91 protein-coding genes, 5 tRNA genes and 1 other RNA gene (1 of these 97 cut by a window edge) are annotated in these 107500 nt (G+C 50.3%); 32 read left to right on the forward strand and 65 right to left on the reverse strand.

Going from position 1 to position 107500, the window contains the following annotated elements:
- Positions 1-170 (forward strand): DUF1661 domain-containing protein (locus HQ50_RS12415; RefSeq protein ID WP_152566828.1); only part of this gene is annotated, 170 nt, incomplete at its 5' end.
- Between the two features lie 7 nt (positions 171-177).
- Here the strand turns inward: HQ50_RS12415 and HQ50_RS00160 are convergent.
- Together HQ50_RS00160 and HQ50_RS00165 are read right to left on the reverse strand one after the other, a co-directional pair.
- Positions 178-753, reverse strand: coding sequence for an outer membrane beta-barrel protein (locus HQ50_RS00160; protein WP_018965755.1), 576 nt, complete (start codon positions 751-753; stop codon positions 178-180).
- A gap of 189 nt (positions 754-942) precedes the next feature.
- Positions 943-1209 (reverse strand): HU family DNA-binding protein, encoded by a 267-nt coding sequence (locus tag HQ50_RS00165; protein WP_018965756.1) that lies wholly within the window; start codon positions 1207-1209, stop codon positions 943-945.
- A 345-nt stretch (positions 1210-1554) separates the two neighbouring features.
- Here HQ50_RS00165 and HQ50_RS00170 point away from each other — a divergent pair.
- A tRNA-Met gene (locus HQ50_RS00170) sits at positions 1555-1626 on the forward strand.
- A gap of 264 nt (positions 1627-1890) precedes the next feature.
- Here HQ50_RS00170 and nqrF read toward each other — a convergent pair.
- The 13 genes from nqrF to HQ50_RS12420 all read right to left on the reverse strand — a co-directional run bounded on the left by nqrF (position 1891) and on the right by HQ50_RS12420 (position 14898).
- Positions 1891-3129 (reverse strand): NADH:ubiquinone reductase (Na(+)-transporting) subunit F, encoded by a 1239-nt coding sequence (gene nqrF / locus HQ50_RS00175; protein WP_039419496.1) that lies wholly within the window; start codon positions 3127-3129, stop codon positions 1891-1893.
- A gap of 18 nt (positions 3130-3147) precedes the next feature.
- Complete coding sequence (gene nqrE / locus HQ50_RS00180) at positions 3148-3762, reverse strand: NADH:ubiquinone reductase (Na(+)-transporting) subunit E (protein ID WP_039420223.1); 615 nt, start codon at positions 3760-3762, stop codon at positions 3148-3150.
- Between the two features lie 38 nt (positions 3763-3800).
- A complete protein-coding gene (nqrD, locus tag HQ50_RS00185) occupies positions 3801-4430 on the reverse strand; it encodes an NADH:ubiquinone reductase (Na(+)-transporting) subunit D (RefSeq protein WP_018965759.1) in 630 nt (209 codons plus the stop codon).
- A 5-nt stretch (positions 4431-4435) separates the two neighbouring features.
- Positions 4436-5170, reverse strand: a complete 735-nt coding sequence (locus HQ50_RS00190; protein WP_018965760.1) for a Na(+)-translocating NADH-quinone reductase subunit C — start codon at positions 5168-5170, stop codon at positions 4436-4438.
- Positions 5171-5193: 23 nt separating this feature from the next.
- Complete coding sequence (gene nqrB, locus HQ50_RS00195) at positions 5194-6393, reverse strand: NADH:ubiquinone reductase (Na(+)-transporting) subunit B (RefSeq protein ID WP_018965761.1); 1200 nt, start codon at positions 6391-6393, stop codon at positions 5194-5196.
- A gap of 30 nt (positions 6394-6423) precedes the next feature.
- Positions 6424-7779, reverse strand: coding sequence for an NADH:ubiquinone reductase (Na(+)-transporting) subunit A (gene nqrA, locus HQ50_RS00200; protein WP_039427461.1), 1356 nt, complete (start codon positions 7777-7779; stop codon positions 6424-6426).
- 973 nt (positions 7780-8752) lie between these two features.
- A complete protein-coding gene (locus HQ50_RS00205) occupies positions 8753-10069 on the reverse strand; it encodes a TonB family protein (protein WP_039427463.1) in 1317 nt (438 codons plus the stop codon).
- Positions 10070-10102: 33 nt separating this feature from the next.
- A complete protein-coding gene (locus HQ50_RS00210; RefSeq protein ID WP_080733590.1) occupies positions 10103-10483 on the reverse strand; it encodes a BlaI/MecI/CopY family transcriptional regulator in 381 nt (126 codons plus the stop codon).
- 91 nt (positions 10484-10574) lie between these two features.
- Complete coding sequence (gene menA, locus HQ50_RS00215) at positions 10575-11462, reverse strand: 1,4-dihydroxy-2-naphthoate octaprenyltransferase (protein ID WP_039427464.1); 888 nt, start codon at positions 11460-11462, stop codon at positions 10575-10577.
- Positions 11452-12600 carry a diaminopimelate decarboxylase gene (lysA, locus tag HQ50_RS00220; protein ID WP_039427466.1) on the reverse strand — a complete coding sequence of 383 codons (1149 nt, stop codon included), beginning with the start codon at positions 12598-12600 and terminating at the stop codon, positions 11452-11454. The genes menA and lysA overlap by 11 nt, the downstream gene beginning before the upstream one ends.
- Before the next feature lie 28 nt (positions 12601-12628).
- A complete protein-coding gene (locus HQ50_RS00225) occupies positions 12629-13969 on the reverse strand; it encodes an aspartate kinase (RefSeq protein ID WP_018965769.1) in 1341 nt (446 codons plus the stop codon).
- A 17-nt stretch (positions 13970-13986) separates the two neighbouring features.
- Positions 13987-14715: a cell division ATP-binding protein FtsE gene (locus HQ50_RS00230; protein WP_039427468.1), complete on the reverse strand. Its 729-nt coding sequence runs from the start codon at positions 14713-14715 to the stop codon at positions 13987-13989.
- A 90-nt stretch (positions 14716-14805) separates the two neighbouring features.
- Positions 14806-14898 (reverse strand): DUF1661 domain-containing protein, encoded by a 93-nt coding sequence (locus HQ50_RS12420; RefSeq protein ID WP_161780797.1) that lies wholly within the window; start codon positions 14896-14898, stop codon positions 14806-14808.
- Between HQ50_RS12420 and HQ50_RS12425 the strand changes: the two genes are divergently transcribed.
- The 9 genes from HQ50_RS12425 to HQ50_RS00270 all read left to right on the forward strand — a co-directional run bounded on the left by HQ50_RS12425 (position 14861) and on the right by HQ50_RS00270 (position 22170).
- Positions 14861-14950 carry a DUF1661 domain-containing protein gene (locus tag HQ50_RS12425; protein ID WP_161781358.1) on the forward strand — a complete coding sequence of 30 codons (90 nt, stop codon included), beginning with the start codon at positions 14861-14863 and terminating at the stop codon, positions 14948-14950. The two genes, HQ50_RS12420 and HQ50_RS12425, sit on opposite strands and share 38 nt — an antisense overlap.
- A gap of 172 nt (positions 14951-15122) precedes the next feature.
- Positions 15123-15198 (forward strand) — tRNA-Gly (locus HQ50_RS00235).
- 86 nt (positions 15199-15284) lie between these two features.
- A tRNA-Leu gene (locus tag HQ50_RS00240) sits at positions 15285-15367 on the forward strand.
- Positions 15368-15404: 37 nt separating this feature from the next.
- Positions 15405-15488: transfer RNA gene (locus HQ50_RS00245), tRNA-Leu, on the forward strand.
- Between the two features lie 122 nt (positions 15489-15610).
- Positions 15611-18469 carry an excinuclease ABC subunit UvrA gene (uvrA, locus tag HQ50_RS00250; RefSeq protein ID WP_052074848.1) on the forward strand — a complete coding sequence of 953 codons (2859 nt, stop codon included), beginning with the start codon at positions 15611-15613 and terminating at the stop codon, positions 18467-18469.
- Positions 18470-18496: 27 nt separating this feature from the next.
- The gene (locus tag HQ50_RS00255) at positions 18497-18751 is read left to right on the forward strand and encodes a GlsB/YeaQ/YmgE family stress response membrane protein (protein WP_026292322.1); all 255 of its coding nucleotides are present in this window, start codon (positions 18497-18499) and stop codon (positions 18749-18751) included.
- Positions 18752-18839: 88 nt separating this feature from the next.
- The gene (locus HQ50_RS00260) at positions 18840-19094 is read left to right on the forward strand and encodes a GlsB/YeaQ/YmgE family stress response membrane protein (RefSeq protein WP_018965774.1); all 255 of its coding nucleotides are present in this window, start codon (positions 18840-18842) and stop codon (positions 19092-19094) included.
- Positions 19095-19261: 167 nt separating this feature from the next.
- Positions 19262-20281 (forward strand): NAD(P)-dependent oxidoreductase, encoded by a 1020-nt coding sequence (locus HQ50_RS00265; RefSeq protein WP_039419480.1) that lies wholly within the window; start codon positions 19262-19264, stop codon positions 20279-20281.
- A 272-nt stretch (positions 20282-20553) separates the two neighbouring features.
- On the forward strand, positions 20554-22170 hold the full coding sequence (locus HQ50_RS00270) for an ABC-F family ATP-binding cassette domain-containing protein (protein ID WP_018965776.1): 1617 nt from the start codon (positions 20554-20556) through the stop codon (positions 22168-22170).
- Positions 22171-22303: 133 nt separating this feature from the next.
- Here HQ50_RS00270 and HQ50_RS00275 read toward each other — a convergent pair whose 3' ends face one another.
- The 3 genes from HQ50_RS00275 to HQ50_RS12430 all read right to left on the reverse strand — a co-directional run bounded on the left by HQ50_RS00275 (position 22304) and on the right by HQ50_RS12430 (position 29262).
- Positions 22304-23248: a 2-dehydropantoate 2-reductase gene (locus HQ50_RS00275; RefSeq protein ID WP_039427476.1), complete on the reverse strand. Its 945-nt coding sequence runs from the start codon at positions 23246-23248 to the stop codon at positions 22304-22306.
- Between the two features lie 13 nt (positions 23249-23261).
- On the reverse strand, positions 23262-28979 hold the full coding sequence (locus tag HQ50_RS00280; protein WP_039427478.1) for an alpha-2-macroglobulin family protein: 5718 nt from the start codon (positions 28977-28979) through the stop codon (positions 23262-23264).
- A 73-nt stretch (positions 28980-29052) separates the two neighbouring features.
- Complete coding sequence (locus HQ50_RS12430) at positions 29053-29262, reverse strand: DUF1661 domain-containing protein (protein ID WP_230587310.1); 210 nt, start codon at positions 29260-29262, stop codon at positions 29053-29055.
- On the opposite strand from HQ50_RS12430, the gene HQ50_RS11920 reads away from it, so the two are divergent.
- The 5 genes from HQ50_RS11920 (at position 29194) to HQ50_RS00300 (ending at position 34565) form a co-directional block, all read left to right on the forward strand.
- Positions 29194-29382, forward strand: a complete 189-nt coding sequence (locus HQ50_RS11920; RefSeq protein ID WP_235317886.1) for a hypothetical protein — start codon at positions 29194-29196, stop codon at positions 29380-29382. The genes HQ50_RS12430 and HQ50_RS11920 overlap by 69 nt on opposite strands.
- A gap of 32 nt (positions 29383-29414) precedes the next feature.
- On the forward strand, positions 29415-29831 hold the full coding sequence (ruvX, locus tag HQ50_RS00285; protein WP_039427480.1) for a Holliday junction resolvase RuvX: 417 nt from the start codon (positions 29415-29417) through the stop codon (positions 29829-29831).
- A 106-nt stretch (positions 29832-29937) separates the two neighbouring features.
- Positions 29938-30507 (forward strand): peptide deformylase, encoded by a 570-nt coding sequence (gene def, locus HQ50_RS00290; protein ID WP_018965780.1) that lies wholly within the window; start codon positions 29938-29940, stop codon positions 30505-30507.
- Between the two features lie 36 nt (positions 30508-30543).
- Complete coding sequence (locus HQ50_RS00295) at positions 30544-32631, forward strand: tetratricopeptide repeat protein (protein ID WP_039427481.1); 2088 nt, start codon at positions 30544-30546, stop codon at positions 32629-32631.
- Positions 32628-34565 carry an ABC-F family ATP-binding cassette domain-containing protein gene (locus HQ50_RS00300; RefSeq protein ID WP_039427482.1) on the forward strand — a complete coding sequence of 646 codons (1938 nt, stop codon included), beginning with the start codon at positions 32628-32630 and terminating at the stop codon, positions 34563-34565. Before HQ50_RS00295 ends, HQ50_RS00300 begins: the two co-directional genes overlap by 4 nt.
- 246 nt (positions 34566-34811) lie before the next feature.
- On the opposite strand, the gene pflA is transcribed toward HQ50_RS00300, so the two are convergent.
- The 9 genes from pflA to HQ50_RS00350 form a co-directional block, all read right to left on the reverse strand.
- The gene (gene pflA, locus HQ50_RS00305) at positions 34812-35552 is read right to left on the reverse strand and encodes a pyruvate formate-lyase-activating protein (RefSeq protein WP_033317177.1); all 741 of its coding nucleotides are present in this window, start codon (positions 35550-35552) and stop codon (positions 34812-34814) included.
- A 198-nt stretch (positions 35553-35750) separates the two neighbouring features.
- Positions 35751-37985 carry a formate C-acetyltransferase gene (pflB, locus tag HQ50_RS00315; protein WP_039427486.1) on the reverse strand — a complete coding sequence of 745 codons (2235 nt, stop codon included), beginning with the start codon at positions 37983-37985 and terminating at the stop codon, positions 35751-35753.
- Positions 37986-38166: 181 nt separating this feature from the next.
- Positions 38167-39456: an MFS transporter gene (locus tag HQ50_RS00320; protein WP_039427488.1), complete on the reverse strand. Its 1290-nt coding sequence runs from the start codon at positions 39454-39456 to the stop codon at positions 38167-38169.
- A 35-nt stretch (positions 39457-39491) separates the two neighbouring features.
- Positions 39492-40451: a 2-hydroxyacid dehydrogenase family protein gene (locus HQ50_RS00325; protein ID WP_039427490.1), complete on the reverse strand. Its 960-nt coding sequence runs from the start codon at positions 40449-40451 to the stop codon at positions 39492-39494.
- A 228-nt stretch (positions 40452-40679) separates the two neighbouring features.
- Complete coding sequence (locus tag HQ50_RS00330; protein WP_018965158.1) at positions 40680-41402, reverse strand: T9SS type A sorting domain-containing protein; 723 nt, start codon at positions 41400-41402, stop codon at positions 40680-40682.
- Between the two features lie 22 nt (positions 41403-41424).
- Complete coding sequence (gene omp28 / locus HQ50_RS00335; RefSeq protein WP_026292211.1) at positions 41425-42294, reverse strand: outer membrane lipoprotein Omp28; 870 nt, start codon at positions 42292-42294, stop codon at positions 41425-41427.
- Positions 42295-42313: 19 nt separating this feature from the next.
- Entirely contained in the window at positions 42314-44074 is a 1761-nt protein-coding gene (locus HQ50_RS00340) for a DUF6029 family protein (RefSeq protein ID WP_039427492.1), read from the reverse strand.
- 61 nt (positions 44075-44135) lie between these two features.
- Positions 44136-44618, reverse strand: coding sequence for a TlpA disulfide reductase family protein (locus HQ50_RS00345; RefSeq protein ID WP_018965155.1), 483 nt, complete (start codon positions 44616-44618; stop codon positions 44136-44138).
- Positions 44619-44828: 210 nt separating this feature from the next.
- Positions 44829-45422 carry a hypothetical protein gene (locus HQ50_RS00350; RefSeq protein WP_152566830.1) on the reverse strand — a complete coding sequence of 198 codons (594 nt, stop codon included), beginning with the start codon at positions 45420-45422 and terminating at the stop codon, positions 44829-44831.
- A gap of 621 nt (positions 45423-46043) precedes the next feature.
- Between HQ50_RS00350 and HQ50_RS00360 the strand changes: the two genes are divergently transcribed.
- From HQ50_RS00360 to HQ50_RS00390, 7 genes are all read left to right on the forward strand, one after another.
- Positions 46044-46625, forward strand: coding sequence for a DUF3575 domain-containing protein (locus tag HQ50_RS00360; protein ID WP_018965152.1), 582 nt, complete (start codon positions 46044-46046; stop codon positions 46623-46625).
- A gap of 25 nt (positions 46626-46650) precedes the next feature.
- On the forward strand, positions 46651-48123 hold the full coding sequence (locus HQ50_RS00365; RefSeq protein ID WP_039427494.1) for a DUF3868 domain-containing protein: 1473 nt from the start codon (positions 46651-46653) through the stop codon (positions 48121-48123).
- Between the two features lie 50 nt (positions 48124-48173).
- A complete protein-coding gene (locus HQ50_RS00370; protein WP_039427495.1) occupies positions 48174-49325 on the forward strand; it encodes a fimbrial protein in 1152 nt (383 codons plus the stop codon).
- 143 nt (positions 49326-49468) lie between these two features.
- Entirely contained in the window at positions 49469-50380 is a 912-nt protein-coding gene (locus HQ50_RS00375) for a FimB/Mfa2 family fimbrial subunit (protein ID WP_039419465.1), read from the forward strand.
- Positions 50367-51761: a fimbrial protein gene (locus HQ50_RS00380; protein WP_039427497.1), complete on the forward strand. Its 1395-nt coding sequence runs from the start codon at positions 50367-50369 to the stop codon at positions 51759-51761. The genes HQ50_RS00375 and HQ50_RS00380 overlap by 14 nt, the downstream gene beginning before the upstream one ends.
- Before the next feature lie 19 nt (positions 51762-51780).
- A complete protein-coding gene (locus HQ50_RS00385) occupies positions 51781-53796 on the forward strand; it encodes a fimbrial protein (protein ID WP_039427499.1) in 2016 nt (671 codons plus the stop codon).
- A gap of 8 nt (positions 53797-53804) precedes the next feature.
- A complete protein-coding gene (locus HQ50_RS00390) occupies positions 53805-55424 on the forward strand; it encodes a protein FimE (protein WP_235317887.1) in 1620 nt (539 codons plus the stop codon).
- Positions 55425-55533: 109 nt separating this feature from the next.
- Here HQ50_RS00390 and HQ50_RS00395 read toward each other — a convergent pair whose 3' ends face one another.
- The 5 genes from HQ50_RS00395 to HQ50_RS11015 all read right to left on the reverse strand — a co-directional run bounded on the left by HQ50_RS00395 (position 55534) and on the right by HQ50_RS11015 (position 58148).
- Positions 55534-56226 carry a GNA1162 family protein gene (locus HQ50_RS00395; protein ID WP_235317888.1) on the reverse strand — a complete coding sequence of 231 codons (693 nt, stop codon included), beginning with the start codon at positions 56224-56226 and terminating at the stop codon, positions 55534-55536.
- Between the two features lie 2 nt (positions 56227-56228).
- A complete protein-coding gene (locus tag HQ50_RS00400; protein WP_039427508.1) occupies positions 56229-56582 on the reverse strand; it encodes a DUF4810 domain-containing protein in 354 nt (117 codons plus the stop codon).
- A gap of 83 nt (positions 56583-56665) precedes the next feature.
- The gene (locus HQ50_RS00405; protein ID WP_052074849.1) at positions 56666-57022 is read right to left on the reverse strand and encodes a hypothetical protein; all 357 of its coding nucleotides are present in this window, start codon (positions 57020-57022) and stop codon (positions 56666-56668) included.
- Between the two features lie 24 nt (positions 57023-57046).
- Positions 57047-57967, reverse strand: coding sequence for a CsgG/HfaB family protein (locus HQ50_RS00410; protein ID WP_039427510.1), 921 nt, complete (start codon positions 57965-57967; stop codon positions 57047-57049).
- Positions 57968-58001: 34 nt separating this feature from the next.
- A complete protein-coding gene (locus HQ50_RS11015) occupies positions 58002-58148 on the reverse strand; it encodes a DUF1661 domain-containing protein (RefSeq protein WP_235317889.1) in 147 nt (48 codons plus the stop codon).
- Here HQ50_RS11015 and HQ50_RS11925 point away from each other — a divergent pair.
- Complete coding sequence (locus tag HQ50_RS11925; protein WP_235317890.1) at positions 58120-58212, forward strand: DUF1661 domain-containing protein; 93 nt, start codon at positions 58120-58122, stop codon at positions 58210-58212. The genes HQ50_RS11015 and HQ50_RS11925 overlap by 29 nt on opposite strands.
- A gap of 441 nt (positions 58213-58653) precedes the next feature.
- Positions 58654-59430 (forward strand): toll/interleukin-1 receptor domain-containing protein, encoded by a 777-nt coding sequence (locus HQ50_RS10275; RefSeq protein ID WP_052074850.1) that lies wholly within the window; start codon positions 58654-58656, stop codon positions 59428-59430.
- A 370-nt stretch (positions 59431-59800) separates the two neighbouring features.
- Here the strand turns inward: HQ50_RS10275 and scpA are convergent, their stop codons facing one another.
- From scpA to HQ50_RS11930, 3 genes are all read right to left on the reverse strand, one after another.
- Positions 59801-61948 (reverse strand): methylmalonyl-CoA mutase, encoded by a 2148-nt coding sequence (gene scpA / locus HQ50_RS00425; RefSeq protein WP_039427514.1) that lies wholly within the window; start codon positions 61946-61948, stop codon positions 59801-59803.
- A 28-nt stretch (positions 61949-61976) separates the two neighbouring features.
- The gene (mutA, locus tag HQ50_RS00430) at positions 61977-63833 is read right to left on the reverse strand and encodes a methylmalonyl-CoA mutase small subunit (RefSeq protein ID WP_039427516.1); all 1857 of its coding nucleotides are present in this window, start codon (positions 63831-63833) and stop codon (positions 61977-61979) included.
- Between the two features lie 154 nt (positions 63834-63987).
- The gene (locus HQ50_RS11930; protein WP_230587983.1) at positions 63988-64095 is read right to left on the reverse strand and encodes a DUF1661 domain-containing protein; all 108 of its coding nucleotides are present in this window, start codon (positions 64093-64095) and stop codon (positions 63988-63990) included.
- Here HQ50_RS11930 and HQ50_RS10440 point away from each other — a divergent pair.
- Entirely contained in the window at positions 64064-64237 is a 174-nt protein-coding gene (locus HQ50_RS10440) for a DUF1661 domain-containing protein (RefSeq protein WP_230587984.1), read from the forward strand. The two genes, HQ50_RS11930 and HQ50_RS10440, sit on opposite strands and share 32 nt — an antisense overlap.
- Here HQ50_RS10440 and HQ50_RS00435 read toward each other — a convergent pair.
- The 7 genes from HQ50_RS00435 to HQ50_RS12435 all read right to left on the reverse strand — a co-directional run bounded on the left by HQ50_RS00435 (position 64211) and on the right by HQ50_RS12435 (position 75106).
- Positions 64211-64882: a M15 family metallopeptidase gene (locus HQ50_RS00435; RefSeq protein WP_039427518.1), complete on the reverse strand. Its 672-nt coding sequence runs from the start codon at positions 64880-64882 to the stop codon at positions 64211-64213. The two genes, HQ50_RS10440 and HQ50_RS00435, sit on opposite strands and share 27 nt — an antisense overlap.
- Positions 64883-64913: 31 nt before the next feature.
- The gene (locus tag HQ50_RS00440) at positions 64914-66137 is read right to left on the reverse strand and encodes an HAD-IIB family hydrolase (RefSeq protein WP_039420275.1); all 1224 of its coding nucleotides are present in this window, start codon (positions 66135-66137) and stop codon (positions 64914-64916) included.
- A 24-nt stretch (positions 66138-66161) separates the two neighbouring features.
- Complete coding sequence (locus tag HQ50_RS00445; protein ID WP_235317891.1) at positions 66162-67931, reverse strand: TonB-dependent receptor; 1770 nt, start codon at positions 67929-67931, stop codon at positions 66162-66164.
- 47 nt (positions 67932-67978) lie between these two features.
- The gene (locus tag HQ50_RS00450) at positions 67979-70966 is read right to left on the reverse strand and encodes a tetratricopeptide repeat protein (RefSeq protein WP_039427522.1); all 2988 of its coding nucleotides are present in this window, start codon (positions 70964-70966) and stop codon (positions 67979-67981) included.
- A gap of 146 nt (positions 70967-71112) precedes the next feature.
- Complete coding sequence (locus HQ50_RS00455; protein ID WP_039427524.1) at positions 71113-73353, reverse strand: bifunctional (p)ppGpp synthetase/guanosine-3',5'-bis(diphosphate) 3'-pyrophosphohydrolase; 2241 nt, start codon at positions 73351-73353, stop codon at positions 71113-71115.
- Between the two features lie 69 nt (positions 73354-73422).
- Positions 73423-74844, reverse strand: coding sequence for a cardiolipin synthase (gene cls, locus HQ50_RS00460; RefSeq protein ID WP_039427526.1), 1422 nt, complete (start codon positions 74842-74844; stop codon positions 73423-73425).
- A 187-nt stretch (positions 74845-75031) separates the two neighbouring features.
- Entirely contained in the window at positions 75032-75106 is a 75-nt protein-coding gene (locus HQ50_RS12435; protein WP_230623990.1) for a DUF1661 domain-containing protein, read from the reverse strand.
- Between HQ50_RS12435 and HQ50_RS10445 the strand changes: the two genes are divergently transcribed.
- The 3 genes from HQ50_RS10445 to bioC are packed head-to-tail and all read left to right on the forward strand — an operon-like array spanning position 75075 to position 76740.
- The gene (locus HQ50_RS10445; RefSeq protein ID WP_039419447.1) at positions 75075-75275 is read left to right on the forward strand and encodes a DUF1661 domain-containing protein; all 201 of its coding nucleotides are present in this window, start codon (positions 75075-75077) and stop codon (positions 75273-75275) included. The two genes, HQ50_RS12435 and HQ50_RS10445, sit on opposite strands and share 32 nt — an antisense overlap.
- Positions 75276-75307: 32 nt before the next feature.
- Entirely contained in the window at positions 75308-75994 is a 687-nt protein-coding gene (locus HQ50_RS00465) for a DUF452 family protein (protein ID WP_039427528.1), read from the forward strand.
- Positions 75973-76740, forward strand: a complete 768-nt coding sequence (gene bioC / locus HQ50_RS00470) for a malonyl-ACP O-methyltransferase BioC (protein ID WP_039427530.1) — start codon at positions 75973-75975, stop codon at positions 76738-76740. Before HQ50_RS00465 ends, bioC begins: the two co-directional genes overlap by 22 nt.
- 29 nt (positions 76741-76769) lie before the next feature.
- Here the strand turns inward: bioC and HQ50_RS00475 are convergent, their stop codons facing one another.
- From HQ50_RS00475 to HQ50_RS00490, 4 genes are read right to left on the reverse strand one after another with little or no spacing between them, the layout of a single operon-like run.
- Positions 76770-77846 carry a S41 family peptidase gene (locus HQ50_RS00475; RefSeq protein WP_052073469.1) on the reverse strand — a complete coding sequence of 359 codons (1077 nt, stop codon included), beginning with the start codon at positions 77844-77846 and terminating at the stop codon, positions 76770-76772.
- Positions 77839-78786, reverse strand: coding sequence for a DUF3316 domain-containing protein (locus tag HQ50_RS00480; RefSeq protein WP_039427533.1), 948 nt, complete (start codon positions 78784-78786; stop codon positions 77839-77841). The genes HQ50_RS00475 and HQ50_RS00480 overlap by 8 nt, the downstream gene beginning before the upstream one ends.
- Complete coding sequence (locus HQ50_RS00485; protein ID WP_039427535.1) at positions 78773-81469, reverse strand: DNA gyrase/topoisomerase IV subunit A; 2697 nt, start codon at positions 81467-81469, stop codon at positions 78773-78775. The genes HQ50_RS00480 and HQ50_RS00485 overlap by 14 nt, the downstream gene beginning before the upstream one ends.
- Before the next feature lie 57 nt (positions 81470-81526).
- Entirely contained in the window at positions 81527-82720 is a 1194-nt protein-coding gene (locus tag HQ50_RS00490; RefSeq protein ID WP_039427537.1) for an FMN-binding protein, read from the reverse strand.
- A gap of 320 nt (positions 82721-83040) precedes the next feature.
- Here HQ50_RS00490 and rmuC point away from each other — a divergent pair, with 320 nt between their 5' ends.
- Both rmuC and HQ50_RS00500 read left to right on the forward strand, forming a co-directional pair.
- Positions 83041-84339: a DNA recombination protein RmuC gene (rmuC, locus tag HQ50_RS00495; protein WP_021677734.1), complete on the forward strand. Its 1299-nt coding sequence runs from the start codon at positions 83041-83043 to the stop codon at positions 84337-84339.
- A 29-nt stretch (positions 84340-84368) separates the two neighbouring features.
- Positions 84369-86954: a glycoside hydrolase family 2 protein gene (locus HQ50_RS00500; protein WP_052074851.1), complete on the forward strand. Its 2586-nt coding sequence runs from the start codon at positions 84369-84371 to the stop codon at positions 86952-86954.
- 159 nt (positions 86955-87113) lie between these two features.
- On the opposite strand, the gene tmk is transcribed toward HQ50_RS00500, so the two are convergent.
- The 15 genes from tmk to mtaB all read right to left on the reverse strand — a co-directional run bounded on the left by tmk (position 87114) and on the right by mtaB (position 100429).
- Entirely contained in the window at positions 87114-87695 is a 582-nt protein-coding gene (gene tmk, locus HQ50_RS00505; RefSeq protein ID WP_052074852.1) for a dTMP kinase, read from the reverse strand.
- Between the two features lie 3 nt (positions 87696-87698).
- The gene (locus tag HQ50_RS00510) at positions 87699-88583 is read right to left on the reverse strand and encodes a hypothetical protein (protein ID WP_039427539.1); all 885 of its coding nucleotides are present in this window, start codon (positions 88581-88583) and stop codon (positions 87699-87701) included.
- Between the two features lie 22 nt (positions 88584-88605).
- On the reverse strand, positions 88606-89664 hold the full coding sequence (locus HQ50_RS10280) for a radical SAM protein (RefSeq protein WP_081960015.1): 1059 nt from the start codon (positions 89662-89664) through the stop codon (positions 88606-88608).
- Between the two features lie 15 nt (positions 89665-89679).
- Positions 89680-90462 carry an endonuclease/exonuclease/phosphatase family protein gene (locus HQ50_RS00520; RefSeq protein ID WP_039427542.1) on the reverse strand — a complete coding sequence of 261 codons (783 nt, stop codon included), beginning with the start codon at positions 90460-90462 and terminating at the stop codon, positions 89680-89682.
- Complete coding sequence (locus HQ50_RS10285) at positions 90459-91265, reverse strand: hypothetical protein (protein WP_052074854.1); 807 nt, start codon at positions 91263-91265, stop codon at positions 90459-90461. Before HQ50_RS10285 ends, HQ50_RS00520 begins: the two co-directional genes overlap by 4 nt.
- A 598-nt stretch (positions 91266-91863) precedes the next feature.
- Complete coding sequence (gene cdd / locus HQ50_RS00535) at positions 91864-92340, reverse strand: cytidine deaminase (RefSeq protein WP_039427546.1); 477 nt, start codon at positions 92338-92340, stop codon at positions 91864-91866.
- A gap of 126 nt (positions 92341-92466) precedes the next feature.
- Positions 92467-92875, reverse strand: a transfer-messenger RNA (tmRNA) gene (gene ssrA / locus HQ50_RS10450).
- A gap of 102 nt (positions 92876-92977) precedes the next feature.
- Positions 92978-93070: a DUF1661 domain-containing protein gene (locus tag HQ50_RS11940; RefSeq protein ID WP_230587988.1), complete on the reverse strand. Its 93-nt coding sequence runs from the start codon at positions 93068-93070 to the stop codon at positions 92978-92980.
- A gap of 122 nt (positions 93071-93192) precedes the next feature.
- The gene (locus HQ50_RS00540) at positions 93193-93849 is read right to left on the reverse strand and encodes a hypothetical protein (RefSeq protein WP_039427548.1); all 657 of its coding nucleotides are present in this window, start codon (positions 93847-93849) and stop codon (positions 93193-93195) included.
- Positions 93846-96068, reverse strand: a complete 2223-nt coding sequence (locus HQ50_RS00545; RefSeq protein WP_039427550.1) for a carboxypeptidase-like regulatory domain-containing protein — start codon at positions 96066-96068, stop codon at positions 93846-93848. The genes HQ50_RS00540 and HQ50_RS00545 overlap by 4 nt, the downstream gene beginning before the upstream one ends.
- A gap of 77 nt (positions 96069-96145) precedes the next feature.
- Complete coding sequence (locus tag HQ50_RS00550; RefSeq protein ID WP_039427552.1) at positions 96146-96442, reverse strand: transcriptional regulator; 297 nt, start codon at positions 96440-96442, stop codon at positions 96146-96148.
- Positions 96435-97031, reverse strand: coding sequence for a hypothetical protein (locus HQ50_RS00555; RefSeq protein WP_039427554.1), 597 nt, complete (start codon positions 97029-97031; stop codon positions 96435-96437). Before HQ50_RS00555 ends, HQ50_RS00550 begins: the two co-directional genes overlap by 8 nt.
- Before the next feature lie 142 nt (positions 97032-97173).
- Positions 97174-98184, reverse strand: a complete 1011-nt coding sequence (locus HQ50_RS00560) for a glycosyltransferase family 2 protein (protein ID WP_039427556.1) — start codon at positions 98182-98184, stop codon at positions 97174-97176.
- Complete coding sequence (locus HQ50_RS00565) at positions 98181-99098, reverse strand: lysophospholipid acyltransferase family protein (protein ID WP_018965119.1); 918 nt, start codon at positions 99096-99098, stop codon at positions 98181-98183. Before HQ50_RS00565 ends, HQ50_RS00560 begins: the two co-directional genes overlap by 4 nt.
- Positions 99095-100429, reverse strand: coding sequence for a tRNA (N(6)-L-threonylcarbamoyladenosine(37)-C(2))-methylthiotransferase MtaB (gene mtaB / locus HQ50_RS00570; protein ID WP_039427559.1), 1335 nt, complete (start codon positions 100427-100429; stop codon positions 99095-99097). Before mtaB ends, HQ50_RS00565 begins: the two co-directional genes overlap by 4 nt.
- A gap of 159 nt (positions 100430-100588) precedes the next feature.
- On the opposite strand from mtaB, the gene HQ50_RS00575 reads away from it, so the two are divergent.
- A tRNA-Cys gene (locus HQ50_RS00575) sits at positions 100589-100659 on the forward strand.
- Positions 100660-100859: 200 nt separating this feature from the next.
- Here HQ50_RS00575 and HQ50_RS00580 read toward each other — a convergent pair.
- The 4 genes from HQ50_RS00580 to HQ50_RS00595 all read right to left on the reverse strand — a co-directional run.
- The gene (locus HQ50_RS00580) at positions 100860-102323 is read right to left on the reverse strand and encodes a TrkH family potassium uptake protein (protein ID WP_039427561.1); all 1464 of its coding nucleotides are present in this window, start codon (positions 102321-102323) and stop codon (positions 100860-100862) included.
- 27 nt (positions 102324-102350) lie between these two features.
- Positions 102351-103691 (reverse strand): Trk system potassium transporter TrkA, encoded by a 1341-nt coding sequence (gene trkA, locus HQ50_RS00585; protein ID WP_039419434.1) that lies wholly within the window; start codon positions 103689-103691, stop codon positions 102351-102353.
- A gap of 54 nt (positions 103692-103745) precedes the next feature.
- A complete protein-coding gene (gene dxs / locus HQ50_RS00590; RefSeq protein ID WP_039427563.1) occupies positions 103746-105647 on the reverse strand; it encodes a 1-deoxy-D-xylulose-5-phosphate synthase in 1902 nt (633 codons plus the stop codon).
- Positions 105648-106018: 371 nt separating this feature from the next.
- Positions 106019-107500: the 3' portion of a T9SS type A sorting domain-containing protein gene (locus HQ50_RS00595; protein ID WP_018965114.1), read on the reverse strand. 33 nt of this gene lie beyond the right edge of the window; only the last 1482 of its 1515 coding nucleotides appear in the window; the start codon falls outside the window, past its right edge; the stop codon is at positions 106019-106021.

Genomic DNA, 107500 nt, shown 5'->3' on the forward strand with positions numbered 1-107500 from the left:
GAGATTTTTTCAACTCCCGCACCAAAACAAAATTTTTCTCAGACCACGTTTTACAGCCCCAAATACACCGAATTTTTCAAACCAAAATGGATATGACAGAGCTAAGCACCAAAAGTGAAGACATCATCATTAGAGGGGATAGACTTACGTCTGAAAAAAGGGTTTTCTAGAGCAATCCTAAAAAAGCAGTATCGACAACTTGACGTTGGCCGTCCAATTGTTTCTCCACCCCACACGCAAGTGTGCAACAGAGATACCAAGTGACAAATTGTCGTGAAGAAAATAATCGCCCCCCAACTCTCCCAACCAACCAAAACGTTTTACGGAAACATCAGACTCTTGTGGATAGGACACTGTATTAAATTCCATTCCGTAACCAATGCCTACCTGAGCATAGCACGAATAAAAATCGCCTTGGAGAAATTCATACCCTAACCCCACTGCCGGCAAAATACTATGGCGCCTGAAGCGCGCGTCAGGAGTATTACCAAGCTCATCGAAATAGCCGGAAGGGGATAAAGAAGAAGTGAATCCATAATTGACTGTAGCCAAAGAATATATTCGATCGGAGAAGTAGTAGCGCAGGACTACTCCGGTATTCCATCCTTTCTTCATATCCTCACTTGTGTTGTTGAAGTACTCGCGTCCGGCATGGACGCCCACCCACCAACTGTTGTTTTGCGCTATAAGCGTCATCCAAGAAGAAACGATCAGCAAAACGATCACAACGACACGAAATGTTCTCATCTGCATCTTATTGATTTGTCTTCGGAAAAAATTTATTCATGAATTGTCGCCTAATGCGAACTGCTTCAAAAAATGAAAGCGAACAGTCTCCCCTTCCATAAGGCAAGACTGTTCGCTGCATATACCATATTAACATACAACGAAGCCACCGCTATAGGGCACAGTAGCTTCGTTGTATTTAGCACGAAATGCGAATTACTTGAGGTCTAAAGCAGAACCCGCTTTGAAGCGAACTACCTTACGAGCAGGGATAGAAATAGACTTTTTCGTCTTAGGATTGATGCCTTTGCGTGCAGCACGCTCGCTTACAGAGAAAGTACCGAATCCGATAAGAGCAATTTTCTCTCCGGCGGCCATCTGCTCTTTTACAACATCTGCAAATGCATTTACTGCTCTCTGGGCATCAGCCTTGGTGAGGTTGGCCTTTTCAGCTACAGCTGCAATAAAATCTGTCTTGTTCATCTTTTCACGATTAGTTAGTTAGACAAAAAATTTAGTTAGATCATATCACCGCCCCGTAAGTTTATCTTCTTTGTCACAAACAACGACGAGATTCTCTCTCAGAGCTATGGGTAAATGAACAAGCCAAAAGTAACGATTTTTTTTTCCGCGCAATGATTTCAAGAGGAATTTAGCCTTTTCTGGTGCATTTTAGAGAAAAAAAATTGCTATTAGTGGGAATGATTGCAATAGTGCCCTAAATTTTTCGAGACTGATACCAGCGAATCAAAATGGGTGCTGGCAATATAGAAATCTTTTTCCGTTTGGTTATTAGACAAAAAGCATTACCTTTGTGCCACAATTGATCGCGGAGTGGAGCAGTGGTAGCTCGTTGGGCTCATAACCCAAAGGTCGTAAGTTCGAGTCTTGCCTCCGCAACTAGAGAGAAAGAGGCTGTCCATAGACGTAATGTCCGGACAGTCTCTTGTTTTTTGTACGCCAAGGCCAAGAAAGAAAGAGAGACATGAGGCCTGATTCAACACTGCGGAACTTTGCTTGATCCGACAGGGAGCATTTTCCGGACTTATATCCTTTTTTTAAAAACTATCCCATGATAGCATCTTACTAAACAAAAAAGAGAGACTGCCATCCCAAGGGAAGCAGTCTCTCCAATGAATGATAAATCGAATTTGCCGGAAAAACTTATCCGAAGTCGTCGAAAAAGAGCATATTGCGCGGTACACCAAGGTTTTCCAGCATACCTTTCACCGCATTGGCCATCGGACCCGGGCCGCACATATAGTACTCGATATCCTCCGGAGCATCGTGATCCTTCAGATAGTTGTCATAGATTACTTGGTGGATAAAGCCTACATAGCCTGTCCAATTATCCTCCGGCTGCGGATCGGAAAGAGCGATATGGAATTTGAAATTCGGAAATTCTCTCTCGATCTCGCGGAAGTCTTCTTCGTAGAAAATCTCGTTTTTGGAACGAGCACCGTACCAATAAGAAACTTTACGACCGGTCTTCAGTGTGCGGAATAGATGCAGAATCTGTGCACGCAGAGGAGCCATACCGGCACCACCGCCAATATAAAGCATCTCGGCATCCGTATCCTGAATATGGAAGTCTCCATACGGGCCACTCATCATCACCTTATCTCCGGGTTTCAGTGAGAAAATATATGAAGAGGAAATACCGGGCTTGATACCGGACTTCCACTTATTGGCAGCCCTGTCGAATGGAGGAGTAGCGATACGAACGTTGAGCGTAATGATATTGCCTTCAGCCGGATAGTTGGCCATTGAATAAGCTCGAACGGTTTCTTCTTCGTTTTTACAGGTCAATGACCATGCATCCATCTTGTCCCAGTCGCCACGGAAGCGATCCTGAATATCGTAGTCGGCATAGCGAATATTGTATTTCGGGATCTTGATCTGGGCATAGCTACCGCTCTTGAAGTTCATGGTCTCGCCTTCGGGGAGCTTCACCACAAACTCTTTGATAAAAGTGGAGACATTCTTATTCGAGAGCACTTCGCACTCCCATTCTTTGACACCGAAGACTTCTTCGGGAATAACGATGCTAAGATCCTCCTTCACTTTCGTCTGGCATGATAGTCGCCAATGATCCTTCTGTTCTTTGCGAGAGAAGAATCCCTTTTCCGTCGGGAGAATCTCGCCACCGCCTTCGACGACACGACAGCGACACTGACCGCAGCTTCCGCCACCGCCACAAGCCGAAGAAAGGAATACTCCCTGATTTTGAAGCGTATTCAACAAAGTACCGCCAAGAGGGACTTCCATCTTGCGTTCATCGTTCACGGTGATCGTCACATTGCCGGAAGGAACCAATTTGCTCTTGGCATAAAGCAGGGCGACAACCAGAATCAGCGTGAGCAGCAGGAATACGACTGCACTGGTAATAATTACTGTACTCATATTTCTACTTCGTTCTTTTTAGAGTTTCACGCCGGAGAAGCTCAGGAAAGCAATACCCATGAGACCGGTGATAATAAAGGTGATACCCAACCCTCTCAATGGTTTGGGAACATTCGAATATGCCAGTTTTTCTCGTATGGCAGCCATACCGACGATGGCCAGCATCCAGCCGATACCGGAGCCGAATCCATAGACGGTAGCCATCCCGACATTGATAAATTCGCGCTGCTGCATGAAGAGCGATCCACCGAGGATAGCGCAGTTCACAGCTATCAAGGGAAGGAAGATACCCAGCGATGCATAGAGGGAGGGGCTGAACTTCTCGACCACCATCTCTATGAGCTGTGTAAACGATGCAATTACCGCAATAAAGATGATCAGCGAGAGGAAGCTCAGATCCACCTCGGCATATTGGGGTCCGAGCCAAGAAAGTGCGCCGGCCTTGAAAATATAGTTCTGTAGCAGATAGTTGATAGGCAGGGTGCAGACCAGAATGAACGTAACTGCAGCTCCGAGTCCGATAGAGGTCTTCACATTCTTGGAAACGGCCAAGAAAGAGCACATCCCCAAGTAGTAGGCGAAAACCATGTTGTCCACGAATATCGAGCGGACAAACGTACTTATGTAATCCATAATTGATACTGTCTTAATTGATTGTCAGGCGTGTCTACTTAGTTCTCTTGCAAATCCTTGTTGCGGGCACGGTGTACCCAGATGACAACCGCCACGGTGATCAGAGCCATCGGAGGCAGAATCATCAGACCGTTATTGACATAGCCCAGTTCATAGAAACTCTTGGGAATGATTTGCATGTTCAGCAACGTACCGGAACCGAGCAGTTCGCGGAAGAAAGCGATGATAACCAAAACCCATCCGTATCCCAGTCCATTCCCAACGCCATCGAGGAAAGACTCCCAAGGACGATTGGCCAAGGCAAAAGCCTCCAGACGTCCCATCAGAATACAGTTCGTAATGATCAGACCAACGAAAACGGACAACTGCTTATTCACATCATAAGCAAATGCTTTCAGCACCTGACTCACGATAGTCACCAAGGCAGCAACCACTACGAGCTGAACAATGATACGGATACGCCCGGGGATCGTATTGCGCAAGAGTGAAATAATAACGTTGGCAAATGCCATTACAGCAGTAACGGACAGGGCCATGACGATAGCCGGCTGTAGCTTGGCCGTTACGGCCAATGCAGAACAGACACCGAGCATCTGCACGATAACGGGATTGTTGCTGCTTAGCGGCCCGAGAAGAATTTCCTTATTCTTTTTATTCCAAAGTGACATAGCCCTTATTTTTTTACATTGTTCATTAGGTATAGTGCATAAGGACGAAGGGAGGATATGAGCATCTCATTCACTCCATCGCTCGTAAGCGTACCGCCGGAAATACCATCCACATAGTCCTTTCCTTCGGCCTTCTGGCCTTTCTTGACTACGGCAACAGATCTGAATTCGCCCTCTTTGAAGATTTCTTTGCCGATAAACTGGCCGGAAAACTCCGTACGAGTGATTTCGGCTCCCAATCCCGGCGTTTCACCTTCGTGACTGAAGTCCGCACCGAATATCGTGTTGCAATCATCATTCAGCGCAATGTACCCCCAGATCGGCCCCCAGAGACCGGCACCGTTCATCGGGACAATATATTTCGTCCGGCCTTCCACCTCAGCAATATAGAGGGGGAGAGAGACGCTTGGATCGTTGGCAGCCAGCTTGAAAGCATTGCGTGTATTGAGTGTGAAAGCTTCGTTTTGGGCTAATTGCTCGCCCTCGAAAGTCTTAGCCACTGTACCATCCTGATTGATGAGCAGCTCTTGCTTGATCACATCCGTGTATCGAGCTATCACTTTGCCCTTATCCTCTGTCCCGGCATTCACCGAGCGGAGGATCTGCTGCATCTTGTCTATCTTCTCATTGTCACGCTGTCTGTCGCCCAATGACTGAGAGACGTAAGCCAGCAAAACCGCCACGACAATAACCATCACCGAGGCATAGAGAACGGTATATGAGTTTTTATCTCTATTCATGTCTTTATCGAAATGTTTAGCGGTTAGGATTTCTTGAGCATACGTGCTTTGCGCGCCTTGATGTTGCTATCCACCACGAAATAGTCGATAAGCGGGGCAAATACGTTCATGAGCAGGATCGCAAGCATCATACCCTCAGGGTACCCCGGATTGAGCACGCGGATGAATACGGCCATCAGACCGACGAAGAAGCCGAAGATCCACTTGCCCTTCTCCGTGCGGGCAGAGGTGACGGGGTCGGTAGCCATAAAGACCAATCCGAAGGCAAAACCGCCATAGACAATGTGCATCAGGGGCGTGATCTGCATAGCAGCTGTCGTGCCGATGGCATTGAATACGAGAGCCATCGCAGAGGCTCCCACCAAACCGCTCAGCATGATCTTCCAACTGGCAATCCCTGTCCATATCAGGAGGATGGCTCCGATCAGGATAGCCAAAGTAGAGGTTTCGCCTATGGAACCGGGGATAAAACCGAGGAAAGCATCCATCAGGGAAGAGGGATTGCCCACCACATTATGAATTTCCGGCATATTGGCACCGGCGGTAGCTATCTGACCTAAAGGTGTAGCACCGGAGAACCCATCCGCCACCGGACCTGCGCCGAGGCCGAAGGTGTCAGCCGTGCGGACAAAAACCTGATCGCCGCTCATAGCTGCCGGATAGGCGAAGAAGAGGAAGGCGCGCGTCACGAGAGCCACGTTGAATATGTTGCGCCCCGTACCACCGAACACTTCTTTGGCAAAAACCACGGCAAAGGCCGTTGCCACTGCTATCATCCACAGCGGAGTATCCACCGGCACGATCATCGGGATAAGCAGACCCGACACCAAGAAACCCTCTTGGATCTCTTCTTTTCTATACTGAGCTATAGTAAACTCTATCCCCAGACCAACGGCATAGGAGACGATGAGCTTAGGCAGTACGGCGAGAAGTCCGAAGAGGAAAGCAGGCCAGAATACTACAGGAGCATCGATGGCCATATAGTGTTGTACCCCCACATTATACATACCGAAGAGCAGGGCAGGCAGGAGAGCCATACACACGACGATCATCGTGCGCTTGCTGTCGATGGCATCGTGTACGTGCACACCATGCTGCGATGTCCTGTTCGGCACAAAGAGAAAGGTCTCGAAGCCGTCGAAGACGGAGTGCAGGCCGTGGAGCTTGCCGCCTTCTTCAAAATGGGGCTTCAGTTTGTTCAGTTGATTCCTTAACGCTTTCAATGTCTTATGCTTTAGAGTGTGAGGGATTCGTCAATTCATTTCCTTATAGAGCATATCCAAGCCCTCGCGCACGATGCGCTGGAGTTCGATCTTGGAGGTATCCACAAATTCGCAAGTGGCAAAGTCCTCCGGAGCTACTTCATATATACCCAAGTCCTCCATCTTGTCGATGTCGAATGCTATAATAGCCTTAAGCAAATACTCCGGATAGATATCCATGGGGAAAACACGATCGTACTCGTTGCTCATGATCATAGCGCGCTCGCCACCTTTGACACGCGCATCGAGCACATACTCCTTGTTTTTGCCCTGTAGCCATGAGAAATAAGCTCTACTCATGCTGTACTGATCCAGACGGGGGGCAGCCCAGCCGAAGAGCTCGTCCACATCGTCTCCTTCAGGGATGACCGTGATCTGGTCACATTGGGCAGAGAGGAAGGGGCTTTTCTCGCAGAGCTTCTTTCCGGTGAGCACATTGCCGTCGATCACACGCTCGTGAGATTCTTTTATTGTCAGTCGGCCAGGGAAGGAAGCAAAAACATTGCAACCCGGCATAATGCGGACGTATCCGTGAGCAGCAGCGTCTGAACCGGTCATGGCAATCATTCTGGTAAAGTCGACTTTGCCCGTAAGCAGAAAGCGTCCGATCACGATCAGGTCGGTGGCTTTGAGCGTCCACACCGTTTCGCCCCGATTGATCGGTTTGGTATGGTTAATGAGCACGCCCACGTTTCCTGCCGGATGAGGGCCGTGCACTTCTACGATCTCTGCATTGCGCAAGCTCAGAGACGAGCCCGGCTTCAGCCCCACATAGACCTTGCCGGCCGTAAGCTTGGCCAAGGCGTCGATAGCAGTCTGCAGAGCACGCTCTTCCCCGCGGGCGATGAAGTCGAAGTCCGGAGCCAATGGAGCAGAAAAGTTGGCAGTAATATAAATGTCGCGCGGAGCGATGTCCGGTGTAGCCACTATGTCGTAAGGACGCTGCTTGATGAAGCCCCACATACCACTTGAGAGGAGGAGGCTTTTGATTTGTTCGGCAGAGAGGGATGCCGGATCTCCGACGGAGAATGATTCGTATTCGTTCAGTCCGTCCGGTTTTACCTCGATGCTCAACACCTTGCGCTTGGCACCGCGATTTACCGCGACTACTTCGCCGCTCACCGGACTGGTAAACTTCATGTCCGGGTATGCCTTGTGGTGCATCAGTGCTGAGCCGGCACGCACCTTATCCCCGGGACGAGCCGTCACCTTGGGGATAACACCTTGAAAATCATCGGGTACAACCGCGTAAGTCGGGCTTTTGGCCGGTTCCGGCAGCATTTCCGGCAGCGGTTTGCCTTTCAGATTAAGTGCAAGGCCTTTTTTTATTTTTATAACTTTTGCCATGACACAGAATTATTATTCCAATTTGTGTCGCAAAAGTAGCTTTTTCCCCTATATATACCTATAAGTATGGAGGCATTTGAGGAAAAATTTCCACATAGTTTTTTCCGACCTTTTGCACCCATATTCCACAGGTCTTTGTCGAAAGAAAGTTTTTCACGCTGTTTGACAACTGCAAAAAGCCACAAATCAGCACTTTAGAAACAGCACCGGGCACTTCCTCCCGGTGCAAATCATCCTCTCGGAAGCGAAAAGCTCCTTGCCGGCCCCCCGGGGGAGAATCTCCTCCGAATCTTGCCCAAACTGCACCTCAAAATGACTGCCCGGCAAAGGGTGTATTGGGCTGTTATCAACCGAAAGCCGTTTTAAGGAGTAAGGAGTGTAAACCGACAACGGATTTTAGAGAAAACACTGTAATTGATCACGAAGCAGACCCCTCTTCTGTACACGGCACACAGGTCACAGCAATAAAAATAAATGACGTTCCCGGCCGGAAAAAGTTTTTTCTGCAGTAGGGAAAAGTTGAAAAATCAGGGTGCAATTCTTTATTCAAAGGTTTCGGATACATAAATGAAGCTTTCAAATATATAAACAAAGACTTCGTTTATATATACGAAGTCTTTGTTTAGAGATTTTCCGGCCGGATAATTTATTTTTGTCTGTTGTCGGAGAAACTTTTCCCGGCCTGAAAAAAAACAATCTGACGGCGAGGAGTAAATCGATATAGTCCTCTGAAAAAATGAGAGGGGGAGCAATAATTTTTTTCAAAGGCCTCCAAAAGCAAAATTTTCTCGCTCCACGTTTTTCAGAACTGCGCCGCACAATCTTTTGGCACGACAAATAAAACTCTCGGAGCCATCGGTCTTTTTATCTCCGCAAGGGTGGTAAAGTCCGACCGATCACAATAATGCCCTAAACCTTTTTCGGCTTAGGGCACGATTGGATAGAGCTATGTTTTCTGAGAGTTTCTAAGAGCTTATTTCAGGCGGAATATGACTGGTTGGGTTACCCTCGCACGGACTTTCTTGTCCTTTTGCTTGCCGGGACTCCACTTCGGCATAGCTGAAATCACTCTTACGGCTTCTGCGTCCAATTCGGGTGCTACGCTTTTTTCCACTTGTATGTTAGTCAGTCTGCCGTCTTTTTCGACAATAAACGAGACCACAACTCGACCTTGGATGCTGTTCTTTGCAGATTGTTCCGGATATTTTAAGTTCTTACTCAGAAAGTGCATCAGTTCGGACATTCCCCCGGGGAAAGATGGTGGAGTATCTAGCTCGGAACACACAGGATCCTCGTCCTGCTGCAGGGTCATGTCAGGAGCATCAGACAAGGGGGCGGGATCGCTCGCAACGGCAGCGACCACTTCCCGGACTTCGGATACGGCATTGCCTGCCCACAGCCATTTACCGCTCAGCAGCATAAGGGCAGCCAACGGGAGTGCGACAAGATACCTGGCTCCGGCCGCACGATTGGATTTCGTTTTGTTCATCATTCTAATTCTTTCTTTTAAGTCGTTTATGTTGTAAGAACTACACAGAGGTCCGGCCGCGACCTCCATCGTAAATCCCAACAATTCATATTGGTATTCGCGTCTGCTCGCACCACTGAGGAGCACAGCCCGATCGGCCAAAAACTCCAAATTGCGCTGCATATCGCGCTTCAAAGCCCAAGCAAACGGATTGAACCAAAACAGCATACATGCCACTTCGGCGATCAAAAGATCGACAAAATGCGTTGCTCGGGTATGTTCTTGTTCGTGGATGAGAATATTCCGCACAGAAGGGTATGACCGCAGATCGGTCGGAAGATAAATACGTCCCCGGAAGCTGAACGGCGTCCTGACGCGAGGCGCAAAGTAAACCGGTACACCCTCTATCTCTGCCCGTTCGGCACCGCGAATAAGACACAGGAGGGAACCGAGGCGGATACCGAAACGAATCAGCAGTACACCTATGCCAAGTAACCAAGCCAAGAACAGGCCCCGAAGGAGAGGCGAGACGGCAGGAATAGCATCCGTCCCCGCCGTTCTGACCAAAGCCTCGGGCAATACAATCTCGATGGAACGGAGTATCTCCATCCCGACCGACCTGTTTTGGACAAATAAGCCCGGCCAAGAGGGAAGGAAATAGCCCAGGAAAGGCAAGATGGCTACCGAGACGAATCCTCCCAAGTAGTAAGCACGACGAAGACGACAGTGCGTATTGCCATGGATCATCAGCCTCTCGAATATCCAGAAGAGAGCCAGTCCGAGAGAAGCCACTACCATATATAAGACAAGGGTGTATGACATAGTGCGTTCTAATAGTTTGAATGAACCGAGGCCCTACTCGCTTTCCTCTCCTTTTTCGATCATATCGATCACTTCGCGCAGATCCTTCACGGAAATATCGCTACCGGCGGCAAAAAACTGCACCAGATGCTTATAGCTGCCCGTGAAGTAGTTGTCCACCATGCGGTGCATGGTTCGCGTAGCATACTCTTCGCGAGAGATGCAGATACGATATTGGTAGGTTTTCCCGTCACGAAACGGTTTGATATAGTGCTTGCGCTCCAGATTTTTGAATACCGATGCAAGGGTCGTGTAAGGAGGCTTAGGCTCCGGCACTTCGGCCAGTACCTGACGGACGTTGCACGTCCCCAATTGCCAGATGATATTCATCGTATCTTCCTCTATAGCGGTCAGTCGTTCGATCTCCTTCGGCATACTTTTCTTTTGCTAATACATTGTTACACCGCAAACATACGAATAATTCGTAAGTGCGCAAGCCTTTTCTACGAAAATTTCGCAGATATATTTATCGAGCAAGGAAAAGCATGGCTATCGTGACGAGAGCCAAAAGAGAAAGGGCCTTGGCCGTACGGACAAGAAGTGCGTTCAGCGCCGCACCCTCCTCTCGGAGAAGACGGCGGTAATTGGTCATGAAAAAAGAAAGATAGAGCAGCAGAAGCAGCAAACCGCCGGCCGAGAAGAAAGGATAAAGCACCATCATGGAAAGCAGACCGCAGGCGAGATAGAGCTTGGGGCCGAGGTCGCGTCCTTTCTTCACAAGGATAGTACGCTTGCCGCTCTTGCGGTCTTCTTCATAGTCCCGATAGTTGTTCACGATGAGGATATTGACTCCGGCAAATCCCATCGCTGCGCCCAAATGCCAAAGATCGGCGGGGAAATTTCCGGCCTGGACGTAATAGGTGAAGAGGACCGGGATCAGACCGAAAAAAATAAAGACTGCCACTTCGCCCAATCCATGATAGGCCAAAGGATAAGGACCCGCGCTATACGACAAAGCCCCGATGGCTACAACAACTCCCACGAGCAGCAGCCACCAGTTGCTAATGGCACAAAGCAGAAAACCGCTAAGGCCGAGCAGAAAAAGAAAAGAGAAAAGAGCTGCGAGAACCTGCCGCTCCGACAACCAACCTTTGGAGATCCCCCGATCGAAGCCTACACGCTGATCGGTATCCGCACCCTTCTTATAGTCGAACCAGTCGTTGGCTATATTGCTGACCGTTTGGGCAGACATGGCTACTATCAAGGCCAAAACAGCCTGCATCCAGCGAAAATTGCCATCGGCTATGGCATAAGCTATGGCTACAACGACGGGGCTGACAGATGCCGGCAGCGTATGGGGGCGAAGCAGTGCAAGCCAAGCCCTGAGGCGAGAGGGGGATTCGTTATTGCTCATCTGAGAAAAGACAGCCCGGTAGCGGACGCATATTATAGGAAGAAGCCATCACGGCTCCATATGCTCCGGCCGAACGAATAGCCAGATAATCGCCGCGCTTGAGTTCGGGCATGAGCAATTCGCGCTCGAATATGTCGCTGGATTCGCAGATGGGACCGACTACGTCGTATTTTTCTGTCAGAGCCGTTGAGGGATAAGTCGCACACATCGCCCATTCTCCGGGTTGCACCAACCGGATTTGGTGATGCGCCTCATACAAAGCCGGACGAACGAGGTCGGTCATACCGGCATCCACTATGGCAAACTTCTTGGTCTTTCCTTCCTTGATGTAGAGCACTTGAGTGATCAGACTGCCGCATTGTGCGACCACCGAACGCCCGGGTTCGATATGCAGCCGGGCCTCACCGGTCTCTATCATCCGTCGATACCGCTCGATATAAGCGGCAAAATCAGGTATAGGCTCGGCCTCCGGCTCGTCATAATTGATACCAAGCCCGCCTCCCATATCTATGATGTCAGGGGAGTAGCCGGCCGTACGGAAAGAAGCAAGGATGCGATTGGTCTTTTCGCATAGCTCCTCAAAAACCTCGGCCGACCGTATCTGCGATCCGATATGGAAGTGCAATCCTCTCCATGCCAATGATCCGGACTGTAAAATGTGGGGCATCAGTGCGAGTGCATCTTCGGGCAAAAGACCGAATTTATTTTCTGCCAATCCTGTCGTTATATGGCTGTGCGTATGCGCATCGACCTCCGGATTGAGCCGAAGCAATATGGGCGCGATGCTATTCTTCGATGCAGCCAATCGTTCGATGTTCAGCAACTCAGGAGCACTCTCCACGACAAAAGCACCTATCCGCGCCTCCAAAGCGAGCAAGATCTCTTCATCACTTTTGCCTACCCCGGCAAAGAAAATATCGGAAGTGGGAAAGCCTGCCTCGATAGCCGCTTCGATCTCTCCCCCGCTCACACAGTCCGCCCCGAAGCCGGCTGCGACAATCGTCTGTAAAATGCGCGGGTGATTGTTCGCCTTGAGCGCATAGTGAACGACAACGTCATGGCTTACTGCACTCCGGGAAAGCGCAGCGAGCGTCTTGTCCAAGAGCGTCAGATCATAAAAATAGAAAGGTGTTTTCATTGAAAAGCAGGAAGTGGCAGGGGAAGCCTCAGGCTTTTGTCGCACGTGAATTGAAGAGCTTGTTGCTCAATGCTATCAGTGCTTTTTTCTTGTCTTCCGCCTTGACGAGTACCGAGACGTTGTAATTGCTCCCACCGTATGAAATCATCCGAACCGGCACTCCTTTGAGCGCATTGATGATACGAGCCTCGAAGCCCACATTGTCCCACTCCATATCGCCAACGATGCAGATGATGACCATATCCTTATCGACCGTCACATCTCCGATGTCGGACAAGGCACGAACAATATCGGGCAGATTCTTGTCATTGTCGATGGTCAGGGAAACGCCCACTTCGCTCGTAGCGACCATATCCACAGGCTCCTGGTAGAACTCGAATATCTCGAAGAGCTTGCGCATAAAGTGCCATGAAAGGAGTTTGTTGCTGCTCTTCACCTTGATAGCCGTGATGCCATCCTTGGCTGCAACGGCCTTGATGCAATCCTTTTCGGTATCCAGCGAAATCAGCGTACCGGGCGCATCGGGATCCATCGTATTGAGCAGACGTACCGGAATATTCTTCTCCTTGGCCGGCTTGATACAGGTGGGATGGAGGATTTTGGCTCCGAAGTGGGCCAATTCCGCAGCTTCTTCAAAATGGAGACGGCGAACGGGTGCCGTAACGTCCACGACACGGGGGTCGTTGTTGTGCATGCCGTCTATATCCGTCCATATCTGAATCTCATCGGCATTTACTGCCGCTCCGATCAGAGAAGCCGTGTAGTCGCTGCCGCCACGTTGGAGATTGTCGATCTCCCCGAAAGCATTCCGGCAAATGTAACCCTCCGTCAGGAACAGCATATCCTCATCCGGATGAGCCTCTATCATCGGCAAGAGATGCTTCCGGATATAGTCTTTGTCCGGCTCTGCATTCTTGTCGGTGCGCATATAATCCAAAGCCGGCAGCATGGCTACCACTGCGCCCATCTCCTGCAAATAGATCTGCATCATGGCCGTGCTCATCAGCTCGCCGAGGATCAGCACACGCTTTTCCTCGAAGAGGGTGAAGCCCTCCACGTCGCACATATGATCCAGGGAGTCGAGGATGGAGTCGACGGCCTTCATGGCTGTGCTCAGGGTGTCGGGACGCTTGTATAGCGCATTTATTTCGCGATGATATTTCTCTCGCAGCACCTGCACCACCTCTTTGGCCTGTGCCACATTGCGTTTGACGAGGTGCGAAGCTATTTCGACAAGCGAGTTGGTCGTTCCGGCCATTGCCGAAAGGACTATAATCTTTCTGCCTTTTACCGAAGTAATCAGTCGGGCAACACTGCGGATACGCTCAGCATCTCCTACAGACGTACCGCCAAATTTGAGAACTTTCAATTCCTGATCTTATCGTGCTAATCTATTTCCGTATTTTTTCTTGAAGTAGCAGCATCTGCCCCCAGCTCCACCAAAGAGGAGGCATCTCCATTCTTGCGGACGGCCAAAGTCCTTGCCGGCAGATCCGACAGCAGACTGCTATTATGCGTGCTCATGAGTACTGCAGTGCCCTGCTTGCTGATTTCATAGAGCAGACAGGCGATCTGCAATCCGGTCTCCGAATCGAGATTGCCCGTAGGTTCGTCGGCCAGGATCAAAGCAGGCTTCGCCAGCAATGCCCTGGCGATACCTACGCGCTGCTGCTCGCCTCCGGAGAGCTCGTGCGGTCGCTTATAAGCCTTTCGGGTCATTCCCACACGGGTCAGAACCTCTTCGATACGCTGCTCGCGGTCGGCTCGGTTCTTCCAATCCGTAGCCCGCAAAACGAAATCCAGATTCTCCGCAACGGTGCGTCCGTTCAGCAATTGGAAATCCTGAAACACAATACCCAATTTTCTGCGCAAATAGGGCAGGTGCTTCCGTTTCAGCTTCACCAGATCGTAATCTATGACGCGGGCATAACCGGCGGAGATAGGTACCTCGGCATACAAAGCCTTCAGCAAAGTGCTCTTTCCCGAACCGACAGAGCCGATCAGATAGACGAAGTCGCCGGCAGAAAGGGACAGATTCAAATTCTGAAAGATGACGTTTTCCTCCTGACAGAGCGTCACATCTCTCATCTCCACTACAAGAGCTTTATCGGCCATACTAATTTCCAATCGTTTTTATAGGCTATTTCTTAGCAAAGTTAAGAATAAACTGTGGAGGATAGTCCCGCCGAGCGACTCGGATTCGGTTTACGCGCCATAATTTTCCTGATTGGTGCGCTGAAAAACGTGGCGCGAGATTTTTTTGGTTCTGGTTCGGGAAGTAAAAATTTCTCGCGCCAAAACGAAAAACTTCTCGCGCGAGATTTGCAGGATTTTGGCGCGTAAATCCTGAGGTTTTCGGCGCCTAAACTCCCATTCAAGAAAGTTAAAAAAATTGATTTCGAGCTCTGTTTAGTCCCCCCTTTCCTGCCAATCCGACAGAGGCGGATACCCGCTGCTCTTGAAAAAAGAGAGGTGGAAACGCTTGTGCAACTGAAAAAAGATACTACCTTTGCATCGCAATCGCGGAAGTAGCTCAGTTGGTAGAGCATAACCTTGCCAAGGTTAGGGTCGCGGGTTCGAGTCCCGTCTTCCGCTCCAAGAGGCAGTAGGCATGCGGCCTATGGCAGTCTCCTCATCCTGAAAAAGGGTGCATCTTTCCAAGAAAGATCGGTCGATAAACAGACGCCCGGGTGGCGGAATTGGTAGACGCGCTCGTTTCAGGTGCGAGTGTTCAAAAGACGTGCAGGTTCGATTCCTGTCCCGGGCACCGACTATCGAGGGAAAGACAAACAAAAAAACAATTTGCGCGGGTGGTGGAATTGGTAGACACGCTACTTTGAGGGGGTAGTGCCGGTTACGGTGTGTGAGTTCAAATCTCATCTCGCGTACTTCAAGAAGAGGATGTTCATTCGGTTGAGCGTCCTCTTTTTTTGTTTGAAGAAAGAGCCAATCGGCGTCAAACCGCACGAAATAGGTATCTTTAGTCTTTGTAAAATAAAAAACAGGCAGAATGAAGCAGCAGGAAAGCGAGCATCCCACAAGTGGCGAAGCCATCATCATCAAAGGGGCGCGCGTCAATAATCTGAAGAATATATCGCTGGCTATCCCGCGAGGCAAATTGGTCGTGGTGACCGGTTTGTCCGGTTCGGGCAAGAGTTCTCTTGCTTTCGACACGCTCTATGCGGAAGGTCAGAGACGCTACGTGGAGAGCCTGTCTGCCTATGCGCGCCAGTTTCTGGGTAGGATGCGCAAGCCTGAGTGCGATCTGATCGCCGGCGTCCCCCCTGCCATCGCCATCGAGCAGCGCGTGGTGAGTCGCAATCCGAGGAGTACCGTAGCCACATCGACCGAGATATACGAATACCTGCGTCTGCTTTTTGCTCGTGTGGGCAAGACCATCTCCCCGACAAGCGGAGAGGAGGTGAAGAAGCACACGGTGGCCGACCTGGTCGCTTACGTTTCCGATAGACCCGTCGGCTCCAAATTGTATCTTCTGGTAGGGCTGCAAGCTCCTCAAGGGCGCAGTCTGCGTGAGCACTTGCAGATCCAACAGCAGCAGGGCTATACGCGCGTTTTCGTAGCCGGGGAGATGAAGCGGATCGAGGACATTTTATCGACCGAAACCGATTGCCCCGATACGACCTCCTGCTTCCTGCTGATCGACAGGCTCGCGGTGGCAGAGAATAAGGCGGACTATGAGTCGCGTCTTGCGGATTCGGCCGAGACAGCTTTTTTCGAAGGAAACGGGGCATGTCTGCTGCGGATCGAAAGTCCGGATGGAACGGTGGAGGAACGGATGTTCAGCAATGTATTCGAAGCTGACGGACGCACCTTTCAAGAGCCGAGTCCGGAGATGTTCAGCTTCAACAATCCTATCGGGGCATGCCCTACTTGCGAAGGCTTCGGGAAGGTAATGGGGATCGACGAAGATCTGGTGGTGCCGAACAAGTCGCTCTCCGTCTATGAAGAATGTGTGGCTTGCTGGATAGGACCCAAGTCACAGATGTGGAAGGACTATTTCATCCAAAAGAGTGCCCCCCTGGGCTTTCCCGTACACAAGCCCTATAAAGAGCTTTCTGAAGCAGAGCGAGAGATGCTCTGGCGCGGTGTACCCACGGGAGAACCGGACTACCCGAGTGTCGGCATCGACGACTATTTCTCCATGCTGCAGCGAGAGATGCACAAGATTCAGAACCGCGTCCGACTGGCACACTTTCGTGGCAAGGCCACCTGTCCCGATTGCCGTGGGATGCGACTCAAGCCGGATGCTCTGTGCGTGAGGATCGGCGGACGGAACATATCGGAACTGACGGCTCTGACCGTGGAGGAGGCTTCGGCATTTTTCGAGGGGCTACAGCTATCGGAAGACGATCTACATATAAGCAGACGGCTGCTGGAGGAGATAGGCAAGCGGCTACGCTTCCTGCTCGAAGTGGGATTGGGGTATCTGACGCTTGACCGCCTGTCCAATACGCTCTCGGGTGGAGAGAGCCAGCGCATCAGTCTGGCTACGCAGCTCGGCAGCAGCTTGGTGGGTTCGCTCTACGTGCTGGACGAGCCGAGTATCGGTCTGCATCAGCGAGATACGCATCGGCTTATCGGTGTGCTGAAGCGACTGCGCGATCTGGGCAATACCGTTGTGGTCGTGGAGCATGACGAGGAGACAATCCGGTCAGCCGATTATATCATCGACATAGGGCCGAAGGCCGGCCGTCAGGGTGGCGAAGTGGTCTATGCCGGCGAATATGACCGCATAGACATGGATACTCCGGGCTACACAGCGGCTTATCTGACAGGACGGGAGAAGATCGAAGTGCCACGGCTGCGTCGTCCGTGGAGTTCCTATATAGAAGTGCGAGAGGCCTCGAAGCACAACCTGAAAGGAGTGAATGTGCGCTTTCCGCTGCACGTACTCACGGTGGTGACCGGTGTGAGCGGATCGGGAAAGAGTACCTTGGTGCGCGATCTTTTCTACGAAGGAGTGAAAAGAATCCTCGAAGGAGGCAATACACAGGGACTAGCCTGTGAGGGCATCATCGGAGACCTCAAGTCTATCCGAGACATTCAGTACGTGGATCAGAACAATTTCGGCCGCAGTACTCGCTCCAACCCCGTCACATACATTGGGGCCTACGACGATATTCGCAAGCTCTACAGCGCATTGCCGCTGTCCAAGCAGATGGGCTACCAGCCCTATTTCTTCAGCTTCAATAAGGAAGGTGGCCGCTGTGAGGCCTGCAAAGGAGAGGGCAGTATCGTGGTGGAAATGCAGTTCATGGCCGATATAGTATTGGAGTGCGAAGAGTGTCATGGCAAACGTTTCCGCAAGGAGATTCTCGATGTGGAGTACTCCGGTGCTAATATCTACGACTTGCTGGAGATGACGGTCAATCAGGCCGTTGAATTTTTCACCGATCATCCGAAAGCCGGCTATACGGACAAGATAGTGGAGAAGCTCGAATGTCTTCGAGAGGTCGGACTGGGGTATCTCAAACTGGGACAGAGCAGCAGTACACTCTCCGGTGGGGAAAACCAGCGCGTCAAGCTGGCTGCATATCTGGGACAAGCCAAACCCGACCCCACGCTTTTCATCTTCGACGAACCGACTACGGGCTTACATATCCATGATATTCGTACCTTGCTGCACGCACTGAACGCGCTTATCGACAAAGGGCATTCGGTCGTGGTGGTAGAGCACAATATGGAGATGATCAAGAGTGCCGACTGTATCATCGACTTAGGCCCTGAGGGGGGAGGAGCCGGTGGGTATTTGGTGGCTTCGGGCACACCCGAAGAGGTGATGCGCTGTCCTACTTCCTATACGGGAATATGGCTCAAAGAGGTATTGGCGAGCGAACAAAACACTTAGCGTACCAATTATAATAATGAATACAATATGATAGGATCAGTATTAGCTTCAATTTTTATCGGCGCTTTGGCCGGTTATATAGCAAGTAAATTACGGAGAGGAAAGTCATTAGGCTTATTTCTCAATATTCTTATCGGTTTGATCGGCGGTGTCCTGGGCGGATACCTGCTGAATTTAATAGGTGTATATAACGGTGGATCATTCTTGGCCAGACTTGCCACGTCTACACTCGGGGCCATCGTTCTATTGCTGCTGGCCGACCTCTTCAGCAAAAAGCGTTGAGCGTCATCGGCTATCTGTTTAGCGATTGGGGGGGTGCAGCGCCCATTGCTTATATCATTTGGGTGTCTAATTATAAAAATGAATTGAAATGTTAGGATCAATCTTAGGCTCGATTATTATCGGTGGTTTAGCAGGTTTTATAGCAAGTAAGTTACGAAAAGGCCGGTCGTTGGGCTTATTGCTCAACATCATTGTCGGCCTGGTCGGTGCTGTTTTGGGTGGTTTTGTGTTGAGTATTTTAGGCTTTTCGGACGGTGGATCTTTTTTGGCAAGGCTTGCCACGTCTACGCTCGGAGCCATCATACTGCTGGCGATCGTAGACTTCTTCGGCGGAAAGCGGTAGGAGGGGATCATTCCCAAGGGCAAATACAATCGAGGAAAAGGCTGCGCACGGCAATCCTGTGAGCCACATTGCGCCTGTGCTCAGCCTTTTCAGCTTGGAAGCTATTGCCTAATTCCTTATATTTGAACTCACAATAAACATTAATTCCTTACAGACGAAAAACAGTTATGGCTAACAGGATAAAAGTTCTTCTGACAGGTGCCGGCAGTGCGCTGGGAAGAGAGATCTTGGCTCAACTCCTCACAATGCGCAAGGTCTTCGAAATTTCCGTTTTGGACATCAAGCGCGGGCATACGATGGCTTTCTTCGAAAAGTACAAGAAGGAGATTCATATTTTCTATGGAGACTGTTCGATACAGGACAATTCTGTAGAGGCTTGTAAGGGACAGGATTTTGTGATTCATTGCCAAAGTCTGGAGAAGGCCAATGCCGACAAGCGTCTTCGCTTGGCCGAGGACGTCAATACGATGGGTACGCGCTACATCATAGAGAATCTGGAACGGTTCTCCCCCGGCGCTTATCTGCTATATATTTCTACGGTAGGGGTATATGGCGACAGACTGAAAGCACCTATGATCAGTGCGGACAATATGACCTGCCCCTCCATGGGCGACTACGATGCTCTGACCAAGCTGCAGGCCGAAAAGCTGGTGCAGGAATCCAGCCTCGAATGGACTATCTACCGCCCGGGCATCATCCTCGGACACGACTCGTCCCTGCTGAACAGCTCGGTATTCTGTATGCCGCTGGCTACGCGTTTCGAGACGGTCCATATCCGCGACCTGGCCTCTGCTTGCGTCAAAGCCTACGAGCATAAGGCTTCCCTCTGGGGACGCACATACAATGTGGGAGGGGGCGAAACCTGCCGCATCGTTTACTCCGACTATATCCGTCGCCTGTTCAAGTTGCTCAGCCTGGGCTACCCGGAGTTTCCGGACAGAGCCTTCGCTACGCGCAATCGCTTCGGGGGGTACTTCGCCGATGGAGATGCACTGGAAGCGATCCTGCACTTCCGCAGTCATACGTTAGACGACTACTTTAAGGAGTTGGCATCCCAACAGCCTATTCTGAAAAAGCTGGCTAACAAGATATTCGGCGGTATGCAGCGAAAGAGTCTGGAGGGCAAAAGTGCTCCGCTTCGGGCGATAAAAGAGAACGACAAAGCCAAAAAGAAGTACTACTTCTAATAGCTGGCCCTCTTTCCCTCATACGACATAGAGGCGGTGTATCAAGATTGCTTACGCGACAGCAATCTTGTCGCATCGCTTTCTGTTTTCAATAAAGTGCCGAGCCTAAACTTCCGTGTGCCTACGATTCTTTACAGCCATACTTTCAGGGGATGGGAGTTAGTCTCTTTATTTTCAGTAATTTTGTCGCTCGAAAAATATAATCAGGGGGAAAACAACTACTCCGCGCCCTCTCGTTCGGAGATTCCCCGACACGAATCAAGCATATAATAATGATTACAGTCAATGACCTGAGTGTCCAGTTCGGCAAGCGAATACTTTTCCAAGACGTAAACCTCACTTTCACCCCCGGTAACTGCTATGGTATCATCGGTGCCAACGGCGCGGGCAAATCCACTATGCTGCGCGTGATCAGCAAGCAGCTCGATCCTACACGCGGGACGGTAACCTTAGGACCGGGCGAGCGTCTTTCAGTGCTGAGTCAGGATCACTTTGCTTTCGATGAGAATACAGTGATGGATACCGTGCTGATGGGGCACTCCGTCCTCTGGGCTATCATGGAGGAGAAGAATGCGCTCTACGCCAAACCGGACTTCAGCGACGAAGACGGCACACGCGTGGCGGAGCTGGAGGACAAATTCGCCGAAATGGAAGGCTGGAATGCCGAGAGCGATGCAGCCATGTTGCTGAGCGGACTTGGCATCAAAGAGGATCTGCACTATATGCTGATGAAGGATCTGAGCGGAAAGCAAAAGGTGCGTGTATTACTGGCGCGCGCCCTATACGGTAAGCCCGACAACCTTCTGCTCGACGAGCCGACGAACGACCTCGACCTCGAGACCGTTTCTTGGTTGGAAAACTATCTGAGCAACTTCGAAAACACTGTGCTCGTCGTAAGCCACGACCGCCACTTCCTCGATTCGGTCTGCACCCATACGGTGGACATCGACTTCGGCAAGGTGCAACAGTTCAGCGGCAACTACAGCTTCTGGTACGAATCCAGCCAGCTCGCTCTGCGCCAGCAACAGCAGCAAAACAAGAAGGCAGAAGAGAAGCGTAAGGAGTTGGAAGAGTTTATCCGCCGCTTCAGTGCCAATGTGGCTAAGAGTAAGCAAACGACGAGTCGCAAGAAGATGCTCGAAAAGCTCAACGTCGAAGAGATTACTCCCTCTTCCCGTCGCTATCCGGGTATTCTCTTTACACCCGGTCGCGAACCCGGCAATAAGATTCTGGAAGTAAAGGGGCTGACGAAGAGTATCGAGGGACAACTTCTTTTCCGTGATCTGAATTTCAATGTCGAAAAGGACGACAAGATTGTCTTTATCAGCCGAGATCCTCGTGCGATGACTGCCCTGTTCAGCATTATCAACGGAGAGATGACGCCCGATGAAGGCACTTACGAATGGGGGCAAACCATTACCACAGCTTATTTGCCGTTGGACAACTCGAGCTATTTCAATACGGATCTGAATCTCGTGGAGTGGTTGTCCCAGTTTGCCAAGGACACGAACGAAGTTTATCTCAAAGGTTTCCTGGGCCGTATGCTATTCAGCGGAGAGGAGATTCTCAAAAAGGCATCCGTTCTTTCCGGAGGGGAAAAGATGCGTTGCATGATCTCCAAGATGATGATGCTGGATGCCAATACACTCGTTTTGGACACGCCTACCAACCACCTCGACCTCGAATCCATTCAGGCATTCAACAATACGCTCAAGACTTATCGCGGCAATGTTCTCTTCGCCAGCCATGACCATGAGTTTATCCAGACGGTAGCCAACCGTATCATCGAGCTGACACCGAATGGAATCATAGACAAGATCATGGACTACGATGACTACATCACCGATCCGATCGTAGCAGAGATGCGCCAGAAGCTATACGGCCAATAAGTCTCGCTCGGTCACGACGAGACGTACAAGCAAACGAGAGGGGAGACAAACCCGAGAAGCATAATGGCTGCAACAGCCTGCTTTGCTTCGGGTTTGTCTCCCCTCTCGCTTTATCTATCGTTGTTTCTTCGGATCAGCTCGCGGTTCGACTCACCAACTCTCTGTACATCCGCTTATACACCGGCAGATCCACACGGAGAGCTTCGGCCTCACGTACGACATAGCCGGTCAGCGTCTCCACCTCCGTGGATCCGCCCCGCAAGAAATCGCTGTGCATAGACGAAGTGCTTTCGGGAGGCATCTTGCGCTGTTTGTCCAGTAGCTGTTGGACTACATCGTCCGGGACTTGCCCGTATTTGGCACGGAAAAGCTCGGCCACCTCTTCCAATAAAGACAGCAGCTCAGGCTCGTGCTGGGTCAAAACAGAGCCGATAGGCTTATCGAAGTAGGCCGTAGCGGTAGCCGTTACGGAGATCATCATGAATTTCTTCATAATGTACCAATCGATGTCGGTCGGATTATATGCACGAATACCCGCGGCAGTAAGCAGTTCGGCAAGGCGCACCTCATCGTCCGTCTGCTCGGGAAGTCCCGAACCGAAATAGAAAAGTTCGCGATCAGCCTCCAGCGTGATTAAACCGGGAGCACTCTTGCGAGCAGAAATATAGACACATCCTTTCCATACGACCGTATCGGGCAGATAGGTACGCATGCGTTCGGCTATGTCTGCACCGTTGAGCAAGGGCAGGATCTTCGTGTTCGGCCCGATCATCGGACGGATTTCTGCTACTCCCTTCTCCATGTCATAGTCCTTGGTACAAAAGAGGATATAATCGACCGTGCCGACTTCGGCAGGATTATCCGTGACGCAGGTAGGACGAGCAAGGAAATCTCGTGAGGGAGTGACCACTCGCAGACCCCCTGCCGCACGGATGGCATCCAAATGCGCTCCGCGCGCTATCCATGAAACTTCGAGGAGGCCGTCCGTCGCAGCTGCATGGAGGGCAAGCATGGCTCCGTAGTAGCCACCTACCCCACCGAGTCCGAATACAGCGATTTTGATTGGTTGTTGGTTCATTTGCTTCTTTAGTTTATTGAGTATTTGCGACCGGAACTGTTTGCAGCTGTCTGCCGCCATCGGTATGACCGGTAAACTCCGGCGCATAGGCACTGCTCACGGTAGCGATACCCGAGGCATAAGCTCCCGAACGAACCACAACGGTGGAGTATTGGAGCTTGTAGGATCCTCTTACCAGACGGTCGAAATAGAAACGCGTGCTGCTATCCTTTATTTCCCTGTAGTAGAACGTTCCGGCTGCATAATCATAACCGGAAAGTTGGCCGATAGGTTCCACCGCAGCCGCTCGCTTATCCGTCAGGACGATAAAATCCATATCGCGATCAAGCGTAATGGTCAGTTGCGTCACGAGCCGTTTGCCAACTTCCAGCCGATCGTCCTCTTGCAGAGGAATGAGTGTTAACTTGCCATCTATCACCTGCTCGGAGAAAAGCTGCTTCTCCACCGACAGGCCATTACCCGTAGCCACGAGATCCGCTGCCGGCGCATCGTATTCTGCCAGGAAAGAAGTCCATGCAAAGCCTTTGCCCGAACGAGCAAGTTCTGCACTTAGTTTGCCTTGCGGAAGATCTTCCACCGCAGCTATCCTACTTTCGCCTGCACCGGCAAATGTGCCCGACAAGGCAGGTATAGGAGCTTGGACAGACACAGTAGCCTCTTCCATTTGTTCTTTTCCTGCACCTAACAAGAGAGCATATACCGCATCGGAAGAAGCCGGCAGACTCGGCCAAAGCTGAGTTCTTTTCTGATTGAGGAGCCACATCTGCAAGCCTTCGATACGAGAGCTGTCCTCAGGTGTACCGATACGAGCGAAGGCTTCGATCGCCTCCGTCTGCATACCATAGCGACGGTCGCACCAGTAATAACCGCCCGAAGGCAGTGCGAAGTGCGCGCCCTGATCCGGTGTGCGGATGATATGCTCACGGATAGAACGGAGGAAATCATCGGCCAGTGCCTTACGCCCTACACCGTGGAGTACGATGGCAGCTCGCGGCATATCCAAAATGGAAATATGCGGAAGGGATCGGCCGAGTATATCGAGGAAATACTTGCGGGCAGCATGACCGCGAGAGCCGGGGTTGCGACTGTCGAGCGTAAGCAGATAGAGATAGTTGAGTGCTCGTTCCGGCAGTATTTTGTACTTACTCTTGGATTTCTTTTCGTATTCCTTCATTCTATCCATCAGTCGTGAGGCAGCATCATCGAGAGCATTCCACCCCATACGCTTCACCGCCTGAAATACCTTATGCTCCGGTGCAGCGGTAAGAGCGGAGAGACGTACCAGCATCGTCATCACATAGTCCGTCAGATAATCGTTGGATGACATCTCAGGATGCCAAGCCCACGAACCGTCAGACTTTTGCAGCCTTTTCAGTTTGTCAGTCAGCATCTGCTCCGTCCATGTCAGACGATCCGAAGCCACGAGAGCCTGCAAACGCTGACGATTGTTCTGTTCGGCCAGCATCTCCGCACGCCAAGGCAATTCGTCCGAGGACAAGGGCGATTTTTGTAAAGCGAGTGTATCCAAAGGCTGCGCCAAGTAGTGCCGCAAACTCTCACCCAAAGCAGGAGCATGCAGCAAGCGACCCGAAACGAGGGCAGCAGCAATACTATTGGCATAAAGAGCCGAAGCCACCGAAACGGCATCTTCCTCTTGTACATCAGTCATCACGGGCAAGGCCTGTACGGCCACCCAAAGCGGATTGCTCACCACCTGAAGAGCCATTGTACCCATAGCCGGTCTGCCGTTGCGATGGGGGAATAGACTATCCAGATCCACCGTTTGGGACTGTCCGCCGTAGAGAATCAGCGGTATGGTCTCCACCACTCGCTCCGTAGCCGGCAGTTGCACGATCGAGTGTTGCTCTCCATCGCTGAAGTCTTGGCTTTCGGCTAAGAAACGTACACCCAGAGCATCATATCCGGAGACAGGATCGAGCGGGAACGACACCGTAACCGTACCACCGGCTTCCACCGAGAACGGAAGCCTCTCGCCGCCCAATAGCTTGTCGGTAGCAGGGTCGAACAGTTCCATGCGGACGAAGCCCTGCTGCATCGTCTCGCTCTGGTTCCGAATAGAAGCCGAGGCAGTACCCTTGTCTCCCATTCTCAGGAATCGTGGCAAATTGGGTGTAAGCATAAAGTCTTTCCGCACCTCCACGCTTTCGTCTTTCATGCCCAACCGCATATCCTTCGTATGTGCAAAGAGGAGCAAGTGCCAGCGCGTCAGTGTCTCCGGCAGCGTGAAAGACCAGGAGACTTCACCCCGTTCGTCCGTCAGCAATGCCGGTTCGAAGAATGCAGTCTCAGCGAAATTGGTACGCAGCGAGGGCTGTTCAATCCGAGGTTCCTGCGATTTAGGTTTTGCTTCATTTGCGGCATCTGCCCGAGCAGCTTCCACCGCCATCGGGAAAGCATCGACCGATTTGGCTCGCGAAACTCCATATCCCAATATCACCGGTTCATCATAATAATCCGAAGACACATATCTATAACCGGTAGCAGACCAGAGACAGAGTTGGGGAATTTTGAAAACAGGGTGTTTGAAACCGACTTGCACGTAAGAATCCTCCACAGATCCCGACACCCGATACCCGCTATTCGGGAAAGACAACCTAATCAAAGAAGCCGGAGAGTCGGCAAAAGAAAAGAATCGGGAGGAGAAAACAGAACTGTGCACGATTTTATCAAGAGCAGCATCGTACATCCAAGCAGCCATCATGGTGTGGGAGAGCGGTTTGCCCTCTGCATCGGCGAGACGGAGCTTCCATGTCTCTTTCTCGCCGGGTCGGAGCTTGTCGCGGAAAGTACTCCACGACATCTTTATCTCTCGCTTGGGCAGTCTGCGTTCCAGATCTATGCTTCGACTATACAGCTTCCCTCCGTATACATAATAGAGAGAAACATTCATACTCTCCGGCAACGGAGCTGCCGGAAGCATCGGCACTATCTCGACGATCTCACCCGGCCGGCAAGCGATCATCTCCCTTTCGATGAATCGGCCTGCCTGAGTCAGGTCGTAGAACAGATACAACTCCTGAGCATCCGCATCCTTGGGAGTGGCACCGACCAGGATGCGGGCAGGGCGCTGACTGTCGTATTTCTCCTCCGCCACATATGTCCAAAGACCTTGGGAGGGATTCGACAACTGACGGTCTTTGGGACGGAAGAGATAAATGTCCTTCGTAACAAAGTCGGAATCCTCTCCGCCACTCTCGCCAAAACGCAATCGGTACTGTCCCGAAGGCAACTTGCCCCATTCGGCCGGAGCAGGCGTCACCACACCTGAAGCTGCGGTATAAAGCCGACCGATACGTTCATTGTCGGCATCGCACAGGAAGTAGGCGATGGATCCCTCCACCGTCTGTCCGGAAGTATTGGTAAGGGTGAATGTCAGATCCGGCAGATCGGTGGCAAGCCAGTTGTCTTCGTTGGCACGAATATATTTACCCACTTGGACATCCACCCTCTTGGGTTCTTTTCCCACGGGTATTCGGAGTACGGCGGTCTGCGTCTCGCCACCGGGGGCGGTCACATCTGCCGATAGCGTGTAGAGGACGTAGGAATAGTCTTCCCGCCCTTCCGGCCGAGACAGCGAAACAGGTATGACGAAGCACCCCGATTCATCGACCACTGCCTCACCGGTCTGTACGATCTTATCGGCCACAGGCCTACCCCACCACCAACGCATATAGGGGGTCAGGCTGAGCCGGTAGTTCACCGTAGCTCCTCGCATACCGATTCCGGTAAAGGTCTTGGCTTCGCCCCGTATGCGGAGGGAGTCGCCCATAGCGTATGCAGCATCGGGACTCCGGAGGCCGACTTCGAATGTAGGTCGCTTGTACTCTTCCACACTGAAGGGATATGTATCCCCCTCCACTCGTAGTGCGAACAGGCCATTCAAGATCCCTGCCGGGAGGTCGAAGCTGCCGGAGAAACGTCCCATCTCATCTGCCTTGCATAGCAGCCGATCGATCTCCTTGAAGTTAGCATCTTGCAGCACGACTTCAACTTCCGATCTACCGATGGCACGTGCGTCCTCCACGGCATAACCTATCCGGTCGCACTGCCCGAAGAAAAGGACTCTCTGCCCGGGACGATAGATAGCGCGATCCGTGGAGACGATATACTTGCGCTCATTCTTCTTGGAAAGATCCACCTGATCCTGTTTGTAGGTATAAGCAGAAACAACGGGATGCGAGCGGTCACCGTCGGTATAGGGGAAGAAGCAATTGTAGCTTTTCGGCAGATCGATCCGGCCATACCGATCCGTGGGAGAAAGGGTATGAACCGATCGGCCTGTAGAATAACGCATGGAAGCATCCACCGATGCGCCCTCCACGGGCTTGCCCGTCAGCGCATCGAGTACCTGCACACCCGGCATGGCCTGCTGAGCGAGGAAGAAGAGATCCGATACATGGAGCAGATTGTATTGGGGCACCGGCTTGGTCTCTTCGAGTACACACTGCTCTGCCGAGGCTTTCACCAGATAGACCCCCTTGGGCAGATCCGGAAGTGTACAGCGGATCGAATCCATTTTCATATCGGCCCGGCCCTGTGTCCGGATGCTTTCCGTCCAAACAGGTGTTCCTTTCGCATACGAGTGCAGATCCTCCTGCTTTATACCAGCAGCTTGCAAGGCATTCATTTTCAGTCTGTACAGACTGATGAGGACAGAGCCGACATTGCGCGATGCGATCCGCATGCTCTTCGGGAGACGTGTATGCAGCCGGAGGGGATAGTCGCACTTGACGAAAGAAGCCAAAATACGCGAAGCCCGAGAGCTTTTCAGCAGGTTGATACGAGGAGCCTCCGGATACTTGGACAGATAGCTGTTGCACAGATCGAGAGCAGATATATAGTCCTCTTCATTGCAGTAGGCATTCACTCGTCTGTCCACCATACCGATTACATCGGGGAGATCCGAATACGCTGCTATCAGCTCGTCCATCCGACGACAGGAAGCTGCATCATCGAGCTTTCGACACCGCTTCTCGTAGTCCAATCGGTCGGTCTCCATCTCGAGCTGCTCACGTCTGCCAGAGAGATAAGATGCTGCTTGGCGCAGTTCCTGTTCGAGAGCATGCGAAATCTTTCCGTCAGCTTCCGAACTGCTACCGACAGCAAGGGCAAGGACGGATATACAGCTCTGATAGAGCGAACGGGGAGGTGCATCACATTTTTTCGGTTGGGATTCGAACAAAGGACGGAAGTCCTCCGTTCGGGCTTGCAGGAGGGCTTTGCGATAGGAGAGGAATGCATCGAAATCTCGCAGGAAAGCGTCTTCGAACTGCTTTTCGCTCCATAGGCTCAGACGATTATCTTTCGGATTGCCTTGGACTGCATCCATCATATACGCAGGCCCGAACTGTCCGTATAGGACGTACATTCTCAGTCGCATGAAGAGAATCATGGCCCGATCCACAGGCCTGAGCCATGAGGCCTGCATGAGTTTGTCGAGGTCGTTCATCAACGGCTCCTCGGGATAGTCGTTGATGTCGTTCTCCGGATCGTCATAGAGGAACATGCTGTGCAGGAGCATGGGGACATCACGGCGAGATTCGGCCATCACCCTGATCTTCTTCAGCGTCTCGGCCACCTTGCGCGGACGGCGTTCCTGACGGTATTGTTCCAGCTCCTTTTCCAAGGTAGCATAAGGATTCTGTGCATTCATTGCAGTAAGACCGATAGTCAAAGCAAGAAATAGACTGAAGATAACTCGTATGTTCATCGTACTGTCGCTTTGGTATTTGACATATTACCCCAAATATATGGAAAGTATTGTCTCGTTGTAAACCAGCCTGTTATCGAATATCCACCCTGTCCAATGAGGCTGACACCGCCACGGGATGCAGTCCGCACACCGAGGTTCGGGCGAGAAGGCTTTGCCCCCTTAGGCGGCAGGGCGAGAGAAAAACAAAAATGGTGCGTAAAAAACGTGGCTTATGGTGGTGAAAAACGTGGCGCGAGATTTTTTTCGTTTTGGTTCGGGAATGAAAAATTTTTCGCGCCAAAACGAAAATGTTTTGGCGCGTGTTTTCAGTAATTGCGGGGCGGCAATTCGGGCGTTTGTGGTTCGTGTTTTTTCGGTTCAGGAATGCGCTGCAGAATCCAAAGGGAATCGAAAAAAATAGAACTGGCTTTAGTTTCGTATTTTTGCACGGATATGGGACGAATACTGGCTATCGACTACGGACGCAAAAGGACGGGACTTGCCGTCACCGACCCGCTGAAAATCATTCCGGGCGGACTGACCACAGTACCCACCCATACGCTGCTGGACTTCCTGCGCGACTATGTCGGTCGGGAGCCGGTGGAGCGTTTCGTGCTGGGACTGTCGCGCCGGATGAACTACGAAGAGTCCGAATCGATGTCCTATATCCGCCCCTTTGCCGTTAAACTTGCCCAGGCCTTCCCCTCTATACCTATAACGTACGTGGACGAACGCTTCACTTCGCGCATGGCGCAGAGAGCCATTCTGGAGGCCGGGATAGGCAAGATGAAACGGCGGGACAAGGCACTGGTGGACGAGGTCAGCGCAGTCATCATCCTACAGTCGTATCTGGACAATCCCGAGAGATGAACGAGACGATCCCCCCTCCCCTGTTTTGGGACGGGGTGGTAGCGATCCCCACCAAAAGACAAGAGAAAAGACAATCACAAAGACACAACGACTATTCAATAGAATCATGTTTCTTCCCATCTACCTATACGGACATCCGGTGCTGAGAAAAGTAGCAGAAGATATAACTCCGGACTATCCCAAACTGAAAGAGCTGATAGCCAACATGACGGAGAGCATGTACCACTCCGACGGCATCGGCTTGGCAGCTCCTCAAATAGGCTTGCCCATCAGGGTGCTCGTGATCGATGCCGATCCGCTGAAAGAGGATTACCCCGAATGTGCCGGATTCAAGCGCGTGATGATCAACGCCCATATCGAAGAGCGAGGCGAAAATCTCTGCACCGAATACGAAGGCTGCCTCAGCCTTCCGGCCATACACGAGAAGGTGGAACGCCCCACCTCCATCCGCATTCGCTATGTGGACGAGGACTTTCAGCCGCACGAAGAGGTGCTCCACGGCTTTGCGGCAAGAGTGGTACAGCACGAATACGACCATATCGACGGGAAGCTCTTCATCGACCACATCAGTCCGATACGCAAGCAGCTGATCAAAGGGAAGCTGCAAAATATCATCAAAGGCAACGTGCGGACTTCGTACCGCGTAGTGACAGCTCCGACCGGCAAAAAGCGGTAAGCCGTAGCCGAATCCATTTCTCCCCGGTTCCTGATTATGACATTCAAACGCTCCTTATTCTTCCTCCTGCTCCTGCTCTCTGTGGCTACAGCTCGGGCGCAGATAGACGTCGATCGGGTGATCACGATCGGGCGCAACGCTCTCTACTTCAACGACTACGTGGTGAGCATCGGGTACTTCAACCAAGTGGTAGGCCTGCGCCCATGGATGGCCGAGCCTTACTTCTATAGGGGAATAGCCAAGATCAGTCTGGAAGACTATACAGGGGCGGAAGCCGATGCTTCGGCCTGCCTGCAGCGCAATGCGCTCATCCCCAAAGCATATCTTCTTCGGGGCGTGGCACGGCAGAATCTGGGCAAGATCGATTCGGCCATTCAGGACTACCGCCGCGGATTGGAGCTGATGCCGAACGATGAGGGCATGCTGGTGAATCTGACCGGAGTGCTCACCGACAGCAAACGCTACGCCGAAGCACGGGAAGGGGTAGCCGAGCTGCTCAGATTCTACCCCAAAAGCAAGCAGGCACATATAGCACTCAGCGCGATAGAACTGGGCGAGCAGGACACCGTCGCAGCCATTCGCGAACTGAACGAGGTGCTTCGGATGGACTCTCTCTTTGCTCCTGCCTATTCGCAGATGGCCATGCTGCACCTCAAGAGCAAGCGCAACGCAGAGGCTATGGCAGCTCTGGACAAAGCCATAGAATTGGAGCCGAGCGAACTGTCCAACTATATCAACCGCGGTGTCATCCGCTACCAATCGAACGACTTGCGTGGAGCCATGGATGACTACAGCCACGTCGTTCGCCAAAAGCCGAACGACAAGCTGGCACGTTTCAACCGTGCCTTGCTCCGCTCTTACCTCGGCGACGTGAACAATGCCATCGAGGACTTCGATGTGGTGATCCGTCTGGAGCCGGAGAACTATCATGCGCTCTACAACCGTGCCATCCTCCTTGCGCAGATCAACGAGAACCGAAAAGCCATCGCCGACTTCGACAAAGTGCTGGGGCACTATCCCGACTTTGTCGTGGGCTACTATGCTCGCTCCCAAGCTAAAAAGGCATTGGGCGACACTCGCGGAGCCGAACGGGACTACTGGCGCGCCTTCGACATAGAGAAAGCGGCACAGAACAAGACCAAAAACACGAAAAAAGGCGGCTCTTCGACTTCAGCCAAAGAGACACGTGAGGACAGCGACGAAACGATAGAGAAGTTCAACCTGCTGGTCGTATCCGAGAAATCCTCCGAGAAACGCACACGCTATTCCAGTCGGATACGTGGGCGGATTCAGGACAACGACGTAGAGGTACAGCCTTCGCCGCTATTCGTCCTCAGCTACTACGAGCAGTCTTCTTCCGATGAAGTGCCGCGCATCTACTATTCGGAAGCCATTACCCGCTTCAACGATAAGAAGGTTCTGCCCAAGCGACTCAAGCCGATCAACCGTGAGGTGGCTCTGAGTCAAGAGCAGGTGGCCTATCACGAACAGGACATAACGGAAATATCAGAGAGGACTGCCGGCAATGCCGACATGTGTTTCCGCCGTGCTTTGGACTATATGCTGATACAGAATTTGGAGCAGGCTATCGCCGATTTCGATCAGGCCGTAGAGCTGAACAAGCAGTTTGCCCTCGCATACTTCGGACGAGCCATAGCACGTGCCAAGCTGATCGAGGCCCGTCAGGGAGCCTCCTTTATCCACCAAGAGGCCGAAACGGTGAATGTCACGACAAAAGCTCTGATCACGACACCGCGAACCAATGCGATGGGCGTACCGGTGGCAGCCGATGCCCCTGAGCGTAAGCCTGCCATATCGGATGTGGACGGTGAGCTGGTGATGCGCGATCTGAACCGCACGATCGAGCTGGATCCGAATTTTGCCTACGCCTACTACAATCGTGCCATACTACTGGCCAGACGAGGCGATACGGATGCTGCCCTGTCCGACTACGACCGCGCCATCAAAGCCTATCCGGAGTTTGCCGATGCTTATTTCAATCGCGGTCTGCTGTTGCTTTCGCGCGGAAAGGCCAAAGAAGGCATCTCCGATCTGAGCCGGGCAGGCGAATACGGCCTCTACAAGGCGTACAACATCATCAAACGAATGAGCGCGAAGTCATGATCTCCGTCAATAATCTGACTGTCGATTTCGGCATCCGTCTGCTCTTCGATCAGGTATCATTCGTCATCAACAGGCGCGACCGTATCGCCCTTGTAGGGAAGAACGGTGCCGGCAAGAGTACGCTGCTCAAGCTGATTGCCGGCATGGAAGAACCGACATCCGGACACATAGCACGCCCCAAGGGGATCCGCATAGGCTACCTGCCGCAGGTGATGCGTTTACAGGACGGACGCACGGTTTACGAAGAGGTCGAACAGGCTTTCAACGATATTCGCCAAATAGAGGTAGAGGTACAGCGTCTGTCCGATGAGATGGCCGGACGTACGGACTACGAATCGGAGGACTATATCCGGCTGATAGAGCATTATACGAATATGAGCGAGACCCTCTCTCTCATGCAACAGGGCAACTATCATGCCGCGATCGAACAGACCCTGATCGGATTGGGCTTCGGCCGGGAGGACTTCCACCGCCCCACAGCCGATTTCAGCGGAGGATGGCGTATGCGGATAGAGCTGGCCAAACTCCTGCTCCAACGCCCCGAAGTATTGCTGCTCGACGAGCCGACCAATCACCTTGACATCGAATCCATCGGCTGGCTGGAGCAGTTCATCGCCACCAATGCAGGAGCCGTTATCCTCGTATCGCACGACAGGGCATTCATCGACAATACCACGACACGCACTATCGAAATAGAACTGGGACATATATACGACTACAAGACCAACTACAGCCACTATGTGGAGCTACGCGAAGAGCGACTGCGGCAGCAGCTGCGAGCCTACGAGAATCAGCAGAAGATGATCCGCGATACGGAGGACTTCATCGAACGATTCAGATACAAGGCCACAAAGTCCGTACAGGTACAGAGCCGCATCAAGCAGCTGGAGAAGGTGGAGCGCGTGGAGATAGACGAGCGGGATCGTTCGGCATTTCACTTCCGTTTCATTCCGGCACAGCCTTCCGGTAGTTATCCGCTAATAGTGGATGATTTGGCCAAGGCTTATGGCGATCATCGGGTGTTTTCCGGAGCCACATACACCATCGAAAGAGGCGAAAAGGTGGCTTTCGTAGGCAAAAACGGTGCCGGCAAGAGTACCATGGTCAAGTGTATCATGGGAGAACTGACAGACTACACCGGCAAGCTCGAACTGGGGCACAATGTGGAGCTGGGCTACTTTGCCCAAAACGAAGCCCAGGAGCTAAGGGGGGATCTCACCGTATTCGACACGATAGACCGCGAGGCCGTGGGCGACATTCGTCTGCGTCTGAACGATTTGCTCGGTGCTTTCCTCTTCGGAGGCGAAGCATCGGAGAAGAAAGTAAGCGTTCTGAGCGGAGGAGAGCGAGCACGATTGGCTATTATCAGGCTTTTGTTACAGCCGGCTAACTTCCTTATTCTCGATGAGCCGACCAATCACCTCGATATGCGTTCGAAGGATGTACTGAAAGAAGCGATCAGGAACTTCGATGGGACGGTGATCGTAGTTTCTCACGACCGCGAGTTCCTCGATGGGCTTGTCAGCAAGGTGTATGAATTTGCCGATGGACGGGTGAACGAACACCTCGGAGGCATATACGACTATCTCCGGACTCGCCGTATGCAGACACTGACGGAGCTGGAGCGAACCACTACGATCGAAACCAAAAACACACGGGAGGCGATACCCGAAACGGAAGCCAAAGCGGACTACCGTCGGCAGAAAGAAATGGCCAAACAGCTGCGTACACTGGAGCGAAGCGTAGCAGCCTGCGAGGAGCGGATCGGAAAATTGGAGTCGGAATTACAGGCAATAGAGGTGCAACTACAAGATCCGAAGCATGCGACCGACGCGAATCTGTTCGAGCGATACGCCGGCACGAAGCAAGAACTCGAAAAGGCTATGGAAGATTGGGAACAGGCTTCCGAAGCTTTGTCCGAAGCCCAAGGATAATTTCAATGTCTCCGCCCCTTATCTCCTCGCCACCTTTCCCAAAAGACGATCTCGCTACCAATCCATAGAAGCCGGGACGACCTTTCACATTCGTCCGAATGCCTTTGATTTTCGCACCGTCTTCATCTCCTTTTTTCGGGTTGTAAGTACAATGAAGATCCGTAAAGCGGTAGAAAAGGGTTCTTCGGATTATTCTGGAAGGTTCAAGAATGGACTGCTCCGAAGAAGATAAAGGGAAAAAGCGTGCTACTGGGCCCAGACACAAGGGAAATAAGCCTCCAATCGATCCACAATTTGATCTATTTCCTCATGGCTCGGCTCCCGGACACCATCCAGTTGGTATTCCCAACCAAGAGCTTCGTATTTGTGCTTCCCGTAGGTATGATACGGCAATACTTCTACACGATCGATATTGGAGAAGCGAGAAAAGGCCTGTCCCAGTCGATCTATGTCTTCCGGCGAGTCGCTATAGCCGGGCACAACGACGTAACGCAATCGAACCGGTTTCTTCATCTCCGACAGCAGCTCGGCAGTCTTCAGGGTAACGGTGTTCTGCCGGCCGGTAAGAATGCGGTGACGATCGGCATTGAGCTGCTTGCAATCGAGAAGAACCATATCTACAGTTTCGAACAGGACTTGTGTATCACGATTCATGATACTGCCGTTCGTGTCGATACAGATGTGGATGCCGTTGAGCTTCAGCTCTCTACAGAGGGGAATGAGGGCCTTGGCCTGTAGTGTAGGTTCTCCGCCTGAGAAAGTGATGCCACCGCGACGGCCGAAAAAAGCTTTTTCGGAGAGTGCTCGGCGGAGGATCTCATCGCCGGGCAGGAACTTGGTCTTTTCACATTGCCGAGCGATTGTATCCGGATTGGCGCAATAGAGACAGCGGAAATTGCAGCCCTGCAGGAAGGCCACAAGACGTAATCCGGGACCGTCGAATGTCCCCATAGATTCGAAAGAATGGACGCGTATTACAGGGAGCATATTTCGTTTTTCGTCATTTGTTTTGGAAAAGTATGTAGAGGCTGCATCGGGCTTTCATCCTGCCCGACACAGCCTCTTGAAAGGTTTTGGGGATATTCTCCTTGTCATCCGAGATGGCTTTCTAAGAGATCCCCGACGATCCGAATCGGATCGGTCTTGTTTTTGCCGAATGGAATTCTGCTTGGAGGCAGCTATCCGTTAGCGCATTCTCTGGTGGAAGCTGCGAGAGATTACCTCCAGCTGGTGCTCACGAGAGAGACGTACGAAGTTCACGGCATAGCCACTTACTCGGATAGTCAGCTGCGGATAGTTCTCAGGATGTTCCATGGCATCCATAAGCATATCGCGGTTCAGTGCATTCACGTTGAGGTGGTGTGCGCCCTTAGAGAAGTAACCGTCCATCATGCCAACGAGGTTTTCCACACGCTCTTCCTGATTGGATCCGAGTGAATGGGGTACGATCGAGAAGGTGTTAGAGATACCATCCTCTGCATCGCGATAGTCCAACTTGGCAACGGATGTCAGCGAAGCAATGGCTCCATTCTCGTCACGTCCGTGCATGGGATTGGCTCCAGGAGCAAAGGCTACGCCCTTGGCGCGTCCGTCGGGAGTAGCACCCGTCTTCTTGCCATACATGACGTTGGACGTGATCGTGAGCACAGAGAGAGTGGGTTGTGCATTCTTGTAGATAGGCAGCTCCTTGAGCATCTTAGAGAAGAGATGCGTTACTTCCTTCGCTATCATATCCACGCGGTCATCGTCATTGCCGTAGCAAGGATATTCGCCTTGGGTGTCGAATCCCTCGGTAAGCCCTTCCGCATTGCGGTGTGGAGTCACCTTGGCATATCGTATGGCCGAGAGCGAGTCTGCTACGATGGACAAACCTGCTGCTCCATAAGCGAGATTGATAGTCGGATCCGTATCGATAAAGGCCATTTGTGCACGTTCGTAGTAATACTTGTCGTGCATATAATGAATGATATTCATGGACTCATTGTAGACACGTGCCACCTGCTTAAGTACGAGCTTATAGTTAGCCATCACCTCATTATAATCCATCGGCGATTGATGCTTGAGCGCAGGTATGCCCGGAATCATGAGCGTTCCAGTATTCTCGCAGCGACCTTCATTGATAGCCAGCAAGAGGGCTTTAGCCAAGTTGGCACGAGCTCCGAAGAACTGGATCTGCTTGCCAATCTCTTGGAAAGATACGCAGCATGCGATACCGTAGTCATCGGAATTACGAGTTGAACGCATCAGGTCATCGTTTTCATATTGGATAGAAGACGTGTCGATAGATACTTGTGCACAGAAATCCTTGAAGCCCTGCGGGAGATCCAAGCTCCAGAGTACGGTGATGTTGGGTTCGGGACTCGGTCCGAGATTGTAGAGCGTCTGGAGGAAGCGGAAGCTGGTTTTGGTCACCTTGTGACGACCGTCTGCCAATCTACCTCCGATGGCTTCAGTTACCCAAGTGGGGTCGCCGGCAAAGATGTCGTTGTAAGACTCCATACGCAGGTGACGTACCATGCGCAGTTTGATCACGAATTGGTCTATCAGTTCCTGTGCATAGCTCTCATCGATAAGACCTTTGTCGAGATCGTGGCTGATATAAATGTCGAGGAAGGAAGACACATTACCAAGACTCATGGCCGCACCATCCTGCTCTTTCACTGCTGCCAGATAAGCGAAATACACCCATTGAACAGCTTCCTGTGCGGTATAAGCGGGGCGGCTCACGTCATATCCGTAAATGGCGGCCATATCCTTGATCTCATGGAGGGCACGGATCTGCTCGCTCACCTCTTCACGCAGACGAATGCGCGCCTCTGTCATCGGACCGGTCAGATCGTGAAGGTCTGCTGTCTTGGCTTCTACAAGACGGTCGATACCGTAAAGGGCCAAACGACGATAGTCACCGATCACACGACCACGTGCGTAATTGTCAGGCAGACCTGTCAAGAATCCAAGTGAACGGAAAGAACGTATTTCTTCCGTATAGGCATCGAATACCCCGTCATTGTGGGTCTTACGATAATGTTTGAATATCTTCTCTACTTCCGGATCCATTTCCAATCCGTTTTCGTTAAGAGCCTTTTTTACGACCTGATAGCCTCCGAACGGTTTCATGGCACGACGTAGCAGAGCATCTGTCTGAAGGCCTACGATGGTCTCATTATCGCGATCGATATAGCCAGCTGCGAAAGCATTGATTCCTGATACGGTGTGAGCATCGATAGAGCGTACTCCATTGTTGGCACGTTCTTCTGCCAAAGCTTTCACACAGGCATCCCATACCTTTTTGGTTCGTTCCGTAGGAGGACAAAGGAATGAGGCATCTCCATCATAGGGGGTAACGTTATGGAGGACAAAGTCGCGAACGTTAATTTCGTTCTGCCAAAGTCCGGCCTTGAAGTCTTTAGTTTCAGTCATTTTTTCTAATAGTTAAGCAATGGTTACGTTTGCGATTTTTCTCATTTCGCGGACGAAGATAGTAAGAAGATTGAGGAGATAATGCAGTCTGCAATCCCCTTTTATAGGTAAAATGCAAAACAGCTCTGCACCACCGTGCAGAGCCGTTCTACTCATTTATCTGAAAATGTGAAACTTACGATCAAGCCACGGGAATATCCTTATTTACATTGCGATAGCCTGCCAAAGCATAATAAAGCAGAAATACCAATGACAAAACGATCACCCAGTAGCTATTGATATAGCCGACCCAGTCTGCAAAATAACCTTGGATCAGAGGCAAAATACCTCCACCGCAAACCATGACCATAAAGAAGCCGGAAGCTGCTTCGGTGTATTTCCCGAGACCTTCCACCGCGAGGTTGAAAATACCTCCCCACATGACAGAAGTACAAAGACCGCAAAGCACAAGGAAAACGATACTCATCGGTATGGTGTTAAGGCCGAATGATATATCAGAGCGGAAAACCGGCATAGAGGCTTGTAGTCCGATCGGGGTAAAGATAGCAGCCAGGACGAGAATTATTCCCAATGAGGATACAAAAGTCAGCATAGCCTTACTGGAGACTTTTGCCCCCACCGCAGCTCCGACCATGCGTCCGATCAGCATCAGGAACCAATACGTCCCTACGACAGAGCCGGCAATCGTAGCATCAAAGCCCAAGCCACCTTTTTCGAGAGAGGAAGTCATGTACTTATTGATAAAATCCTGAATGCTTACTTCTATCCCCACATAAAGGAATATGGCTATCGTACCCAATACGAAATGACGGAAGGCAAAAGGACTATGCGGCAGCTTCTCCGTACTGCTGTTTTTCGTGACGGCCGGCTCGGGAATATTGACGAAATAAAGCACTACAAATGCAAGTGCAAAAATGCACATGGCCAAGATAATAGCAGGATAAGCCTGCTTGATATTGGCCTGCTGTACATTGCTGCCGATAAAATAGCCTACGAGCACAGGGACGAGCGTTGCCATCAGGGAGTTGAAAGAACCTCCCACCTGAATAAGTTGGTTGCCTCGGTTGCCACCTCCGCCCAACGTGTTGAGCATCGGATTGACTACCGTATTGAGCATACACATGGAGAAACCGGCCACGAATGCACCGGTCAGATAAACAGCAAAGCTGCCCATCTCTCCGGACAGGAGTTGTATCCCTATACCAACAAATCCGACAGCAATGGCCGACAAGGCTGTCTGCTTATAACCGATTCGCTGGAGCAGCATTCCCGCAGGATAGCCCATAAAGGCATAAGCGATGAAATTGGCAAAATAGCCGAGTGTGGCCATGAAGTTGGATGTCTGAAACTGATTTTTGACAATGACTCCCATCGGACTAGCCAGACCTGTGACGAAAGAGATCATCCCGAAGAGGGCGATCATCATGATAATGGGCAGAAGAAAGTTTCTGTTCTGTTGAGTTGTATTCATCTTCTATATGGATTAATTAGTTATTGCAGACGGAATCAGTTTACACGGCTGATGGGACGATCGCCTTGCAAAAAGCCAAGGACATTATCGCAAAGCTCATGTACCATATCGACACGAGAGTCATAGGTTTGGGTTCCGATATGAGGCGTCAGACTGACGTTGTCCATCGTGAAGAGTTCGGGGGAGGGTATGTCGTTATTCTCGAACACATCCAGTCCGGCAGCTGCAATACGCTTTTCACGCAGTGCCTCTACCAAAGCTCGCTCGTCCACCACGGCGCCACGAGCCGTATTGATCAGTATAGCCGTGGGCTTCATCATCGAAAGCTCCGCTGCTCCGATCAGGTGTCGGGTATCAGGAGTCAGAGGAGTATGAAGCGAGAGGACATCGGATTGGCGAATCAGATCGTCTTTCTCAGCAAAGGTGACCCCCTGAGCCTTCTCTTCGGCTTCGCCCAGTCGAGTACGCTTGTTGTAGAGGACGTTCATCCCAAACGCCTTGCATCGGCGAGCTACTGCCGCTCCAATATTGCCATATCCCAAGACACCCAAAGTCTTGCCGTAGAGGTTTACTCCCAAACGACAGAGACGTCCCCGCCCCACCGCTTCGCCATCGTGGCGGAAAAGTCTGTCCCACTCGGCAATACGGCGTGTACAGCTTAGGAGCAACGCCAACGCCAGATCCGCGGTAGGCTCTACTACCGCACGCGGAGTATTCGTCACAACGATACCTTTCGACGTGGCATATGCCACGTCGATATTGTTGTAACCGACAGCATAGTTAGCGATCAACTTAAGTGATCGGCCTCTCTCGATCAGATCTTTGCCGATCGGAATGTCGAACACCGAGCAGAGGACATCGCAATCGGCAATGCGCTCTGCAATTTCCTCTTGCGTAAAGTCACGCCCTTTCGGAGGGAAAATCACATCGTGATGAGCGGTAAGCCGATCGAATCCTTCGGTTACCGTGTCAAAAGCCACTAATATCTTTGCCATGATTATAACGTATTGCTGCCCGCACCGAGAGACCAAATGCCTACTCCTTGCATAATTGATCCATTGCAAAGATGAGCTAAGCCTAATCCTCTATCGGACAGTTTGTACCGGAAAATATATAACGAAGAGGCTGCCCCGAAGTCAATATCGAACTCCGAGGCAGCCTCTTTTGTCAGGAGGGAAAACCCTCAGCCTCCATATCTGGAGGCTTCGAGCAGACTCCCTTTATTACTTAATCAGATACTTCTGAACGAATGCAGGCTTGCCTCCTTCTGTGATGCGGAAGATATGCACACCGCGCTGCAAACGTACCGGGAGCGTGTAAGAGCCTGATCCTGCGGGCAGCTGAGAGGTGAATACCTTTACGCCCAAAAGATTGTACACTTCAAGGGCAAGACGCTTGCCATTGCTGTTATACTGCAATGTACAAGTATTGCCGCTTTGGATAAGACTTATACGCTCCAACCCGATGTTGGTCAAGCCCGTGCCACCACCTTTGTACTTGAAGTTGACATTAACGGTAGCGAGCTCTGTGCCCGGGGCACCGCTTTCGGGGAAGCAACTAAAGGTGAAAGCACCTGTATGTCCCTCATTAGAAACAGGGAATGCATAATGCAAAGAGAAGAACTCTCCTTCACCATCAAGACCTTCCACTACAGGAGAAACAGGAACATCCTCCTGCATGCACTGGCCGAAACAGAGGGTGAAGTGTCCGCCTCCGATCATTTCTTGCTTGGTGATCTTGCCAATTACGTTGATAGGTGTAGCGGATTGATTGATAACATTTCCGGTTATATCCATGGTCTCCGTGCCACCTTCTGTCGTAAAAGCTGTGATATCTACAGTGGCATTGTTTTCCAAGATGGCATCTCCCACCTTGATCACAACTTGTGCATTGAGGGCGGCAACCAAACCGATCAACAATGCGATACTGATAAAGATTTTCCTCATATTTCTTTTTTTGTTTTGTTCGTTATTTGCCCGATTTGGGGTTGATCTTTACTTGCACGACGTCATACACTTCGAATGTCTGCGCATCGTACACAAAGGCCACAACAGAATAGTTCTCGGCCACGAAAGACATACCCGAGAGCGGTTCAGTGGCGTAATTATACGAATAATCTTTCAGATCCACAAATTCTTCGCCCCAAATACCATTAACAGCCGCACGCAACACGTGATTGTGCTCGTAATCTTGTATGGTAGCACCACCGTCCGTCTGGGGAGCGATCACTTTGTCCTCCAGCAGATATACCTGAACCATCGACTTCGGGAGTGTATTTCCCTCCAGGATCTTGCCCTTTACTGTCACTTTGATCTTTTGGGCATCGGTATACTCGGCCACGGCAAAGATATTCATCTTCGCCTTTTGGTCCATCTGTTCGGCGATAGGCACGTCCCACGTTTTGTAGCTCTTGTCATAAACGTAGGAGGAGCCGAACTTTTTGCGAGAAACCATCAAGGCAGGAAGAGGTGCATTATTGGCAAATTTGCTATAATATGCATCTCCGGCTTCTGTACGGAAAAGAGGCGGCACGAGAGATGCAGGGCCGGCATGTATACCGACAACAGTCAATCTCTTACCGTATTGCTCCTTGAGAGCCGCCAGTTTGCGATGACCTTTCGGGCAGTTGAGACACTTTTGGCCGGTAAATTCTTCGGCCAAGACATATTTTTCTGTATGCGTCTGCGTAATATCGATCTCAGTAGGATTGTCATCCGGATTGTCAGGAGTCACGTTGATCGGAGCCGGCAAGAGGGTTTGATCCTTGTCGATTATATCGCAACTTGCAACAGCGAAGACCATTGCAAGGCTCGTAAGCGAGAGAAATAGCTTTTTCATCCGTGTTTTCTTCGTTTAATTAGAGATTGGTGCTATAAGAAAGGTAGAAACCCTGAGTCTCGGGAACCACACGGCATACACCGCCCGAGCAGTTCATTCCCGCACGTGTTTTGCCCGCAGAGAAAGCCACACGGTGCGCACCGTGAGTATAGGTAATGGCTCCCATGACGTAGTGCTTCTTGGTCTCACCGATATTATACTGTTCGGAGAGGGAGAGCATCAGAGAGGGCAGGATGGATAGCTCCGCCATGCCGTAGATCCAGTCGCCCTGATCCTGCTTGGTGTGCAGGTATTGTAGTTCGGTACGAAGGGCCACCTTGTTGCTCAATTTATACTTACCGTCATAGACGAAGATATTGGCATAGATCTTCTCATGTTTCTCACCGGCAGCACCATGGAGCACCATGTTGTTGTAGATCTGATTCAGATAGGTAAGCGTGAAATTGAATCCGGGGCTTACCTTCTTGGTAATCTCCACATCTATGTCCGAGTAATAGAGGTCACCCATGCCGAAGAAAGAAGCCGTATAACCATCCGTTCCGATCAGTTCGTCAGGATTCTCTTTCAGCATCTTTTTGTCCAGACCCCGCACATGCGATACATTGATGCGCAAGCCCGTACCATAGCGTCCGCCGAGAGCCGTGCGGCGAGCAAAGTTGTAACGCAATTCTCCCTGAAAAGCCCATTCGCCCTGAGGCTGAGTAGCATACGGGTAGATGGCCGCCAGCGTATAGGTGTGTGCTTGCGTAAAGGCCGGCATATAGTTGATCATAAGCGGTGTAAGCTGAGCACTTCGCTTGCTGCGGAAAGCAAAGTTCTCACAGCGTTTGGCCTGCAAGAGGACGCTCATCCCCTTTTTGGAGTATGAAGCGGAGAGTAGCGCGGCCTGCCCGTCGTGGTAGATGTAGTCGTTGTCGGCCGAGGGGTCGTTGTATTTGTAGCCATACTCTGCATAGAGAGCGAGGCCGCCTTTCTGGAAGTTGGTACGTATGCCCATGATAGGCACGTTCAACGGCAGGTTGAGTCGCTTACGATCTTCTCCGACTCCTACGTATATATCCTCATCGGCTTCGTGTTTGGAGACAAACGAGCCTCCGATAGCCAAATGATAGTCGTTGTCCCGCATAGCACTGCTCCAGCGCTCCACATTCAGCTCCAAGTCCGAACCCAGCAGATAGCCACGATCGGAATTGAATACCTTGCCCGTACGATCAAAGTAGTTGCGCTGCTGTCCGGCAATAGCCTTAAGGCGTACGCCGTCGAAAGGAGCCAGCACGACACGTCCGCCACGGACTGCGTTGTCGATACCGAGGTTGCGCTCTTCGTAGGTGCGGAATACCATACCACTGCCGAACTGATCGTAGAAGTCGCCCATCGTCAGCTCTGCCCAGCGATAGTTCCCCTTGACGTACATGTGAGGGATGCCGCGTCCCACTTCGGGTTCGTGTCCCGGCAACGGTTTATAGAGATCCTCGAAACGGGCTCCAAACTCCAAATAATTGTTCTTGAGGATACCCATGATGTAGGAGTTGCCGAACCAGGTATTTTTGGATTCCTTAGCTGTAGAGAGCAACATATCGCTCTGAATGCTAAAGTTGGCACGCATCGGTTGCCACTTATCCTCCGAATCGGTCTCTTGGGCAGTAGCCTTATTGAGAGTAGAAGATCGCATGCTTGTAAGAATACGATTATCACTCGTGTCCGTACTGTCCGCCGGTGCTGCAAAAACCACAGAAGCTGCCGGCACGAGGGCCAGCAGCATGATCAATTTACGGGTCATAATGTCTTGTTTGTCTTTCTATTTTATAGATAGTAGTCCTCCGCGAGAGAGGAGAGAAAGGTTACTTCACCAGCTCACGAACCTTTTTGATCAGTTCGGCTTCTCCGCCTTCCGTATAGCCGGTATGATTGTACACGACCTTACCATTGCCATCGACGATGAATACGGCAGGAATGAGCGATACGTTCATGGCGCGCTTGAAGTCGCCGTTGCTGTCGAGCAGCACTTCGTATTCCCACCCGTTGCCATCTGCCAACGGCTTCACCTTCTGGGCGTTTTGGCCTTCATCGATAGATACGGCTATAAGTCTTACGCCTGTCTCGTCCTGCCAGTCTGCATACACCTCTTGAATGGCCTTCAATTCGCGCAGACAGGGTTTACAGTTGGTGGCGAAAAAGCTGATGATCATCGGCTTGCCAGCATTCTCCAGCTTATTGGTCTGCACCGTTTTACCTTCAATGTTTTTCAAACTAACGGCCGGAAGCTGAGCATATGCATTCAAGCCGAACAACAACCCGATCAGGGCGATAAAGAAGCGTTTCATCTGTTCCTTTTTAGATTAAAATTATTTTGGATGCGGACAAATATAGTATTTTTTCCAAAATGCACCGTTTCCCATCCATTTCCTTACACTTTGTCATCCGCGAGCAGGCGCAGCATACCGATATTATATAGCATCAAACGCCTGCCCGACACCGACAGCATCCCGATTCACTTAAGGAAGCCAATCGTGGCGTCCCTGCGGACACTTCTTTTAGAAGCTATATCCCAAGGAAAGGAAAGGCCAAATGGCAGAGGTGCTGATGTAATTGTCTATGAAGGGAATTTTGAACATGGGGCTTAATCCGATACGAAAGACAAATCCCCCTTGCGGTCTCTGATAGCGGTAAGCCACCGTGGCGTTGCCTCCGAAAGCAAAACCGTATGAGCTGTCCTCTTGCAAATGGTCGTTGTAATAGGCAGACGAATGCCCTCTGGCCAGAAGGGGCACCATGCCAAGACCCAGCTCCAAATGATGATTTTTCGCTCCTAACAGCACATTGCACTCCATGGGTAGTAAGACAGCCTCAGCCGCAACTTTACCCCAAAGGAAGCTGTCTCCGGATGTGTAAAGGCCTGATTGTGATACCCCCATAAAGCCTAATCCGGCTCTAAGGCCAAGCCAATTGATCTTATCTCCCAAACGGTATTCGTACGAAGCACCTACGAAGCCTTTATTGCCAAGTAGGTCCAATGCAACATGATGGCGTTTCAATGTGTGTTTTCTTTCGCTTTGTGCCGAAAGATTTGCTATGGGGCTGAAAACGACAGCCAATAGGATCGAAAGTAATGTCAGTTTCTTTTTCATAATGGGTTTGACTTTTTGATTAGCGGCCGCAAAAATAGCAAAAAAGCGATTCGCCGAGCGACGTCCACTCTTCCCTTGAAAAAGGCTTATTCCGGAACTATACACCATATATAATATAAGAGAGGCACTTTCTGAAGTCTTCGTTCTCATCTCAGAGAAAAAAGTCAAGCGTAAAAGGCTCAAAAAACGGCGCGTGTTTCTGAAAATTTTGGCGTGTCTTTTTTTTCGTTTTGGCGCGTCTTTTTTTGAGTTCCCGAACCAAAAGAAAAACTTTTACGAACCACGTTTTTGCGAACCACACGTCTCCATCCTTTCGAACGAAAATTATCTCCCGATCCTTCCTCGCGCAAAAAGAAAAAAAATGACATCTCAAAAAAGTGTATTAAACAAGATTCCAATCGAAAGATCGGGCCGGAATACAGCGACCAGGCACCGATAGCCCCTAAAATACGTATTAACACGCAAAAAAGTCAGGTGTTTTCACGTAGAAAATCCCCAATGACACAGTCTAACTTTGCTTGTGAGTAAAGGACAGGAAAAGGAGGCAGTCTAAGGTTGCTCCCTCTTTCTGTTTTTCATGTGGTTACATCTATAGACTGTAAGCAACTATTATAAAAACATATGAAAAGGAAAACACGATTGCTGCTTATCGGGATCGCTCTGATTGCAGGACTGATCCCCTCCCTTCGGGCACAGCAGATCGGGCTAAAGACCAATCTGCTTTATTGGGGCACGACTACACCTAATGCAGGATTGGAGTTTCGCATGGGTAAGAAGTGGACACTCGATGTTTCGGGAGGTTACAATCCTTTCACATTCAGCCACCATCGCAAGCTCAAACATTGGCTCGTGGCTCCGGAACTTCGCTATTGGACGTGTGAGGCTTTCTCCGGCCACTTCTTCGGACTTCATGGCATCGGAGGAGAGTACAATGTGAATGATATCGACATCCCTGTCGGTCGGCTCAAAAATCTCAACAACTATCGACACGAAGGATACGCCATCGGTGCCGGCCTGACCTATGGCTATCAATGGTTGTTGGGCAAAAGATGGAATCTGGAGGCATCGATCAGCGGAGGATTCGTCCACTTCGACTATGACAAATTCGAATGTGCCAAGTGCGGCAAAAAGATCGAAGAAGGTAAGTACAACTACTTCGGCGTAACGAAAGCTACACTTTCGCTCATATACATCATTAAGTAATACCATAATTATACTGACAAGCTATATGAAACAGAGTCGCTATATCATCCTGTCGCTTCTCTTCGGAATGTCCACGCTTGCCGTGATAGCTCAGACCCATCTAGGAGGTGTTAAGATAAGCGAGAAGCACGTGATCAAGAAAACGGGACATACTGCCAACGTAAAGATGAACCTGAATCTGACGGCCATGCCGGATATGAAGAGCAATCTGCTGATGGTGGTTACACCCATTATCCGCTCCAATACGTCGAACGATCAGGTCGCTCTTCGTCCATTTCTGCTTATGGGGAACAGACGCTACCGGATCATCGATCGTCGTATCACTCTCGACAAACACCACATCTACAATCAACCTGACACCAAACCTTCGGCCATGGTAAAGCGTCACAATGGCAAGGAACAGAGCATGGACTATTCTGCGGCTACACCTTATAGGCCGTGGATGCGCCATTCTTCCATGATTCTTTTGGCAGAAAACACCGGTTGCGCGGACTGCCCGCTCGGTTCAGAAGAAACGACACTTACGGACGATGCTTTGGTACCACTGTATGAAGCAGACTACCGATACCAAATCATAGTACCGGAAGGCGAACTACTGAAAAAACGTGAAGAAACCCTCTCCGCTCACCTGGCCTATCGGGTAGGGAAATATACTGTACTACCGGATTTTGATGGCAACCCCACAGAACTGGCACGTATCGATAGCAAACTGAAAGAAATCAGAGGCGATAGCGACATCACTTTCGAGAAACTCAGCATGGTAGGATACGCCTCACCGGAAGGGGGTGTAGAGTACAACGTACAGCTTTCTAAGGATCGGGCACACTCCTTTGCAGACTATCTTATGCGCAAGTACCCGATCCTGAAGAATCGATTCGAAAACGATTGGAAAGGACCCGACTGGGCAGGTCTGCGCACTGCAGTGGTCAAGAGCGACCTCTCACAAAAGGCTGCCATATTGGACATCATAGACCAAAAGCCGGCCGGCGAGCGCACAGCTGCTCTGCAAGCCATCGATGGAGGCTCTCTCTATGCCACATTGCTCTCGGACTATTACCCCCCGCTTCGCCGAAGCGAACTCACTTTCCATATCGTGGTCAAAGGATTTGAGTTGGACAAAGCACGTGAAATTATCAAGACACACCCCTCTCGTCTGAGTCTGGCAGAGGTCTACGCCGTAGCACAGAGCTATCCGGAAGGGAGCTACGAACGCTACGAGACGTGGACAACAGCCGAGAAAGCTTTCCCGAAAGCGATAGAACCGACAGCCAATGCGGCCATCATAGACCTTCGTGCCGGCAGGTATCCACAAGCTCTGGCTCGCCTCGAAGCGCGTAAGAGCGAACCCAAGCTATGGATGCTGTTAGGCTTGGCATATGCTTACAGCGAAAAATGGGCTGAAGCCGAAAGCTACCTTACTCGCGCTGCTCAGCAAGGCCAGCCCGGAGCGCAGCATAACCTCGACGAACTGCGACACTATATGCAGGACAATCTCTAAATCAAAAAAGATCCTAATAAAACAATATTCACTTTTAAAACAAAAACAAGATGAAAAAGACTAAGTTTTTCTTGTTGGGACTTGCTGCCCTTGCTATGACAGCTTGTAACAAAGACAACGAAGCAGAACCCGTTGTAGAAGGTAACGCTACCATTAGCGTAGTATTGAAGACCAGCAATCCGAATCGTGCTTTCGGGGTTGCAGATGACGAAGCAAAAGTGGCTAAGTTGACCGTAATGGTTTATAATGGAGAACAGCAGGAAGCCATCGAATCAGCCGAAAATGCGACTAAGGTTGAGAATATCAAATGTGGTGCAGGCTCACGCACGCTGGTCGTAATGGCCAATACGGGAACAATGGATCTGACTGGCAAGACTCTTGCAGACGTAAAAGCATTGACAACTGAACTGACTAAAGAAAATCAAGAGGCTGCAGGGTTGATCATGACGGCCGAGCCAAAAGCAATCGTTTTGAAGGCAGGCAAGAACTATATTGGATACAATGGAGTCGGAGAGGGTAATCACATTGAGAATGCTGCTCTTGAAATCAAACGTGTACATGCTCGCATGGCTTTCACCGAAATTAAAGTGCAGATGAGCGCAGCCTACGATAACATTTACACATTTACCCCTGAAAAGATTTATGGTCTCATTGCAAAGAAGCAATCTAATTTGTTCGGGGCAACACTCGTGAATGCAGACGCTAATTATCTGACAGGTTCTTTGACCACATTTAACGGTGCTTACACACCTACCAACTATGCCAATGTTCCTTGGTTGAGCCGTGATTACGTTGCACCTACTGCTGGTGCTCCTCAGGGCTTCTATGTATTAGAAAATGACTACTCAGCTAACGGTGGGACTATTCATCCGACAATCCTATGTGTTTATGGCAAACTTCAGAAAAACGGAGCCGACCTGACGGGAACCGATTTAGCAGCTGCTCAGGCCGCCAATTGGGTGGACGCAGAAGGCAAGACCTATTACCCTGTATTGGTAAACTTCAACAGCAACAACTATACTTATGACAGCAATTATACGCCTAAGAATAAAATTGAGCGTAACCATAAGTATGATATTAAGCTGACAATCACAGGGCCTGGAACAAACAATCCCGAGAATCCTATCACAGAGTCTGCTCACTTGAACGTACAGTGTACTGTAGCTGAGTGGGTTCTCGTTGGTCAGAATGCTACTTGGTAATCAACCCTCAAACCAATAAAAGAAAAAACTTTCATAGTTTGTTTACATTGGAATACAGGGAGCGGGGTTCGCTCCACTCCCTGTATTCATTCTCTCTAAAATCGAATAGGGAAATCTGAATCACCAATCAAAGAATTATAGTTATGAACGACGCTAAGAAATATATCGTATCGGTGCTGATCTTACTCGTATCCGGAATGTTTGGCGGATGTGTTAAAGAGGACTATTCCGATTGTCCCCGTCCGTTTCGCCTCACTGTCAGGGCATGGGATGCCGATATGCAGGATATAACCGAATCCGGAGCCGTGCAGCGCGTCGTTATTTTCGTCTTCGACGAAACCGGCCGGCGCATCGATCGCCTGATGATGGACGCCGCAGAAGTGGCTGCACGCAAACCTATACCATTGGAATACGACGGGCCAACCACTGTTTCTTTCGTGGCATGGGCCAATCCCGACGATCGCATGTTGGCAGAGACAGCCGATGTGCAGAACGTCAAAGACTTATTCTTCAGACTGGCCTCTACCAATGGTATAGCCCAATCGCCTGAAGACCTTTTTTCCGGCATACTGACCTGCCCGATAGAGTATGGCTCCATCGAACAGGGTACAGACCAAACTGTCGATATCTACCGCCGTACGGCACAGGTACATATCATAATACGTGGCTATCAAGAGTGGCTGGACGCTAATGGCCCCAGACAACTGCCAGACTATGCTGACATTCTTCTGGGAGAAACTCCCGACACCTATACCGGCCTCGCCGACCTCATCGGCAATGCCGTTCAATACCGTCCCGACGGACAGATCCAAAACGGGGATTTCATTTCTTCCATCTTCCGTATTTATCCCACCCTCGACTCCACTCCTTTGCACCTCAAGCTCTATGCATATGGGGAAGAGTTGCTAAACTTCAGTGCAGGGTCGGATGGAGTGCCTTTCATTCCCGTTGTAGGCAAAATGCTGAACATCTACATAGATCTCCGTGGTGCAAACCTCAGCGTGATCGTATCCGTCACTCCTTGGGACGTAGTGCAACAATATGCAGAATACTAATCTGACAACTATTACGAAAATGAAATACTTCCACCATCCTTCGGGACTACTTCCACGCCTTCTCCTGTTATTGCTTTTTACGATGGGGGCGGTAGCATGTACCAAGGAAGATAATCCCGATCAGCCCACCTCGGACGATGTGGCAACGGTAAAGATGTCGCTTGACGACGTTGAAATACGAAACGGAGATCTCTACTCAGGTGAAGATCTGATAAAGAAAGTGCGCATATTCGTCTTTCGCGAAGGGCTAAACGGCCTTTGGGCTCTCGACAACCAAAAACTATTCATATCGGGACAATCCGATTTTCAAAATCCTTTTGCGATCAGCGCACATGCCGGGCCTCGCCACATATACGTGATTGCCAACGAACCCGATGCTCTCACGACAAAACTGAACAAAATCCTTTTCAAGAAAGAACTTGATGATATTCAGGCTCCTGACGTGAACGGGCCGATAGTTCAACCCTTCACCATGACGGGAATGGTGATAGCAACCCTTAACCCGCAAAACACTGTGGAAGCAAACGTCAGCCTCAACCGCATTGCAGCCAAAATCACACTGGACATCAAGCAAGTTACTCCCGGTAGCAATGTAATCAAGATTACCAACGTACAGATTCTTCGCAACGCCAAGAACTCTCGCCTGCTCGAAGGTAGTACGAGCAAGCCTACAGGATATTGGAATTGGATGAATGTCTATGATGTTCCATTGACGAACAACGGTAGCGCACAGAGCATCATCCCCGCAGCTGCTCCGCTCTACGTATATGAAAACATAGGCTCTGCAGCGGACTCTACAGGCCGTGCTACGCAGCTTGTGGTAGACGCCCTCTACAATGGCATCAAGACGCGCTACTATGCCTATGTGAACGATCAGACCACTACGGCCGATCATCACTACGCCATCCACCGCAACCACCATTATAAACTGGACGGGACAATCACAAAAATCGGCGAATTCAGCAGCTTGCTCCTCACGACCACAGTCCTTCCGTGGACGGTAGAGAACTTGGATCATGGTTTTCTCGTACCATATTTTGCGCTAATTCAGCCGGAGAATATCCTCGAACTCCCTCAAAACAACGTGACCATCTCCAACCCGCTTACCATTCAAATCAAAATCAAAGGAACAGATGGCAGCCAATGGCATGCGACACTCGATAACGGATTGGAATTCGGATTCGATACGGTCAATGGTGTAAACACAGGGGAAGCTGATGGGTATACAGGATACACTGTTATCGTTAAGCCACTGAAAGCACCTACGAACCACGACCGACAGGCGAAACTGTACTTTACCGTGAATGGAAAAAAGGTAGTTCTAAAGAAAGGTAATGGCGTCCAGCTGACAGACATTACCATCGTACAACAAGGGCACTAAAGGACAAGAAGAAACTAAGATGAAAACGAAACTTAAGATAAATCTATTGGCTATACTCTTTGTCTCTATTGTGACAGGGTGTATCCACGAAAAGGTAGACAATCCTGAGACAGATCCGTCTTCGCTTATCCTAAGGGTGCAGCTTTCGGAAGGAGGGGAAGGGCGTAGCACTGAGGCAGGAGAGACCTCTTATGGAGAAAATGCGATAGAGCATTTGGCTGTGGTTTTCTACCATGGTGGAACAAAGGTATGGGAAGCCGTTCCGACAGTACAGTCCGTAGGCAATTATATAATCCCTGTACCTCAACACATGTACGGACAGTTCGATGGCACGAAAGAATTTAATATCTACTTAATCGCCAACGTTCATGGTTTCGCCGGTCCCAATTCGGAGACAGATCTTCCTAAAAAGGTAATCAGCAATGATATTGCCGTTTCCTCATCTTCCGGGACACCTCCCGACAAGTTCGCCATGTACGGCTTTACGTCGAAGCAGATCAATATGACGACATCCGAAGGCAAACAGCTTGGCAACATCAATCTAAAGCGAGTGGCGGCAAAAATCAGGTTGAAAAGCCCAACAGTTATCGTTGAAGGATACACGATGGTAGGGCTTCCTCAGGCCAAATACAGGAACTACGTGAACAAGGGGTATCTGCAATTCGAAGATATTCCGTCAGGAGCCGATGCAGGTGGTGTCATTCCTTATAAGGAGCTGAACGAAGCAAATGGGACAGTTGTTCACTTTTACTCCTATTATAATCAGTGGGAAGAAACCACTCCCGCAGATCAGCGGCCCGAGCTTATTCTGATGATCAAGCTTAAACAAGATGGTCAAACAGACAATCTGGCCAAAGCATACTATTACAGAGTTCCCATCAACGCTTCGGACAATAAAATCCGCAGCAACTACCTCTATGACATGAGTGTGACGATAGAAGTGCTGGGAGGCCTGGAGGAAGAGAACCCGATAGCACTGAACGGTACATTCTGCGTTTTACCATGGTCAGAGCATGCGGACGACCAGACTCTCCCTGACACGCAGTATCTGGAGGTAATTCCACAAGAAAGCGTGATGAATCTGATCACAGAGACCCACCTCGACTATAAGAGCTCTTCCACAATTGAAATTAAGGATGTCAAGGCTTCTTACACTTTTGTGAATGGAGAAACCGGAATAGAAACAACAGTTCACTACCATCCTAATCAGACTGCACCGGAATCGCACATCGGTCAATTCCCGATCGTAACGGAAGAATCAGGTAAGATCAAGGTTAGCTCGATCCTTCCGGTCAACAACGTTCCAAAGAAAATCACTTTTACAGTGAAGAATCTGAAAGGTGGGCTAACGAAGCAAGTTACGATTGTTCAAAATCCGTCAGAGTATGTAGTCCACACAATGGGTACTGCATCCTCTTGGCAACCGGGAGGAAACCTTGCGCCCGGGCTAAACAACAAAGCGATTTATCACATCGTCATTCTGGCTCCCACAGGAGATATGGTGACCGGATTCCCCCCGAGAGAAAACAAAGACTTTTATTATCAAAACAGTCCGGGAATTCCCAGTGGTTTGGTATACAGTGACGATGTAACCAATAGTTCAACAGAAACATCCCAAATGGTATCACCTTCTTTCGAATTGGCCTCTCAGTTAGGTGCGACTGTCATACAACCTTACGAAAAGGTAATAGGCGGGTATAACATCCATTCGAACTATGCGTCAGGAAGTGCCACGACTCGAAATGCATTAGGGACTTGTGCAGAATACTGGGAGAAACGTGTGGTCAACGGAGCTGAGGTTATCTTAAACGATTGGCGCTTACCTACCAAAAAAGAAGTGGAATTAGTGTATAGACTGCAAAAAGACCCAAAGAGTGCTGTGAAGGCTATCATGACCGGTAAATACTATTGGAGCAACCTCAAACACCCGGCCATTCACAACCCCGATGGAGAATTTGTGAACAACGTTTCAGAAAGCAGAGCGCACGTCCGCTGCGTTCGAGATGTGAAAGACGATATCAGGAAGAAAAAATGAAGAGAACGATGAAAAAGTTTCAGTATATACTTTTGCTATTGCTACTCACATCATGTGTAGCAGATCGGCACGAGCCCTGTCCCGGACAGATGGTGGAGGTCAGAGGAAGCATAATCGCGTCGGAATACCCTGTCAGGATAGCCACTTTCAACAAAGAGAATGCGGTAGAAAGTCTCGAGCTCTGGGTCTTCGACGAAGATGGCTGTTTTCTGGAACGAGCTGCAGCAAATATTTCAGGACAAAATTTCACTGCTACTATTACCGCTTCTGATAAAAAAAGAACCATTCACTTCATAGCCAACTATAACTTGCTGAACCCACAGACGTGGGTAGGTCACAGCCAGAAAGAGATGGTGCCTTCATTTTCTGTACAGGACGACCAAGAGACCATCCGGATGTGGGCAAAGAAAACCTATGACACAGGTATAGCAACCGCTACAGATTTGGGTCAGATTAAATTACTCCGCAACATGGCCAAGTTTGCCTTGTACGTTGCAGAGCCTTCTCAGAGCAAGTTATACGATGTATCCTTTTCATTGTACAATTCTCTGAACAAAGGCACGTTGGCTCCTTTCAACCCAAGTACCGGCGAGTTTGTCAATGACTATGTTACCGAGCCGGCCGGCACGACCTTTGCGGCTCCTCAACATTTCAAACCGGCGGGAGACAACAATTTTTTCTATGGATTTGAACGTCAAAATTCCATACAAACAGAAATCACCTGCTTGATTGTGAAAGCCAAATACGAAACCCCCTCCGCTGCCTATAGTTATTATAAAATCGACTTGGTCAATGCCGACAAAGATCGGTACGATGTAATTCGAAATCATTTTTATAAAGTCAGTATCCTGCAAGCCAAAACGGCAGGGTATCCCTCCATCGAGGGAGCTTTACAAGGAGCTGCAGCCAACAACATTGCACTCAGCCCCGAGGTGCAGGTCTTCCCCTCATTCTCGGACGGTACCGGCCTGCTTACTGTGAACAGTACTTATATGGCCTTTGTCAATAAGGAAGCTACAGGCTATATTATTGCCTCCTATACTCCTCAGGGGTCAACCACTGCGGAGAATAACAAGATAGTCGTAGACAATGTGACTCACATAAACGGACAAGCGGTGATGGGCGTTCCGGTTAATGATGGTAATGGGAAGATTACCCTAACATTGAATCAGAACCCACCCTCCACGGGAGCCTATATAACAGATATAGTATTAGGTATCACCGGCAATCCCGACCTCAAACGAAAGGTTTGTATTGTGGTTCGCAATCCATACTCCTATGATCTTTTTCAGGCAAACGGACAAGCGGCCTCGAACAATGTAGTAAATGTAGCTTTGCCTACAGGGCAAGCAAAACCTCTGACAATCAAGGCGAAACTACCGGAAGTGTTTAATGAGGCTCTGCTACCTATTACGTTCAAAGTCTTTACAGAAAACTTCTACCCGGCTAATCCCGGGATGACCATAGGGATAGAGGGAGGAAAGACCTTGTACAAATACGTATTGACGACAATGCCTCAGAACAGGGAGTTCCAGCTTCCTTTCAAGTCAAACAAAGTGGAATCGTCCGAAGACATCATCGTCAAAATGAATTACTTCTATGACCAAAGGATTCAAGTGACAAATTAGATCATATTTCATTCTCTCCTTATAAATAATCGGGACACAGAGCGGCATATCCACGCTACGCTGTGTCCCGATTACTTTTGGGGAAGTATTCGGCAGATCGTCATACCCTCTACTTTACTGTGATCCCGGTGAGATGTTGCGGCCCGACTCTGTCCGCTCCGTCACGTCCTCCTTTGGGAGAGTATTTGCCATGAGGCATATCCTGAAGGATGAAAGCATTGGCCTTTCTGGCAGCGACCACCTTATCCGTTGCGACAGTAGCAAGGCTATTGGCAAGCATATCGATCAGAATACCATTGCCGCTGCTGATAGAACAGTCCACAGAGACATCGGCACTGCGGCGGAACAGCTCCTCATTGGTTTTGGCCGAGCGCAAGATGTATTCCACCTGTACGCTGACAGTGGAGACGAGAGCAGCTTTAGACCAATTCTTGATTATAGTGAAAAGCACCGCATCGGCCTGAAATACATCGTAAAACGGCTTGAGATTTCCTTCCAGAAATTGCTCGGCATCCCCTGCACTCTCCTGACGCAAAAGTTCCATGGCGAGGTACGGGGAGAAGACGTAGAACCCTTTCTCCACCAAAGGCATCGTAAGCGTGGAGAAGAAATAGTCCTGCGCCTCTACGTGATTGGTCTCATTGATCGGCGGCATAATGAGGATAGCCACGGGAGACTCTTCGTACATCTTAGAATATACTACTTTCTTGATCGACTCTTGCGCATATCCGCTTCCGGCCATGGAGAGGGAGAGGAGGGCGCACAAAGCGATAGTACGTGAAAAAGCAGCTCTGATCGGCATTCTCATGGGTTCTGTAGTTGTTCGATGATTCTGCTGACAAATAAATTGCTTTCGGGATAAAGGGCCATCTCCATCTTGAGCATCCGGATGCCCTCTTCTATCCGTCCTTTCTTGACGAGGAGATAACCGTATTCGGCATATACACCAGGGGGAACAGTCTTGCGTATACCGCCCTGTTCCTTGATGATTTCCTCATAGGTTTTTAATAGCTTTTGTTCGGCCTCGGGTGTCTGTTTTTTCGAGTATGCATACGATTTTTCTTCATAGCCATGCCAAGAATAGAGCGTCTTGGTACCACAGTTGGAAAATGCGAAAGCGACGAAACACACAAGACCGGCAAGTAGAATTTTCTTCATAATCTGCAGAGTATTCGAATTACATCTTTTAGGTAAGGGCAAAGGCTGTCTCCGGCTCTTTGCCCTTGGTCTCTACATTTCGGTTATGGCAAATGGATCATTTTCCCATTATTGGTCGATACGAATATCTGCTTTTCATATAGTCGGACTCCGGCTCGGTCTGTGACGACTACCGTATGCTTGCCCGGACTTACGACTATGCGCTTGCCTTTGCGCACGGCATGCTTCTCCTTGATGGGCACTGCCTGCACAGCAGAGTCGCCATCGATGGTGACGAAGACGGTCTTACCCAGGTATTGCTTACTTGCAGTCACGATCAGGTAACTCTCGTCCTGCATCCCATAACTGGCCGATGCCACAGATCCGCAGGAGCTGAAGGCTGCCACACTCGTCACGAGGACGAGCAAAACGAGGAGGGAACTGATGATATTTCTTTTCATAACGATCTGATTTTGAAAGAACGGTTAGCGTGGTTGTTCGATGTAATACTTGTCCGGCTCGCTTGCGTCGAATTGGCCGCTGACCAGCGTAGCAACGGCAAATTCCGTCTCCTGCGTATCGCCGCCTACAGCTTCTACCCTGATGGTCGCCACTTTCTTGCCGGGCAGCTCAAATGCGACTCCTGTCTGGGGATTTTTCACCTTCTTGCCACGGAGCATAACATCGAAGAGGTCTCCCTCCCGAAGGCCTTGCGACTGTCCTCCGGCTATAATGATGCCATCCTCATCGACATTGAGGAAGTAGGTACGCCAGGGTTTGTCCGTACACTTGTTTATTATATTTTCCACCAGCATATCTATAGCAGCGGATATGGCTTTGTCGCTGAGCGTAGCATCGAATCCGGCCTTACCGCCGAAGCCCAGCGTGGACTTCGTGGTTGTCTCGGCCGTTCCCTTGCCCTCTTCCGAATAGATGATCATACCGGTAGCCACATCTACGATCCTGATACTTACGCCGGCTTGCACGATCTGGCTCTTAGTGGCAGTAAAGACACCGTCATTGCCTGTCGTCTTACGGCCGAATTCCGTTATCGACCCAAGAATGAGGTAGTCCGCACCAATGGTCTGCTTGGAGGCAGCATTGTTCTTCAGCTCTTCCTCTATCTTGTCGAGATCTTCACGCTCAAGCAGGATAAACTTCCCCGTACCGGCCAACTTAGTCGATAAAATATCCAACGCCTGCTTGGCCATGGGATCGCTGTCTCGGTCATAGAAGATGCCTTTTCCATACTGCGTTTCGTTGGAGAATCGGCTAATGGCCACTTTCATTTTCAGCGTTCTATTTTGAGTGGTTCCGGCTTGCACGGAGGAAGATTGTGCGCCGGACTGTGCTTGTAGCATGAGTCCGCTGACACTCATCAGTAGTGCGAGAAGAATAGTTTTCATAAGCTCTCTTTTTGTTTTTTAGCTATCTGCGTTTTTATTTGATATTGACAACAAAAATAGCCAAACTTCGTTTTGAAAATGTTTTCCGGAACCGGAAATGCACGAATTGCGGTTCGTCTTTTCGCGAAAAGACGCGCGGGAAAGTTTTCGTTTTGGCGCGTAAAAAATTTACTTCCCACACCAAAACGAAAAAATTCTCACGCCACGTTTTTCGGCTCCATATCCGCAGATTTTATTGCACGTGAAGAAGATGTAAAGAAAAGGCATTAAGATGAGGATAAACTTCAAAGATGCATCGTAGCAGACACACATCAAACGAGGTACTATGAAAGCTTATTCATGCTTACACAAACGAGTATTTTCTGAAGGAAACCATTCGATCACTCCAATTAGCGATCAGTACAAACAGAAAGCCAAAGAATATCTCGACTGCAATCGCTCACAATGATCCTGAAGTCCTGTTCCTTTCTTCGCACAGAAAGATCTCGACTAAAAGCTTTGTAGCCTCGCAAATGAAAGTCGTTGTTAGGAGTTTCACCGTTCGAAAAGGAGCTTCTGAAAGCATATCCCACATTCATGAAAAAGAGCTTCATGTATGAATAGTTCCAAATTCGAATCAAGGGCAATAAGAATAATCACTATTTTTAGCTCTGAATAGAGGCTTATAACAGAATTTTAGCATCAATATGAAACTAAACGAAAATCAGATACAGGAAATAAAATCAGTCCTCATACAAAAAGGATTACAGATAAATGACATTGAAATCAACTTTGATGAAGACAATGTGAACTTTCAACATCGTATTCAATCATCATATGTCTTTTGTGTACGGAGATCTATTCAAAGAGCCTCGTTGGCTGATGTATATTGTAAACCTTACACATACCTACCTCATATCTACCTAGAATGCAACTCTTTTACAGACATTTTAAATGCAGCAAAAGAATGGGCTGTAGTAACGAAGTATAAATTGGTAGGAAAATCATACTATCACAAAGTTTTTCTTAGCCACGCCTCTAAAGACAGTTCGTTGATAGGTGAGTTTGTCGATAAAATCCTAAGGCTGTCTTGTGGTTTCGACACTTCGGACATTATTTATACATCAAGAGAAGACACAGGCGTGGAGCCAGGAGAAGGTATCCCTTCTTTTATAAAGGAAAATCTACGGACATCAAGCTTGATACTCTTTCTAATTTCTGACAACTACAAAAAGAGTGAAGTCTGTCTGAATGAAATGGGTGCAGCATGGGCATTGGAGAAAGAGACTTTTTCTATACTCCTCCCGGGAACTACATTCCAAAGTCTCGGATGGCTAACATCACTAAATAAAGCTATTAAAATTGATGACAGCGAAGGACTCGATACAATCTATCTTAAATTAAGCAGAAAGGAAGATAATACTCTGGACTGGAACAGGCAAAAGGACGCATTTATAAAGTATTGTGCAGAATGGCACCCTTAAAACACTTGCAACGAAGATCTGGGCAACAAGAAATCTGCAAAAGACAGCAACATAGGATACTGACTGTTACACACCTTTCTATCTAACGAAAAAGGGTATTCTAAGGATTAGACATAGGGCTGATTTTGATGATACGATTCATCTCTTAACGACAGAAGATACAACTCCTCCGGGATTGTGGAACTATACACCAGAAAGGGTAGCCGGCATAAAGGATTCTCCATTAAGAGCAAAGTCTTCAGACAGCCTCTTTCGGTGAGACAGAACATCGGTCAGGGCAGAAAAAAAGCCACTCATACGACTCCCTTTCGAGGAACCGTATGAGCGGCCATAGAGAGAATACTGAAATACTCCTTATCGGGAGTAGAGATTATTCTTCCAAGAGAATCTCGAGCACTTTCGCTGCCGAATAGGCCACGGGAGTACCAGGGCCGAAGATGGCGGCGACGCCGGCCTGATAGAGGAAGTCGTAATCCTGCGCCGGTATCACACCTCCGGCTGTAACCAGGATGTCCGGACGGCCGAGCTTCTCCAACTCTGCTATTACCTGAGGGATCAGCGTCTTGTGACCGGCTGCCAGAGAGGAAACGCCCATCACGTGCACGTCGTTTTCCACAGCCTGACGAGCGGCTTCTTCCGGCGTTTGGAACAGCGGCCCCATATCGACGTCGAATCCGCAGTCGGCATAACCGGTAGCGACCACTTTGGCACCACGGTCATGCCCGTCCTGTCCCATCTTGGCGATCATGATACGCGGCTGACGGCCTTCTTTCTTCGCAAATTTCTCTGCCAATTCTTTGGCATGGGCAAAGTCTTTGTCTTCTCCCGATTCGGATGAGTACACGCCTGAAATAGTTCTGATTACAGCTTTATATCTTCCCACGATCTTTTCACATGCATCCGAGATCTCGCCCAAAGAGGCACGCAGCCCGGCTGCTTTGACAGCAAGGTCGAGCAGGTTGCCCTCTTTCGTTTCCACGCATTTGGTGATGGCCTCAAGGGCTTCTTTCACCGCTTTTTCATCACGGTGAGAGCGAAGATCGTCGAGACGCTCTATCTGCTGCTTACGAACAGCCGTATTGTCGATCTCAAGAATATCGATAGGATCCTCCTTGGGCAGACGATACTTGTTCACCCCCACGATGACCTGCTGGTGCGAGTCGATACGAGCTTGCGTGCGGGCTGCGGCTTCTTCGATACGCAGCTTGGGCAGTCCGGTCTCGATAGCCTTTGCCATTCCACCCATCTCCTGTACTTCCTTGATCAGCTCCCACGCCTTGTGGACGAGTTCGTTGGTCAGGCTTTCCACATAGTAGGAGCCGCCCCATGGATCGATCTCCTTGCAGACGAGGGTTTCCTCCTGAATATAGATCTGGGTATTACGGGCAATACGTGCCGAGAAGTCCGTCGGCAGAGCGATGGCCTCATCGAGAGCATTGGTGTGCAGTGACTGGGTGTGCCCCAAAGCGGCCGCCATAGCTTCGATACAGGTACGTCCGACATTGTTGAACGGATCCTGCTCCGTCAGTGACCAGCCTGACGTCTGGCTGTGTGTACGCAGAGCCAATGACTTGGGATTCTTCGCCCCGAAGCTCTTCACGATCTTGGCCCAAAGAAGGCGCGCCGCACGCATCTTGGCAATCTCCATAAAGTGATTGACACCGATAGCCCAGAAGAAAGAGAGACGAGGAGCAAAAGCATCCACATCAATACCGGCATCGATACCAGCTTTGAGATACTGCATACCGTCTGCCAGCGTATAAGCCATTTCGATGTCGGCGGTGGCACCTGCCTCTTGCATGTGATAACCGGAGATCGAGATCGAATTGAACTTGGGCATATTCTGAGAGGTGTACTCGAAGATGTCGGCAATGATCCGCATCGAAAATTCGGGCGGATAGATATAAGTGTTACGCACCATGAACTCCTTGAGGATGTCGTTCTGGATCGTTCCAGCCATCTCTTCGAGCTTCGCGCCCTGCTCCAGTCCGGCATTGATGTAGAAAGCCAAGACGGGCAAAACGGCTCCGTTCATCGTCATGGAAACGGACATCTTGCTCAACGGAATACCGTCGAAAAGGACTTTCATGTCTTCCAGCGAGCAAATGGAAACACCGGCCTTCCCGACATCGCCCACCACGCGCGAATGATCCGCGTCATAGCCGCGGTGCGTGGCCAAGTCGAATGCCACGGACAGTCCCTTCTGACCGGAGGCCAGATTGCGACGATAGAAGGCGTTGGACTCTTCCGCCGTGGAGAATCCGGCATACTGGCGAATAGTCCACGGACGCATGGGGTACATACCGCTATAGGGACCTCGCAGGAAAGGAGGCAGGCCGGACACATAGTCGAGATGCTCCATGCCCTCGAGGTCGTCTTTCGTATAGAGGGGCTTTACCATGATTTGCTCCGGAGTACGCCAGTCAGCCACGATGCCCTTTTCTTCCGCCCAGCGCGCAGCATCCTTAGCCACGAAGCCGGCGGACTTTATATCGATGTCTTTATAATTAGGTTTCATCTTTGATTCTTTGCTTTAGGGATGGATACTACCGAATACCGAATTTGTCGTTGAAGGCACGAAGCGTTTCGAGGACATTGGACTTCACATGCACATAGTTCTTGATGCCTTTGGCCTCAAGATCCGCCATACAAGCCGGTGCACCGGCCACTACGAACTCGGCACGGCCGGCGAGATAGTCAAATGCAGCCGGAGCATACTCGGCATATTCATCGTCACTGGAGCAGAGCACCACAATATCGGCTTTCGCTGCCAATGCTGCATCCACACCTTCCTCCACGGACTTAAAACCCAAATTGTCGATCAACTTGTAGCCGGCACAGCCGAAGAAGTTGCTTGAGAACTGAGAGCGTGCCAGACGCATGGCCAGATTGCCGATAGTGAGCATGAAGACGACGGGCGTTTTGCCACTCTTTTCCGTTGCCAGACGGAGAGCTTCGAATTCGGATGCTCCTCGATTGAAGTTCAGGGGTTCGATGGATTTGACACAGTTGCAGTCATGCTCTCCCTGAGCAAGAGTAATCTTATTGCCGGCAACTTCCGTGAAATTGGGGAACTGGTTGGTCCCGAGGAAGATCTCGCGGCGAGTCGCCACCGACTGGTGGCGTTTGATATTGCTTGCATTGACAGCCTTCTGAACGCTTGCCGTCTCAGCAGCCTGAGTGAAGCCGCCCGCATCCTCTACGGAGAGGAACAGCTTCCACGCTTCCTCTCCGATGGAGTTGGTCAGCGTCTCTATATAATAAGATCCGGCCGAAGGGTCGATAACCTTGTCGAAGTGGCACTCCTCTTTGAGCAAAAGCTGCTGGTTGCGAGCGATACGCTCCGAGAAGTCGTCGCTCTGCTGATAGGTGACATCGAAAGGCAATACGGTAATGGAGTCCACTCCGGCTATCGCTGCGGACATAGCTTCGGTCTGCGTACGCAGTAGGTTTACGTGCGCATCGAAGACGGTCTTGTTCCACATGGATGTCGTAGCATGCTGGTGGATCTTGGCCGTTTCGTTCTTGTACTGATCGCCATACGAGCCGACGATCTGAGCCCACAGCCAGCGAGCGGCACGGAACTTGGCTATCTCCATGAAGTAGTTGGATCCTATACCGAAGTTGAATTTGATGCGTGAGGCGATTTCCTCCGGCTTGTAGCCGGCATCGGTGAGCTTGTCCAACAGCTCTGCACCCCAAGCCAAAGCATATCCCAGCTCTTGGGTAATGAATGCGCCGGCATCGGACAGATTCACGGCATTTACATTGAGCACCCGGAAAGCAGGCAGTTCGCGTGCAGCATCCATGACGGGGAGTGTCATCTTCACCCAATCGGGATTGGATACGCCGCGGACGAGCTGCTTTTTGAACGGGTCGTAGCTGACCGAGCCACGACATTTATTCGGATCAGCACCAACCTTTTTGACATATGCGGAGAATGCTGACAGCAGGTCTGCGGCACGTGTGATACAACAGTTGAAATTCAATTCCACGGCTGTCAGTTCTATGTCTTTCAGCAAAGCAGCCAATGTATCTACATTGATATGAACCTTTTTCAGGAAGAAACCCAACGAGTCCACACCCTTGTTGAGCAGGTCAAGGGCTTTCTCATTGGCTTCTGCCACATTGTCCCCGATGACGATGTCTTGGCGTACGAGCCATTCGTTGTGCATTCGGGTGGATCGCACATAAGGGTATTCGTCAGGAAGAGAAGTCGTTGTCTTCAGATCCTCGATGTCCTCTCTGCGATAAAACGGATTGACATTAAAGCCCTCGTTCGTCCGCCAGACAAGCTTCTTCTCAAAGGGAACCCCCTTGAGATCGGCCGTTATCTTATCGATCCAGGCTTCTCTCGAAACCGGAGGGAATTCGGAAAAGAGCTTTTCTTTTTCTTTTGCCATAATTTTAACTTAGAGTGAGTATTGTGATACTTTATTTTTCCGACTGTACTACTTTGTTTATACTTAACAAAGTAAGCTAATTTACACTTACGAAGTACATTTTGGAGAGAAGAATCCTGCACTCTCCGGTCTCAAGTACAACGGATACATCATTTCATATCCGGTCGGTTTGCGCGCCGGAATTTTCGCATTTGTTCCCCACAAAAACATGGCGCGAGAATTTTTTCGTTTTGGCACGGCAATTAAAGAATTTACACGCCAAAACGAAAAAAATCTCACGCCACTTTTTCAGGAAACACGAGCCGCAATCAGAGAATTTTTGGTTCGTATTTGCAAGATGTCCGCATTGCAGACCTCTCGGCAAACAAGAACAAGGATTAAAAGTCGAGCAAGCGATAATGTGAGCGGGTGTGGCTCATGCTCTCCGGCAGTTCGTAATGCCACCACTCCCTGCGATAGGGTACCAGCCCGACCGACTTCATTATGCGACGTAGCAACCGGCGGTTCCGGACAGCCTCTCGGCTGATCAGGCCGTCTGCGGCCAAGCGTTCTTCCTGACCCACATGTGCCGATCGGCCAAAGTGATCGACAGGAGTGCCCATATCCAACGGTTTTCCATCACGATCCACGATGGTAAGATCTACAGCGACTCCGTAGTTATGCTTCCCTCCTCTGTTTCCGTTGGCTACATAGACAGCCTTGGAAGTTCCCTTCACGAGGGTGTACATACGCCTCTGTATGCTGATGGGACGGGATGCGTCGTAGATGAGTAGAGAATAGTCCGGATATTCTTTGCGTAGCAGTCGCTGCGCTTGACGGATGCGTTCGGCAAAGCCCTTTTCGAAATAGGCTTTATCGAAGTCGCCGTACATATCTTCGCCCACAAAGTTGTCCGTCGTGGAATAAATGAGAGCGAGACGAATCGTAGTGTCGAGACGGTGAATATCAACGTAGCCTCGTATGCGGAAATCTTCTTCGGAGAAAGTCTGCGCACAGAGCATCGTATTCAATGCCATCGCGACTGCAATACCGACAAAGAGACGACACATCGAACCGGACGAAAGAGAGAGAAAAAACGTCTTACCGCTGTTTCAGGATGGAGTTCAACACGCGACAGGTGCAAATCAGCTTGCCGCTCTTGGTCGAATAGATATTGATACTCCATACGTGTGTGCTGCGTCCCTGGTGCATAATGGAGGCCTCACCCCGAAGCACATCGCCTTCAAGAGCCGAGGACACATGGTTGCCGCTCACCTGCAATCCCACTTGTATCTCTCCCGGATTGCAGAGTGCCACGGAACCGAATCCGGCCAGGGTCTCTGCAAAAGCCAAGCTGGCCCCTCCATGCAAAATACCCATAGGCTGACGAGTGCGGATGTCCACCGGCATTGTTGCCTCTACATAGCCACGCGCGATCTTGGTACAGCGAATGCCAAGGCTCTCCATGAGCGTACCCGGGACAATGCTATTGACGTCTTCCACCGAGAACGGAACAGCTTCATATTCGTGTCGGATATACTTGTCCACCAAGTGAGCGACACCGTTCTCCTCGTTGCTCGTCGTAATATAGTCGGCACAGGCTTTGACAGCCTCCCGAGCATTCGCCACTGCCACACCCAAGCCGGCCAGTTGGATCATCTCCACGTCGCAGTAGCTGTCTCCGACCGAAACCAGTTCGTCTCGCGACAAATCCAGCTTGTCCAAGAGATCGGATATGGCTTTTATCTTCTGCACCTCGGACGGAAGACACTCGAGCAGCGTTTCGGAAGAACGGAATATATTCAATTTGTCTCCATAGTCGCGCCGCATCACGACCTCCAACTCTGCGATTTTCTCTGCCTCACCGACAAAAGAACACTTGATCACCTCCGAAGAACGGGGATGTTTGGAGACAAGTGGCTGGCCACAAATATCCGATTCCTTCACTGCAAGGGGATCGGTGGGATCGGTGGAGAATATGGAATCCCTGCCGAAAGCCAGCAAGGTAACGCCTTCGGCCCGGGCACGTGCATCCAACACATCGACAAAAGATGTAGCCATCCGGTGCGAAGCGATGACTTTACCCGAACGACAGTTTACGATCTGTCCTCCGTGATAAGGGATGAGATAGCCGCTATATTCCCTAAGATTCAACTCCTCTGCGAGTGGCTTCAGTGCCGTCGCAGTACGACCGGAAGTGAGTACGACACGGATCCCCAGCTCTTTCTGGATATAGAGGAGTGCATTGCGGTTCTCTTCCGTCAGCTCATACTTGTTATTGAGCAGGGTGTTGAATACATCTATGACTATGATTTTATACTTCATCGCAGTAAAATTTATAAAAGAGAATTAGAAAGTCCAGCTAAAGCCGGCAAAACAATGGAACGGCTGCATGGGGTAATAACCGATCAGCTCCGTCGTTTCAGCCAGCAGATTATCTATTTTGAGATAGAGGACCAAATTCTTTTTCAGCTTGTATGAAACATCCGCACTGAGAAGATGTACATTGCCGACTCCCAAGGCTTCCGAGCCGACCGAGCCGAAAGAATACCGGTACCGTCCGTTCAGCTGTGTATATCGGAGTCTGACATCCAATGGAGCAATGGGGTGAATACCGACTTCTGCCTTCAATATGAGATCGGGCTGCATGGAGGCGACAAGTCCTCCATCCAAATTCCACTTGCCGTAGGATGCGTCTACCAGAAAGCGGAGCATATCGCGATAAGAGTATTCCAGCTTACCACCTGCGCGCCAGCGGCTGCCATCGGCATATATCGGCAAGAAACTCACATTATACTGATACAAATCGGACGGATTATACAAGGGTAGAGTCGGTGTATAGAAAGGCACACCTGTCAGCTTGGAGAAGTCGCCATAAACCTCCATACGTGCCACATCGGCTATATTCCCCTTCACCCCTAATTGGGCAGTCAAGGCATTGCGAGAAGGGAGTACAATCGTATTGGGCATCAGGTAGGGCATTTCCTCTTGCATAACATCGGCGAGTCCATTTCGAATCACTCCACCGAAGGCTTTCGCATACAGACGCCATGAGGGGAAGATACTAAGCGAAGCATCCAGTTTTGGCCAGAAAAACAACCTTCCTTTGGCTCCGAAATGGGAAGAAACCCCTACACCGGCCTGTATGTTCCATTGCATATTGTCCGAGTCTCCGACAAATCCGATTGTAGGCGCGCCCTCCACATAATACAGGTTTCGGTCGGTTTCGGACAGAACACCTGTTTGAATCATTTCGCTGTTTTTGGCAAAAAACAATCCTCCCGTGCGAACTTCCACACCGAGCTTAATGTCATCGGACAACTCCTTGCGCATCGTCACGTTCAGTTCAGGCGTGTGTTCCGTGAGAGCCTTCATCGGATCAGTACCCAGATACGGAATAGAGCGGAAGAAACGATAGTCGATCCTGGCATCGATCACATCATTTTTTGCCCCCAAGTATGCACGGATGTTGTGGGTACCGTTGTCCATCTGAGGTGTAACAGGTGCCGATAGCTGAGGGATACTGCCCACATTGGTGGTAGCCCCCCGTCCGTAGTGATTGAAATAATGGTTCGTATAGTACAAGCCGGTAGCAAGCACAAAGGAAGGCCTGCGCTGCTCGTAGTCCACTCCTGCCATCATTCGTCTATCCTTTCTGTCGCCTTCGAAGTCACCGGTATTGAAAGCCGACTTCATTCCACGATAGGACAGGAAAAGATTCAATCTCTCCTGCTCTGCATCTATCAGGCGATAGCCGGCATCCACCCGTTGGTTCAACGTATGACCGAGACCGATATTCAGATACCCCCTGTGCTTCATGTATCCTTCCGCCGGCAGGATATTCGGAAGATTGTTCATGCCAGAAGAAGAAACTTCGGGGACGAATCCGAATGTGCGCTTGTTATATTCCGGACGGAAAGGTTTTAATCGAGGTTCGATGGCCTTGTATGTAGCAGGAAGCGGATCCGCATGCTCCATCTCCACTGTCTGGTCATTAACGATAGTAAGCTCCCTGCGCAACGTGTCGGGGCGTTTGGTTTCTGTATTTCGTGGGGTTTGACCGCAAACGGATGATACAGAAAGAGCCATTATGACGGCCGTATATAATTGATATTTCATGATGCTGTTCATTAGTTCCAACTCAGAGTGACGAATCGTACAGAAGATTATTCAAGCCGCAGGGCTATCTGTTCGTGAATGTCATCCTCATGATTGGGATAGTTCTTCTCCAAGCTTTCCAAATACTGCCTTGCAGTAAACGTATCTCCTTCCTCCTTATAAATATCGGACAAGAGGATGAAACCTCGCGCCAACCAATACTGCTGTGGAGTACTCTTGGCAATAAATTTTTCGAGGATAGACTTCGCCTTGGACAAACGCTTGGCTTCCATTTCCAGCTGTGCCTGCATCACAACAGCTTCGGCACCAGCGGCGGTCGAAAAGTCCTCGGCAAGGATTTCGTAGTCGGCAATCGCTTCCCGATTCATCTTCAGTGCCTGATAACTTCTGGCACGATAGAGGCGAAGAGCATGAGGCAGAGCAGACTGATTCTTCAATCCGGCAATGACGTCGATCACCCTCCGGTAATCCTTATCGGCATAGGCAGACTCAGCTATTCCCTCTACCGCCTGATCGCGGACAGCTTCGGCACCATCCGTATCGAGTACGGACTGGAATGACTTCAGCGCAGCCTTGTATTCTTTGCGCTCGTACTGCATACGACCGAGACGCAGACGCGCATCGATCTTGTAGTCTTCTGGCAAACCGGGGCTGCTCACCAACCGTGAATAGCGATTGTAAGCCGCATCGGCATTACCGGCCTGATAATCGAGATCGGCCAAATACAATTCTGCTTTGTGACGATCGCTTCCCTGTGGATAACGCTCCAGATAAGCCTCCAAATCTCGGCGAGCATCGGACTGGCGACGGCGATACTTGCGCTCGGCCGAAAGGAAACTGAGTTGTTCCGTCTCGGATGGAGCAACGGACACCTTACCTTCCAAACGACGCACATAGGCAGAATACTCATCTATCCGATCCTCTTCCAAATAGATAGAACGGAGATCCGAGAGAGCCACAGTCGCCTCTTCGCTACGAGGGTAGCGGTCAATGATCCGTTGGTACGTACGGATGGCTTCTTGAGTCCGACCCGCATTGTAATAGAGCAACCCCAACTGCAGGGACGACTGCCGCGCTTCACGGCTGTCGGGGCTTCTCTTGACAACGGCATTGAAGGCCTCTTCGGCCACATTGTGCTTGCCACTAAGCACCGCACCACGCCCCTTTTCATAGAGAGCAGCTGTCAGATGGCGGCTATCGGGGAATTGCTGAATGAGCTTGTCCAACGTTTGGATCTGATCGGCATACTGCTTGGCCAGTCCCTCCAATCGTGCACGACGCAAAAGGGCATAATCGCCTCCAGAGGGATAGACGCGGTAGGCCATGGAATAGGCTTCGCGTGCGCCGTGGAAGTCTCGCTTCATGTACCTGCAGTCCCCGATACGGGCATAAGCATCGGCCGAGAGATTGGGAGCGGTAGCGGATCGGGATACATACTCTTTGAAAGCCTCCAAAGCCGTATCATAACGCTCGGCATTGAAGAGCGAATAGCCCAAGCGATAATAACCTAATGGAAGATTTGCCGCATCACGGTCGCGGGCGGCCGAGATATAAGCTCTGTAATCCGCAGCCGCGGCCGGGAAGTCGCCGGCCCTATACCGCAGATTGCCACGGAGGAAATAGGCTTCAGGGAAATACTCTCCTTTGTCCCCCATGGATATACTGTTCGACACAAAAGAAAGAGCTTCATTGTCATAGCCCGCCTCTTCCTTTTGCTCGGCCATGCGGTTCAGCACAAACTGTTTGGCTGCCAGCATGGAGGCCGTCGGCTGTGCAATCTTCTGAATCGACCGCAGGGAAGAGTTGTAATCCTTGCCGGTGAAATATGATTCGACCAGAATGCCTGCCATCTGCTCGCGGTGGGAAGATCGGGGAAACTCATTGAGGAAATTCTCCGCGATGCGGACGGACTGACCGAAGCTCGACTGTCCCGTACTACGCATGAGCATAGCCATATTGTACATCCCGACCTCCCGTACAGGCCGATTGACCTCCTGAGTCGCAGCCTTCTCGAAAGCCATAAGGGCCTCGCTCGTCATCCCCTCGGCCAGCCGTGCCTGTCCGAGATAGAGAGCCGACTCTGCACCGAGAGAACCGGTGTCAGAGGTAGCAGCAGCAAGCGGCCGAAGTGCTTCTTTCATCAGACCTTGCTTATAGTAAGTGACACCAAGTGCATAAGCATCGGCAGGTGCGATACGATCCCCCACCCTTTCGCTGTAGTCGGAAAGATAGTCGATGGTTTTGTTCGAATCGCCCAAACGGTAGTAAGCATTGCCTGCCACACGCAGGAGTTGAGGCCGTTGTCTCATAGACGAATTGTGCGACATCAGCCTGTCGGCTATTTCGGCCGCTTCGCGGTAGTCGCCTCGGAGCAGTTGGATTTCCGCCATGTAAGCATCGGCGTCATCCGCAAACTGTGAGCGATTCTTCAGTCGCGAAAGGGTCTGTTCGGCTTCGTCGATTCGGCCATCCTCTATTTGGATAGCGGCAAGGAGGAGACGAGCACGCCCGCCCAGCTCGCCTCTGTTCTCGGAAGCTTTCAGCAGCATCTGCTCAGCCAAAGCATTGCTTCCACTCAACTGCATACGCACGCATGCATAATAGAGCAGGTATGCAGCCAAGTCTTCATCGTTGAGCGTACGATCGTCGATGTCAGAGAAAATGACATCGGCACGCAAATACTGTTCATGCCGGATCATCAACTCCCCGGCGAGGAGTCGCACACGGGATTTGTCTATCGATTCGGGGAAATTGCCCATGAAATTGCCTACCGCGCCGAGGACGTAATCGTGATCTGCTCCCAACAGATAGTCCGCGATGATACTATAATAATCCACCTCCAAAGCGTGCTCCTGACCTCCGTGCAGGCGATAGAGACGGAATTGGTCCAAGGCTCCGACATAATTTTGGCGGATAAACATCGCTCTCCCTTCGAGGAAAAACGCTTCGGCAGGCTCTGTCGTTTTATTTTGTGCTTGTGCCATGAAGGTCATGGCTACGCCAAGCACGAGAGCCGGTAATATCTTTTTTTTCATTGATCAGTCTGTTTCCTTATTTGTCTTCAGAGAAGCAGGTCGCAATGCCCTATTAACTAACTCTGAGTCATCGCCTTTTATTTTAGTGTCAGCGATAATTCTTAGGTAAATATACGCTATTCTACCCGAAACCATATGCCGAGGTATCAATGTCGTTCGGCCGACTTGACCCCATGTGTAGCACGGATCTTGCGAAGGAGGATGGATAGGGTCGAGGTATCGGGCACTTCGACAGTGAATACCCCTTCGAAGAGATTGTCCTTCGAATTGATCGAATAGGCTCGGAGCGATACGCCCGCTTCTTTGTTGATGACCGAAGTTATGTTCGTCACGATGGCCAGATTGTCCTGCCCTACGACATGAAGCGTGGCCTCGTATCCGGTCGATCCCTTACCGCTCCAGCGAGCTTCGATGATGCGATAACCGTATCGGCTGAACATATCCGGCGCATTCGGACAGTCCGTGCGGTGTATCTTGATGCCGCTATTGCTCACGAATCCGAATACGGAATCCCCGTAAATAGGATTGCAGCATTTGCCGAAGCTGTATTCCACCCCCGTCATATTGTTGTCGATAACCAATACATCGCTTTTTCCCCCTTTGACGGTCTCCTCCTCTCGAGAGGGATACGCCACAAAAGTATCGGCACTGCGACGAGCTGCAGCCGAACCGGCATCGCGTCGCTGCTCTTCCTCCAATTCATGAGAGTATAGCTCCAGTACCTCCTGCACATCGAGCCTGTCGGCGGCTATCTCCATATAGAAATCCGTCAGATGCTTGAACCCCTTGCGTCGTACCACGCGCGTGAATACGGCTTCTTCGAACGGCAATTTGCGGTTCTTCAGACGGCGGTTCAGCAGCTCTTTGACCACGCCGATACTGCTTTCCATTTGCAAGCGAAGCTGCTGCTTGATCTTATTGCGTGCTTTGGAGCTGACCACATAGGAGAGCCAATCCTTCTTCGGGGTCTGCTGAGCAGAGGTAATGATCGAAACGGAGTCGCCATTTTCGAGCTTATGCTTGAGCGGCACATTCTTTCCATTGACATTGGCTCCGACGGCCTGACAGCCGATGCGCGAATGGATGGCAAAAGCAAAGTCCAGCACACTGGCTCCCTGAGGCAGCTTGATCAGTTCTCCCGTAGGGGTGAAAGCATAGATCTCATCGGTGAAGAGGTTCATCTTGAAGTTTTTCACCGTCTCCGCCGAATCGTCCGAGGAGTGATCTCGTGCCTCGAGCGTCTCGCGTACGGAAGTGAGGAACTCATCCAATCCGCTCTCGCTCTTGATACCTTTATACTTCCAGTGAGCAGCCAATCCCCTCTCGGCTACCTCGTCCATGCGACGGGAGCGAATCTGCACCTCCACCCACCGATTCTGCGGTCCCATCACCGTAACGTGGAGCGACTCATAGCCGTTGCTCTTGGGGATGGAGATCCAGTCCCTCATTCGCTGCGGATTGGGCTGATACATGTCCGTGATGATGGAATAGACATGCCAGCAGGCAGCTTTCTCGTCTTTCACGGGTACGTCCAATATGATTCGTATGGCAAAAAGATCGTATATGGATTCGAACTCGATACCCTGCTGACGGAGCTTGTTGCGAATGCTGTTGATGCTCTTGGTACGCCCCTTCATCTCGTACGGGATATTGGGCAGAGCTTCGTCCAGCCGCAGGCGCAGCGGAGCGATGAAAGCTTCGATATAGGCATCGCGGCTACGCTTCGTCTCCCCGAGCTTTCTCTTGATGAAGTCGAATGTCTGCCGGTCTGTGTATTTCAGACAGAGGTCTTCCATTTCGCTCTTGATGGCGTAAAGTCCGAGCCTGTGTGCCAGCGGAGCATAGAGATAAGACACCTCGGCAGCCAAGGCCGTACGCTCCTCGGCACAGACCATGTCTTTGGCCTGACGCAGCAGATAGGCGCGGTCAGCGATGATGAGCAGTACCACGCGAATATCTTCGGCGATGGAGAGGAGGAAGTGCTCGAAGTTGGCCGTATTGATAGCCGTATTGCGCATGTAGATCTCCGATGTTTTCAGCAGGAGGTCGATCAGGCGAGCCACATCTTCGCCCATGAACTCGGCTATCTCCTCGGATCTCATCAGCCCCTTCATCGCCGGACGATAAAAGAGGAGTGCCCCGATGGCCTCTATCCCCAGCCCGATCTCGCAGGAGGCTATGCGCGCCACTTCCATGTTGCGCATAAGTCCGTGCATACCGTTTTTGTCACGATCGAAACATCCCAGCTCCGTAAAGCGGCTCAGCAGACTGCGTACTTTCTTCACGAGCTGCCGATCGGGAGCCAGCGTACGAATCAAACTCGCGTATGAGGAGAGGAAGCGACCCCGCTCATCAGCGGAGAAAAGAGTATTGTCGGTTATTGTCATGAGGGATACAGGATAGGATAATGAATAGTGGACGATGGATCAATACTAATATCGGATAGAGCATATCGGTCAGAGCAGAGGAGAAAAAAGGCGAACAAAGGATTCGCTGAATTTTTTTATCCGGCTTCTCTTTCGCCAGCGTTTGAGATCGAGCGGTTCGCTCTGCAACAAGTCCTCGAAGAAGATGGCTTCCAAGCGGCGAACAGTAGGCTCGTCATAGATGATACCATTGAATTCGAAGTTATTTTCCAAACTGCGGAAGTCCATATTCGTAGAGCCGATCGAAGCCACCTGACTATCCACCATCATCAGCTTGGAATGGAGGAAGCCGTTGGTATAGAGGTGTACATGTACTCCGGCCTGCAAGAGATCCTCCACATAGGAGAAGGCAGCCACTTGCGGCAGACGGGCATCGCTTCGTTTGGGCACCAGCAGGTGCACTTCGATGCCGGCCAGAGCTGCCGTGATGAGCGCATTGTTCAGCCCTTCGGTCGGAAGGAAGTAAGGAGTCTCGATATAGACATGTTCGCAGGCACGTTCGATACAGTAGATAGTGGCCTGCTCGATGGTACGCCATTGCCCCACGGGGCCGGAGCGTACGAGCTGTATCTTCACACCCTCGTCGGATACGGGTATCGGCAGATCGGGATAGTAGCCGGAGAGATTGATGACCCGTCGCGATACGACATACCAGTCCAGCAGGAAACTGCTCTGCAAACCGGCTACGACATTGCCCGTCATACGGAAGTGCGTATCGCGCCACATGCCGAGCCTGTTGCCCGAGTAATAGCGATCGGCCACATTCATCCCGCCCAAATAGCCGATTTTGCCATCTATGACGGCCACCTTTCGGTGGTTTCGGTAGTTTACGCGACTGGACAGTATAGGGAAGAAGACCGGCATGAAAGGATAGGCCTCCACGCCGGCTCGGCGCAGTCGTTTCCAGTAGCCACGGCCGGTAGCCCACGAACCCACATGATCGAATATGACCCTCACCTTCACCCCCTCTTGCACCTTGCGCACAAGCAGATCGGCCAGGCGACTGCCCAGATGGTCATCCTCTATGACGTAGAACTGAATATGCACATGGTGGCGGGCAGCCTCTATGTCTCGAAAGAAGCAGTCGAACATGTCCTTCCCGGCCGTGAATATATCCGGTGGCGAGCTGAGCATGACGGGGCTGTCCGAATTGTTGTTGATCAGCTTCATGATGGGATTCAGCTGGATATTGTTCATGGCTTCCAGCTGTGCTTCGGGGATGGACAGATAGTGAGGCTTCAGCATGATGCGCCTGTATATACGCCTGCTGACAATACGCCGTCTGCGCTGATCCTGTCCGAAAAAGATGTAGACAATAAGCCCCAAGACGGGTACAAAAGAGACGACCAGAATCCACGAAGTAGCCTTCAGCGGATTGCGATTCTCGCTGATAATGACGGCACTGACGGCAGCCGTCATCAGCATGTATACGATTATTAAGAGTGCAATCATAAGTTGGTCGTCCTCTTAGGATGAAATCCGAATACGAACAAAAATAGCAAGAAAACCCATGGTGAGCGACTCCCACAGGTTCCTTTTTCTTCTCGAAGAAGAAAGACTGTCGGCACCGGAGGAGCGATCCGAATTCGATCTGTACCTCTTGGATGACAGTCTTTGACGTTTAGGCGCGAAAAAAAGATCATTCGCAGTACCGAAAAACGTGGCGCGTGAACTTTTCGGTTTTGGCGCGGGAGCGAAAAAATTCTCGCGCCACAGCGAAAAAAATCTCGCGCCGCTTTTCGGGAAAACACGCACCGCAATCGGAGCGTTTTCGGCTTGAGAATTTCATTTTGCCACTTTTCGATATTTATCCTTTTGCTCCCATTCGAGAGACGGCAGGGTTAAAAGGCGGAAAAAGAGAAGCCACGCAGGGAGAACGATAGAGAGCAACGAAGTTCACTATCTTTGCCGGCGTATGCAAAAAGAATTATTCCGGCAGTCTCCGGATTCCGATAAACTCATCCTTTTTTTCAACGGCTGGGCTATGACCCGCGAAGCCGTTTCGCACCTGGCCATTCCTCCCGAATACGACTTGCTGCACGTGTGGGACTATCGAACGGATACGCTGGACGTCGATTGGTCGCCCTACCGCGAGATTCGCTTGTCAGCATGGTCTATGGGCGTATGGGCGGCCGAAAGGCTTGCGCGAGAGGGGAAGCTGCCTGCCGTGGCTTCGGCGGTAGCGATATGCGGCACCGGCTATCCGATGGACGATGCGATGGGAATACCCTTGGATATTTTCCGTGGTACGCTGGATGGCCTGACGGAAGAAAACCGCCTGCGATTCAACAGGCGGATGTGCGGAGGCAAATCGCTGAAACACCTGTTCGAGGCACTGGCGGCGAGGGAGACCGACGAAATTAAAGCTGAGTTGGGACGCGTCTGCGAAGAAGAGGAGAAGAGACTGAAAAGCGTTGATCCTCACCCTACCGCTCCGCTTAGCTGGGATAAAGCTCTGATAGGGGCAAAGGATCGGATCATACCGGCTAAGAATCAGCAGGCTTTTTGGCAGATGCGAGGCTGTCGGGACATAGAGACCGTAGCGGAAGGCGATCACTATTTGTTTAACCGTTTCACCGAATGGGAGCAGCTTTGGGGTTGAGAGAGATAGACAGCGAACTGGTCATCAAACGGTTTACTTCGGCTTTGCCCTACTACGAGAAGTATGCCGTGGCGCAGCATCGTATAGGGGAGCGGCTGACCGATCTTCTGACGGCTACAGGGCGTCGCCACTTCGAACATGTGCTGGAATACGGCTGCGGCAGCGGTGTCTATACGCGCCAACTGGCTCAAGCCGTTACGGTAAAGCAGTGGACGCTCAATGATTTATGCCTCGTCTGCGAGGAGTATATACGCGTAAGCCCTGCTTCCTTCCATGCAGGCGAAGCCGAGACGATGCCCCACACGGATACTTACGATCTGATCACCTCGGCATCGGCCTTTCAGTGGTTCAAGGATCCGGAGTCATTCATTCGGACGGTGGCCGATTTGCTGCGTCCCGATGGCATCTTTCTCTTCAACACTTTCTCTCCCGACAATCTTCCCGAGATAAGAACGCTCACGAACCGAGGGCTGCACTATCCTTCGACAGAGGCACTGATGAAATGGCTGGAGGCTGCTTTTTCCGCCGTGTATAAGCATGAGGAGCAGATCGTACTGACGTTCGATTCGCCTCGCGATGTACTCATGCACCTGAAGCGTACCGGCGTTACAGCGACTCCCCGACACGAAGAGGTATGGACACGGAGCCGATTGGCACGATTCGAAGAAGCATATCGGGAAGGGTTCTCCACCCCGGACGGACAGGTTACGCTGACCTATACCCCACTTTATTTCCTTGCAAAGTAGGATGCAGGAGGCGGCATACGGCTATCGGTCTACTTGATCCATTGGCCGCTCTGATTGTACTCGGCTATTTTTCTTTTGATATATCGTACAGCTTCTTCGATGAGGGTATCATGGCTATTGGCCAGGTCGCTATCCAAGAGGGAGACGTAATAGTGCGGTTCTATCCCGAACTCCACATCCGCACCACTCGGATCGGTCATCCTGCCGGCTGAGTAACGAACCCCCCAACCACAAGGGATCTCCGATGAGATGGGCAATCCGGCACCACCGCCGGTCTTGTCGCCCATAACGGTGACGAAAGGCAGGGGCCTCATCTTCAGGACAAAATCATTGGCGGAGCTGAATACTTCCCGATTCGTCAGTAGTACTACGGGGCGCATCCATACGACTCCGGAAGAAAGCGTGTCCAAATAAAGGGGGAGAGGATCGGAAAAGGCATCGTGTGCCGGGCCGGTCTTGTGGCGGATATAGCCGGTGAGCATCTTTTTCTTGGTGAAGTGACGGGCAAATTCGTCTGCATAAGTAAGCTGTCCCCCTCCATTGCCACGAATGTCGATGATCAGAGCCTTACACTCGGTCAGCCGCGAAAGCATACCGCTTATATTGCTATTGGAAATAGGTTTCCCAAAGCTCTCGTAGACGATGTAGCCGATACTGTCGGGAGCATGACCGTTGTACGTAAGTCTGCGGTACTTGAGTCCGCCGGCGATACGGTAATCGTGTCCCAGATACTTGCGTCTCAGATCGAGACTCAGATTCAGAGGATAATCTTCGTACCATTTCCAATAATGCCCGTAGTCGAACGAGCTGCTCAGATTGACGTGGCCGTCTTTCAGTTCGGAGAGGAGCTGCGTCATGACGAGGAAGAGGGAGTCGCGGCTCATTTGGGGACGTAAGTCCCTATAATGCTTGTGATACATATCGCGCCACGTAGAGTCCTCGGGCAGTTTGAGATCGAAAAAACAATATCCCCGATCCAAGATTTCCCACAGAGCATCGTAGTTCCGATAGGGATCGAAGGTAAAATCTTCCTTCGTGGAGCATGAGCTGAAAGCCAATGCAGACAGGAGGATAGCGAGCAATCTCTTCATCGTTGTTCTAATCATGATAATAAAGACTGGTTCTCCGACCGGTATTCATGGCTTTGCGTCCGCGGAATCGGTAAAACTCCGTGACGAAACCGACAAAAGCCGTATGACTGTGGATGCGAGTATCCAATGCGTTAAGCGAAGAACCCAAATGAGAATAGCGATAACCGACACGAAGCGTACAGAAGTTCCGAATGGGAATATCCGCCGTTATGAGTGTCGTAAACCGAGTAAACCTGCCCGGATAAGTGAAATGCAGGGAGCCTGCAATGCCGTTATTGAGCAAAAAATTCTCGTAATAGCTCTCGCCAAAACCATTTCCATAGGCTATACCGAAGAGATTGATCTGGGAAAGCAACCGAAAATACAGGGGGAAAGCATCGGAGGGAACATAGTATCCTATCGAGGCTTGGGCGATGGCATTGGTGTAGAGCTTCAATGTCGCAGGATTATTGCCGTTGCGCGTACTATAAATTCCTCCAAGCCCGACTTCCAAGCCCGGGCCGAATGCCAAGCGCAGATTGTCCATCCACGCCGCTCGCAAATGCTTGGCACCGAGGCGGTAAAGAGCCGTAGCAGAACCGTTATACAGCAGGGAATAGAAATGAGCATTATTGGCAGGATTGTCCATCAGGGCAAAATCCAACTCATGTCCGGTACGGATCATCCAACGGGAATCGGACATTCTGAGAGGAAGTGTCTTCTCTCCCAGTAAATTCAGCGTCCATCCTCCATAACGAAGGGGCGACAAATAGGTGTCGCGCGTTATACTTCCGCCACCACCGACCATATAAGCAGAATGAATGCGGTAGGCAAACTGCTCCGTGGGCAACTCTCTGCACGAAGAATCAGCTACAAATGCGGTATTGCTACCGTGGGAAGAATCCTGCCCCCATGCCGACACTCCTGCGAGTAGCAGAAGCAGCAAAACAAGTGCGTATCTCCTATTCGTTTTCATCGTCGTCGAATTGCAATCGCTGGATACCCAAGAGTTCGTCTCTTATATCTTCATCGGAAGCAACGGCTTCGGGTGCAACCTCGGCGAAGCTCTCTTCCGGATCAGTTGTTTCCTCATCCGGTTCTTCATCACGAACAGGAGACAATTCTTTCGCTCCATCGAGCTTATAGGTAGTCAATCGCTTGCCTTTGGCATGTATGCCCTTGACAGCGACGAAGTCTTCTCCCTCTACGATCAGCTCCGGACGAATGGCATCTATTCCGGCGAAAGTAAGAGCAAAACGCGGGTAGCGCGTATCCGAGAGCAAAAGCAGGCTATTGCCCTCAGCTTCTCCTCCCAACATATTATCCCGACTGCCGTTTTCTATCTTGAAACGCTTCAGATAAGGGAAGCCGGCATCTCTGTTGTGATAGATGGCTGTCCAAACTTTTTCGGGACGGTACTTCTCTATTCTGATCATATTGGGGTCGAAGTGGTTGTTTTCCGCTATGGATGTAGTATAGCAGTCCCCATTATCCAAGATTACCAGCACCGAATCATTGGCTTGGAATTCGCCGAGATACTCGCCCTGCTCGTCGTAGTTCAGTCGCATCACGTCCCGATCGAACCAAACTTTGCGCCCTCCGAGGGTGGAAGCACCCTGCTGTTTGAAGAGGATCTTGTGTACCTCTGCTTTGGTCAGTAGATTGCCCTTGCTACTCCGCCCCTTGATAGCGACATCGCTAAAGTCTTTCTCGAAAGAGAGTACCCGCTGGCGGGCTTTCGGTTTGAGGATGATCCTCACGGTCTCTGCCTCGCCGTTTTTATTGGCAGTGAAATACATCACCCGACTACCGGCCGTTTCCTGCGTAAGGTTGTACTCCTTGTCGCGCGTAACACCGGTGACGCTGAAACGTTTGATATAGAATGGAGCGGACTTGCCGTCGCGATAAATGACGTTGTAGATGGTGCGTTTGTCGTTTCGTTCGAACCGGTCGATATAGATCACCTCACGGTTGCCGATAAATTTCTTTTCCTCAACCTTCGTAATGAGGTACGTACCATCGCGGAAAAAGATGATGGCATCGTCGAGGTCGGAACAGTTGCACACGAATTCATCGCCCTTGAGCCCCATACCGATGAACCCTTCTTCGCGGTTGATATAGAGCTTGGCATTGGCTTCTGCCACTTTCGTGGCCTGAATGGTGCCGAATCCGACAAGTTGTGTCCTTCGCGGAAAACGGGAAGCATAGTGCTCGTGCAGATACTCAAACCAACGGATGGTATAAGCAGTAATCTCACGGATATTCTTTTCCAGTTCGGCAATATCCTTTTCGAGCTGAAGCATCATGGCTTCGTGCTTGGGCAAATTGAAACGGAGGATCCGCGCCATGCGTATTTCCAGCAGTTTTTTCAGATCATCGTAGGTGATCGGACGAATAAAACGATGGGCGAAAGGCTCCAACCTCGTCTCTACGTGCATGAGAGCATCCTGTTCGCTCTCCGCCTCTTCGAACTCCCGATCTTTGTAGATACGCTCTTCTATGAAAATCCTCTCGAGCGAAGCTGCCAAATACTGTTCTCGCTTCTCTTCCAAACGGATCATCAGTTCCTGCTTCAGCAGCTCTCGCGTTCGCTCTGCACTATAACGCAGCAAATCGGTCACACCCAAGAATACCGGCTTGTCGTCCATGATGACGCAAGCATTGGGCGACTGGCTTACCTCACAGTCGGTAAAGGCATAGAGCGCATCGATGGTTTTGTCCGAAGATACACCCGCAGCCAGATGAATACGTATATCGGCTTCGGCAGCCGTCATATCATCTATTCGTTTGATCTTGATCTTGCCCTTTTCATTGGCTTTCAGAATAGATTCGATCAGGGAAGACGTCGTCTTGCCACAAGGCAGTTCGGTAATGCTGAGAGTACGATTGTCCAGTTTGCGAATCTTAGCCCTGCTCTTGATCTGTCCCCCACGCCGGCCGTCATTGTACCGGCTGGCATCCATCATACCACCGGTAGGGAAATCGGGATAAAGTTCGAAAGACTCACCCCTCAGGTGCGCAATACAAGCCATGAGCAGTTCACCGAGATTGTGCGGCAATATCTTGGAATTCAAACCCACGGCAATGCCTTCCGTCCCCTGTGCCAAGAGAAGTGGAAACTTAACGGGCAACGCCACCGGCTCGTCCTCGCTGCCATCGTAAGAACGCTTCCATCGGGTAATCTTATCATTGAAAAGAGTCTCCTGAGCCAAAGCCGAGAGTTTGGCCTCGATGTAACGACCGGCTGCCGCCTCGTCCCCCGTGAGGATATTACCCCAGTTCCCCTGTGTGTCGACCAGATAGCCTTTTTGCCCCAGCTGGACGAGAGCATCGTTGATAGAAGCATCGCCATGTGGGTGTAGGGCCATAGTCTGTCCCGTCACCTTCGCCACCTTGTTCATACGACCATTGTCGAACCAATGGTGCATGGTGTAGAGGATACGGCGTTGTACGGGCTTGAGTCCATCCTCTATATGAGGCACTGCACGTTCCAGAATTACGTAAGAAGCATAGTCGAGGTACCAGTTTCGGTACATGCCTCCGAGGTGGTGTGTAGCCATGCCAGGATGATCCGCCGGCAGTCGCCTGCCGGCTTCGGGAAGCAGATCGGATGCGGATGACTCTATATCCGGTTGTTCGTTATCAAAAGAATCTGTCATATGAATAGATCGATTTGTTCAGGTGAAATAAGGAGTAAGGAGTAACGGGGAATTTCGTCAGGTTTTGGGAGAATTGTGTCGCAGGTTGCGGGGCGAACACTTTCTGACGCTTTCGAGCATTTGTCCCGTTGGGCAAAAGAAACGGCACCACGGCTGCTGAACGAAAACGGAGGCCAAAAGCATCAGCCCCGCCAAGACAAGCACCCATACCGATGCCGAACGAAAAGAAAAAGCGGCGAATGGCTCCCACTTGGAGAGATCGCCGGCAACGTTGAAGATCAATAGCACGACGACGATCAGGAGCAAATAGCGTCTTACGGACGTGAGTGCCTTTATCCACTGTGGCGGTATATGCAGTTTGCGTCGGGATAGCTTCCCCATCAATTCCTGTGCTGCACCGAAAGGACATACCCAGCGACAATAAAACGGTTTGTTCGTAATCAGGGGCAGCAATACGGCCAAGGCAAACAGCCCGATGAGCAACCACTGTGTCGCAAAGGGAAATCCGGTGCTCAACCAATGGTAAGTACTCTCCAAAGAGAGGAACGTCCCTTTAAGAAAACCGAGGAATACTACACTAAGTGCAAGGAGATAGAGACGAAAAGGTTTGGCCTTTGACGGAAAGAAGAAGCAACCTAAAGCCATCAGAATGACGGCGATGGTTCCTCCTGTGCGGACGATTCCCCAAACGTCAGCTTTTTTGTTTTTTTTTTGACCGATATATATCTCCAAGCGTTTCTGCACACAAGTGATAACGGCTTCGGACGTATAGGTGGCTCCCGATACGGCATCGACATCCTCGGCCAATGCCTCCTCGGCGGTCTTGCCATTCCAACTTTCATATAACCCAGCCTTCTCCACTCTGCGAGCAAAGCTCGGCGTCTCGTCATGTTCGAGCAGCATCGTGCCGAGGATGCGGTCATCCGCACCAAAGGCGATGGCTACGGGAGTAGGCCCGTTGTACCCTTCCACGTAGTCTGTATAGGGCGAGGTGTAGAGCAAGTAACCCAGCTGACGAGCCTTGGCATCCATGACAATGGTGCGGGTACTGTCCTCTTGGAGGATACCGGCTGCCATCGGATAGAAACGGGTGACTTCATCAGGGAATGTTTGTGAGGCTGTATCAGCCTTGGCTACTTGCGTGGATTCCGAGCTCGCCTTATTGGCACGGGCAAATCCCGTCACCAATATGATACCGCCAAGGAGCAGAATCAGATTGAGCAGGTAGCGAAATGTGCGGGAAGACAACATGGGCGTTTTATGTTTGTGACAGTATGCCGATGATTACGTGCAAATATAATGAATTCATACTTGCCTGTGGCAATTCGGCCCTTACAGAAAGGCTCATGGGCATGCGGTCGAATGAAAACGCAAAAGGGCTGCGAACGCTCTCAACTGCAAGCTAAAAATTCGCGGTTATTTCCCGTTGCGAGTAAAAACGGTGAGACCACCGTTGTCCGGACTTGCAAACAAGAATCCTGCCGATATTACAGAAACGGGCGAAGACTCCCTGAAAATTTATATACGTATTGATTACCTTCGTTCGTAAAACAGTAAAATTTATAGGCGAAATGGATTTGTACTGGCTAATCATCATCGTTGCAATAGTTGCCGGACTCGTCGTATGGCTCTTCCATCGCAGGCACAACACTGAGACAGATAGGCTGACAGCACAACTGGAGGCTGCCACTGAGAAGCTGGCGGATCTGCAAGAGGAGCAGAAAGAAGCCATCCGTATTCGTACCGAACTGGAGACACGCTTGCAGGCAACCACTTCCGAATTGGAACGCGAACGGAAACGCTCCGGACAAATATCCGAAGAGATGCAAGCACTCTTCAAGGCCACGGCATCGGAGATCCTCGAAGACAAGACACGGAAGCTTTCCGGAATGAACGAAGAGCGCATCGGTGAAATACTCAAACCGCTGAGTGAACGCATCAAGCTATTCGAAGAAAAAGTCGAAAAGAGCTATAATGAAGAAGCGCGCGAACGTTTCTCTCTCGCCAAAGAGCTACAAAAGCTCATCGAACAGAACAGCCGACTCAGCGATGATGCCAACAACCTGACCCGTGCACTCAAAGGCGACCCCAAAGTACAGGGCGACTGGGGCGAAATGATCCTCGAAAACCTGCTCCGACGCAGCGGCTTGACCGAAGGAGAAGAGTTCTTCATCCAAGAGACCCTGACCGATGATGAAGGGCGTACCCTCCTCCACGATGAGACGGGCAGACGGATGCGTCCTGATGTGATCGTTCGCTACCCGAACGGTCAGGAGGTGATCATCGACAGCAAGGTATCCCTTACGGCCTATGCCTCCTTCGTTGCCTCTGAGGACGAAGCCGAGCGCAAACGACTGCTGGGGGAGCACATCGCCAGCATCAGCCGGCATATAGAGGAACTGGCAAGCAAAAGTTATCAGGACTATTGCGACAAAGCTCCCGAATTTGTAATGCTCTTCATCCCGAACGAACCGGCTTATACGCTGGCTCTGCGAGAAAAACCCACCTTATGGGATCAGGCCTACAACAAACGCGTGCTGCTCATGAATCCGACCAACCTGATCGCAGCTTTGCGGATGGCTCTGGATCTATGGCAGCGCGACCGGCAAGTGAAAAATGTGCAGCGAATCGTAGAGCAAGCCAACGGGCTGTACGATAAGTTCTGCACTTTCGCCGAGACACTCATTCGTGCCGAGGAACAAGCCCAAAATACGGTTGCCACGCTTGCCAAAGCCCGCGGTCAATTGGTCGAAGGCCGTAGCAACATCGTCGGCCGTATCGAAAAGATGCGCAGCCTCGGACTTTCGCCCAAAAAGAATGTACCGGCATCGTTCCGTCCTGAGACGGAGGAGTTGCCGGAAAACGAATAATCCTCCCTCGTATTCTTCTCCTTTCCGATATGATTAGCAAGAACACCTTCCGAACTTTTCTCCTATGGTTGATCCCGATATCCATAACCTTCCAAACCCAAGCGGCACATACCATTTCGGCCGACACACTCCATCTCGACAAGGGCTGGGAATTCAGCCGACATGATAGCACGGCATGGCTGCCGGCCACAGTGCCCGGAGTCGTGCAGTACGACCTTATCCGTCATGGTTTGCTGCCCGATCCCAACTACAGACTTCAGGAGGAACAAGCACAATGGCCGGAAGAGCACGACTGGGATTATCGGCTGCTCTTCTCCCTCACGGAACAGCAACTCCGAAGCCCACGAGCCATCCTTATGGCAGAAGGGCTGGACACCTATGCCACCGTACTCCTCAATGGGAAAAAGATAATGGAGAGCCGCAATATGTTCGTCGGCAGGGAAGCGGATATAACCGGCCTGCTGCGAAAAAGCGGAAACGAACTGCTGATCCGCTTCCGCTCACCCATGAAGGAAGTACGCCCTCTGAGACAGCGCGATGGTTTCGACTACCCTGCAGACAACGATCACCACAACGAAAAGCTAAGTGTATATACTCGAAAAGCACCCTACCACTATGGTTGGGACTGGGGGCCTCGACTGGTAACCACAGGTGTTTGGCGACCTGTCGGCATACGTTTCGAAGGGGCAGTAGCCTTCGCGTCGAAACCGGAAGTCACCTACACGCTGACAAAAGATGCTCAGGTAAACTGTCTCTTTCCTCTCTCTTGGAACGAGCAGAACGACCGCTCTGTCCGTTTGGTTGTGGAGCTGTACAGCCCGAACGGACGGAAAGTGCACAGCGAAGAGCTGACGGCAGGCTATGGGCAACCCTCCTGTCGCACCTCTTTCACCGTATCATCCCCCGATCGGTGGATGCCCAATGGGATAGGCCTGCCCCTGATGTACACACTTGTTGCCCGTCTTCAGAACAAAGACGGTACCACATGGCAGACCTACCGAACCCATATAGGATTCCGAACCGTGGAATTCGTCCGTGAAGAGGATACCCACGGGCGCAGCTTCTTCTTCCGCATCAACGGAAAGCCGCTATACATGAAGGGAGCCAACTATATCCCCGGCACCATGATGCTGTCCGCACGCACGGAGGAGTATTGGCAGGAGCTTTTCCGCTCTGTCTCGGAAGCGAATATGAATATGCTGCGCGTATGGGGAGGCGGTATATACGAGGACGAACGTTTCTATGAGTTGGCGGATGCGAACGGGATTCTCATCTGGCAAGATTTCGCTTTTGCTTGCACTCCCTATCCGGGCGACGAGGAATTCCTTCGGAATGTGAGAGAAGAGGCCGATTACAACATCCGTCGATTGCGCGAACATCCGTCTTTGGCTCTCTGGTGCGGCAACAATGAAATACAAGAAGGCCTCAAATACTGGGGATGGCAAAAACGCTTCGACCGATCCACCTATCAGAAGTTTCTCACGGACTACGACAAGCTGTTTTGCCGACTTCTGCCGGAGCGTGTGGCAGCATTGGATCCCACACACGCCTATGTAGAGACATCCCCCGACACGGCTAACTGGGGACGCCCCGCCTCTTTGGTCTGGGGTGACAGCCACTACTGGGGAGTATGGTACGGACGCGAACCATTCGGCATCCTGCGAGAGAGGATACCGCGTTTCATGAGCGAGTTCGGATTTGAAAGTTTCCCCGAAAGAAAAACGCTCGAGAGCTTTGCATGGGCGGAAGACATGCAGCTCGACTCCCCGGTCATGAAAGCCAGACAGAAGAGCAGCGTGGGCAACGAAATCATACTCGAATATATGCGGCGCGACTATCCCGAGCCGAAAGACTTCGATGATTTCGTATTCAAATCACTCATCATGCAGGGACAAGGTATGCGCATCGGATTGGAAGCCCAACGAGCGGCCAAACCCTACTGCATGGGTAGTCTCTACTGGCAACTCAACGACGCATGGCCGGCCATCTCATGGTCCGGCATAGACTACTACGGGAACTGGAAACCGCTACACTATCAGGTACGCAGAGCTTTCGAACCCGTTATTATCGTTCCTGATGCCGAACGGCGCACGATCAGCATCGTATCGGATGCTCCCGAAGCCAAAGGAGAGGATCGGATGGCACTGCGCATCGAGCCGATCAGCTTCGAGGGGAAACGTTATCCGACTTTTTGGGTAAGGAATATCGAAGTAGACAACGAACACCCCACCGTCCTGCCATTCCAGATCGAACAATGGCTGCCACAAGAATTGCAGCAAACGAGCCTGCTTCGCCTGTCGCTTGTGGAGGATGTGGGAGAAGCATACGGCGAAGTCTGGGCCTCCACGCTGTATTATCATCATTCGCCCAAGGATCTGCTCCTTCCTGCGGCTCCTCCTGTCACGCAAGAGCTTCGCCGGACAGGCCTGAGGACTTGGGAACTGACGGTGCGGTCGCCCTATTTGGTGAAGGATCTGTTTGTGGAGACGGATGCACTCGGAGCGCGATTCTCCGACAATGCTTTCGATTTGCTCCCGAACGAAGAGCGCAGGCTCACGATCACTCTGCCCACCGATAGTGCGGAACAGCCGGCCATCCGTCTGCGGTACTTATAAAAACGGAGGACGGAAACTATCGTTCCAAGTCGCTACCGTCGAAAGAAAAGGGCAGCAACAGACGCACATCCGGCACCCTCCTGACTTCGTCACTCAAAATACATTCATTGTGTAATATACTACAAACTATCGCTGTCCACTTTAAGGGACGACTAAATGTCAAAAACCCCTATCGATTAATTTTGATATTCTCAATACATTGTCATTCAATTCTCCATCGTTATTATTCAGTTGTAGAATATTAAACCCTTTGCCTTTTAAATACCCAATAGCATCTGTAAAGTATTTTATTTCTTGAGCGCGAGACATTTTCTTTTCGAACCTAGAGAATACTTGTCTTTTTTTTAGGCGCCTCTCTAACTCTTTTTCATCAGCCAACAATATGACGTATACATCAGGAACTAATATATTCTTATTCATTTCCCAAATTTTCCTTGTGCTCACACCGTCAAATCTCTGTAAAACTAAACTAGATGCGATATATCTGTCACAAATAACCACCTTGCCATTATCCAAGTTAGGCTTTATGATGGTATCAATGTGGTATCGCCTATCAGAAGCTATTAGCATTCCATAATGTTCTCCAGAATATCCACCCTCATTCGCTTTAACATATTGTCCAAAACCAGTATCACTAGGTTCTCTTGTAAGAATAATTCCTCTATCAGCCATTTCTTTTTGCACTGTTTCAGCAATTGTACTCTTACCAACTCCATTGGGACCATCAATAGCAATAAACATAACTTACAATCCCTCCTTTCCGCACCGGCTCCTCCATGCTTGATATTTTTTTCTACACTCAGACTCAATATCTGTGTTACGTTTACATTTTTTCCACCAAACTTCCCAAAGCAAGAAATACAAATTACACTCCTTGTCAATCCCTCGATATTGTTTAAAAATATATTTCTCCTTAGATACATATGTTATAGTTATGCAAGCGCACTCTGAGTCATTCCCATCTTTAAACAAACGGCCTCTTATCAATAAATCTGGATTATAACAAGAGTTCCTGAACTTACAACATAAACTTGAAATGGGACTCCGACGTGTTTCAGGCAATTTCAATGAACGAGACTTCTGATATTCTTTACATTCATTACATTCTAATTTTTCATAAAATTTTATTTCAATGCTCTTTTCAAATGTTCTCAAAAGGCAGCCTATTCTAAGCTTATCGCTCTCATCTCTCGGCTCTAAACATAACGCTTGTATATTTCTAAAACGTTTTTCCTTCAATTGTTTGTATTGCTCATTATTAAAAATTGAGCGATCCTCTACGTTCCCCAAAAAATCCAAATCACCACCAAATAATCTTATTTCTCGATTAGGATCCGCTAGGTTTGTTAAATCAACTATTTTTTTATTGATCTCGTTTCTATCAAGTAAATCCGCCCTTCGGGAGAAGAAATAAATTAAACAAGAGAGACAAAGAAAGACTATCGTCGAAATAAAAAAAACTATACTTACACCATTATTGGTTAAGTATAGGATAATGAATGCCGCTACAAAACTGGCAACCATTACCCGGGTTTTCGAGAGAGGAGAGTAATCGTCTCTTGTCGAAACGAATGTTGCAATAACAGACACGGCAAAAAGCACTATTGTCAGTAAGTCATAATCTTCCATAATAGATACTAATTATTCATAATTATTTAATCGGACACAAGTCCCAATCACATTCATCAATCTTATTACCATTCATTATTTTAGCTGCGTGACACCCTCCATAACACCCCTCTTTCGAGCATTTTGTTTTCAAAACAATATTATTCAAGCCGCTATCATTTACATACTTGTCGATATCTAAATCATTTGAAATAATATTGCCAATAATAAATTGGTCACTTGAGTATGGACTGCGGGTATTTTTACAGGCAAAAACCATATATGGACATAAGGTAGTATCGCCATTTGTAAAGATATAAATCATATCTCCTAATACACATTGTGGCAAGGGTTTGCCCTCTCTATTGGGAAATCTAATGTGTAGAACTTCAAAAGCATCATCAACAAAATGATTCGTAGACTTTCTTATCTCATCAAAACCATCCTCCTCTATTGTAAACCTCAGTGATTTTTGTCCTCGTCCCAAACTAGACAATGGGTTAAACAATACATACTTGGCATTATTTGCTTTCCCAAATTGACAAATGTTCTCAAATTCTTCTTTTTTACAAAAGAAATTGGGGGTACATAATAGGCCATTCAATTTCCCAACTCTGCCAATATTTCTTATATTAGTCAACAGAATCTCAAAATCTTCAGACACTCTAAGACCTCTAAATCTGCCATGAGAATTAAAAGAAAAGCCATCCAAACTAACATTAAACTTTAACCTAGGAATCTCGGCAAACTTAGCCACATCTTCCTTAGTAATTAATGTCGCATTGGTGCAAATGGTTACTTCAATATCATTTTGAGCAAGCAAAAGACAAATCTCGAATAAATTAGGATGAGTAAAGGGCTCCCCTCCTGTCAGAGATACTTTTATAACATTCAGTTTTAACAATCTCTGTAATATATGTTCTCTAATAATTTCTAAGCTCATCACACAGCCACTATGCTGAGCAGAAACAAAACAATGTTTACAATGTAAATTACATCGTTCTGTTATTTGCAAAATAGCTTTTTTATACGGGGCACAGGTCGTTGTTCTGAAATAGCAAGGAGCAACTCCCCCACCTTCATAAATTTTTCTAGTTTTCATGAGACAAATACATACTTACCACTCGAGTTTCAGTAAAACAGCAGAATGATCAGTGATCCTATTAGAAGTTCTTGTTTCATGGATAATGTGACAATCCACTATCTTACTAGCCAATAGGTTAGAAACAAAAAAATAATCGTACCTATAACCATCATTTGTTCTCCCGACCCAAGTGTAATCGTTTAAATTAGGGTTATAATACCTGAACGCATCAACATTTCCTTGGTTTATAAAGAATTCATAAAACCGATATTCCCAATCTTGAAATATTGAATAGTGTGGAGTATGACCTCTGTCAAGAATATTTAAATCTCCACATATTACACGATGAGCAATTTGATTGTCTTTGATGTGATTAGCGACATCAATACAAAAATCTTTTTTTCGTTTGATTCTCTCTTCACTGCTATCTCTCGATGGAACATACAGACCAACAATATTTATTCTAGCTCCATTGAAAAGGATGTCACAAGCAGCAAATCTTGCATAAAACCTATGTGATAGATCATATATCGAATATCTATTTTCAATAGGCACTCTACTTATGATCATAACTCCCAAGTCACCCGTACTTGATTTGGGATAATATACATCGTAGCTTTCTGTTGTCCTAGGTGAAAACAAATCGGTAGTTGGGTTTCCAAAATATTCCGCTATATACTTACAGCCATCACTATTTTTGGTTTCAGTTAGGACAAAAACATCTTCACTACGTCCTTCTAACCACTGAACTTGACTACGTGCTCTTTCAATTGAGGGATTCCCAATATTAAGTGTCAAAATACTTAGAATACTCATATTAGCTCCGATATTTTTTCGACAAAAAAACCTAAAATTATCCCTAACACAAAACTCAAAAGGTGGAACCACCACTTCTCTTTACACGCCTCGTATATTCCTTGTAGCGAGAAACCATATATTTCTTTCCAACTACTATCTGTCTTCAGCACGCCTTTGTAAGATAAATCCAAAAACTGTTTGAGGATATTTGTTTTTCTTGATAAAGATGTTAGTATTGAATCATACTGCCCCTTATCAAGCATTCCTTGTTCTTCATCATACTCTAAGAAGCCTGCTGTTTCAATAGAATTTTTTTCTGACAAGTACTTAATACGCCAACTATTTTTACTCTCTTTTGTATTCTTATTTACAAAATTCACTCCATATCTTTTCTTAAATAAATCACAAACATCAATCATATTATTTTCTGAAATAACAGCCGTATTCCCACCTAATAGCTTGCATCTATCCTCTAAACCCGAGTAAAAGCCATAATTAAAGAGTGCCATTCTCCAGTGTAGCCAAATTTTTTCACGATATTGTCCTTGAACAATGGCATAAAAACTCTCCAACATCCTTTTTTCACACTCATCATAATCTGCTACAGTTCCAGTAAATCTCTGTTTCATAGGACAAATTTCCGTGTGAATTGAAAATACTCGAGGTTGCCCTGATAATGGCAAAACCCCTATGCTAATAATTCGTTGAACGCCGTCAATCACTCCACGAGCATACCAAATTATGACATATCTCTCTTTATGTTCATTTATCTTTTTGATTGTATCCCTTGCCTCTCTATAGTACTTGTATTGAGGTGTCATATGTTGTTTTATCGTAATAATGATTTATATCTAGACATGTAATACTACATCACCAAGCCCCTAGAAGAGCCAAAGATCCGGGAATCAATTACAAACGTCCACAAATACGAGCTTATATTATTGGCGCAAATATACAAATTATTTTTACAAATAATTTGTACACTAGATATTTTTCTCACATGACTCCAAAATAAACGTTTAGCATGTTAGCGAAAGAGGAAACAGATCCTTAATAAGGATACATATAACGGCCCATATCCACTCTGTTCATAGGAAAGACTAAAATTAAACCCCACATCGAACATCTAAATGCCCTCATTCGACAATATATCCCGAAAGGTTTTTCTTTCATCGACATAACCCCTAAACAGCTTTCCAATATACAGAACAAACTCAACCATAGACCAAGAAAGAAACTCCGATATCCCCCTCTTTCGAGTACTTCTTTCTAAATTTACCTTAGTGTTGCATTTATTTGTGGAATCTGCACCCTGAAAAAGCCTCATTTTATAACGTGCAATAAACTAACTTATTTGTATTTTAATAGCTTTCGATTTTGGGTGCCACGATGACAAAGTCAGGAAAAAGGGGACGGAGACTATCGTTCCAAGTCGCTACCGTCGAAAGAAAAGGGCAGCAACAGACGCACATCCGGTACCCTGACAGCCTCTTCTTCCCCGACCATCAGGATCGGGAAAGGACGATGGCGGCTACAAACCTCCAGCATCACCTGACGGCAAGCCCCACAGGGCGTGATCAGGGGCACACGTCCCGAAGCGGAAAAAGCCACGAGCACCATCTCCCTCACGGCTGCCTCCGGATACCTGGCTCCGGCATAGAAGAGCAGCGTACGCTCGGCACATAGTCCGGACGGATAGGCCGCATTCTCCTGATTGCTGCCGGAGAGGATCTCCCCATTGTCGAGCAAAACAGCCGCCCCTACCGAAAAGCGACTATAAGGCGCATATGCCGATCGGGCTGCCTCGATGGCGGCAGCTTCCAGACGGAGCACATCGGCCGAAAATTCCGATCGGGGAACTATATCATAAGGTGTGGAAAGAGTTTTACGGAGCATAAATCTGATTTTTCTTTTCGTTTCCTCAAAAATATAACAAATCCGACAGAATCGGCCACATGCCGGCGGTCACAAAAAAAGCGATCGGGCACAGATAAGCGTGCAGCCTGTCTGTACCCGATCGGATTGTGGAGCTGGAGGGAATTGAACCCTCGTCCAAACATGGAATCAATATGCTTTCTACATGTTTAGTTTCACTTGGAATTTTCGTGAGCGAGCGGAGGCTGAAACAACCCAGTGCCCGATCCTTATCTCCCGTTGGATCTGACCACAGGCAGGAAGCCATCCTGTGGCGGTTCCCGATTTGTTAGCACCGCACTATCGAGCTGCTTCGGGACAAGAGCTGCTCGGGCGATGTCTCGTCGCTGCCACTTTGGCTGCGATGAAGCGTCTAATCTACTATTCTTCGATTACGCAGCGAGAGCGTAGTTATTTTCGCCAATTAAACTTTTGATGTCTGAGATTATAGTGCAAGCCACCCACGCACTACATGCTTACATACCGCTTCATCACGCTGTCAAAGCCGGTCAGCCCCATTGTGAGTCTCGGTTGTGAGTGCAAAGTTAGCATTATTTGCCGAAGCGGCGCAATCCTTTTCTGTCCGCTGCGTTTTGCATGCTCGTCCACCACGGATCGTTTACGCGCCGAAAAATTCGTGTTTGCTGTTCGTAAAAACATGGCGCGAGAACTTTTTCGTTTTGGTTCGGGAGCTGAAAAATTTACGCGCCAAAGCGAAAAAAATCTCGCGCCATTTTCTCAGAAAACACGCGCCACAATCGGAGCGTTTTTGGTTCGTGTTTCCGAAATCGCAGGTTACAGAGGGTCTCGATCAGGAGACCGATGGCTGCACACTCACTCTTGGGATTCTGCCTTGCAAAGCATCAGGAGTTGGCGTGCTTGCTGCTCTCCCCAGTGCGGAGCATAGGCCGGCGACACGGTGGCCGCAGCATAGCAGGACACGCTCTTCTCGGCAAAGGGGAGGGCTTTGTCCCTACCCCCTCCGAACTGTGCAGGGGTATAGAGCAGGCTTTGGGCTTGCAGGAAGTAAGCTCGCGGATTGGCCGGGTTGGCTTCAAGTGCGACAGCCAACTGTCGGCTGCTCTCCACGCCATAAGTCTGCCAGCGTTCTTGTGGATTGACCAAAAGACGCGCCGAGGCAGCCATGCTGCGCAGGCAGGCTATTTCCGACAAGTCTCCTCCGAGCGATTCGGCTTTGTCGAGCATGGATTCGGCTTTCGCGCATAGCCTATCGGCCTCGGAGGGATTGCCGAAGGCCGGGAGTATCCGGCAGTAGGCGGCATAGTAAGCAGCCATCCAGTCGGATCCATCCACGGCAGCTATCCGCGAAAAGTCCGCGGCCAATGTGGCATATTCCGTCGGTGGCACACTGTCCAGAGCAGCTACCTTTCGGCTCATCACTTCGGCATAGGCCGTTCCTTGTGCGTATGTCGCGCACAGCCCTGCAAAACCTGCGATGAGGAGCAGGGCGATTCTTCTGAAAGTTTTCATCTTGATTTGATTTTTATATCGGTGTTCATGATTTCTTGTCGGCGGTCTATTCCGAAGTTGATGAACAGACCTACCATATAAAACTGTCGGTAAGGGGTAGAGATTCTGACCGATGGATATACGCCTCCGATGGGTTTGTCCCCGAAGCGATAGCCGTAGGTGGAATCCGAATTGAACAGATTGTGCACGCTGAACACGAGTACTCCGGTGGCTTTCTTGTACTTGAACGGGTAATTGTACGAGGCACTCATGCTGAAATTGGCCGGTAGCGATGCGTTCAGATAAGCCGGGGAGGATACGTTGGGATCGTGGTAGGTCATGCCGGAACGCCAGGACATGGATACGTTGAATAGTGAGCTGATAGGAGCGCACCAATACTTCAGCACAGTGGACAAGGTGTGCTTGGCCACGAAATCCGGTCGCTCCTGATCGGGCGAAAAGAGATACTGCCTGCGTGCATCAGTATAGGAATAGGAGAACCACTGCTCGAAGGCTCTGATCAGTCCGGATGCTTTCCAGAAGAAGTCCAGCCCCCTTGCATATCCCTTGCCGAGGTTGGAGGCCGTGCCATCGGGTGCCAACGTGGTCAGTCGGGAGTATGCTTTGTCATAGGCTTGGAGGCGTAGTACTTGTGTACGTGAGGGTCGCCACTCATAGGTCAGGTTGTACTGCCGGGAGTGTTCGCGCTTTTGTGGTACAATGCCATGGGTGAGGTAGTAGTCGCCGGGGGCGGCATAGCCTCCTGCATCCCAAGTAATCCGGCTCGAACCGGAGAGCTTGTAGGTGGCTGACAAACGGGGTAGGACAATGGCCGACTCGGTAAGTCCGGAATACTCGGCGCGCAATCCGGCTGTAACGGAGATCCGATTAGACAGAGGGAAGAGGGCTTCGGCATAGGCTGCAACAAGGTGTTCCCGAAGGGTGGGCAAGGCTGATGATTTTTCCTCCCGAACAGAGGACTTGGCTTCGCTATATGTATAATCGAATCCGTAGGAGAGCCTCCAGGTCTTGATCCGAGAATCGAAGCGAAGGCGGACATTGGCATCGCGTTCTACAGTGCGGAAAGTACTCTCCATGTCCGGCTCGATTTCGAGCTGCCGGTGCAGCCGATTGTGATCTTCGCTATAGCCGGCAGACAGGGTGGATGTCGTTTTGCCTCCCTGGAAGTCATGCCTCCAGACAACCATCCCGAATCCATAGGAGTTTCGTCCCGTGTAGAGCATATATGCCGTTGCAGGGGACGGTATTCGCAGAGCCGAAGAGGAAAGATCGTGCACGAAGAGAAAAAGCCCCTTCACCTCATCTTGCGGAGTCGGGTTCCATATCGTCCGAGCATTGTAGGCATAGGAGCGGTTGGTACCGGGCAGTTTGTACTCCGGCTTGAGCAGCAGACGGATATAGGCGGCATCGCTCGCTGAGGCGTTCTGCTCTATATAGAAACGATTCGACTTGGAAAGATGCCCGGCCCCACCGTTTACAAAAAGCGGGGATATTCCTATCGCAACGGATGAGGGGGACTTCCCTGCCAAACGGAGCTGGAGCAGTCCGCTCAGTGCGCCGCCTTCCGTGGCTCCATAGCCTCCGGTGGAGAGCGAAAGGCCACTGAACATCCCCGTCTCGAAACGAGATCGGGCAGGTGTGTCGAACCTGTTCTTGCCGAAAAAACGCTTCACCCGTACGCCTTCTATCGTCACGGCCGTTTCCCAAGAGGCTCCTCCACGAACGAAAAATCCCTCACGGTCGCCCACATCCTGCAAGCCGGGTGTCTGGCGCAAGGCCATCGAGAGATCTCCGTTACCACTGGGATTGGTGTACACATCCATGGGATTGAGCACCGTCTTGTTCTGCTTGCCTCCCACTCCGAAAGCGGAGACGCTGACGACGACTTCGGAGAGCTTGTAATCATCGGTCTCACGCAGGCGGATGCGGATGTTCTCCGTCGGATCTCCCTTCCGAATGGTGAGCGTGTCGGAGTGATAATTGATGTGCGAAGCCACGAGACGCATCGGGAAAGTGCCGGTCGTCGTAAAACGAAAGCGTCCGAGGCTGTCGGTGGCCATACCGTCGAAGCTGTTGATGGGATAGACATTGGCCAAAACGATAGGTCGGCCTTTGGTGTCGGTGACTGTACCGGCTATCTGTCGTTGAGCAGTGAGAGATACAGGGATGCAAAGGGTGAGGAGAAGCCTGATCAGGCTCCTCGATATTAAGCGCTTCATTTTCTTAAATGATTGGTTCTAAGAGGGATTCACTATTGTCCGAATCCCCGATGTGGACAAGTCTTTTTCTTTTTCGATTAGCGAGTAGAGTTTGTCGGCAGGTAGGACTTGAGTGCGTCGAAATGTGCGGAGAAGGCCTCACGGCCGGCATCGGTGGCTCGGCAGGTGGTACGCGGACGTTTGCCGTTGTAGCCTTTTTCTATTTCGATGTAGCCGGCAGTGCTCAGTTTGTCCAGTTGTACACTGATGTTGCCCGAAGTAGCCCCCGTCACCTCCTTGAGGTAGAGGAAGTCGGCCTCCTCCACACTCATGAGGACGGACATGATGGCCAACCTCAATTCGGACATGAGTAGCGGGTCGAGTGGTCTAAGCATCGCGCAGAATTTTTCGTTCGAGGTAGCAGAGGTAGTGTCCCGGCACGCAATGCATCAGGAAGAAGGTAAGCCCGAAGATCAGCACCATCAGTTTTCCGCTCATAGGCACCACCAGAAGCGTATAACCCATGAGTATGCCGAATATGGAGCTGTATTTGAGCAGCGTTACCTTGTGGGAGAATCCGGTGATGGCCGTAGCGATTCCTACGAGAATGAGTACGAGGGGAAGAATAGCCAACGGGAAGCGATAGGCCAGTATGCTCAATGCTGTAACATTCAGCCCGATGATTATCCATGTCGTGTCTATAAATCGGTCTATCTGCGTGCGTGCATGTGCTTCCTTCTGTCTCTTCCTGCTATGAATAAAGGTCAGACACCCACCTACTATCGGGATCAGCATCCACAGATAATTGGCCCGGTAACCGATATGAGGGTAAACGAAAAGGATCAGCAGACTGGTGGCAAAGGTGACGTATCCCCATATCAGGCTGGGAATGCCTGCTCCGCGGATCAGTCGTTTGCGCGTCTGCTCGAGCATCTTCTCGATCATCTGTACGCTCTCTTGGGGTGTAAGTTGTTTCTCATCCATTGTTTCGCTATCTGTTAGGGGTTTGTATTCCGTTTGAAAATGCCTCCGCAAGGCATTTCTTACCGCTCCTGATGCAAATATAAATTAGTTTGTATTATAAACCAAATATAAATGAGAAAATTTTTGCGCAGGAGGGAGAAGATCAAGGAAAGCGAGAGAATGTTTTTCGCCGGCGGATATAGAATTGGAAGACAATGGAATAGGGCTTCATCGGTGCCGGGATGGAGCCGAGGAGAAGATTCTCGGAACGGGAAGAGGAGAAGTCCGGTCGCATACGGCGGAAGTCGCTGCGTGCACGAAAAACGGCCTGCATATGGCGGAATTTGCCGGTGAGCAAGAAAACCATGGCGGAGAGGAAATCCAACAGAGCGCGGATGCGCATGGTGGGTTTGAGAGCTGTTTCCGGCAAATTCTTGTACAGCATCAGCAGATTGTTTCGGAAGTTGAGATACACTTTGCGCGGATTTTTCATGTCGAGGCTACCTCCTCCCAAATGGAAAACAGTAGAACCGGGTGCTACGGCTATGCGCCAGCCACGGCTATGGAGCCGCCAGCAGAGGTCTATCTCCTCCTGATGAGCAAAAAAACGAGGATCCAGTCCTCCTACCGCCATATACACTTGTCGGCGAATGAAAAGGGCTGCGCCGGAAGCCCAGAACACCTCTGTCGTATCATCGTATTGGCCGGTATCAGTTTCTACTGTGTCGAAGATACGCCCGCGGCAGAAGGGATAGCCCCAGCGGTCTACATAGCCGCCGGCAGCTCCGGCGTACTCGAACGCGTGCTTGTCTCGAAGAGCGCGGATTTTGGGTTGGACAGCGGCAACATCGTTTCGCTCTCGGAGCAATGCAAGCGGAGCATCCAGCCACCCCTCGGTCACCTCCACATCGCTATTGAGCAGCACCACGCAGTCGCATTCGGTCTGTGCGATGGCGCGGTTGTAGCCTTCGGCAAAGCCGTAGTTCTCCGGGAAAAGGATCAGCTCCACCTGTGGATACCTGCGACGGAGAAATTCCACGGAGTCGTCCGTTGAGCCATTATCAGCTACGATGAGGCGCGCCGATTGTCGTGGCGTATGTGCTATAAGAGAGGGGAGGAACTCCTCCAGCATCTTACGCCCGTTCCAATTGAGGATGATGACTGCGGTTGTCATGACTGGGGGGTATTATGCAGTCGGGGACGTTTCCAACGGCGGTGGCTCCAAAGCCATTGCGACGGATCGCGACGGATAGTGGTCTCCATCAGGCGGACATATTGCTCCGTAATACTGCCTTCGGGACTGTTATCCTGAGGATGGTGCAGGAGCTTGATGGTGCCGGTGAAAGCATCGCGCCCCGTTTTCTCCACATCCATATAGACTACGGGCAGAGAGAACTTGCGGCTAAGCTTCTCCGTCCCATTGAAGAAAGCCGTTTCTCTGTCGAAGAAAGTAGTCCAGTATGAGCCGGCATAGGCCGGACTTTGGTCGGCTATGAAGATAACCAGCGGAGTCTCTGTCGGAATAGGATTGCGGACAAGCCGGAGGAGCTCGCGCGGCACATCGTGTTTGGCTATCCCACGCGAACCGAATCGCTCCCGTATGCGATGCATGAGCAGATCGGAAGAAGTGCTTTTCAACGGGCGAAAGATCTGATAGATCTGCAAGCCCAAATCTTTGATGATGGCCTGACTGCCGGAAAAATACTCCCAGTTGCCGAAATGCCCCATCATCAGGAGAATGGCCGGGTGCCCTTCGGCTCGCAAGCGGATCAGGACATCAAGATTCTCGAATGAGATGTGGCGGCGGAGTTGTGCCTCTGAATAAGTCAGGAGTTTGAAAGAACTCAGGATTTGGTACGTGAAATTATAGTAGAATCGGCGTTCGATGCGGCGTATTTCCGGTAAAGATTTCTCGGGGAAACAGCGAGTCAGATTGTCACGCACCACTTTTCTCCGGTAGCGAACGACTGTGTGCAGTAGCCCTGCCAGGATACGGCTCTGCAACCGCACCATCCATAGCGGCAGCACTGCCTGCATATACGTCAGGCCTAACAGCAAATAATAGGAAAAGGGAGGTGTCGCTTTCATTGGAATACGGTATCGGCTGTCAGCACATATTCACCGCTTGCATCGGTTTTGCCCAATACGACCTCTTCCACCTTGCCGACAGAATCTGCAGCATAGGGAGCCGCTACGCGGACGTAGTTCTCCGTGAAGCCCTGCATCAGTCCCTCGTGGCAAACATCCTCCCACAGCACTCGCCGGTGCGTCCCCTCTTGGAAGCGATAAAACTCGGCAAGCCGGAGATCGGACAGATCCAGCAGGCTGCGGCTACGGCGTTGCTTCTCTCGAGCATCTACCTTATAAGGTATTTGCAGAGCTTGGGTGCCGGGACGCTCCGAATAGGTGAAAACGTGCAGGCGGCTGAAAGAAATCTTCTCCCGTAGGAAGCTGTAGCAGTCTTCGAAGAATTCGGGCGTCTCTCCTCTCGTACCTACAATGACGTCTATCCCGATGAAGGCATGGGGCAATGCCCTGCGGATATGCTCCACTCGCTCCCGAAAGAGAGCCGTGTCGTACCGGCGACGCATGAGCTTGAGTACATCGTCGGATCCGCTCTGAAGCGGCATATGGAAATGCGGAGCGATACGGCATGCCGATGCACAGAACTCGATAAGCTCATCCGAAAGAAGATTTGGCTCGATAGAACCGATTCGGTATCGTTCGATGCCTTCCACTTGATCCAGAGCACGCAAGAGATCGAGGAATGTCTCCCCCGTACTGCGCCCGAAATCTCCTATATTGACCCCCGTAAGTACGATCTCCTTTCCTCCCTCTGCAGCTACGGCCTCGGCCTGCCGAACGAGAGACTCTACCGACCCGTTTCGGCTTCGTCCGCGAGCTTTGGGTATCGTACAGTAAGAGCAGTGATAGTCGCATCCGTCCTGTACTTTGAGGAAATGGCGTGTGCGGTCGTCCGCCGAACAGCCGGGTTGGAATTTGCGAATATCCTTTGTAGGGGTCGTGAGAATAGTCTGCTCGGCAAAGCCTTGTATCGGTCTTTGGCTGAGGATATTTACGAGGTCGAGCTTTTCATCGGCTCCCAGCACGATGTCCACTCCCTCTATTCGAGCTATATCCTCCGGTTTGAGCTGGGCATAGCAGCCGGTGACGATCATCAACGCACCCGGATGCTCTTTATGTAACTTGCGAATGGCATTGCGGCATTTCTTATCGGCCAACTCCGTTACGGAGCATGTATTGACCACGCATATATCGGCCTTTTCGCCCTCTCGCACGGGTCGTACGCCCTGCTCAGCGAGAGCTTTTCCGATAGTCGAGGTCTCTGCGAAGTTCAGCTTGCAGCCGAGAGTCAGGAAAGCCGCTTTTTTGTTTTCAAAGATGAAAGCATCTGTCATACCGCGCAAATTTACTGCTTTTTGAGACGGTGGGACAGATATTTCGGCTTTCTCCACCCAAAAACGGATCTGTTTTGGCGCGACCAACCTGATTAAAATTCGAAAAACATTGCCAATCTCGAATAAAAACCTTTTCTTTGCAGACGCAAACCTCAGCATGGTTCGTTGGCCGAGTGGTTAGGCAACGGTCTGCAAAACCGTCTACGGCGGTTCGAGTCCGCCACGAACCTCTTCAAAAGGTCTCTTAAGCTACAGAGCTTGAGAGGCCTTTTTTCTTTTCCCTTTTCTTTATTTTGCTTTCTGGATGACGCGCAGGAAGCGTAGAACGGGACTGTACCGCTCTCGTGAAATACGAAAACGAAATGGAGGCTTATGCCATACTCCATTCTATAGCCTATAGGGGTACCCGAAGTTCTGAGAGGAAAAGGCTCTATCTGCGCCAGAAAGCAGGGTGGAGAATGGAAATAACGGTGAAAACTTCCAGACGTCCGGTGAGCATCAAGAAAGAAAGAATCCACTTGGAGAAGTCTCCGGCCTGACTGAAGTTGCCGTAGTAGTCGCCGAATCCGGGACCCACGTTACCCATGGCCGATACGGCCGAACCGACTGCAGCGACAAAGTCCATGCCATCAAGTGTGAGGAGGATGATGCTGCAGAAAATCAGCAGGAAATAGAGAAAAGCAAAGGCGAGTACCTGACTGACCAATGGTCCCGTGATGATAATCCCATTGATTCGTACCGGTACCATCAGATTAGGGTGAGTACGCTTCTTGAATTCGTTGCGCAGGTTTTTCATCAGGACAACGAGGCGACTGATTTTGATCCCTCCCGTCGTCGATCCGGCACAGCCACAGACAATCATCATCACGATAGCTATACTCCAAAAGAAAGGCCCCCACGAGAAATAATCGGCCGTAGTATAGCCGGTGGTACTGATGATGGAATAGGTTTGGAAGAGTGCATGTCGGAAGTTTTCCTCCAAGCTCGGATATTCCCCCCTATACAAAAGCCATAGTGTCGTGATCAAAACGGCACAAAGGGTCAGGACGACAAAAGTGCGCATTTCCTCATCACGAATCAGTTTCCTGGGTTTCCCTACCAGCAGAAAGTACTGAAGCGTGATGCTTAGGCTGCCGTAGAACATGAAAAACGAGGTGACATACTCTATGTATGAGGATTGAAACTCCGCGATACTGCTGTTGCGCGTGGAGTAGCCTCCCGTGGAAATGCATGTAAAAGCGTGGCAAATGGCATCGAACAGCCCCATCGGTCCCAACCAGAGGAGGAGAATCAGCACGGTAGTACTCAGGATATAGACACCACAAAGCCGACGTGCCACCTGACGGATGCGTGGCAGAAAACGATCGTGGATGATGCCCGTGGTTTCCGCATTGTATATCTGCGAAACGGCACTTCCGGCACCGAGCATTGGGAGCAGCCCTACCGTAAAGACTACGATACCGATACCGCCCTGCCACTGCATAATGCTACGCCAAAAAAGAATGCCTGGGGGCAAAGACTCCACTTCGGGGAATATCGTGGCTCCTGTGGTCGTGAAGCCGGACATGGTCTCGAAGAAAGCATCCGTCACGGAGGGAGTATATCCACCGAAAACAAAAGGAAGCATGCCGACAAGCGATAGGATCAGCCACGTCAGCGTGACAGTAAGCATCCCTTCGCGCCGACTTGCGTTGTTCATACGAGCACGGCACCCCAGCAGGTAAAAACAGGAACCTACCGCAGCCATCACTCCTATGGTGTAAACAAAAGGCAGCAGATCGCTCCCCTTGTAGTAGACGGATATGCCCAGACAAATCAACAGAAAGAGAATCTCGGACAGGCATAGAGTGCCTACCACCTTGAAGACGAATTTGAAATTGATGTGCTGCAACATACTGCCCAGACTTGGCAATGAGGAAGATTAGCCGAAGAAATCTCTCAGAATATTCAACGGTGTATTCAAGCAGAATACGACGACATGGTCATATGGTTCGATCACTGTATCGCCATGGATCATTTGTGGAACACCATTGCGCACCATGCCGCCGAACGTTATTCCCTCCGGAATGTTCAGGTCTTTCACAGGTCGTTTGGTAACGGGTGCTCCGCGGTGCGCTACGAGTTCGGCTACGTCAGCATTGGCGAGTGTCAGGCACTTCACCGTACTCGTGTCTTCGCCAAGGAATATGCGGAAAATGGAGCCGGCAGCCAAAAGTTTTTTGTTGATAAGCGTACCGATGTCAAGACGGTCAGCTAACGAAATGTAGTCTATATTCTCCTCCTTGGCAATGGTCTTGAATACGCCGAAACGCTTGGCCCCCAAGCAGGCGAGGACATTCGTCTCAGAATTTTCCGTCAGAGCAATGAAAACATCGGCCTGATCCAAACCGGCTTCCAAAAGGATGTCCGAGTCTCGACCATCACCGTTGTAGACCTGCACGTTGGTGGGAGCAATGGCACTGATACGCATGCTCTTTTCCTTGTCTTTCTCGATGATCGCCACTTGTATGTTCCGCGGGATCATCTCTATGGATCGGATGGCTATGCGGCTACCACCCATGATCACCACTTTGTGGACGGGCGGATTGTCTTTGCCGGCCAGCTTGCGAATTTCATCCAATTGGTTTTGCGCCGTTGCAAAGAATACGATGTCACCGTGCAATATCTGCGTGTTTCCTTTCGGAATAATGGTATCGAGGTCACGCTTGATGGCGACAATATGGAAGATTTTGCCTTCTTTTCGAGTCAGTTCACGAAGATATTTCCCTACGATATATGCACCTTCACGAACCTTCACCCCCACAAGCACCAAGGCTCCATCGAACAGCTCCACGTATTGGCGTGCCCATGGATTTTTGATGGTCGATACGATCTCCCTTGCAGCCAAGAGCTCGGGATAAACCATCGTATGGACTCCCATATCACGGAAGTACTGTACCATATCAGGTTTCAGGAATTCGTTGTTGTTGATGCGCGCCAATGTTTTCGAAGCACCCAAGCGTGAAGCGAGGGCACAAGCCAAGATGTTGTCCGCCTCTTCCGGCATTACGCTGATGAATAGATCGGTATACTTCACATTGGCCTGAATCAAATCCGAAGGAGAAAGCGGATTGCCCACAAGAGGCAGCAGTTCCGTGCGCATAGCAGCCACTTCCAAACGTTTGGGATTGGGATCGATCAGGATGATGTTCTGGTCCTCCTGCGAAAGCATCTTTGCCAAATGTGTACCCACCTCGCCGGCACCGGCTATGACAATGTTCATCTTGCTACATTAAGATTAGTGAGATCCATATGAAGTCTCCTCCTCGCCCTCCCTCTACGAATGTAACAGAAGCTCTTCAGTCAGGCGCAACAAAGAATCTGCATCCATGCCGCAGTCAGCATATTGTTCGGGCACAGATCCTTGCTCGATAAAGCGATCGGGTACTCCCACCCGTCTGATACGGGGGCTGTAGTCATGATCGGCCATAAACTCCATGACGGCTGTCCCGAATCCACCTTGAATGCAACCGTCTTCAATAGTAACGATCGTATCGAACTTCTTCCCGATGCTGTGCAGCATATCTTCGTCAAGCGGCTTGAGGAATACCATATCGTAATGAGCAGCGGATACGCCTTTCTCGGCCAAATGCCTCACTACCTTCTGCACCATATTGCCTATCGGGCCTATGGAGAGGAAGGCAACAGCTTCACCCTCCGTCAGGCAGCGTCCTAGCCCTATTTCGACCAATCGCGGAGTGTTGTGCCAGTCCGTCAGGACGCCTTTGCCACGGGGATAACGGATCACCATGGGCCCGTTATAGCCCTTGTATGCAGTCAACATCAAATTGCGCAGTTCGTGTTCGTTCAACGGAGAAGCCACTACTATGTCCGGCACGCATCTGAGGAAAGCCATATCGAACACCCCGTGGTGTGTGGCACCGTCCTCGCCTACCAGACCGGCACGGTCGAGACAAAGCACTACATGCGCACCGGACAGGGTTATGTCATGAATCACCTGATCGTATCCTCTTTGGAGGAAAGAAGAGTATATATTGCAAAACGGGATCAGACCCTCCTTAGCCAAACCGGCCGAGAACGTGACTGCATGCCCTTCGGCGATTCCAACGTCGTACGCTCGCTTCGGGTATTTCTTCATCAGGAAAGTCATGGAGCAACCTGTCGGCATGGCCGGAGTGACCCCCACGATGCGCTCGTCCCGGTCCGCCAGCTCTACGAGCGTATGGCCGAATACATCCTGAAACTTCGGTGGCTCGGGGTTGCTCTCTACTTTCTTGCGTTCTCCCGATTTGATGTCGAATTCGCCCGGTGCATGCCAGATCGTAGCTTGTTTCTCGGCCGGAGAGTAGCCCTTACCTTTGATCGTTCGCAGGTGCAGGATCTTAGGCCCGGCCATATCCTTGATCTGATTGAGTACTTCCACCAGACGGAGTACATTATTGCCATCGACGGGGCCGAAATACCGGATGCTGAATCCTTCGAACAAATTGCTCTCGCGTGCCAGCAGTGCCTTGAAGCTGTTGTTGAAGCGCAGGAGGTTCTTTCTGTTCGTCTCGCTGATCAGATTGATTTTTCGCAAGCCCTTATAAAGGTCGTAGCGAATCGTATTGTACGTCTTGCTGGTGAGAATGTCCACCATATAGCGGTTCAGCCCTCCGACATTCCTGTCGATGGACATATTATTGTCATTGAGGATGATCAGCAGATTGTTCGGAAAAGAGGAAGCATTATTCAATCCTTCAAAAGCCATTCCTCCTGTCATGGAGCCGTCTCCTATGACGGCTATCACCTTCCGCTTCTCTTCCTTGACAGCCGAAGCCACCGCCATCCCGAGTGCTGCAGAGATAGAGTTGGAGGCATGTCCTGCAGGGAAAGTATCGTATTCGCTTTCTTTTGGAGAAGGGAAACCGCTGACGCCTCCCCATTGGCGCAATTGTCGGAAGGCTTCGCGCCGGCCTGTCAGGATCTTATGGCTATAGGCCTGATGCCCCACGTCCCATACGATCCGGTCGTAGGGCGTATCGAATACATAGTGCAAAGCCACCGTAAAATCCACCGCGCCCAAGCTGGATCCAAGATGACCGGGGGTCACCGACAGCACCTCCAAGATGTAGCGGCGCAGTTCGCGGCACACTTGTGGCAGCTGTTCAGGTTTCAGTGCGCGAAGATCAGCCGGGGAATTTATATGATCGATTAGAGTCGTTAGACGGACTTCCATCTTGATACTTTTTCGTTTCTACAAAGGTAATCATATCGGATTATTATCAAGACCTCCTATACTCCACGATCAGGGCAATCGCATTTGAACCACTAATGTACATCTAAACCTCATGATTGCTACGTTCAATTATCAAAACAACCATGATTTCATATGTCAGAGATTCAAATTCTATAGGGAAGAGACTAAAAATTTTCAAATGCGATAGCCCTGACACCACGATCGGAGCGTTTTTCAGTTCATAAGACCGAGGCGAGAGATCATAGGCTATTCCGCCTGCTCCATGAAGAAAAAAAAGAATCCTGCACGAATGACTTGAGACAAACAAATCGTTCGTACAGGATACGATTGGATCATATCGGCTTTGACCGTTAGGGAGCGAGTACCTTAACGATGCTTTCGCCTGCTCGTACGATATATATACCGGATGAAACCGCAATATCATGATCGGCAAAAGCAGCCTCATTATAAATCCGACGCCCTTGCATATCGTACACCTGAAGAGATGTGCCCACAGGAGCACCTGCTATGAATATCCGACCGGCAGCAGCCCAAATACGGATGTCATGGAACATGGGAGCAGCCAGAGAGGTTACTACCGGTTTGTTGTCTTTGAGATACGGCCAACCGTTGTTCACGTCATTTGCCTGAAGCCAGGGAGCAGGATTTTGATCTGCATTGAGCTTGGCAGCCATATCGGCCGTCTTCATTGCCGCTTCCGGCATACCTGCGATGGCAGGGATTTCGACGCCGTTCCCTATGCCGACCATACCCGGGTTTTGTTCGTTGTTGTAGAAGCAACCGTCGTATTTGCAGTTCATGGATTCGTCTGCCGTCATACCGACAAAAGCACCCGGATTTTTCCCACCTGTTACTTTGGCTGACACGTAGCAGTGCTTGGCAATGAAGTTGGCTGATACCTGACCGGCAAACCCTCCGAGAACGGCTTGATCACCACTGTCGAGCGATGCGACTTCCACATTGAGAGCATAGCAGTTGGAGAAAGTAGACTCGGTTCCGGGGAAGAAAGCAAAGTTTACGCCGACAAATCCACCGATCAACCCGACGTCTGCGATCACCTTGCTATCGGCCACGAAGCAATTAGTCACCTCGCAGAGGTTATAAGCCTGTGAAATGAAAGCTCCACTTTGTCCCTGGCTATAGACTTCCACACGAGTAGCAGAGCTGTTTTCAATCCTCGACTCATTCAAAAGGCCTCCGACCAAAGAGCCGGCACCACTACCACCGAAGCTCGTTTCGAATCGGGCGGAAACCACTCGACAGTCGTAGGCATGGCAGTTGCTCACGAGCCCTTTGTTGTAGATGTTGCAAACAAGAGCTCCGGCAGGAGCAGAGCCTACGACCGTAGCATTGCGAATGATCGTATTGCGGATAACAGCCTGATTCGTTTGTCCGAAGAATCCGATAAAACCCAAGGTCGGATCACTGATCATTACACCCGATATTGTATGATTAGCTCCATCGAAAATGCCGGAAAAGGGATTGTCATTATTCTTACCAATCACCTCGTCGAAGCGATGGGCCGAAAAGTCCACGTCATTACCCAGTTTGATGGTCACGCCTTTCATGGATTTGCCGCTATTGACGAGTTTGGCCAAACCGGCAAATTGCTGTGGCGTCGTGAGGGTAAATTCCGTACCCTCTGCTGTGTACCAACTGATATCGGCATGACTGCTCCATGTCGTTTGGGGCATGGCAGCACTCCATTCGTCGGCTATATCCTGAGATTCGCGGACAGATGTGCGGTCGGAAGCGTGAATGGACTGAATCGGAGCTGTACCGGCTTGCCCCACTGCAAGAGCCGAGACGGTGGCAGCACACAGAGACAGTAC

This window comes from Porphyromonas sp. COT-052 OH4946 (assembly GCF_000765965.1).
GTDB lineage: Bacteria > Bacteroidota > Bacteroidia > Bacteroidales > Porphyromonadaceae > Porphyromonas > Porphyromonas gulae.

Coding starts and splice junctions, on each gene's coding strand:
- HQ50_RS00500 (WP_052074851.1), top strand. CDS start 84,369: ATGATTAGCAAGAACACCTTCCGAACTTTTCTCCTATGGTTGATCCCG.
- HQ50_RS00490 (WP_039427537.1), bottom strand. CDS start 82,720: ATGTTGTCTTCCCGCACATTTCGCTACCTGCTCAATCTGATTCTGCTC.
- HQ50_RS00440 (WP_039420275.1), bottom strand. CDS start 66,137: ATGAAGTATAAAATCATAGTCATAGATGTATTCAACACCCTGCTCAAT.
- HQ50_RS00390 (WP_235317887.1), top strand. CDS start 53,805: ATGAAAAAGTTTCAGTATATACTTTTGCTATTGCTACTCACATCATGT.
- HQ50_RS00540 (WP_039427548.1), bottom strand. CDS start 93,849: ATGAAAACTTTCAGAAGAATCGCCCTGCTCCTCATCGCAGGTTTTGCA.
- HQ50_RS00190 (WP_018965760.1), bottom strand. CDS start 5,170: ATGAATAGAGATAAAAACTCATATACCGTTCTCTATGCCTCGGTGATG.
- HQ50_RS00270 (WP_018965776.1), top strand. CDS start 20,554: ATGATTACAGTCAATGACCTGAGTGTCCAGTTCGGCAAGCGAATACTT.
- uvrA (WP_052074848.1), top strand. CDS start 15,611: ATGAAGCAGCAGGAAAGCGAGCATCCCACAAGTGGCGAAGCCATCATC.
- bioC (WP_039427530.1), top strand. CDS start 75,973: ATGGGAGCAGCTTTGGGGTTGAGAGAGATAGACAGCGAACTGGTCATC.
- HQ50_RS00205 (WP_039427463.1), bottom strand. CDS start 10,069: ATGTCATACACCCTTGTCTTATATATGGTAGTGGCTTCTCTCGGACTG.
- nqrD (WP_018965759.1), bottom strand. CDS start 4,430: ATGTCACTTTGGAATAAAAAGAATAAGGAAATTCTTCTCGGGCCGCTA.
- HQ50_RS00410 (WP_039427510.1), bottom strand. CDS start 57,967: ATGAAAACTATTCTTCTCGCACTACTGATGAGTGTCAGCGGACTCATG.
- menA (WP_039427464.1), bottom strand. CDS start 11,462: ATGAGCAATAACGAATCCCCCTCTCGCCTCAGGGCTTGGCTTGCACTG.
- HQ50_RS00475 (WP_052073469.1), bottom strand. CDS start 77,846: ATGATTAGAACAACGATGAAGAGATTGCTCGCTATCCTCCTGTCTGCA.
- HQ50_RS00560 (WP_039427556.1), bottom strand. CDS start 98,184: ATGACAACCGCAGTCATCATCCTCAATTGGAACGGGCGTAAGATGCTG.
- nqrA (WP_039427461.1), bottom strand. CDS start 7,779: ATGGCAAAAGTTATAAAAATAAAAAAAGGCCTTGCACTTAATCTGAAA.
- HQ50_RS00345 (WP_018965155.1), bottom strand. CDS start 44,618: ATGAAACGCTTCTTTATCGCCCTGATCGGGTTGTTGTTCGGCTTGAAT.
- HQ50_RS00465 (WP_039427528.1), top strand. CDS start 75,308: ATGCAAAAAGAATTATTCCGGCAGTCTCCGGATTCCGATAAACTCATC.
- HQ50_RS00380 (WP_039427497.1), top strand. CDS start 50,367: ATGCAGAATACTAATCTGACAACTATTACGAAAATGAAATACTTCCAC.
- HQ50_RS00480 (WP_039427533.1), bottom strand. CDS start 78,786: ATGAAAACGAATAGGAGATACGCACTTGTTTTGCTGCTTCTGCTACTC.
- HQ50_RS00545 (WP_039427550.1), bottom strand. CDS start 96,068: ATGAAGCGCTTAATATCGAGGAGCCTGATCAGGCTTCTCCTCACCCTT.
- HQ50_RS00165 (WP_018965756.1), bottom strand. CDS start 1,209: ATGAACAAGACAGATTTTATTGCAGCTGTAGCTGAAAAGGCCAACCTC.
- mutA (WP_039427516.1), bottom strand. CDS start 63,833: ATGGCAAAAGAAAAAGAAAAGCTCTTTTCCGAATTCCCTCCGGTTTCG.
- HQ50_RS00555 (WP_039427554.1), bottom strand. CDS start 97,031: ATGGATGAGAAACAACTTACACCCCAAGAGAGCGTACAGATGATCGAG.
- ruvX (WP_039427480.1), top strand. CDS start 29,415: ATGGGACGAATACTGGCTATCGACTACGGACGCAAAAGGACGGGACTT.
- HQ50_RS00295 (WP_039427481.1), top strand. CDS start 30,544: ATGACATTCAAACGCTCCTTATTCTTCCTCCTGCTCCTGCTCTCTGTG.
- HQ50_RS00385 (WP_039427499.1), top strand. CDS start 51,781: ATGAAAACGAAACTTAAGATAAATCTATTGGCTATACTCTTTGTCTCT.
- HQ50_RS00365 (WP_039427494.1), top strand. CDS start 46,651: ATGAAACAGAGTCGCTATATCATCCTGTCGCTTCTCTTCGGAATGTCC.
- HQ50_RS00520 (WP_039427542.1), bottom strand. CDS start 90,462: ATGAGTATTCTAAGTATTTTGACACTTAATATTGGGAATCCCTCAATT.
- HQ50_RS00325 (WP_039427490.1), bottom strand. CDS start 40,451: ATGGCAAAGATATTAGTGGCTTTTGACACGGTAACCGAAGGATTCGAT.
- rmuC (WP_021677734.1), top strand. CDS start 83,041: ATGGATTTGTACTGGCTAATCATCATCGTTGCAATAGTTGCCGGACTC.
- HQ50_RS00340 (WP_039427492.1), bottom strand. CDS start 44,074: ATGACCCGTAAATTGATCATGCTGCTGGCCCTCGTGCCGGCAGCTTCT.
- lysA (WP_039427466.1), bottom strand. CDS start 12,600: ATGAAAACACCTTTCTATTTTTATGATCTGACGCTCTTGGACAAGACG.
- HQ50_RS00255 (WP_026292322.1), top strand. CDS start 18,497: ATGATAGGATCAGTATTAGCTTCAATTTTTATCGGCGCTTTGGCCGGT.
- HQ50_RS00375 (WP_039419465.1), top strand. CDS start 49,469: ATGAACGACGCTAAGAAATATATCGTATCGGTGCTGATCTTACTCGTA.
- HQ50_RS00510 (WP_039427539.1), bottom strand. CDS start 88,583: ATGGAAGATTATGACTTACTGACAATAGTGCTTTTTGCCGTGTCTGTT.
- HQ50_RS00350 (WP_152566830.1), bottom strand. CDS start 45,422: ATGAAAAAGAAACTGACATTACTTTCGATCCTATTGGCTGTCGTTTTC.
- trkA (WP_039419434.1), bottom strand. CDS start 103,691: ATGAACATTGTCATAGCCGGTGCCGGCGAGGTGGGTACACATTTGGCA.
- dxs (WP_039427563.1), bottom strand. CDS start 105,647: ATGGAAGTCCGTCTAACGACTCTAATCGATCATATAAATTCCCCGGCT.
- HQ50_RS00320 (WP_039427488.1), bottom strand. CDS start 39,456: ATGAATACAACTCAACAGAACAGAAACTTTCTTCTGCCCATTATCATG.
- HQ50_RS00210 (WP_080733590.1), bottom strand. CDS start 10,483: ATGCCGAAGGAGATCGAACGACTGACCGCTATAGAGGAAGATACGATG.
- omp28 (WP_026292211.1), bottom strand. CDS start 42,294: ATGAAAAAGCTATTTCTCTCGCTTACGAGCCTTGCAATGGTCTTCGCT.
- scpA (WP_039427514.1), bottom strand. CDS start 61,948: ATGAAACCTAATTATAAAGACATCGATATAAAGTCCGCCGGCTTCGTG.
- cdd (WP_039427546.1), bottom strand. CDS start 92,340: ATGCTCCGTAAAACTCTTTCCACACCTTATGATATAGTTCCCCGATCG.
- HQ50_RS10280 (WP_081960015.1), bottom strand. CDS start 89,664: ATGAAAACTAGAAAAATTTATGAAGGTGGGGGAGTTGCTCCTTGCTAT.
- pflB (WP_039427486.1), bottom strand. CDS start 37,985: ATGACTGAAACTAAAGACTTCAAGGCCGGACTTTGGCAGAACGAAATT.
- HQ50_RS00330 (WP_018965158.1), bottom strand. CDS start 41,402: ATGAGGAAAATCTTTATCAGTATCGCATTGTTGATCGGTTTGGTTGCC.
- cls (WP_039427526.1), bottom strand. CDS start 74,844: ATGATTGCACTCTTAATAATCGTATACATGCTGATGACGGCTGCCGTC.
- mtaB (WP_039427559.1), bottom strand. CDS start 100,429: ATGACAGATGCTTTCATCTTTGAAAACAAAAAAGCGGCTTTCCTGACT.
- HQ50_RS00280 (WP_039427478.1), bottom strand. CDS start 28,979: ATGAACATACGAGTTATCTTCAGTCTATTTCTTGCTTTGACTATCGGT.
- HQ50_RS00275 (WP_039427476.1), bottom strand. CDS start 23,248: ATGAACCAACAACCAATCAAAATCGCTGTATTCGGACTCGGTGGGGTA.
- HQ50_RS10285 (WP_052074854.1), bottom strand. CDS start 91,265: ATGACACCTCAATACAAGTACTATAGAGAGGCAAGGGATACAATCAAA.
- nqrE (WP_039420223.1), bottom strand. CDS start 3,762: ATGGATTACATAAGTACGTTTGTCCGCTCGATATTCGTGGACAACATG.
- pflA (WP_033317177.1), bottom strand. CDS start 35,552: ATGCTCCCTGTAATACGCGTCCATTCTTTCGAATCTATGGGGACATTC.
- HQ50_RS00300 (WP_039427482.1), top strand. CDS start 32,628: ATGATCTCCGTCAATAATCTGACTGTCGATTTCGGCATCCGTCTGCTC.
- HQ50_RS00455 (WP_039427524.1), bottom strand. CDS start 73,353: ATGACAATAACCGACAATACTCTTTTCTCCGCTGATGAGCGGGGTCGC.
- HQ50_RS00370 (WP_039427495.1), top strand. CDS start 48,174: ATGAAAAAGACTAAGTTTTTCTTGTTGGGACTTGCTGCCCTTGCTATG.
- HQ50_RS00550 (WP_039427552.1), bottom strand. CDS start 96,442: ATGCTTAGACCACTCGACCCGCTACTCATGTCCGAATTGAGGTTGGCC.
- HQ50_RS00395 (WP_235317888.1), bottom strand. CDS start 56,226: ATGCCGATCAGAGCTGCTTTTTCACGTACTATCGCTTTGTGCGCCCTC.
- HQ50_RS00265 (WP_039419480.1), top strand. CDS start 19,262: ATGGCTAACAGGATAAAAGTTCTTCTGACAGGTGCCGGCAGTGCGCTG.
- HQ50_RS00565 (WP_018965119.1), bottom strand. CDS start 99,098: ATGAAAGCGACACCTCCCTTTTCCTATTATTTGCTGTTAGGCCTGACG.
- HQ50_RS00400 (WP_039427508.1), bottom strand. CDS start 56,582: ATGAAGAAAATTCTACTTGCCGGTCTTGTGTGTTTCGTCGCTTTCGCA.
- HQ50_RS00580 (WP_039427561.1), bottom strand. CDS start 102,323: ATGTTGCAGCACATCAATTTCAAATTCGTCTTCAAGGTGGTAGGCACT.
- HQ50_RS10275 (WP_052074850.1), top strand. CDS start 58,654: ATGAAACTAAACGAAAATCAGATACAGGAAATAAAATCAGTCCTCATA.
- HQ50_RS00230 (WP_039427468.1), bottom strand. CDS start 14,715: ATGGCCGATAAAGCTCTTGTAGTGGAGATGAGAGATGTGACGCTCTGT.
- HQ50_RS11920 (WP_235317886.1), top strand. CDS start 29,194: ATGGTGGTGAAAAACGTGGCGCGAGATTTTTTTCGTTTTGGTTCGGGA.
- def (WP_018965780.1), top strand. CDS start 29,938: ATGTTTCTTCCCATCTACCTATACGGACATCCGGTGCTGAGAAAAGTA.
- HQ50_RS00260 (WP_018965774.1), top strand. CDS start 18,840: ATGTTAGGATCAATCTTAGGCTCGATTATTATCGGTGGTTTAGCAGGT.
- HQ50_RS00360 (WP_018965152.1), top strand. CDS start 46,044: ATGAAAAGGAAAACACGATTGCTGCTTATCGGGATCGCTCTGATTGCA.
- HQ50_RS00160 (WP_018965755.1), bottom strand. CDS start 753: ATGCAGATGAGAACATTTCGTGTCGTTGTGATCGTTTTGCTGATCGTT.
- nqrF (WP_039419496.1), bottom strand. CDS start 3,129: ATGAGTACAGTAATTATTACCAGTGCAGTCGTATTCCTGCTGCTCACG.
- HQ50_RS00450 (WP_039427522.1), bottom strand. CDS start 70,966: ATGAAAAAAAAGATATTACCGGCTCTCGTGCTTGGCGTAGCCATGACC.
- HQ50_RS00485 (WP_039427535.1), bottom strand. CDS start 81,469: ATGACAGATTCTTTTGATAACGAACAACCGGATATAGAGTCATCCGCA.
- HQ50_RS00435 (WP_039427518.1), bottom strand. CDS start 64,882: ATGTGTCGTCTCTTTGTCGGTATTGCAGTCGCGATGGCATTGAATACG.
- HQ50_RS00445 (WP_235317891.1), bottom strand. CDS start 67,931: ATGAAATATCAATTATATACGGCCGTCATAATGGCTCTTTCTGTATCA.
- tmk (WP_052074852.1), bottom strand. CDS start 87,695: ATGTTTATTGCTATTGATGGTCCCAATGGAGTTGGTAAGAGTACAATT.
- HQ50_RS00405 (WP_052074849.1), bottom strand. CDS start 57,022: ATGAAAAGAAATATCATCAGTTCCCTCCTCGTTTTGCTCGTCCTCGTG.